A 104,346-nucleotide genomic window follows, 5' to 3' on the forward strand; every position below is an offset into this window, starting at 1 on the left:
GGCCCGAACTCGCCCGACATGGTCCGGCTGGTACGATCCTACGGCGGACTGGACGACGGATAGCACCGACCTTGTGCAAGGTCGCAGCCCGGAGTCTCCCAGGGATTTGCTGTGGCCAGGAACGCATCGGTGTCGACCTTGCCGGCTTGCGCCACGTCGCGCTGAGAGGCAGGTCGCTCAATCGACCTTCGTCATCGCCGCCTTGTGCTCGTTGGCGATCAACCACAGGTTGCGGATGTAGATGAACAGGCCCAGGGCTTGGCCGGCGATGAACACCGGATCCTGCCGCTGGATGGCGTAGATCAGCAGCAGGCTGCCGCCGAACAGCGAAAAGAACCAGAAAGCGATCGGCACGACGCTGCGCTTGGCTTTTTCCGATGCGACCCACTGCACGACGAAGCGCATGCTGAAGAAGAACTGGGCGACAAAGCCGAGCAGAATCCACGTATCGAACTGCTTGACGAAGACGTCGTGAAGCCAGGTCGCCAGTTCCTGAAGCACGTTAGCCATGCCGGATTTCCTCTGTTTTTGGCATTCTGCGACGCCGGCGGCGCAGCCACCAGACACCGGCGAGATCAAGCACCCCTTGCAGGCCGCGATCGAAAATCCCGTAATTCGACTTGCCGTGGCGGCGAGAGCGGTCGACCACGTCGCAATGCACGACGCGATACCCCTCCTGGATGACGAGGGCCGGAACAAAGCGGTGCGTGCCGTCGAAGAACGGCAATTTCCTGAGGATGTCGGTATGGATCGCCTTCAGGCCGCAGCCCGTGTCGCGGGTCTCGTCATGCAGGACGGCCTTTCTCAGCCAGTTGGCAAAACGGGACGCCAGTTGCTTGATCTTGCTGTCGCGACGCTTCAGCCGCTGCCCTTGCGCAACGCCGAAACCGGGACCGGCCTGCCGCAGGGCATCGACCAGCACCGGAATATATTTGGGATCGTTCTGGCCGTCGCCATCGATCGTGGCGACGATATCGCCGCGGGCCGCCCATGCGCCCGAACGCACAGAGAGAGACTGGCCGGCGGATTTCTCATGCCGGAGGTGGCGAAGCGGAAACGGGCGAAGCACTGCCTGGGCGGCAAGCACCGAGGTGGTCCCGTCGGTCGAACCGTCATCGACGACGATCACCTCGAAGGCGCGCCCGGCCATCGCCGCCCCGATCTCGTCGAGCAGAAGCGGCAGGTTCGCCGCCTCGTTCCGGCAAGGAATGACGATGGATATCTCCGGCATTTCGCGTCGGGCTCTGTCACAGGATATTGGCATTCGATTCGATGCCGTGCGGTGCCCTTCCAGCGGGTCATGTGCGGCGAGAACCCGCTGGCGCGGCGCCTCATTACGCCAGCCCAAACGATGAAGCAAGGATGCAGCCGGAAGGCGAGCTTGCGCCGTTTCAAGGCTCGTGATTGCGTTCGCACCGAACCGGTCATGTAAAACGCGACCGGATGCAAAACCGGATTCCCCTTTTGCTGACCGCGCTTGGATGCTAAACGCCCGCGTTCACGCATACCACGCCCGATCCGCTTCGGGGACCGGATGCAAATCCGGATTCCCCTTTTGCTGACCGCGCTTGGATGCTAAACGCCCGCGTTCACGCATACCACGCCCGATCCGCTTCGGTTGGGCGCTTTCGGGAAAGAAAAAATGTCCGCCTTCAAATCCGATTTCCTGCGCATAATGAGCGAGCGCGGTTTCATCCACCAGATTTCGGATGATGCCGGCCTCGACCAGCTTTTCGCCAAGGAAACGGTGACCGCCTATGTCGGTTACGACGCCACGGCGACCAGCCTGCATATCGGCAATCTGATTTCCGCGACCATGCTCTACTGGCTGCAGGAGACCGGCCACCGGCCGATCGCGCTGATGGGCGGCGGCACCTCGATGATCGGCGACCCGTCCTTCCGCGACGACCAGCGCAAGCTTTTGACGCCTGAGGCCATCGCCACCAACATCGAAGGCATCAAACGCATCTTTGGCCGCATCCTGCGTTTCGGCGACGGTCCGAACGACGCGATCATGGTCAACAATGCAGACTGGCTGATGAAGCTCAACTATGTCGAATTCCTGCGCGATGTCGGCCGGCATTTTTCGGTCAACCGCATGCTGACCTTCGACAGCGTCAAGCTGAGGCTTGAGCGCGAACAATCGCTGTCGTTCCTCGAATTCAACTACATGATCCTGCAGGGCTATGATTTCGTCGAGCTCAGCCGGCGATATGGCTGCCGCCTGCAGATGGGCGGATCGGACCAGTGGGGCAACATCATCAACGGCGTCGATCTCGGACACCGCATGGGTACGCCGCAGCTTTATGCCCTGACCACACCGCTGCTGACGACGTCGTCAGGCGCAAAGATGGGCAAATCGGCGAAGGGCGCGGTCTGGCTGAACGGCGATCTCTACTCGCCCTATGATTTCTGGCAGTACTGGCGCAACACCGAGGACGCCGACGTCACGCGCTTCCTCAAGATTTTCACCCGCCTGCCGCTCACCGAGATCGCGCGGCTCGCCGCCCTTGGCGGCTCCGAGATCAACGAGGCCAAGAAGGTCCTGGCCACGGAAACGACGGCCATCGTGCACGGCCGCGCGGCAGCCGAGCAAGCCGGGGAAACCGCGCGCAAGACATTCGAAGAAGGCGCGCTGGCCGAAACGCTGCCGACCGTCGAGGTCGGCAAGGCCGACCTGGAAAGCGGCGTCGGCATATTGTCGCTGTTCGTTACCGCCGGGCTGGCTGCGTCCAACGGCGAGGCGCGGCGACACATCCAGGGCGGCGCTGTGCGGCTGAACGACCAGTCCGTTTCCGATGATCGCCGGTTGGTGACACTTCAGGATCTCGGCCCGGAACAAGTCGTAAAACTGTCGCTCGGCAAGAAAAAACACGTTCTGGTGCGGCCAGTCTGACCAGCGCCTGATCGATCCCGATGGAATCGGGATGGGGCTCCATTAGCCCTTTTCCGAAACCGGTTTCACTTCTTGCTGCGCTGACCTTCGGTTCGGGATCACGGCCTAGGTAAAACTTAATCAGGTAGCTACTGAGAATGGCCGAGATGGGTTGCCATTCGTCTCATCGATCGGAACGAGCAGGTAGCGCCATCTCCAGACCTTCTCGAAGTGGTCCTGTACGTCGCGGCCCGCCGTTACAGACCTCCGCCCCGAGGCAAGAGCACCGTCAAACCCTGACCCTCCAAGACATTCAGTTGGCGCACGAACGGCCGCCATCGAGTGGAAAGCCGCCTTTGAGCCTGTGATGATGGTCAGGTGTCGTGGAAGGGGGGCAAGAGCCGACGTGATAGGCCATAGGCCCCAACTTTTTACGCGGTGGAAACTTGCATGTTCGAGAGCAAGTGCGCGGACGCATACGCTTCGCGTATATTGTGTAGGCGAAGGACCCGGCGCTCTAGCGACCGCATAAGAAGGGCCTCGCGAGTTACCGCTCAGATGCGCGAAACCCTGGCTCTTCCGTCGATGATCTCGCCGTCGGGAATTCGTGCGTTAATCATACCTTCCTTCCGCCCCGCCGAGGGGGCTGCTTTCACAAGGGTATGCGCCCGCCGTACTAAGATATTGCCGGAAACGTGACGACGAAGCAGGCGCCGCCGCCGGACGGCGATTTGTGGTGCACAGTTGCGCCGTGGTGCAAGGCGATTTGGCGCACCAGCGACAGTCCGAGGCCCCAGCCGCCGGCCATCTCGCTGCGGCCCTGTGGTCGGAAGAACGGCTCGAAGACGCGCTCGCTGGTACCTTCCGGCAGGCCCGGTCCGTGATCGCGCACCTTGAGCACCACAGAGCCGCCTTCGGTTCCCACATGCGCGCTGACCGGCGGGCTGCCATGTCTCTGCGCGTTCTGCATGAGATTGCGAACCAGCCGCGTGAGCAGTGTCGGGTCGCCCGACACGATGCCGGGTTCGCCCGACACGTCGACGCCGGAGCGCGCGCCTTCCTCGGCCGTAAGCGCCAGCAGATCCACCGGCTCCACCCGTTCCAGCTTCTCGATATGGTCGAGCCTGCTGGCAAGCAGGATTTCCTCCACCAGCGCATCGAGTTCGGCGAGGTCACGCACGATCTCGTCGCGCATCGGGCCGCTCTGTCCGTCGGCGTTGAGGTCGATCGCCATGCGCAGGCGCGCAAGCGGCGAGCGCAACTCGTGACTGGCATTGGCAAGGAGCGAGCGGTGCGCGACAAGCAGCCGCTCGATCTGCTCGGCGGCGCGGTTGAAGCTCGCCGCCACCGCCGCAACCTCATCGTTGCCCCTCACTGCGACGCGCGTGTCGAGGGCGCCTTTGCCCCAGCGATCCACGCCCTGGCGCAATGCTTCAAGGCGGCGTGTAAGATGACGCACGACCGGAAAGGCGGCAAGCCCTATCACCGCGGCGATCAGCGCGAGAAAGGCAAGTGGGCTGCGCCCGGCCGGGCCGAACGGCACTCTCAGCCGCGCCGCGATCACCCTTCCGTCCGGCTGCCGGCTGATCAGCAGGTGATGCCCGCCGGGACGCATCCTGCGCCGCGATCCGATCTCTTGCGGGGGGATCGGCCGCCCGGCCGCTGCAAGCAGCCGACCCTGCGGTCCGTAGACGGAGATGTCGGCATCGAAGGCCGCCGAAAGCCGCTCGACCGTCGCCTGCAGCAAGGCGGGGTCGGAGTCTGCCGGCAGCATCGCCTCGATGAAGGCGTCGCGCCGGCCACTCCAGCCGGCATGTTCGCGTTCCTGGCCCATGCGTACGAAGATCGCGCTGGCGATCGCCACTACGGCGAGGCTGACGAGCACGGTGAGATAGATCTTGACGAAAAGGCTGCTGCGCATGGCTTATCTGTCACCGTCCTGGAAACGGGCAAAGACATAGCCCGCGCCGCGTACCGTAAGGATGCGGCGAGGATGTCTCGGATCGGTCTCGATCGCGGCGCGGATGCGCGAGACATGCACGTCGATCGACCGGTCGAACGCTTCCAGTTCTTCGCCCTTGACCATGTCCATGAGCTGCTCGCGCGACAGCGTGCGCCCGGCATTTTCGGCGAGCGCCACCAGCAGGTCGAACTGGTAGCTGGTCATCGGGCAGTCGCGCCCTTCGACGCGGGCCGAGCGCGAGGAAGGGTCGATCTCCAGCCGTCCGAAGCGGAGGATGCGCGGGGAGGCGTTCGCGCCGGCGTTGCGGCGGCGCAGGATTGCCTTCAGCCGCGCCAGCAACTCGCGCGGATTGAACGGCTTCGGCAGATAATCGTCGGCGCCTATTTCCAACCCCACGATGCGGTCGGTCTCGTCGCCTCGCGCCGTCAGCATCAGAACCGGCACATCGAAGTTCGCGCGGATGCGCTTGAGCGCCTCGAAGCCGTCCATGTCAGGCAGCATGACGTCGAGAATCACGGCATCGGGCGACAGCCGCGCGATCTCGGCAATACCTGCGCCCGCCGTCTCCGCCGCTCGCACACGAAAGCCGTTGCCCGTCAGATATTCCGCGAGCATGGCGGACAGGCGCCTGTCGTCGTCGACGATGAGAACCTGGTCCGCCATGCTCGTTTGTTTGCTCCGATTCGAAACTATGCCGGTACAGAGCTTACCAGCGGCGGTGCCAGCCGCGATCCTCGAAATGTTCTACCAGCTCCGCCCGTTGCTCGGCCGTCAGCACCTCGGCGGCGTCGAGCAGCGCCGTCGTCAGCTTGCGCGAGGCCTCGTCGACCGCCGCGACGCGCTCGGCTCGCAGCTTCTCCGCTGCCTCGCGGTCGATGGTTGCGGCGCCGAGCAGCTTGGCGACATCGTCTCGCGTGTCGCGGAAGCCGCGCATGATCGGGCGGACATCGTCGTGGAGCTTGTCCATGATCGCCTCCAGCTTGTCTTCCTGCTCGGGTGTGGCGTCGACCTCATCGAGCATGCGCTCAAAGTGATGGCCGCCGAAACCCGGGCCGCCAAACCCCATGCCGTGGCGGAAATTGGCCTGCATGCCGGGACCGCCGTCGCTCTCGCCCATGCCGAAGCGCTGCATGCGCCCGTAATCCTGGCTGAGCGCGCCGGCGACGCCGACGCCGGCAAGCGCCGCTATCGCAATGCCGCCTATGGCGATGCGCTTGCCCCAGCTCTTCTTCTGCGGGGTGCCGGAGAGGCCGGCCGGTTCCTGATGGTTCGTTTCCATGATGCTGGTCCTTTCGCTAATGCGGCATCTCTGCCGCGACTGGGCCAGACTAGGAGCGCAATGTTTCGGCTGTTGCGGGCGAATGTAAAGTTGTGTGAAGCCGGCAAGGCGCTATTGCGGCGGGGCAGCGGGAGTGCTGCGGTGGTTCTCCACCCTACCTGAAACCCCGCGTCTTGAGCTTGATCTGATCGATGTGGCCGTAAGCGTCAATCTTTACGGTTTGCTGAAGGATGCGCCACTTGCCGACCTCAGCACCTCTAAGCGCGAACGTCTGGTGTGATGCCCGATGCGGGCGCTCGTAGGGCATCTCGCTGTTACATCGCGGTGACAAAAGCACCACCACGATGGCGTCAACCGGTTACACAGAGCAGGAAATATCTCCGGCCTTCTGGGAGTGGTCAGCGTCCCCAGAGGCTGCGTGGGCGTGTCGTCGGTTGGGCTGTTAGCGCGGCGACTGGAAAGCTCCACGCCTCGCAAGCGGGATAGCGAAGTCTCGTGAAGGCAAGGTCAAGCTGCGTTCTCCGTTCTGTATTCACGGGCGGCGACTGGGAGAGATGGATACCATGCACGAAGGGCGTCCGGAAGTTGGCAGGACATGGACGCGGGGCGGCCCGCGTGCAGGCGCCTGGCTGAGCGATGCAATGACCACGCAGCGCCGCCTCGCAGCGATCCTGGCTTGCGACGTGGTCGGCTATTCGCGCTTGACGGAGCGCGACGAGCGCGGCACGCTCGAGCGACTGAAGATCTACCGCAAGGACCTCCTCGAACCGCTGGTCTCCGAGCACCAGGGTCGGATCGTCAAGCTCACCGGCGACGGCATGCTGTGCGAGTTCGCGAGCGTCGTTAACGCGGTGACCTCGGCAATGGCGATCCAGCAGGCCTTGGCAGAACACGAGGCGGAGACGCCGGAGGGAGAGCGGATTCGCTTCCGCATCGGCGTCAATCTCGGCGACGTGGTCTGCGAGGAGGACGGCGACCTCTACGGCGACGGGGTCAACATCGCCGCCCGCCTCGAAAGCATCGCCGATCCCGGCACCGTGGTCGTCTCGGGCACCGCCTACGACCACCTTCAGGGCAAGCTCGACTGCGGCTTCACGCCGCTCGGCGCCCTGCGCCTCAAGAACATCGAGCGGCCTGTGCGCGCCTACCGCGTCGAGACCGACGCCAGCGCCTCGGTGGCTGCACTGCCTCCCCTGCCCGAGAAACCCTCGATCGCGGTTCTGCCTTTCACCAACATGAGCGGCGATCCCGACCAGGAATACTTCGCCGACGGGCTGGTGGAGGACATCATCACGGGATTGAGCCGGGTGAACTCCTTCTTCGTGATCGCCCGCAACTCGTCCTTCACCTACAAGGGCCGGGCGGTGGACCTGCGCCAGGTCGGGCGCGAACTGGGCGTCCGCTACGTGCTCGAAGGCAGCATCCGCAGAGCAGGATCGCGGGTGCGCATCAGCGGGCAGTTGGTGGACGCGATCAGCGGACACCATGTCTGGGCCGACCGCTTCGAGGGCGACGTGAGCGACATCTTCGACCTGCAGGACAAGGTGACCGAGAGCGTCGTCGGCGCCGTCGAGCCGAGCATCCGGCTGGAGGAGATCAAGCAGGCGCGCATGAAGCCGACCGACTACATCAGCGCCTACGACCTCTACCTTCGCGCGCTGCCGCGCTTCTACAGCATGACGCGCGAAGGCTTCGCCGACGTGCGCCGGCTCACCAACGAGGCGCTCAGCATCGACCCTAGCTTCAACTTGGCGAAGGCACTCGGCGCCTATATCCGCAGCCTATCCGTGAGCCAGTGCTGGCACGAGCCCGACGATATCCGAGTCGCCGCGCGCATGGCGCGCGAGGTACTGGCGGAAGCGCGCGACGACCCCACGAGCCTACGCTTCGCCGCGCAGGTGATCGCCTACAGCGCGAAGGACTACGAGATGGCGCTGGGCACGATCGAACGATCCCTGCTGCTCAACCCCAATTCGGCGCAGGGCCATACGGGCAGCGGCTGGGTGAACGCACATTCCAGCCGCCCGCTCGTTGCGATCGAGCACTTTCACAGGGCAATGCGGCTGAGCCCGGTCGACCCCGAGAAGGGCATCGCGCTCTCCGGCATCGGGATGAGCTACCTGATGCTCGAGCGCTACGAAGAAGCGCTGGCATGGGGAGAACGCGCGCTGCACGAGATGCCGAACTACGGCTCCTCGCACCGGGTGGTGATCATGGCGCTGGTCAAACTCAACCGGCTGGACGAGGCGCAGGCGGCGGCGCGGCGGCTGATGGAGGCGTTCCCGACCTACACGCTCACCCTGCAGAGACAGATCAACCCGTGGCGGGACAAGGTGTTCGCCGAGAGTTACGTCGAGGCGCTGGGCATCTCCGGCGTGCCGGAGTAATCGTCGCGGTTGCAAGATGCCCTCTCCTGCGCGAGGTGCCTATTGTCCTCGCGCCGATCATTGCCCCTGTGGGCGCGCCAGCCGGGCCGCCTTGTAGGCCCGGTTGTAGCGTAAAGCGGACCCCCGCAAGAGACTTCCACAATAGTGCGGTGCAGCGTGGTGATGATGTGACAAGCGCTCTGATCCGAACTGCATATCCGGCTGAACTTGGCCGAGGAATGGGCCGGCTTCACCAGATTACCGACTGGTCGATCTCGCCAACGCGCGCCCGGCCGGTTAGCGCCATTGCCACCTCGAAGTCCCGGCGAAGCAGGGTAATACAATGGGCTACGCCCTCGGCACCGCCCGTTGCCAGGGCGTAGACATAGGGGCGGCCAATCATGACTGCGCTTGCCCCTAGGGCAATCGCCTTCAAAACGTCGGTGCCACGCCTCACGCCGCCGTCGAGGATGATGGGAATCCGCCCGGCTACCCTCTCGGCGATGGCGGGCAGGGCGTCGATGGTCGCCGGCAGAGTGTCGAGGTTGCGCGAACCGTGGTTGGAGACGGCGATGGCATCGGCACCGATTCCGATCGCCTGCTCGGCATCATCAGGATCGAGGATGCCCTTCAAGATAAGCGGCAGGGTTGTCAGCGAACGTAGCCAGGCAATATCCGCCCAAGTTGGCATGGCCCGCCGCTGCGCAGTGCCAACTTTGAGCAAGCCGGTGTTTCGGTCCTTGAAGTATGGCGTTGCGAGGCTGTCGGGGATTTTGAATCCTGCCCGGAACTGCCTGCGGCGATCGCCCGGCGTTGGCATGTCGACCGTCACGCTGATCGCCTTTGCACCTAGTGCCGCCATGCGCGTTACGAGTTCGCCATTGAAACCGCGGTCGCTTTGCCAATAGAGCAAGAACCAGACTGGAGACCGGCTCACCGCAACGCAATCTTCGATCGCCGCCGTCGCCGTGGTACCCAGAGTGAATACCGCTTCGGCCACTCCGGCACCGCGCGCCGCGGCCACCTCGCCTTCCGGATGCACCAGCCGCTGATATGCTATTGGGGCCAGCATGATCGGATGCGGCAGACTTTGCCCGAAGAGCGTAATCCCGGTATCAAGCCTTGTCACATCGCGCAGCACGCGCTGCCTTAACCTGATGCGGTCGAATGCGGCTTCATTGTCACGCTTGGTGATTTCTTCGCCAGCACCGGCGGCAATGAACTCGTAAACAGCGTGTGGCAATAGCTCCCTCGCCGCCGGTTCAAAATCCGCCAGGCAGAGAAACCGGGTTTCGATGTCATGCGGCATGGACCAATCCAGTCAGCGTCTCGAAAAGACTTGGCTAACATTTGCGCAATCGCCGCTGATTCCCTCTTCGATTGCTGAAGGCAACGGCCTCTTCCTAGGCACCATACCCATGTCGCGCTGCAACGTCGAACTATTCAACTTATCGCGCTATTTCGTTGCCTAGTCCGGTCGAGTGAGCACACTGCAAACGGTGGTTTGCAGTTTGCACACCCCGGGATGACCAAAGATGACGAGAGCAGTCGCCTACTATCGTGTCTCCACACAACGGCAAGGACGCTCGGGCTTGGGCATTGAGGCCCAGCGTGCCGCGGTCGCCCGCTTTGCCGAGGCCGAGGGGATGATCATCCTCCAGGAGTTCACCGAGATCGAAACCGGAAAGGGCGCGGATGCTCTTGATCGACGGCCGCAATTGAATGCCGCCCTCGCCCTTGCCCGCCAGACAAAATGCCCGGTGGTCGTGGCCAAGCTCGATCGCCTCTCTCGTGATGTCGCCTTCATTGCCGGACTGATGGTCCAGCGCGTTCCTTTCATCGTCGCCGAACTCGGCGCTGACGCCGACCCGTTTATGCTGCACCTTTACGCCGCTTTGGCCGAGAAGGAGCGTCGATTGATTTCGGAGCGCACCAAAGCCGCCCTCGCCTCACGCAGGACGAGCATAAAGCTCGGCAATCCGACCAACACCGCCGAAGCTGCGGCGAAAGGTCGGAAGATGTCGATCGAAGAAGCCGACCGGTTTGCCCAGACCGTGCTGCCAATCATCGCTTCCATTCAGCGCTCCGGCATCACCAGCCTACGTGGCCTGGCAATCGCCCTGAACAATCGAGGCGTTCGAACAGCGCGCAACGGCCAATGGCAAGTTTCGAATGTACGCAACATTTTGGCGCGACAAATTTCTGCGAACTTGCTTTTATAGGCGGGAAATTCAGTTAATTGCCCCTGTATCCCGTCTCAAGTTTGCCTTTCTCACCTGTCCCGCAGCCCTTTATTTCGAAACCGGCAAGCGCCAGCCGATCGCAAACAATTTAGCAGCCATCCGCTCCACATTGGAAAATGATAAGCAAGCCCGGCGGACCGCTAGCTCCCACCATGGGTTTGGTGCCGTGGGTCCTTGGAACGGAGTCGCATCATCGGCGTTACCGGCCAACCAGACGCTGCCAAATGGTATGGAGGAACGGGCGTGATCGAGTTGACTGAGAAGGAAAAGCGCTTTCTCAAGCGCGTTGACACCATCACTCACGTTCCCTGGTCGAACAAAGTCACCGCCGCAGATGCCAAAGGCAAGCCCCTGCGTATCGCAAGGGCGACCTTTGCCCGATTAATAGACGATGGCATCATCATCCGATCTACTAGCGACCTGACCTCGAACACCTACGTCGTTAATTCTGCACCCGTGACGCCACAAGTCGAGGAAGTGCAGGAAGCATCCTGATCGAGAGGCTGCGTCGCACGTGCGGCGTTCTACTTCTTACACTTCTACGGGAGGAGGACGGTGGCGTCGCCCTTAATCTCGCGTTGTGCGGCCGGATAAGGCCCGAGCAAAGGCGCGTGATCGATGCCAGAGAGCGACTGACGAAGATCGATCCGAACAGCACTGACAACGTGGGCTGAGCCTTTCGGTCCGTTGGGAATAGTCCAACTGCGCTCGACGCGCTAAGAAATAATTACTGGTCGCGCGCTTGTGTCCGACACTCGCAAAGTCATTGGTTCAGATTGTCGACGAACGGCAAGGCTAAGTGTTCAAATTTGGCTACGATGAGAGCTTCGGCGAGTAGCTTCGCTCTGGGTTGGCATTCGCCTCGGCAGCGAGCCGCTGCTCACGAAGACGCGCGGTTTTCGCTTCGCGATGACGCCGCTCTGTCTCGAGCGCGAGCTTCGCCTCGCGGTCGGCCCGCTCAAACTTCTCCTTGTCGACGCGCCGTTGAGTCATCTGCGAATTATCCTCATGACTAGCTCGGGATCAATGTCGATCGACCTGGTCAAATCGCCAACCATTCTCTCGGCAACTTCGGCCCACACATGTTCAGGCAGCCCTTCAGCCACCATAGCCTTGAAGGCACCCTTGATGACCGAATAGTCATGAGCAGAAACGGCGGCGCATTCCTCGCGTTTGTCCATCGCGGAACTCCTTTTAAGGGCGGGAGTACGATGTTCACTCTCAAGCACCGGCGCCCGTTCGATGTGCCAGCGACTCATCCACCGTGGGCCTTGAATGCCCGTCGGTCATTTGCATTTGATGTAGGTATCCCGGCGTCACACGTATTTGCGAAGAAGCTTGGTGCGGCCCCTTCTTCACGCTCCTAGCCGGCCTGGCCGATGCCGAATTTAGCGTCGAATCTTTGCAGAACTGCTAGTCAGAATTCGTCAATTTGTAATCGACCTTTCGCCGCGACGGCTGCGGAACAACTCTTATGCGGGGAAGTTGGGCTTCACTGAACTCTAATCAAAGGAAGCTCCAAATGTTTTTGCGCGTGGACAAGTTACAGATTGAACTACCCGCTCCTACCCAGGTGGATCCCAACGCGGGTGCCGCCCTGCAAGAATTGCTCGGGGGCAAATACGGTGAAATGTCGACCCTGGGAAACTACCTTTTCCAAAGCTTCAATTTTCGTAGCAAGTCGAAGCTCAAGCCCTTTTACGGCCTGGTGGCAGCAATAACCGCAGAGGAGCTTGGTCACGTCGAGCTCGTCAGTAACGGCGTTGCCATGCTGAACAACGGCCCTGACCTCGAAGGCGCGGATGAGAAGGACGGCGGGGACATCTCAGGCGCACCTTATGAGGCAATGAAGGACATTCGCCTGGCTGGGGCATTCTTCTCCAATGCCGGCGGGGCCATGCCGATGAACAGTAACGGTTCGTCCTGGAACATGGATTTTGTCACGACGACGGGAAATGTCATCGTTGATCTGCTCCATAATTTCCACCTGGAATGCGGGGCCAGACTGCACAAGCTGCGGGTCTACGAGTCCCTAACTGATCCGACCGGCCGTGAGGTTTGCGGCTATCTCCTCGTGCGGGGTTCGGTTCACGCGCACGCCTATGCGCTGGCAATCAAGAACCTGACAGGCATTGAAATCGAGAAGATGCTGCCGACTCCAAACATCTATCTCGGAAACATTCCGGAGTGCCAGAAATACCTTGATGAGGGTTCGCACCGACGGCTCTATACATTCAGTCCGGAGGACTACAAGGACATTGCCGGAATATGGGGACAGGGCGAAACGGCGCTTCCCGGTGACCCGCCCGGCGAGCTTGAAGTCATCGAAGGTATGCCTGATGGAGGTAAGATACACCAATTAAGCGGCGTGCCTTCTGCCTTCACTCCAGACTATGCACCCGAAGAAATGATGGAAATTGCAGCCAAGCTCTACAAAGCTTCGCGCTGATTTCTTAGCGCGGCCTAAAACGGCCGCGCGTTTCACCGGACACCGCCATTCGCGCCAAAGTAGAAGCGCACAACAATATTGCAAAGCATGGATGCGACCCGCGCTACTCGCGAGGCTTAGGAGCATCAGGGGGAATCGTCATGTTTTGGCCATCGGACTGGTGCGTCTTGTCGTTCACTTGGCCTCGGCGGCTCGTCAACCCAATTCCGTTGCGCGGCCTCTGTTTCCAGCGGCATCCTGAGAAAATCGGTCAGAGGGATCAGCACCCTCTTCGCTGGATACTTGGTAGCGCCGGTTTCTCGAGCATTGTTATGGTCAGCCATTGTCTCGCTCCATATGCCGATCTCGCAAAACGGGGTTCGCGCACGATGGGTAAGTTTCTACCGCTCTTGATCCGCTTTGTGGATGGACGCTTGATCACCGAGGCTGAGCTAGCATTGGCTGGGCAATGGCCGAACAAAGAGGCAGACGTCTACAGGGAGGCCGCTCGCCTTCTCGTCGCAGCAAGGGAAGGAACCTGTACGCCGGATATCGCCTTCATTGCGTTTGAGAAGGCGGCGCGGCAGGCGCGAGTTTAGCTGCGCGTGCTCCCGACTACCGTTAGTATGTCTAACGACTCCAATCTGATGTCAGGGTGAGTGACGCCTCGAAAATTTGCCGATCACCGTCGGTTCGGATTTTGACTGTGATCGTCACAAGATTGACATCCGGCATCTCGTCGTGTGCGATGTCGTGCAATATCCGAAGCGCCTCTCTTCTTGCTCGTTCGGGCGTCTCTAACAATTGCCCCTCGGTGTCCGTCTCTGGACCATCCGAGTCGTAGACGTCAAAATAGAAACGCTGCATCTTCGGAAAACCCGACGCTATCATCGTGTTCTAATTCGGGTTGATCGCCATTGTTCCGCGGCGATGGCATTTCAGTATGATGGGGTGCATTGTAACAATTGTTAGTGTGCGCCATCTTCCGAAGGCCTAGAGTCCGAAGCCGTGCAGTGCGCTTCCAAATAACCTCTCGGCGATCGGCGTTCAGGCGCGATTGCTGGAGGCTAGGATGCTTGAGTCCCTATATCTCAACCTCGGCCAGCACGATGCCCTCTCCGATGCGGAAAAGGCTTTGTTGGCCGGCGCCATGTCGTTCGAGAAGGATTTTTCGACCGGACAGGACCTGGTTTCGGAGGGATCCAGGCCAACCAACAGCACGTTGATTCTTGAAGGCCTGGCCGCCCGCTATAAAGTGCTCGAAGACGGCGGGCGGCAATTCACCTCATTGCAGGTGCCGGGCGATTTTGTCGACCTTCACGCATTCCTTCTGAAAACGATGGACCACGGCATAGTGGCGTTGTCGCCCTGTCGAGTGATTATCGCAGAGCATAGCCGGCTGCGGGTCATCACAGAGGAAGCTCCACATCTGACCCGGCTATTGTGGCTTGATACTCTTGTAGACGGCGCGATCCACCGCGAGTGGATCGTGGCCATGGGGCGGCGGTCGAAGACAGCGCATCTTGCTCACCTTGTCTGCGAGCTTTTCGTGCGCCTGCAGGTCGTGAAGCGCACCAGCGGCATGAGTTTCCACCTGCCGCTGTCACAGGCCGAGCTGGCCGACGTGCTTGGCCTGTCTGTTGTTCATATGAACCGGGTGATCGGCGCGTTGCGTAAAGTTGGGGTGATAAGCTGGGCGAACTACACTGTGACCATTTTGAACTGGCACCGACTGCAGGAAATTGCCGAATTCGATCCAACCTATCTCAGCATGGTGCGGGAGCCGCGGTGAATACTTCGCTCGGGTGTTTGTCAGATTTCCAGAAGGTAACCGCGCTGTCCCTGTGCGTGCCCTCAATCCGCTCGTCCGCCACGTCGACGTTGCAAGGCATGGATAATCACTTCGTAAACGCTTCCGATCTCTTCGTTGATGTCGCCACTGGCGATGCCTTGTGCACCCGCGGCCTTCATGGCGCTATCAGCCAAGTCGGTTACTACCAACACTGGATCACCGATCGCCGTCTCCGCGCGGGGAAGCAGGATCTGGACGAGGTGCATGGCGACTGCTCGCTGAAAAGCGGACAGATTCCAAAGAACGACGCGTTCCCTTGCCTGGTTGGAGCCGCTCGACCTTCGCGGGCCGGCGAGACAGTCGGCGAGCGATTTGCGCCGCCCGCCTAGCGCATCAGGCCCGCTGCCCGCAGGGCATCCTCGATGATCTTCTTCACGCCGGGTTGGCCCGATTCCGGGTGACGCGGGAACTGATGAATGGCAGTCGACTGTGGGGGCTTCGTCTTCGCATTTTCTATACCTGGCGCCGGTGACTGGGGTAGTGGCGGTTGGTTGAAGGGCACTTGCGGCCTCGATTTCCGGGAGTCGCTTTCCTCCGTTGCCGCGATCCCCCAAAACTGCGCGATCTCGCGTGTGGAGGCGATGCCGACATCAATCATATAAGGCCCCGGAGCGCCGAGGCCGTTGCCGAGCGGCGTGCCGTGGCCCATCCCGGCGATCATGTTGATTTCGATCAAGGCTTCTCCCGCGGCGTTAAGCCAGACCTGCTTTTCGTGCGGTCCGGCAGCTTCCCGATGCGTCGGCGCTTTCTCAAGCCGGTGGACTCCCCGCCATTGGCCTGCGATCGCTTCCGCGTTGGAAGGCGAAACCGTGTGGTCAGCGGCACCGTGCCAAATCGAAATCCTCGGCCACGGTCCCCGATGATCCGTTGCGCCGCGGAGGGCCCGTTGCAGATCCTGTTCCGAAGGACCGCCGTGGCCGCGCATGCGATCGAAGGCCTCCGGGATTGTCGTTGCGCTGCCGTAGGGCAGGCCGGCAATTAACGCACCGCCGGCAAACACTTCCGGATAGGTCGCCAGCATGGCCGCTGCCATTGCGCCTCCGGCCGAGAGGCCGGTGACGAAGATTCGCCTTCGGTCGAGACCGTGGGTGACGACCATCGTCTCGATCATCTGGCGAATCGAAAGCGCCTCGCCCGAACCACGCTTGGTGTCGCCAGGCTGGAACCAGTTGAAACAGAGGTTCGGATTGTTGCCGCGTTGCTGTTCGGGAAAGAGCAGCGCGAAGCCAGCCTCGTCGGCGAGTGGGGACCAGCCGGAATGATGGTTATAGCCGGCCGCGTTCTGTGTGCAGCCATGCAGCACGACTACGAGCGGGGTGGCCTTGGATAGGTCATTGGGAATGTAGAACTTCGCTCCCAACCCGCCAGGATTGGTACCGAAGTCGGCCAGCGTCTGGAGATGGTCTGACGCACCGAGTTCGGCGGTATGCGTGGCATGTCGCGCCTGCAGCGCGGCGAGGCGGGCGATGGTCTCGGAGATTTTTCGCAATGGAGCCGTCCCTGTTCTGACGCCCGGAATGGACGGCAATCTGTGCAACGCGCGCGCAGCAATATCGTTGCTGCACTGCACAATAGCAAGGGAGAGCGGCGGGAGATGGAGTCCCGGCCGACCCTCTGGGTCGGCCGGGAGTAGAGGTCTTCAGCCTCGACTAGCTGTGAGATAGAGCGCGTCTTCTTCGTCGTCACGCTGCTTGCCGCCTAACGCAGCAGCTGCGCTGGCGATGAACGCACCGATGATGAGAGAAAGCGCGCCAACCAGAGCGAAGGTGGCGCCGGCTTTTCTAGCTGTGTCGGCTGCTTCCTGTGCTTGGACTTTGGCCGCCTCGACCTGAGCAAGCACCGCATCAACCCGGGCAGTAGCATCCGCTTGCGACAGGCCAGTGCGAGCGGCCACGAGTTGGCCTAGATAAGTCTTGTCGTCGGCCGAGACTTCGCCGGCCGCCGCACTCGTAATGAGGATGCGGGAAGCTTGTGCGGCTGCTGTCGCATCGCCCTCCGCGCCCGGCGCCGCCAGCCTGGAAGGATCGGTCGGGCGGAACAGCGCATCGACGAAATACGACGTCGCGTCGCTGCCTCCGTCGCTCCCGGCGTTTGCGGTCGCGCCTGCCGAGGCACCCATTGCTACTCCCGAGGCCACTGTCGAGGCCGCCTGAGCGCCGGTGCCGATTGCCGCGGACAGGGTCGAGCCGAGCACGAACACAACCAGCAGCGTGGCGAGTGCCCAAGCCATAAAGCCGTGTGCGGTATCCCGGAAGAAGGTCTCATCGCTGTGAATGCCGACCCATTTGGTGCGAAGGCGCCCGGTCAGATAGCCGCCCAGACCCGATGACAGCCATTGAACGATGACCAGCCAGATCGCGGTGGACACGGCAAAGGTCGTCACGCTGGCGCTCTCGTTGGACCATGGAGACACCATCGTGAGCCCGAGGCCGGACCCGAGAAGCATCAGGATGAACGTCAGGCTCGAGGCAGCGAAGGCGCCGGCGATGATGGGTCCCCAGTTGACTGCGGATGACGAGGACTCGACCGGCGCGGCGACGTCCGTCCCCAGGATGGTTGATGCCATGAATTCCTCCTACCGCATGAACAGCGCGAGAAGTATGATGATCGGAATAGGAACTCCGAGCAGCCAGAGTAGAATGCCTCGACCCATGATTGTCTCCTATCGAAAGAACGGATGTTGGAAGTAAAACAGCCACCCCAACACAGTTGGGGTGGCTGGTGTGTGATCAGGCGGCCTTGGCCATTTCGTTGGCCGAGGCGTCCGCCAATCCGGTGAGCGCCTCGTCTGTCATAGACTCTTCGCCGAGCGTCTGTTCGATCAGCTTGGCGGCGTCGCTCATGCCCAAAACCTCGGCCCAGCGCTTCAGCGTGCCATAGCGGGTGATCTCGTAGTGCTCGACAGCCTGGGCAGCGGAGATCAGACCGGCGTCCAGTGCGGGAGTTCCCTTGAACTCCTCCATAATCTCCTCGCCCTCCTCGATGATGCCGTCGATCGCGGGACACGTCTTGCCCTGTGCCCGCTTGCCAAGGAGCTCGAAAACCTGCTGCAGGCGCTCGACATGACCGTCGGTTTCGTCCTTGTGCTTCTCGAAGGCTGCCTTCAGATCGGCCGATGAGGCGGCGCGCGCCATCTTGGGAAGCGCCTTCAGGATCTTCTTTTCCGCGTAATAGATATCTTTGAGCGTATCGAGGAAGAGATCATCCAATGTCTTTTCTTTCGCCATGGCGGTTTTCCTTTTGGTTCCAGCGTTTTTTTGTTGTCGTTCACGGGGTTGTGAAACGCATGCTCAACAAGCTCGCAACGCCGGAAAGGTTCCTTTGAGACGTCTCGCTGCACGTCACTCTGACTTCGTGGGTCAACCCCTGGTTCAATTCACTTCCCGCTCCGCCAGCCATTTCGCTATCGAGGGATCGCGTGATGCTCTGATACTTGGCGTCTCTATCTATCGAGATTCTTGAGAATATTTTTGTCGGCGCAGCCATGAACGAGCGCGCCTGACCTTGGGGATGCTGCTCGCCAAAGTCGCCGGCGGCGAGACCAGCCCTTCCACCTAAAAGAATTCTCTGCGAGAACGATGTCTCCCGCCAATCGTGACGCCGCCTGGCCTCACCGATCGGGATTGATTGAGGACGCGGCAGCAACCCGATTACAAAGATGATTATCTGAAGTGGGCTGGTCGTCCCTGTTAGGCGACTCGTGAAAGGACTTGCTGATCCAGGTCGCACCTAGCCAGTCCGAAACGCCAGCGATGGTTCGTTGCCTCACGTCTGCTCTGGTAAAACAAGGTCAGTTTCCCGCCGTCGATCATCACTGTCGAATGGCCGTTCTCCCCAGGCTCACCAGGATCAAGCACGGGGCCGACCGACACGTAGGGACCCTGGACCTCGTCGGCGATGGCGAAGAATACGCGCTGACGACTTCCGCGCGGACCGTCGGGAAGGAAGCAGGTGGCGTTGAGAAGCACGCGACCGTCAGGTAATTCGACCAGTTGGGCGCCCTCGATCCCCCATTCGTAGTCCGGATGCTCGCGCGCGTTGTGATGGGGAACGTCGAGATGGTCCAATATCTTACCGAGACGTTTCCACGGCCCGAACCAGGAATCGGATTGGCTGCGCGCCAGATAGACGTCAGGCTGCGGCACCCTGGTGAATTTAGGCATGCCTGAATAGACGATGTAGCGCTTGCCGCCGATGATCGCCGGATGGGGATCGTAGATCCCGTCCTCATCGGTGTCCGGCAGGGACAATATCGCCGGATTCAGCACCACCCAATGAAAGCCATCATTGGACACCGCATGCTCGCAACGTCCGCCGGACTTCATGAATTCGGTCTGGATGAACATGTGGAAAACGCCGCATTCATGGATGACGCCGGGCGCCGCTATGCCCGATCCGGTTACCGCCAAGTCGAGCGCCTCATGCTCAGTCCACGGCCCATAAAGGTCCGGAGCCGTGGCATGTAGTATTTTCCAGCTCTCGGTCGTGACAGTGCCGCTGGAACCGAAGACGTGCCAAAGCGTGCCGTCGAACACCGGACAAGGATCCTTCAGATCATCCACGGACTGCGGGTGAAACAACGGAAAGACGTTGGTTTCAAAGTTAAACTTCATTCCTTGCGGCTCTCTCACGGTGGCTGCCTTCATCGGCCCATGCGTTGGGCCATTTGTGGCGACCAAAACGAATCATGCGCAGCTCATTAACTTTTATACCTGCGCTCATGAATGGTTGTTGAACGACTGAGCGGATTTCAGCCGTTCTGTGGCAATGCGCCACATTTGGCGAGATCTGAAGCTGCAAGGGCCCCCGCCTTGGCCGAGGCGCTGTCCGTCGGGTGTTGGTAGCAGCGCCGCTTCTCTTCGAACAAGTGCGCTAGTGGCCGGCTCGGCGGCTCCAGCCAATTAAAATCCGTGGAACAACTTACTCAAATGAAAGTTAGATGTACGGATGAAGGCTTCAGCAGGAGCGAGCTTCGGTTAACATATGTTAATCTGAGAATTGTAAACTATAACTAAAGGGATTCTTACATGAAAATAGCTGGCGGCAAAAAAAATAAACCAAATATCCCCCTAAAATCGTCTATTTTACTTTGCTTTTCTCACCTCAGGTGGGATTTCGTACACCAACGCCCGCAGCATATTCTGACGCACGCCTCAAAACAGCAGCAGCTAATTTACTTTGAGGAGCCGGTCTACGAGGAAACACGCTATCCTTCGATGCGGGTGAACGATCCGTCTGCAATGATCACAATCGTAACCCCGGTTCTTCCGGTCGGCATTTCCGCAACAAAGGCAGACGCCATCCAGCGCAGGTTCGTCGACCAGATCGTCAACTCAACTCCGCATGACCGGCTGACTATATGGTACTACACGCCCATGGCGCTGCGTTTCAGTGACCATCTAGTCTGCGATGTATGCGTCTACGACTGCATGGATGAACTCTCCGCCTTCAAGAACGCACCGGCAGAGTTGACGCAGATGGAAAAAGCGCTGTTCCAGCGCGCTGATGTCGTGTTCACGGGCGGGCAGAGTCTGTACGAGGCCAAACGAAGCCTCCATAGGTCGATTTTTCCCTTCCCCAGCAGCATCGACGTTGCGCATTTCCACAAGGCAAGAGAGCCCGGCGATGACCCTGTAGACCAGGCAGACATACCTCAACCGAGAGTGGGCTTCTTCGGCGTGATCGACGAACGGCTCGACGTTGAAATGATCGCACAGGCGGCTGCGGCAATGCCCGAAGTGCATTTCGTCATGCTCGGCCCGGTGGTCAAGATCGACCCGCTAAGCCTGCCGCGCGCAAGTAACTTGCATTGGCTGGGTGCCAAGTCCTACGCCGACCTGCCTCGCTATCTCGGGCATTGGAGCGCCGGCTGGATGCCCTTCGCGCTCAATGAGGCGACACGCTATATCAGCCCGACCAAAACTCCTGAGTTCCTGGCCGCCGGGCTGCCGGTGGTCTCCACGGCGATTGTGGACATCGTGCGCACCTATGGTGCTGAAGGCCTGGTCGACATCGTCGACGCCGAAGATATCGAAACCAAGCTTCGGTCCGTTCTGTCACGTCCCCGGAATTTCCTGCTGAAGGAAGTCGATGCCTACCTCGCTAACATGTCCTGGGAACGAACGTGGGAAGCAATGGCTGCCCATATTCAGCGCGCCTATGCAATGAAAAGCATTGTGCCTTTGCGCCGGGGAGCCTGACCATGTTCGATTGGTTGATTGTCGGCGCCGGCTTCGCTGGCAGCGTGCTCGCCGAACGCATCGCATCGCAACGGCATGAAAGCGTCCTGCTCATCGACCGGCGAAATCACATCGGCGGCAACGCTTATGACTGTTACGACGAAGCGGGAATTCTGGTCCACCGCTATGGGCCGCATATATTCCACACCAACGCCCGATCGATCATCGACTATCTCTCGCAATTCACCGAATGGAGGCCTTACGAACATCGCGTACTGTCTTCGGTCGACGGAAAACTGCTGCCGATACCGATCAACCTCGACACGATCAATCGCCTGTACGATCTTGAATTGACGCCCGAGCAGTTGGAGGAGTTCTTCGCATCCCGGCGAGAAACGGTCGAGGAAGTCCGAACCGCCGAAGACGTGGTTGTGAGCACCGTTGGCAGAGAACTCTACGAAAAATTCTTTCGCGGCTATACAAGGAAGCAGTGGGGCGTCGATCCGGCCCAACTAAGCAAGTCCGTGACTGCGCGGGTCCCTACCCGAACCAACCGCGATGATCGCTACTTTGGCGACACTTTCCAGAATATGCCGGCTGGCGGGTATACACGCATGTTCCAGCGCATGCTGGACAACCCAAGGATCAAGATCATGCTGCAGACCGATTATCGCGAAATTCGCGACAAGATCCCCTTTCAGCGGATGATCTACACCGGGCCGATTGATGAATATTTCGACTGGAGCCTTGGTCGTCTGCCTTATCGGTCACTGCGGTTCGAACACGCGACGCTTGATTGCGAGCAGTTTCAGCCGGTCGCCGTTGTCAACTTTCCGCAGACGGAAAACTATACCCGCATTACCGAGTACAAGCATCTGACCGGTCAGCAGAGCCCGAAGACCAGCCTGACTTACGAATATCCAACCGATGTCGGCGATCCCTATTACCCGGTGCCGCGGGCGGAAAACGAGGCGCTGTACAAACGCTATGAAGCACTGGCAGCGGCGTGCTCCGACGTGTGGTTCGTCGGGCGCCTAGCCACGTACCGCTACTACAATATGGATCAGGTCGTCGGTCAAGCTTTGGCGACGTTCGCGCGCATTCAACAGAGCCTGCCGGCAACCGGCACCGTGCAGATGCTTACGCAGCGGACGATGCTCGGCCAACATTCGGAGCAGTTCCCCACCTAAGTGGCCCGCTCCTTCTTCGACCGCTACGAAACACCTGCCGCGAACAATCTGCGCTGGCGATCCAATTCATCGGCAACCGGCTGGCGAAGACTGCGCGAACCGTCGGCATGAATCGTAGAGAACAAGCCGACTTCCGCGTGGCGCAAATTGTCCCAGCCGGGATACGCGGTCACCGGGTACAGACATATACCCTGAACCGGGGCACCACGGCTCATTGCGTCACGGACCTCATCGCAAACATAATGGAGCCATGCCGGCCGGCCTGATCCTTCAGCGCCTGTCTCGGCGATGAACATGGGCTTTCTGTAGCGCTCTGCGACTTCGACCAACATTTCGGAAAGCGCCCGATATTCGTGGTGGCCCATCGGTATCGTTGGCCCCTGAAAGTACCATTGGTTGTGCGGATAAAAGTTAAGTCCGATGACGTCGACACAGTCCTCGCTGCCGCCCAATTCAGGCTCGGCACGGCCCGTCAGCATGTCATAGGCTTCAAACTGGCCCTGACGAACATTTTCCGCGCGCCGCTGCTCGGCACGACTATGGTCACGGGGCGCAACATGAATTAGCGGTTCAGCCCATATGAACCGGCAATCAGGTTCGGCATCGCGCATCGCCTTGACGCCGGCAACCGCTGCCCTCACAAGCTGTCGCTTGAACCATCCCCGCTTCTTCGGCCCCACGCGTGGGAAATAGCCGACCTCTATCGCCCATGCGAAAAATGAGATCTCATTGATCGGGCACACCAAGGGAGCTACTCCCGTGACGGAGCGGTGGACCCGGACAGCTTCAGCGGCGAAGCGGACATAGGCTTCTGTAAAGTCTGGGGCGCCTTGGTCTACGTGATCTGGTGAGCCATAGTGGAAGATATCCCAGACGACCTGCACCCCCGCCGCGTGGGCTGCTTCGATCATTGAGATCCAACCCGACCAGTCGAAGACTCCTGGCGCTGTTTCAATCAGGTGCCAGCGCAAGCCGTCGCGGATCGTGCGAAGCCCAAGGGCAGCACAGCTGCGATAGTCGCCGAGAGCATGTTTGTCGTGTGCGGTTGCGCGATTCAAATCGAGGCGCACTCCGTCGCCGCGCCGATGCGAGGAACATTCGAAGCCAGCCATGAAGAAACTGGCAAACTCGGACGGATATTCGCCTGGCAGACGCGCCGGCTCGTTGCTCATAAGTGCAACCCGTCGGCCAAGGCTCGCGCCAGCGCTCCCGCTAGGCGATCGGCCATTGCTAGTTTCGACCTCCACCACAATTTCATTCGGGCCGCCATCACGTCGCCTGAGTGGTACGGGTGCAAGCGTCGAATGTTGACCAAGCGAGCGTGAGCGGAGCCGAGTCCAGGTATTGTCGGTGAGCAGAGGTCGACCTCAGGATGACAGACTGGCGCTCTCAAGCCGAGCCTCGTTGATCGTCGTCGCGCTGCATGGTCTCTCCTAATGGAATCCGAGGAAGGAGAATATCGCAAGCACGACAACGATACATCCGATGAGATGGCGCAATCTCCCCCACATTGCGTACCGAACTTGCCTGCGACCGTGAGGTTCCCCTTCGGCTGAAATATTTCTGGTTGGGCGGGCGACCCGCTAACTTACTGTCGCCTGCGGCGACGATTCCCAGGCAGTGGTCTGGCTGGTTCGCCGCGACACGATCGGGCGAAACGGTATGCTTCGTGCCGGCGCTGTGCCGGTTCCGGCTGCCTTGGAGCTGCCCGGGTTGGCTCGCGGCACCTATCGCGTCATCGCCTGGGGTACCAACGCCGGCAGGCAAACAGCGGAATGGCAAGCGAATTCGGACGGCTGGCTGAAGCTTGATGTGCCGCCGTTCTCCGCCGATGTCGCGCTTGCCATCCGCGGGGTCTGAGCAGGATGGGGACTGCGCCTGAAGGTATTCATACGCTCGCGATCTGACTTGCCATAGCCCATGATGAGCCGTCCTTGCAAACTCGTCGCCAATGCTGATGTCAGTGATTGCGCCAAGCGAAGTTGCGCGGAGATTCCAAGTGATCTGCGCGCTAAGTGTTGTGCTCGCGCGAACGCGACTGCTGGTCGGCGGCATCGGCCGATCCGCCCAGCGTGTCGGCGACCGTGGCACCTCGCGCACCCATCGGCTGCTGCGCACCTGTGGTGGTGTCCTTGGCAGTCTGATGCTCCATCTCGGCATTCAGCTCCGCACCCACAATCAGGACAATCACGGAGATCCAGGTCCACATCATCAAGCCGATGACTGCCCCCAGGGCTCCATACGTCGCGTTGTAGTCGGCGAAGTTTTCAAAATAATAGGAGAATCCTATCGAGACTGCGATCCAGACCACAGCCGCGAGGAAGGCGCCCCATGTCGCCCATTGCCACTTTGCCCTTTCGCGGCTGGGGCCGTAGCGATAGATCAGCATAATCCCGAGGCCGACCATGATCAGCATCATCGGCCACCGAAAGATCCGCACAAGGGCTTCGGTCCAGCCGCCGAGGTTCAGCAGCGCAAGCATGGCCGGCACGATCCCCACCGAGACGATAAACCCAATACCGATGAGGATGGCGCCAAGTGTGAAGCCCAAGGCCAGGAGATTCAGATAGATAAAGCCGCGCTTTTCACTCTCCTCGTAGGCGATGTTCATGGCTTCGAATAGCGTCTTGATGCCGTTACTGGCGCTCCACAGTGCGACGGCAAGGCCGAAGATGAAGCCGAAGCTAAGCGCGCCAGTCTTCTGAGCGGCCAAGGACGCAAGCTGAGATCTGATAATATCCAGACCGCCCGAAGGCAGTACGCCGCCAAGGAACGCAATGTGCTCAGCGATGGTCTGAGGATCGGCGACGAAACCGTAGATGGACACGAACGCGGCAAGCGCTGGAAAGAGGGCAAGGAGCAGATAGAATGCGGCCCCGGCCGCAATCAGCATAACACGGTCCTCGGTTACCTCAGCAAAGAGCCGCCACAGCACGTCCTTCCAGCCGCGGCTGGGAATCTCTGACGGCCATTCGGCATCGCGCCCGCGGCCCTCCCGTCCGGCCCGCCGCTCAAGTTGCACTTGAACTTCGTAAGCGTCGTCGGTTGTTTTCTTCGACATGGCTGCCGGCCCAGAGCATCTTCTTCGCGGGGCAAACGTGTAATAGCGCCAAAGGATGCAGGTGCAGACCTGCGCTCACAAATAAACATCCGCCGACTGCAGAAACACTGCGCCAATCCCATGCGACGAGTTGATTTAATAGCAACACTGCCCTGCCCACGACCCCTCAATGGCTTGTTCGAGCGACCAATGAGAATACGCCAGCTTTCCACCATGTCGGCCATTCGCGGCAGTCGGCTGACTGCGTTTTAACTTAGCGCGACCGGCCGGCGCGGATTATGGCATGGGCGATCGCGAGCTGCGCCTCTCTCGGCGCGTCCAGCCGGCCTCTAGCATGCAATCGACCATCGCTTGAAAGCCAGGCTCCATCGCCTCCTGACAGTTGAAGCTGGGCGAAATCGCGGACCCTGCACATGGCAATTACCCGAACTCACCCCAGGCAATTACTCGTGCAGACGCAACTCAAAACTTGCGGCTCATAACGATCTGCGAGCGGTGGCTGTCGAACTGGGCCTCGTGAATCCAGTCGTCACCTTGGGGCGGCTTGGCTACCAGGTAGGCATCGGCGGAATGAACTCGAGCCGGCCGGCGCGGCACTCACAGGTTTGCCCACCTGATCGAGTCTGGGTCGGCGGTATATATTAGCTAGACGGAACATAACGTGATTCTAATGGGAGGCGGCAACAAATGTTGCTGATCCGCGTTGCGCTTGATCTGAAGGCCAGCCAGGGAGGAAATCAAAATGGCCGACGACAAGTGCAATAGAGGTTCTGGGGCGGAAACCGCGTCGCGGGTGACGAAAAATATGAGTTCTGCTATTTCGCCATTAAGTTCGGCCTCTCAATACCGCAGGATCCGCGACCTTTTTGGCAAGCACGGTAATGATCGCGAGACCCTGTGTCGGGAGGCTCAGAGGCTCGGAACGCCGTGACTCAAAAAAAGAACGATTCTCGAACAATGACCAACCTTTCACAACTAGGGCCGCCCATTACAGGCAAGCTGCATAGCGAAGAGGTCGAGCATGAGAGCGACCATTTCTATCTGTGCCCGACAGGCGACCAAGTTGTAGATGATCGGGACCTGCGGCGCGTCATCTGGCACGATCAGCCGGGGCACGAGCCGCTGGAACTCGATTCCTGATTTGGTCAGGGACTGCGATGTTCGGCAAAGACCTTTTAGTTCGCATGCTCGACCGCCGCGACACCCTGCCGCGAGACGAAATCACGCTTATTGAGGCTCTTCCGGTCCGGCCGGTAACTTTCGGACCCGATGAGGAGATTGTCAGGGAGGGTTCCCGCCCCGCCGAAAGCTGTCTTATTGCGAATGGTTTCGCAGTTCGAAACCAGGCTATTCGAGAAGGTAAGCGTCAAATAACGGCAATTCACGTGCCGGGAGACTTTGTCGATCTGCATAGTTTACTGCTCAAAGTGATGGATCACAGCGTGAGCGCCCTGGGCTCGTGCGATGTAGTTTTCATTCGACACAAAGACCTGCTCACAGTAATGGGTGGAAGTCCACATCTCACCCGGATGCTCTGGCTTTCAACCACTATCGATGCCTCAATCCAACGAACTTGGATAACCTGTCTCGGGCGTCGCTCCGCCAAACAGCATCTCGCACATGTAATTTGCGAGTTGTATGTCCGCTTAGAAATAGTTGGATTGGCCTCTGACCAGACGTTCGCGATTCCACTGACGCAAGCGGAATTGGGCGACGTGCTTGGTCTATCGGTAGTTCACGTGAATCGGACGCTGCAGGAACTTCGAGCGAAGGACCTGGTTAGCTGGAAAGACAGGAGGATTGTTATCCTGGATTTCCAGCGATTGGCATTACTGGCCGACTTTGATGCGACCTACCTAAATCTCTTTCACGAACCGCGGTGACCGCCTCGGCCAAGACGCGCCAGCGCGCCAATGCGGCATCAAGATTCTCGTCCATTAAACAATGTGAATGAGCCCTTGCTCCGGATGGATTAAAGCTGGGTTCAACTGGCACAGTTGACGTCCAAAAAGGATTGCACATGCGTGAACTCGAAAACCTCATCGAACAGTATGTAGATGTTCGGAGGCGGCGGCATAGTTTCATATCGACGGGGCTCGCCGTTAAAGCGCTCAAACAGATTGTTCCGGCATGTTCGGTCTCTGATTCCGACCTAGCGAACATGATCGCTAGTCGTGCAATAGACCACGGTCTTCCGGTGAGCTTTGATCTTAATGTGACCTAGGCGTAGTGCTTCATTATACTTCCTGACCATGAGCCCTTGAAATCCGAACGCGGAGGCGCCGCACGGCCGCCCATACGGCGTGTGCGAATTCCAAGAGAGTCCACAGGCTCGCCGGCCTGATGCGCTATTGCTAATTTAGCTCCAAATGATGGAACCTGTTTGCCGCAGGCAAGTTCGTTAGGCAATGGAGGAGATTGCCACCATGAACAATGTCATCTATCTCATCGGCCTCGTCGTCGTAGTGCTTGCGATCCTCTCCTTCCTCGGATTCCATTAGGAGATACCATGCAGCGCGAAGACGATCAGGGCCGTAAGTCGGCCGATTTCGAAACAGCCAAAAGCGAACTGTCCGAGCGGTTCCAGCAGGAAACGCACACCGCGACAGAGGCGCTACATGACGCTCGCCATGAACTCACCAGGAAGGCGGGCGATTACGCTTCGGAAGCGAAGCAGGAAATATTCAACAAAGCCGAGGGAACACAGCGCGATATCAGCTCCAACCTAAAGGCCTTTAGCGGAGCGTTGCGAGCGGCAAGCGAGCATCTGGCCAATAATGATCAACGGACCGCTTCAAAGTTCACCCTTGATGCCGCCGGCGCACTTGAACGCTTTTCATCTTCGTTGAAGGACAAACCATTCGAAGATGTTCTTGGCGAGATGCGGTCGTTCGGCCGCGAAAACTCAGGAGCGCTGATCGCCGGTTCAGTATTGGCAGGCTTGGCGCTGGGGCGGTTTATCAAGAGCTCGCCGCCATCTGCCCGGGCCGAGACACAGAGTCGATCGCAAACACACAGGGATTCAGAAACGGTTTCGAACTCGGATGAGTCCGCTACGCGATCGGCAGAGGCATCCGACCCGACGCCGGCCCGCTCCAGCCAGCGCGACGATGACTTGGCCGGCGATGATCTGGCCGGCGACGACTGGGCAGGCGCAAGCCTGGAGCAGAACCCATGACCAACAATCAGGAAAGTCGCGGCCTCGCAACCCTCGTCAGCGATCTGGCACAGCAGGTCACAACCCTGCTTCAAACCGAAAGTAGGCTGTTGCGGGCCGAAATTTCGGAAAAAATTAGCAAGGCCGGCACAGGCGCCGCCGAGGTTCTGGGCGGCGCGATATGCCTTCTCGCGGCCTTGATAGTGCTTTTGCAAGCACTCGTAATCGCCCTGGCGAGTGCCGGCTTGGGAGCGGGATGGTCCTCGCTGCTGGTCGGGATCGTCGTCGCGATACTGGGAATCATTCTCTTGCGCTCTGGCACGAAAAGCATGGCTCCTTCCGAGCTGACGCCCGATCGCACACAAGACCAACTCAAGCGCGACGCGCGCGTGATCAAGGATCAAATCAGATGAGCGACAAATCCGCAGCCGAGCTTGAACGCGATGCCGACATCGCCCGGGCGAAAGTAGCAGACACCGCCGATTCGATCCGCAGCAAGATGACACCGGGTCAATTGATCGACGAATTTACCGGAATGTTCGCCGGCGAAGGATCCGCCATGCTTGGCAACCTCAAGTCGCAAGTCAGGGACAACCCGTTGCCGCTGACGTTGATTGGAGCCGGCCTGGCCTGGCTGATGCTCGGCAACGGCACGTCGCCAACCAACTCAGCTGCCGCCGCCTATCGGACAGGCACGGCTCCCGACGCTTTCTCTAACTTGCGCGGCGATGATTTCAGCCAGGGCAACGAAGGGTCCGGAATCACTGCGATGCTCTCCGATACCGCCGGTTCGGTTACATCAGTAGCAAGCGGCGCGGCCGAGGCTGCAGCAAACGCTGCAACGGGCGCCAAGGAGAGGATGACAAAAACCGCCGGACAGCTCGGCTCAAGCGCCAGCGAGATAGCGGCTCGGACGCGCCAATCGGCACAGGACCTCTTCGAGCGCGAACCGCTGGCTATCGCCGCAGTCGGCCTTGCGCTGGGCACTGCTATCGGGGTGATGCTGCCCCACACAGCCACAGAGGACGAGCAACTTGGCGCCTACCGCGACAAAATTCGCGACAGTGCGGAGGAGGTTCTCGAAACGGGCCTGGAGCAAGCAAAGCAAGTTGCCGCCGAGGCCTACGAAACGGTCAAGGAAGAGGCCGACCGGCAAGGCTCGGGTGGAGATGCCGACACGCTAGCAGGCAAGGTCGGCAAAGTTGTGGAATCGACCGCAAAGCGAACCGAGGAAGCCATTCGCGATCGTTTGCCGGGGTCGTCGGACGAGTCTTCTACCAACTCATAGCGTCGCCACCAGCCTGAATGACGGGCGTGGTCCATAGGACGTCATCCGGCATCATCGCCGGTCGTAACCACACGGTATCGGAAGTGATTGCGGATGTAGTCGTTGAAATAGCGGCCCTTAACCGCTGGCCATGAACCACACCGAGAGGGTTCTACGCTCCGGATCGTATTCCGTTTTGCGTATCGAGGTGGACGGCAGGACGGCGGCTCGATCAAAGGCATTCAACGATCGGAGAACCCGTCGAGTTCCTCGTTGGGAGGATTTGGCGCAAGCTCAAGCGCCCGAACCGATCGAGACTATCGGCATCACGGATCGTCCATCATTCTCCGCGGGGCGCGTGCTGAAGTCCCGCCAGAAGCCGACCGCGAAGCCGCAATCGCTCGGCTCACCGAACGGTAAACCAGCCCAGTAGCAACACAGTGGAACCTTTCAAAGCCGCATGCCTTGTCCCTTCTTCATGGAAGGAGATGCGAAATGAGCCTTGACATAGGAAAAGTCGCCATAGCCTTGCTTGGCCTGCTTGCCTACAAGAATAGGGACAAGATCGGCGAGTTAATCGCCGGTAGGAACTCGACAGATCCCAAAAGCGCTGGCTCCCCCGGCGGGCTCGGCGATATCCTGGATCGTCTCAGGAATGCGGGTGCGGGCGATCAAGTTGATTCCTGGGTTGGTACAGGATCAAATCGCCCCGTTCAGCGCGACCAGGTTGAGAAAGCGATCGACCCGCAAACGTTAAGCGATCTCGCGGAGCAAACCGGATTGTCCCGCGAGGAACTTCTCGACCGGCTCACAAGAGAACTGCCCGACGCGGTGGACAAGCTTACTCCCGACGGCCAAATGCCTGTGAGCAAAGGTCCAAATCTCCTCGACGAGGTGCCTGGAGCTAGTCGCACTTAGCGCCAGGCCGAAAAGGGAACCCGCGTTCTCGCCCGGAGAGCGCGGCTGATCGGGCAATGCGATCTCCACAGCAAGGTCTGCGAGAACATGCTGCAGAAGCCTAACCCGCTTGCCTACTAGACCTTTTGTCTTTTCGGTTCCTCTTCGGTTTCGCTGCCAATTCAGCAGGAAGAGCGGTTTCGGCCTTTAGTCGTTGCTGCCGCAGCCGAGCCGTCTTTGCTTCTCGTGCCACACGCTCGAAGTCTGTGAATGCCCTTGCAGCATCCGACGTGCGCTCCTGCCTGTCGTGTCTTTCTTTATCGGTGAAGCCTTGCCTTTCCCGCATTGTTCCTCCCACTTTGACGCACGGCGCTTTGTTGCCGCACCGAACGCTTGTGGCCAGATCGGGTTCCACCCGGACAGCAAAAAAGCCCGCCGCACCTTTCGGCACGGCGGGCAACAAGTCGGTTCACCAGGCACGAGGGGTGGGCGGGGGTGGTGTGCCCGGTGCGCAGAAATCCTATGCGCGCCGGCTGCGTCGCGTCTACCAACCGCCGGTTGGCGCGCGGTTGCTTGTTTGACAGACACGCGCTTTATGATGGCTGCTTAAAAGCGCCGATCGAGCCTTTTGCCGAGCGGCTCGTTGTGCGGAAAGGAACGCTATGGCCGAGCAGGAGCAGTGGCAGCTGGAAGGCAGCGCCGCGGAACTCTACGAGCGCTACCTGGTCCCGGCAATCACAGCCCTGTGGGCTGCCGACCTCGTGGATCGTGCCGCGCCTCTATCTGGTGAGCGGGTTCTGGACGTAGCTTGCGGCACCGGCGTGGTGGCACGCTTGGCGGCCGAGCGTATGGGAAGTGGGCAGGTCGTCGGCCTCGACATCAACACGGGCATGCTTGCCGTTGCTCGATCGCTCCCGAGAGGCGCTGGACCGCTCATCGACTGGCACGAGGGAAGCGCGCTCGAAATGCCGTTCCCTGACGCCACCTTCGATCTGGTTCTTTGCCAACTCGGACTGCAGTTTTTTCCGGACCGATCGAGTGCGCTACGTGAGATGTTCCGGGTTCTGGTGCCTAACGGCCGACTGGCCTTAAGCGTTTTCAGAGCTATTGAGCGCACTCCTGCGGCAAAGGCGCTGGCGGATGCCTTGGATCGACACCTCGGTCCAGGCGCTTCGGCAACGAAACGGTCCGAGCATTCACTCGCCGATGCAGACGAGCTTTACCGATTGGTGGCCGGGGCGGGATTTCGTCAGGTGACAATCGACACGACGACACAGAACATCCGATTCCCCTCGTCAAAGGAATATGTGCGACTACAGCTGGCAGCGACTCCGCAGGCAGGGCTGGTCAGCGGAATGGATGCCGGACATCGCGACGCAGTCATCGCAGCGATCATGGGTGATGTAAGTGCTTCGCTGGCAATCTATTCAACTGGAGGGGAGCTGATGTTCCCCCAAGAGGCTCACGTCGTGCTCGCACGCAAATAGTGCAGCTGACTCTGCGGCATCCGGTGTTCAACAGCGCCCACGCAAAGTGAGCCTAATTAGAGGAGGAGCGTAGCAACCCCTCCTCCTTGGCAGCAATCTCGAAGGCCTTCCTTACGTCCTCGGGTGTGCCCTCACCTTCAATGCAGGCCATGCAGGCTTCGACCGCCTTCGTCCACTTGGGTCCCCGCTTGGTCCACTTCATGAGTTCCGCAGCGGCCCCCTCGGGCATCATTCGGCCTGCTCCCTTCAGGCCAGCACTGAAACCCACTGTTAACGTCGTTCGCGGGTGAGAGGATGCGGCCGAAGCTTGACAGTGTAGGGTACAGCTCGCTGCCAGGCACGGAGGCGGAAATGAAATTGCTTGGGATTGCGCTCTTGTGCACGGGCATGATCAGCGTAGCAATGCCGGCCGTTCGCGCTGAGGATCAGCTTGTTCTGCCTAACCACGAAGAAGCGCCAGAGCCGGCAGTTCATTGCGAGGGCCAAAACTGCCTTCCACCAGCTGATGACCCTGTCGAGGAATGCAAGGGGCAAGATTGCACGCCGGCTCCGCCGGTTGACCCAGGTCCACAGATTGAACAGGTCGACTGAACAGCATCAGCCGAACACCCCGACTACGAAGGTGATCGCGGATCCGTGGAGAAGGTTGGATTTCAGGTCCTCTCCCTCTACCATTTAACCAATAAGATACGTAGGCAAACCGCTACCATCAGCCACACCGCACGTACGGAACGCGATTTGGCGTACCGAATATCTCAAACAATATCTCGTCGGCTGTGAAGAACGTCGATTTCGCTGACGGCAGTTGCGATCAGGGCCGGAAAGACGGGGCTGGCAAATGGGCGTCCGCCGGTTGGATCGTCCAGAGCGGTGATTAGGCTGTTCGTGGCTGGATCGGCGGCGCTGCGGGGGTGGCGAACAGCGCCAGGAGGACGGCACACAAAAGCCTCAGCCAGTTGAGCAGGAGGCTGAAGTTGTAGCCGACGGCGGCAAGCACAGCGTTGTTGGCATCGCCCTCGGAGAAGGCCAGGAAGTTGCGGCCCATACGGTGGTCGTTCTTGAGATGGCCGATGACGGGTTCGACGGCGGCCCGGCGTCGCAGCGCCCGTTTGACGACCTTGGTGAGGCCGTCAACATCAGAGGTCACGGACAGTGTGCCGCGATGTGCCTGAGCGATCTGCGAAGCAATATAGAGTCCCAGCCCGAGACCTTGAGGGCTAGATCGGGGCCTCCCTCGCTGGAACGGCTGGAACAGGCGCTGCATTGTCTCGTGCGGAATGGGCTCTCCGGCATTAGACACGGATATCCGGAGTTCGCCGTCTCGGGTGGTGGCTTCGACCTTAATGGGCATGCCCGCGGCACAAAGTTACAGGTTCGAATCCTGTCGGGTGCAGCATTGCCGCAGTTCGCTTGCCGACAACTATTCCTGCTGGAATTGACAGGGCCAATCTTCAGGCCTCGTCAAGCCAGAAGGCAACTCGGTCCGGGCGTCTCCGCAAGCCATGTTGAGCTGCCACTGGGACAGACCCGCCGAATTGGAAAGGTCGACGCCCTCGATACGGGTCAGAAAGAAAAAGGCGCGGTCAAAGTCTATCGGCGCGGTGAACGTCGCTCCTCGGAAGTCCGCCCGTGCGAGATTGGCAAACGAGAAGCGGCTGCCGCTGATATCGGCGTCATGGAACTGCGCACGCCCCAATTCTGCCTTTGTGAAATCAACATTGGTCAGATTGGCGTCCTGGAAATTCGAGCGCTGCATTTCCGCGCTCGCAAACACAGCGCCCTGCGCGTCCATACGGCTGAAGTCGGTCCTGTAGGCCTCGATTCTGTCGAACCGGGCGCCTTTGGCGGTCGAGTCGGCCAGGGAAGCACGCACAAGCGTTGCCTTCTCAAGATTTGCCGCAAGGAGATTGCTGTTCCTGAGGTCGGTCGAAGTGAAATCAACACCGAACAGGTTCGCCCCGCTCAGGTCCTGTCCTTCTAGGATGAGAAGCTTCTTGTCACACTCGTGCCAATTGACGCCAGGCGTTGCGGCTGCGTGGCAATTGTGAGCAGCAGTGGCGTTCTGCCAAGCAAACACAGTGCAAACCGCTAGAACCAAGCCGGATGCGCCGTAAGCTCTGGTTCGCCTCAAAGTCATTGTTGCTGGACCTCTGCTACTCGCCGAAACTCAACCTTACCACATCTGCTGACACTCGAGCCACCGTGACCACCGCCGTCACAGTTAGCGCATTTCTCATATTCAAACTCTTGACCCGAACCAGTCAATGCCGCTGCACGGCGGCATCGTCGCCAGAGGGTGGTGAGCGGTCGCCCGTTCTGACCAGCACGAACGAGCATCTTGCGCCATTTGCCGACGTCAGCGAGTGCAGCCACTATGGTCCCAACTCGTGTTCATATCGGACGTTTCCGGTCTGACGCCGCGCGGATCGGGGCGTCTCCCGCCATTGATGCGATCGAGTTCGCAGCCACCTGGCGCAAGGCGGAAGGTTCTGATCCGCCCTTTCTTGCTGCTGCGGTAGGAAGACTTCTTGTTTCAGCCATAAGCCCAAATTGCTGGATTTGGCAGCCCAGGAAGGATAGGCTTGGTTTTTGGTTCAAGCGATGGAACAGAGACTAGCCGCAATTCTGGCTGCCGATATGGCGGGCTACAGTCGGCTAATGGAGGCCGACGAATCCGGCACGCTCGCACGTCTTCGGACCCATCGCATAGAACTGGTCGATCCCGCCATCGCGAAGAACAAGGGCCGGATCATCAAGACCACCGGAGACGGCATGCTCGTTGAGTTCCAGAGCGTGACCGATGCCGTGAAATGCGCCGTGGAAATCCAACAGCGCATGAAACGGCGCAATTCGGATGTGCCGCAAGAACGGCGTATCGAATTCAGGATCGGCATAAATCTCGGCGACATCATTTTCGACGATGAGGACATTTTCGGCGACGGCGTCAATATTGCCGCGCGCATCGAGCAACTCGCCGACGTCGGCGGTATCTGCGTGACCGCAGCGGTGGCGACCCAAATTGCCGACCGTCTCGAAATTGCCATGGAGGACTTGGGCGAGAAGACGTTAAAGAACATCAGCCGCCCGGTTCGCCTCTATCGCATTGGGTTCGACAGTCCTGTCCTGCCAGAAGTCGAGGCAAAGCGATCCATCTCGAAACCTTCGATAGTGGTGCTGCCATTCAACAACATGAGCGGCGACCCCGAGCAGGAATTTTTCGCGGACGGACTGACCGAGGACATCATCACCGAACTGTCCCGCCACCATGAGCTGTTCGTCATCTCGCGCAATTCCAGCTTCGTCTACAAGAACCGCGCCGTGAATGTGCGCGAGGTGGCCGAGAAACTCGACGTCCAATACCTGGTGGAGGGAAGCGTCCGCAAGATCGGCGACAGGGTGCGCGTGACGGTTCAGCTCATCGACACGGCGAATGACGCTCATATTTGGGCAGACAAATATGACCGGAAGCTGGACGACATATTCGCGATTCAGGATGAGGTGACCGCGGCGATCGCAGCCACGCTGCCCGGTCGTGTCGAGGCGGCTCAGCGGGACCAGCTCGCGCGGGCGAAACCTGCAAACATGGCCGCGTATGAATGTGTGCTTGCTGCCAAGGTGCTGCATCACCGAAGCACGATTGCGGATAACGAACGCGCGCAAACCTTGATAGGCAGGGCCGTCGCGCTCGACCCCGATTATGCCCATGCCCATGCCTGGCGGGCCTGCATTCTTGGCCAGGCCTGGGTCCATAACTGGTGCGAAGACAGGGATGCCGTCTGGAACGACATCATGGCAGCGCTGGACAGGGCGCTGGCGCTGGACGACAACGATGCCGATGTCCACCGCATCCTCGCCGCAGTGAACGTGAACAACAATGAGCTGACCACAGCGCGCTACCATCAAGAGCGCGCCCTCGCCCTCAATCCCAATTACGACCTCGTGGTGGTGCAGCAAGGCGAGTTATTGACGTGGCTGGGGAGGCCGGAAGAGGGAATTGAATGGATCCGCAAGGCAATGCAGTTGAACCCGCACCACCCGGAGAGGTTCTGGAGCCATCTGGGAAAGGCGCATTTCGCCGCGCGCCAGTATGGCGAGGCGATCGAAGCTTTCATGCATCTGTCAACCATGGACTCGGTTCAGCACGCTTTCGCCGCTGCCTGCTACGGCTGGCTCGGCGACGAAATCGCGGCCGCGGCGCATCTAGGCAAGATCAGAACGCTCGATCCCCAATTCGACCTCGATTCATTTATCGCCACCCTGCACTATGCCCAGGAGTCTGATGTGCAGCACGTCCGCGAAGGACTGCTGAAAGCCGGTATTGCCCACCTGTAGCCAGCCCGTAACTACGAACCAGATCCAATCGGGGACAGGCAAAAAAGACCGGCCCCCACCGATGCGGACCTTGTGGCATGACCGAACGACGGGCGGCTTAAGTCATGGGCGTGAATTCGGCCGGGGCGATCCACTTAGGGTCAAGACTCGGTCGCTCTCAGTGATTGGGTTCTGACCTTACCGATACTCAAAGATCGACCTGAAAATTCCGGGCGCGATCACCGACAGCGGATTGACGTCCAGTTTGGGCTTGTTGGCATCGCCCCTTAGCCGGTAAGTCACGCCGATCAGGCCGCGATCGCGGCCATTGCCGAGCAGCGCGCCGAACAGCGGCAGTTCGCCGAAGATGCGGTTGATGCCGTAGACCGGCATGAAGGTGCCGGTCATGTCCATGTTGTTGTTCTGGTCGTAGAGCGTGCCCTGGAAGGTGGTGCCGATCCGCGGGCCGCGCAGCACGCCATTGGCCAGCTTCAGATAGCCGGCGCCCTTTTCGATCTCGGAAAAGCCGCGCTCGAACTTCACTCTCGACGTGTCGATATTGGCTTTGACGGCTTCGTTGAGGCTGCGGCTGTCGCCGGCCGGCGTCGTCGATACGAGCGAGGCGAGTTTCGGCTCGTTGACCACGAAGAAGTTGTGCGAGTCGACCTGGCCCTTCATCGGCCCATCACTCGCCCCGGCGAGCGCCAGCGTGATCGAACCGCCCTCCATATGCTCGTAGATGTTGAGGAACCGCAGGATTGCGCCGGCGTCGGCCGATCGCACGTTGAGGGCGCGCTTGCCGGCGCCGGTCGTATTGCTGATGCTGATGGCAGCACCCGAACTTGCCGTGGCGCTCACCTTGAGCCCATTCACCCTCGAGCCGGCGGCGCTGTAGTCGAGCTTCAGGTTCGACAGCGTCTCGTTGTGGAAGCCGGTCAGCGAATTGACGTCGGCGCTGACCGAAATCGCGTCGGAACCCGTGGCCTTGGTGGCGGTGTCGACATCGGACGTGAATTGCTTGATCAGCGAGCGCGCGTCCAGCGCGCTGCCGCTGATGTCGATCGCGTAGCCCTTGCCCGATCGCTTCACCGACACGGCAACATCGTCTCCCCGGTTCAGCTTGACGTTGCTGAACCGCGCCGAGGACAGGGCGCCGTTGACCAGCACCACGTCGCCGTCGATCGAAAAAGTCTTTCCATTCAGGTCGAAGTCGGACAGCGTCGTGGTGTCGCCGGACTTGGCCATGGCAAATGTGACATTGGCTGAAATGCCGGGCCCCTTGCTCCAGCCCGCCCAGGGAATGTCCAGCCTGGCATTGGTCAGGTCCGCCGAAACAGTCTGGTTGCCCGTGTTGCCCGTGCCGCTCTTGTCGATCTCAACCTTGACGGTTCCGGAAAGCAGCTCCGACAGGCCAGGCATGGCGGCGGCACGTATCTTGTCGTCGAGCATCAGCGCCACTTTCCGGCTGCGTGGCGGTCCGCCATCCCTGAGCGGTTCGATCAGGTCGAGTTCGGCTGGAATGCCGTTGAGCAGCACCTTGGCTGATATCACGGCCTTCTCGGGTTCGACCGTGATCGAACCATCGGCGTGCGTCACCGTCTGGTCTTCGAACGGCTTGCCCAGCGACAGGTCTTTGTAGTCGAGCGTCACCAGCCAATCGAGCTTCGAGCTGTCGACGCCGCGCTGTAGCGGAATGTCCGCCTTGACGTGGCCGGTCACCGTGCCGGACAGGTCGTCCGGCAGCAGGCCGACATGGCGCATGGCGTTGATCGGCTCGTAGGAGGCGAGCTCGGCGATTGCCGACGCCTCCCCGGCGACGTCGATATCGAGCGCGCCGATCACCGGCGGGCGGTTCGCCGCCTTGACCGTCATCGTGCCGTTGCTTGCCGCCACCGTGCGGCCGCTGACCATATAGACATTGCCTGAGGACAAGGCGACATCGACGTCATTGCCGTGGAATTCGACAACGCCGACGGCATCGCGTATCGGCGGAATGTGACCGGCCGTATCGAAGCGCGATCCTTCGATCTGGAAACGGCCGAACACTTCATCTGATGAAAGCGGGATCCCGTTGCCCAGACGCCCGGGCGCGACCTGGAACTGCAGGCTCGCGTCAACGACGCGGCCGCCGAACAGGTTCTTCAGCACCCAAAGGCGAGCATTTCGCGCGGAAAACCAGGGCCACAACTGCTTGACATGCGAGACCGGCATGTCGTGGACGTTGAAGGCCACAGATATGCCCGGCACCTTTCCCCTAGCGAATTCGACCGAAGCCGTGCCCAGCGCCTCGCTGGCGGCTCCGGACCTGATCCCGATCTGCTCGGCTACGAGCTTGCGGCTCCGGGTCTGGTAGACGCCGGCAACGCGGGCGATGAAATCGAGCGCAGGTTCGGAGGATTCCGAAGGCGCCAGCGTCGAATGGTCGCTGGTCAGGTCGTAGCGATAGGACGGCTCCTCGCCCGCTGTTCCTGTCGCCGGCTTCGGCCCGATCGAACCGGCGAAATCGAAGGTCGAGCGACCGGTCCTCACTTGCAGCCGGTCCACCTGGATCTTGTTGGCGCCGGCGACAAGTGTCGCATCGAGATCGACGTCGGCTGGAAGCGAGCCACGCGACCCAAGATCGAGCACGGAACCGGCGAACGACAATGAGGCCGTCAGCTGCGACGCGTTCTCGCCGGATCCTTCCGATCCCGCCAGCTTCAAGGCAATCGCGCCCAGCGTCCCGCCTGGCGCAGCCGCAGCCTCGCCGGTCTGCGCTATCTCGACGCTGGCAGCCAATGCCGTCACGCGCCGCGTCGTCGTATCGCGGGTGGCTGAGGCGGCGATGGTGAGTGCCCTGCCGTCGACATCCGCGTCGGATGAAAACTCCATGCCGCCCGGCCCCGACTGCGCAACGGTGGCATCTGTGATCCTGACCAGTTTGACCGACCCGGCCTCGGGCAGGATGAGGTCGACATTGCGGAGGTCGATCCGGCGCATCGAATCCTCGCGCACCGCATCGAGCGCGTGGTTGATACTGGCAAACACCGTGCCGGCCAGTCTTTCCGGATCGATGAGGCCGTCGTCATTGCGCAGCGCCGCCGTCCAGTCGCCACCCGACGGCATCGCGGCCATAGTAATGCGCGCATCGGAAATCCTGGCGCTGGTAAGCCGCACCTTACCCGAAAGCAGCGGTATCAGCCTTATGCCGAAGCGGACACGCCCGGCGTCGGCCATCGGCTTGCCGTCGGCGGTCCTGAGGCTGACGTCGCTGACCTGCAGCGCTATGAAGCTCGATCCGTCAAGCGTGAGATTGGCCGGCCCGACCGCAACATCGACGTCGACGCCGGCCAGTTTCTCGATGGCCGTTTCGGCTTCGGCCCGCAGCCGCTCGGTGCCGAAGCCGGACATGCCGATCGCATACACAGCGGCGGCGGCCAGCAGCACAAGCACCACAAGACCGGCAAACAGCCGCGCAAGAATACGAACGCCGCGGCCGATCGACGCCTGGCCGAGCGGCGGCACGCGGCACGCGGACGGGAAGGCACCCAGGTCGGTGATCTCATCACGCCTGAATCTGATCTTCTCGTGCTGCGGCTGCTCCTGATCCACGCAATTTTCCGTTGAACGAACTCGACCGGTGGACGAATCCCGGTTTGACATTATATCGATGCGGCTTGGCGCGTAACCACAAACAAGGGCATCGATATGGCTGATCTCGACGTCGGCGATCTGGCGCCGCAATTCGATCTTCCCCGCGACGGCGGCGGATCGCTCAGCCTCGCGGCCTTGCTGGGAACGCCGGTCGTGCTTTACTTCTATCCGCAGGACGACACCACAGGCTGTACCAATGAGGCGATCGGCTTTTCGCAGCTGAAGCCGGAATTCGAAAAGCTCGGCGCCGTCGTGATCGGCCTGTCGCCGGACAGCGTCCGAAAACACGACAAATTTAAGTCGAAACATAATCTGACAGTCGATCTCGTCGCCGACGAGGAGCGCAATGTGATCGAAGCCTATCACCTGTGGGTCGAGAAGAAGCTTTATGGCCGCCGCTATATGGGCGTCGAGCGGGCAACGTTCCTGATCGGCGGCGACGGACGGATCGCCAGGATCTGGAGGAACGTTCGGGTCAAAGGCCATGCCGAGGCGGTGCTGGAGGCCGTCCGCGCGCTTTGACGTCAACACCGGCTGTGGCCTGAAAACCCCATGTGAGGCATGAGGCGCCGAAGCCTGCGCCTCATGCCCTCTTACCAATCCGGCTGCAACCCATGGGCTGCAACGAGCTGGGCGCTAGCAACCGACCGTTAACCTTAATGATGTGTAATCAGGCTTGTCGTTGGTGTCGTAACGAAAGCTTGGTCCCGTGAACGTAGCCGGTCAGTCAACGGTCTTTGGCAGGCGCAAGGAGCCCCACACGGTCATTATCGCCCGGGGCAACGAGATAAGGCATTTCACCATACGGCCATGGGCGGCCGCATTTTGCGGCTCCGCGCTGGCGGCGATGGCCATAGGCTATCTGCTGGCGACCTCCTACCTCGTGCTGCGCGACGACCTGATCGGCGCGACCACGGCACGGCAGGCGCGCATGCAGCAGGCCTATGAGGACCGCATCTCGGCACTGCGCGCCCAGGTCGACCGGATCACCAGCCGCCAGCTTCTCGACCAGCAGCTCATGGAAACCAAGGTTGGCGAACTGCTGGAACGACAGACCCAGCTCAGCCTGCGCCATGGCCGCCTCGGCCCCCTCCTCGAACGCACCGAGAGCGACGTCGGAACGCCGCCTGCCGCAGCCACTGCTGCGTCGGCGAAGTCGGATAAACGCGCCGACGTGACCGACGCCCAGCCGCAGGCCTATTCGGTTGCCGGCGTTGGCGCCGCCGATACCAGGCCGTTCTCCTTGTGGTCGACCCGCTCCGATCCGCTGCCGAGCGACACGGCGGCCGATCGTGCCGACAGGCTGTTCGTATCGATCAACGAGTCGCTCAAGGCGATAGAGAGCCAGCAGCTCACCCGCATCACCACGCTTGCCGACAACGCCTACAGAAACGCCGATGCAATTTCTCAGGCGCTCGAGGCGGCTGGCCTGCCGGTCGATAGCGATTTCGGCAAGAGCGATGCCGGTGGGCCGCTGATACCACTCGACAGTTCGATGACGTTCGACAGCAAGGTTAGAGAACTCGACGAGGCGCTGGACGCGCTCGACCGTCTGAAGACGGAGGCGCGACGGCTGCCGCTCGCCAATCCCGCCCCCGGTCGCTCTGTCACCAGCCCGTTCGGCGTGCGCACCGACCCGCTCCTCGGCACCGCCGCGCTGCATTCAGGGATGGATTTCAGGGCGCCGACCGGAATGCCCGCCAAGGTCACGGCGCCCGGCATCGTCGTCAAGGCCGGCTGGAACGGCGGCTACGGCCGCATGGTCGAGGTCGACCATGGCAATGGCTTTGCGACGCGCTATGGGCATCTCAGCAAAATCGACGTGACCGTCGGCGAGAGGCTCAACGCCGGCGACGTCATCGGCAAGACCGGCAGCAGCGGCCGCTCGACCGGCCCGCATCTGCATTACGAGATCCGCCACAATGGCGAAGCCCTCGACCCGCTGCGCTTCCTGAGGGTCGGCAAGAAGGTCGCGCAGTATCTTTAGTGGCTGCAGCCATCGCCCGGGCTGCAAAAGAGTGCCGTCGGAAAACTGCCGATCTCCCCCGCAAGGGGGGAGATCCGCAGCTTCGCCGTTCCGCCCCGCACTTCATGCACCGGTCAACTATTTTTGAATTCCATTTGACTGAATAAATATTCGGTGCGAACCTCAATGTCTCCTAGGGATGCAAGACATGGCACTGCGGGGGACCAATCAGGAATTCGGGAGGCCTTACAACAGGCGCATCGTCCTCGAGTCCATCCGCCTTCACGGTCCGATCGCCCGCGGCGATATTGCCCGGCGGGTCGGGCTCACCGTGCAAACGGTATCGACCATCGTTCGCGAGTTGGAAGAACACGGCTACGTTCTGTCCATGCGCGAAGAGCCGCGGGGGCGCGGGCTGCCCCCGGCGACCCTGCGGATCAACCCGGAGGGCGGCTATGCCGTCGGCATCCATGTCACCCCGCTGGGTATCAATGCGGCGCTGATCAATTTGAGCGGAGACGTGATCGAGAGCGCCTACCGCGAGGCCCCCAACGCAACGCCCGACCATGCCTTCGACCTGATCGGCGCGATGGTGCTTGAATTGACCCGACTGCGGCCGGGCGGTCGCGTTCTCGGCATCGGCATGGCGCTGCCCGGCCCTTTCGGGGTGGAGTCGATGAGCTTTATCGGCCCGACGACGATGACCGGCTGGAAGGACGTGGCGCTTCGGGAACGGCTGGAGGCCTCGACCGGGCTGCCCGCGTTTTTTGAGACCGACATGGCGGCCGCGGCAATGGGCGAGCGCCTGTATGGCCTCGGGACGGGGTATTCCGAATACTACTATCTCTATTTCGGAGTCGGTCTTGGCGGGGTCATGGTGCATGACGGAAGCGCGTTGCGCGGCGCCTGGGGAAATGCCGGCGAAATCGGACACATCCCTGTCGTGCCTGGTGGCGAGCCGTGCCCCTGCGGCAATCGCGGCTGCCTCGAACGGTACCTCTCGCTCGAGGCGCTGCGGCGCCAGAACATCAGCGACGCCGATTGGGTCAGTGAAATCGGGCCGATCTTCCGCAACGCCATCACCATCATCGAGAACCTGTTCGATCCCGAAACCATCATCCTCGGCGGGCTGGCGTCCACCGATCTGCTTGAACGGCTGGCCGTTTCGGTTGCGAACCTTCCCAACTCGATCTCGGCGCGAAAGGACCGCACGGCGCCCCGTGTCACCGTCGCACGCGGCGGCCAGCATGCGGTGCTGCGCGGGGCCGCAGCGCTTGCCGTCTCAGGGGTGCTTTCGCCACGCTTCGGCCAGATATTCACCGCCGAGCGCGAACGCGGGCGAGATATCCTGCAAGGCAAGGGGATTGCGGCATGAGCGGAGCTCAGCCTGGCATGAGTGAACCTCTGCTGGTGCTCGACAACGTCGCCAAGAACTATGGCGCGATCGAAGCGCTCAAGGGCATCAGCTTCTCGATCGGCAAGGGCGAGGTGGTGGCGCTTCTGGGCGACAACGGCGCCGGCAAATCGACACTGGTCAAGATCATCGCCGGCGGCCTGGAGCCGACCTCCGGTCGCATGCTGTTCGAGGGAAAGGAATTCCTCGCCAAATCTCCCGCCGAGGCCAAGGCCGCGGGGATCGAGACCGTCTACCAGGACCTCTCGCTTTGCACCAATGTCGACGTCGTGGCCAATTTCTTCATGGGCCGCGAGATCACCAGGAAATTTCTTGGCGTTCCCGTGCTCGACGAACCCGCCATGGAGCAGGTGGTCGAAAAGGCGCTGGCCAGCGCCGGCACGCGCATCCCTTCGCTCAGAACCAATGTCGAGCACCTCTCGGGCGGCCAGCGGCAGGCCATCGAGCTCAACCGGTTTGTGCATTTTGGCGGCAAGCTCGTGCTTCTCGACGAGCCGTTCGCAGCACTCGGTGTCGAGCAGACGCGGCGCGGTCTCGACATGATCCGCCAGGTGGCGAGCCAAGGTATCGGTGTCGTCATCATCACCCATATCATGCCGCAGGCCTTCCAGGTCGCCGACCGGATCGTGGTGATCCGGCAAGGCGTCGTGGCAGGCGATGTCGCGCGCAACAAAACAAGTCCCGACGCGGTGATCAACATGATCACCGGAGAGACGCTCGCCGGTGCCGGACCGGCAGGCTGAGGGACAAAATGAGGGGTCCGGCGCAAAAGGAGCGAACGACATGAAGAAAATACTTCTTGCTGTCTTCGGTATCCTGGCACTGGCCTTTGCCACGCTCACGCCGGCATTCGCCCAGTCCAAGGGCACCGTCTACTATCTGGTTCCGACATTGCTCGATGAATTCCAGACCGGCTCGGTGAGCGCTCTGGAGATGTTCCTGAAGCAGGTCGGCTATGAGATGAAGACGCTGAACGCCGATAACAAGACCGACGCTCAGCAATCGCAAATGAACGACGTTATCGCGCTCAAGCCGTCGGCGATCATTCTCGCTGCCGTCGATTTCAATGCGTTGAAGCCGTCTATCGAGGCCGCCCGCGCCGCCGGCATCCCGGTGGTCGAGTTCGATCGCCAGATCACCGCGACACCGTCCGACTTCACGTCGGTGGCGGGAACGGTCGAGATCGGCCAGATTGCCGCCGATCAGGCCGAGAAGCTCTTGAAGGCGAAGCACGGATCGGTGAAAGGCAAGATCCTCCAGGTGCTCGGCGATCCCGGCGACCCCTACACGCTCGACATCCAGAAGGGTTTCGAGGAGAAGATGAAGGCGTTCCCGGACGTCAAGATCATCTCGGTTCCGGCCATGCAATGGGGGGCGGATGCAGCCGGGACCATCGTCAACGACCAGATGCTCGCCAATCCTGATATCGACCTGATCTTCAGCCATGCGGCGCACCTCTCGGTCGCCGCCGTCGCCTCGCTCGAGGCCGCAGGCAAGAAGCCGGGCGACGTCATGCTGATGAGCTCGAACGGTGCGCCGGTCGGCCTCGACCTGATCCGCAAAGGCTGGCTCAACGTCGAAGTCGAGCAGCCGCTCTACGCTCAGGCCGCCGCCGTCGCCATGTTCATGGACAAGGTGGTCAACAAGCAGGAGATCAAGCCGGGCGAGTACGACGTGCTCGGCCTGAAGTCGACCGTGACCATTGAAGCCTGGGGACCGAACATCAAGATCCCCGGCGCTGCGATTACCAAGGAAAACGTCGACAACCCGGCCTTCTGGGGCAATCTGAAGCCGCCCTCGGGCACCGTGAAGCCGGTCGAATAGCAAAGTCGCCTAGGGCTTCGGGCCACGCTGGCCCGGAGCTCAACCGGCGCGTTCGAACGGACGCGCAAGGGAAGCTGCAGCAAATTTCAATCCGCGCATGATCCTTTCCGAGAATCGATGCGCTAGACGGATCAGCACATGAATCCCCGCACGCGCCACGCCCTCGAGTTCGTCCTCGACAACCTCGTCTGGTTCATGCTGGTCTTCGTGCTGGTGGTCTTCTCCATCTCCATTCCGAACTATTTCCAGCTCGGCATCTTCGCCAACATCATAGAGGCGTCGAGCGTGCTTGGCGTCATGTCGATCGGCCTGGCGCTGGTCATCATCACCGGCCACATGGACCTGTCGGTCGAATCCGTGGCGGCGCTCAGCGCCATGGCGGTCGGCATCCTGTTCTGCTCGGCGGGCATCGGCCTTGGTGTTCAATTGCATCCGGAATGGCTGATGGTTCCGGTTTCGCTGTTTATTGCCCTTGCTGTCGGCGGCATCGTCGGCGTCATCAACGGCTACCTGGTCGTCAAGGTGAAGATGAGTGCTTTCATCATCACGCTGGCGTCCTACATATGGGTGCGCGGCCTCGTGCTGGTTATTTCCGGCGGCCGCTCCGCGCAGGATCTTGCGCCGGCAATCCGCTGGTTCGGCATTCAGCGCCTCCTTGGCCTGCCGCTCACCGCCTGGATCACCATTTCGTGTTTCGTGATCTTCTCGCTGATCATGGCCAAGACACCCTTCGGCAGGCACCTCGTCATGATCGGCGGCAACGAGACCGCAACCTTCCGCGCCGGCATCCGCGTCACCCGGAACCTCGTCATCGCCTTCGTTCTCGCTGGCGCCATCGCCGGCCTTGCCGGCTGGCTGCTGGCGATCCGCACCTCCGGCGCCACCGCCAATCTCGGCGTCGGCCTGCTGTTCAACGCGTTCGCCGCCGTCGTCATTGGCGGCGTCAGCCTGAAGGGCGGCGTCGGCACCCTGCCCGGCGTTTATGCCGGCGTCCTTTTGCTGTCGGCCATCAACACGGCGATCAACCTCATGGGCCTTCCGGCCAACTTCACCCAGGTGATCCACGGCCTGCTGGTGCTTGCCGCCGTGCTGCTCGACGCTTTCAAGCAAACCATTCGCCAGAGGCTGGCATGACCGGGCGGCTCAAAGACAAGATCGCGCTGATCGTCGGCAGTGCGCGCGGCATCGGCAAGGGCATCGCACAGCGCTTTGCCGAAGAGGGCGCGAAACTGGTCCTGGCCGATACCGAGGTCGATGCCGGGCAAGCGGCCGCGGATGAGCTCGGCGCTGCCTTCATCCGCACCGACATCTCGCAGATGGCCGATGCGCGGGCCGCCGTTGCGCTGGCGCTCGACCATCACGGCCGTCTCGACATCATGGTCCAGAATGCCGGCATCTATCCGTGGCAGTTGCTGGAAAACACCAGTCCGGAGGACTGGGACCGTGTCATGGCGGTCAATTTGCGCGGCAGCTTCAATGCCGCCCGGGCCGCGCTCGTTCCGATGAAGGCGCAGCACTTTGGCCGCATGCTGTTCACCTCCTCCATCACCGGTCCGCACGTCACCAGCCCTGGTCACGGCCACTATTCGGCGACCAAGGCCGGCATCAACGGCCTGATCCGTTCGGCCGCTCTCGAATTCTCTGCCTATGGCATCACCGTCAACGGCGTCGAACCCGGCAATATCCTCACCGAAGCAATCCAGCTGCATCGCGGCGCCGCCTATATAAAGAACATGGAGGACTCCATACCGCTCGGCCGCCTCGGCAGCCCGCGCGACGTGGCCAATGCTTTCCTGTTCCTGGCCTCGGACGACGCCAGCTACATCACCGGCACGACCATCATCGTCGACGGCGGGCAGCTGCTGCCCGAAGGCAAGGATTTCCGGCTGCTTCCGCCATGATCCTCGATTTCGGCGCCGGTTTCTTCCTGCACCAGGCAACACGGCAGATCATGGCAGCACTGATGGTTCGTCTCAAGACCGGCGACGCGGGCAAGGATGAAAGCCAAAGCGGCTTGGCTTGGCGTCGGAAGTAGCAAGTTGAGGCCTGGCCTGATGTGCCGCGGCGCCGAGGAAACAAGACGCAAGTCGCGTCGATAAAACTCGATTCGCTACCAATACTTCAACATCGGTTTACCCGAAGTTGGTAACAGCAACGACGCTCGTTTTCATGATCTAGCAAAGGTCCTACCTTGCCGCAGCATTACAACTCTCCTTTCGGCCACCGGAGCGGTTGCAACTTGGGATTGCACCGCTGCAAACTCCTGACGTTCGCCGCGATCGCCGATGGGAAGCCTGGCCTTGCCATGGTCTGGAAAGACGGTGGCCAGGACTGCGGTGCCGGGAGCCGGGCTTGAGCGTCATTCGCGCCCTGGAAGGTGCCGATCTTCCGGCAGTCGCAGGCATGTTTCAACGCGTGCTGCGCAAAGAGCGGACCGAAGCACCGGCCGCGCTCATCGACTATATGAGACGGTTTTATCTGGAGGCGCCCGGTTGCGGAGGCGATCTCCGCTCGCTTGTCCATGTCAACGACGCCGGCCGCGTCTCCGGATTTGTCGGTGTTCACATATTGCCGATGCAATTCAACGGCCGGCAATTACGCGCCGCCATCTGCAGCTCGCTCATGGTCGAGGATCATGAACGCGACCCGATGGCCGGCGCCCGCCTGTTGAAAGCTTACCTGGATGGTCCGCAGGACATCTCCTTCAGCGAGACGGCCAACGACATCTCCGCAAGGTTGTGGACACGGCTGCGCGGCGTGGTCCTGCCGCAATACAGTCTCGACTGGGTACGCGTGATGCGGCCGTCGAGCTTTGTGCTCAGCCTTTCCGCCAGTCGTATTAAGCTTGCCCGAATGTTCAATCCCTTTGCGCATGCCCTCGACCGATTTTATTGCAGACGAATGAAGTCCAGCGAACGACGCTGGTCCGGTGTGGCGGCGGACGGGGCAGGTCATGGCGCATTTCGGACATCCGAAATCGACAGCGACACATTTGCCAAGCTCGTCGAACCGTTGACCGCCCAGTTCGCCCTGCGCCCGGCGTGGGCGGAAGGCCAGCTCCATCATATCCTGGCCGATGCGGCACAAAAGCCGGATCTGGGCGAGCTTGTCTACGTTTCCGTGGCATCGCCGGTCGGCAGCAATGTCGGCGCATTCGCCTATCACGCGCGGGCGGGTGAAATCGGTCGCGTGCTGCAGATCCTCGCCCTCCCCGGCCAGGCAGGTTCTGTCATCGACTGCCTGATCGATCATGCCGCCGCGCGCGGCGTCAGCGGCCTGCGCGGACGCATTCAACCCGCACTTCTGGAAGCAATGCTTGGGCGACGCATAGCTTTCCTGACCGTTGCCTCGACCGTGGCGCATTCACGTGATTCCGAGCTTTTGGATGCCATGAAGAACTCGCAAGCTTTCCTGAACGGGCTTGCGGGCGAGCAGTGGAGCCGGCTGACCGGCGGCGGCTTCACCTGAAGCATTCAGTCGTGCGGGAGCGAAGTCATTGGCTGATCGTCGGAGGCCTTTGCCTTCGCTCAGTGGGAACGTCGCTAAGCGGCGAAACGTGACCCTGGTGGCGGCGCAAGGCGGTGACTGACGATCTGCCGACCTCTGACACTGATCCGGCCCTGACTGTCAGGAGCTTCTTGACTATGCCAGGCGGTCACGAATGCCCTGCGATATGTTCGACAAGGCGAGGTGCTTCCTCGGCGATCACCAAGATGATGCCTGACTTGCGTGTGGAGGCGAAGTCCAGCCCTGCGAAGTAAAGGCCCGGCAGGGCGGCCACGCCATCCGCGTGAACAGGCTGTCCCGCGCTGTCGAGCGCACCGGGAAGCCTCATCCAACTGAAATCGCCCTTAAAGCCCGTGCACCACACCACGCTCGTTACGCCGGAGCGGGAGAGATCGAGCGAACCGATCGTCGGGTTCGGCTGACGCATCGCGACCGTCTCTGCCGGGTCGGGCTCCGCAACGGGTGCATCGATCCCCATGCGGCTGATATAGTCGTCGACATGGCGTTTGACATTTTCGGAGGCTTCATCCGCAAAGCGGACATTCGCTTCGAGATCGTCGGCAAGCGAGAGGCTGCCGCCATCCTCGATGCCGGTGAGACGCCCAAGCAGCACGACACCCTGGGCGCTCAGCGCCTGAAGGCTTATCGTATGCGTCGACCCGAGCACACCACGCGGCGGGATGCGTCCCGCAAGTCGAATGACTTCCTCCCGGCGCACATCGAGAAACCCGCTTTCGAGCAGCCAGACCATGATGTCGCGACCCCGGTAGCGCCGTGGGAGCCGTCCGACACGACTGGTCGCAAGGAAAACCGTTCGACCCGCGTCCGCCAGCTCCTCCGCGATCTGGGCACCCGATTGGCCGCTTCCGACCACCAGCACCGCTCCATCGGGCAGATCGGCAGCGCTGCGGTAGCCGGAAGCGTCGATCTGGCGGAGAGCGGGCGACAACGCGGCGGCCCAGACCGGGCGCACCGGACAATTCAGGCTGCCGCTTGCGACGATCACATTGCGCGCCCAAAGCGTGCCGTGTGATGTGGTCAGCCGATAGGCGCCATTCTCGTGCGTGAGTTCGCTTACCGCAGTATCCGGTTCGATCGGCAGCGCGTTGCGCCCGGCGAAATCCTCAAGGAGAGTGACGAACTGATCGCGCGTTAGGGCGCCATCCGGATCCGGACCGTCATAGCAATCGCCCGGCATGACGGTCTGCACGTTGGGAGTATTCATCCGAAATAAATCCCATCGCTGTGTGCGCCAGGTCTCTCCTATGCGGCCCCGCTCCAATACGCTGTGGCGCAGGCCCCGTCGCGCCAGCCAATAGCTGACACCCAGGCCGGCCCAGCCGGCCCCGATGACGACAGCATCGAGAACATCGCCGCCATCGGTCATTTGCTGCGGTGATCTCATAATCGCCCCCGGCAATCTCGCCGCGCAGCATTAAGCCTTGTCCACGGCAACGAGTCCAGCACCGCCGATTTCCGTCCGACTGGCCTACCGCATTCCGGTTCGCCAGCCTCTCGCCAGACCGCAAGGCGAGCCCAAGAACCTCCAACGTAGTCTCCATCGAGAACTCCGTTTGCTCGTTCACGGAAAGCCGATCACAGATCAAGACGGACAGGGCAATGTTGGGGCGGAACATCGGTCACCCTGAAGCGCTCGCCGTGGCTAATGCATGTCGCGCAAAAGTGTGCAGCGGTTTTGCGATAACGACATGCATAAAAACAACAACCTAAAGCGCGTCGCATGAGGCCGGTAGAGGCCGGTCAAACGCGACGCGCTTTAGGTTGGAAAGGCAGGTCAGGTATCGACTTCCTCGACCTCATCAACGAGTTGCGGACGCAGATGCAGATAGCGCGTCGCCTTGCGCTTGGCGGTGATGTCGGTCCAGACGCGTTCCACTTGCGAGGCAGTCAGTCCCGCCGCCTGCCCCACCACTTCGGCGGCCACACCGTTGTTGAGGCCGCAAAGGCAAAGATCCATGCGGTCATAGGGAAGCGAGAAGTAGAACTCCTCCTGCGTCTGTGCCAGCGAATAGGTATCGGTGGTCGGCGGCCGGTTGCGGATTTCCTCGGGAACGCCGAGATAGGCCGCCAGCGCGTAGACTTGCGTTTTATAGAGATGGGCGATCGGCTTGACGTCCGCCGCGCCGTCACCATTCTTGACGAAGAAGCCCTGATCATATTCCAGCCGGTTCGGCGTTCCAAGAACGGCGAAGTTCAGGCGATCGGCATGATAGTATTCGATCTGCTTGCGGGTGCGCTGCTTCATGTTGGTGGCGGCGACGATACCGAGATAGACCGGGAGTGGCATTCTTACTTTGGTCTGCTTGCCCTTGGGGTCCTGCACCACCAGCGACGAAATATTGTAGCCTTCGCTCTTAAGCGCATTCGCGATCACTATCTTCGAGGCCCAGCCTTCGCTGTATTCCGGGACCAATTCGCGTATGAAAGCGTCGCGGCGCTGATAGCAGCCCATCGCGCGCAGGGCCGGCCCTATATCCTCCACAATAGCCTCGACACCGAAAGTATCGGCGACAAGCCGACCGAGCCGTAGGCTTTCCGGATCGGAATCGTTTTCCGGCATGAAGAGGCAAAGTACATTCTGGCCGCCGACGGCCCGCGCCGCCAAGGCGACCGAAACGCTGGAATCGATCCCGCCGGAAAGACCGAGCACGAGGCCGCGCTTGCGAATGCCGCGCAACTGCTTGCGCAAGGCCGTCACGATCCTGTCCGTTTCGACGGCGGGGTCGATCGCCAGAGCCTGCGACAGAAAGGTCTGCGCGTCCTCGGTCGGGCGAACACTCACTGCGCGGCCTCCATCATCTCTGCCGCAAGCCGGCGGCTGACCTTGCCCGTATCCGTCTTCGGCAGTTCCCGGCCGAACTCGATGACCTTGGGGACCATGAAGTCCTCAAGGTGACGTGCGCAGTGGCGCATGACATCTTTTTCGCTGAGCGTCGGGTCCGAGGGTACCACGAATGCGCCGATCGCATGCCCGAGCACCGGATCCGGCACGCCGACGACAACGGCTTCCGCGACGCCGGGATGGGCGTGAAGCACGGCTTCCACTTCCTTCGGAGCCACCTTCTCTCCCCGCGTCTTTATGATGTCGTCCTTGCGGCCGACGAAATAGAGAAAGCCGTCCTCATCGGTCCTGAACAGGTCACCGGTGTAGAGAACCTTCTCCCAAGGAACCGGGCCCGCTCTGAGCACTCGTTCCGTCGCAGCTTCGTTTCGCCAATAACCCTGCATGACGTGCGGTCCGCGAATGACCAATTCACCCGCTACGCCTGGCGGCACGCGTTGCCCGTGGTCGTCGACGACAAAGGCTTCGGTGTTCGGGATGGCTATGCCGACCGACCCCGGCCGGCGACCGAGCTCCTCGGGCGGCAGGTAGGTGCAGCGCTTGCATTCCGTCAGGCCATACATCGAATAGAGCCTGACACCGGGAAAAAGAAACCGCAGACGTTCTATATGAGCCGGCGGCAAGGCAGCCGCCGTGTTGGAAATATAGCGAACGCTGGGCAGGAAGCCCGGCTCCAGGTCACGCATCTGCAGGATCATCGCTGCCATCGTGGGCACAAGCGGAAAACCGGTGGCGCCTTCCTCGCGGATACGCTCAAAGATCGCTTGAGGAAAGGCGAAGGACTTCTCGAGCGCGAGCGTGGCGCCGAGCCTGACGGCCATCAGCAACTGATAGAGGCCATAGTCGAAAGAGAGTGGAAGAACATTCAGAATGATGTCATCGGGCGTGTTACGCAGATAGGTGGTTATGGAGTCCGCTGCCGCGTCGCAATTGCGGTGCGTCATCATCACGCCCTTGGGCCGGCCCGTTGAGCCCGAGGTGTAGATCAACATCGCAAGATCGACGTCAATGCCACGGTGGTCTATCTCTCTGGCTTCGAGCGCCAGACAGTCCGCCAGGGACGTCGCCCCAGCCGGGCATTGGCCATCGGCGCCCACAGTCGAAGCCACGAAGATGCCGGTGTTGCCGCCGCACGCTTCGGCGACCACGGGCATCAGTTTTGCTTGCGTGAGGATCGCCGCAGCGTCGCAATCGGCAATGATGTAGGCAAGCTTGTCGGCCTTGGTGGACGGGTTGACCGGACTGAAGGTCGCCCCTGCCTTGAGGACGGCGAAAATCGAAACCGCGGCCTCCCAGCAATTGTCCATGAAAACGAGGACACGGTCGTCACGCCTGACGCCGTTCAAGAAGAGGGCCGCGGCAAGGCGGCTCGAAAGATCGTCCAGTTCTTCGTAGCGCAGCCTTCTATGCTTGGTGATCAATGCCGTTTTGGCGGGATGGGCAGCGGCCTTTGCGGCCAGAAAATGTTCGATCCGCACGGACGCTCCTCGCCGATCGCGCCTAGACTACCGGCGTTCCCGCTTTCGCCTTGATGAAGGACGAAATACGGTCAAGCGAATCCAGGTTGGCCGGTACAATGTCGGAATCGACCATTACAATACCGAAATTATCCTCAATGAAGGCCACGAGTTCCACCACGGCGGTCGAGTCGATGATGTCGTTCTCGATCAGCGAGGCTGTATCTGCAAGTTCGTACGACGTGTCGCCAAACAAGAAGTTGTCAACGATAAAGGCTCTGACCTTGTCCTTGATTGTTATCATCATTTTTTCCTTCCCTGGATTTCTCAGGCCGCTCGTGCTGCACTGACTTCTTGGCTGGTGAAATTTTTCTGCCACAGTTGGGTCGATAGGATGCCCACGAAGGCCGCGTTGTCGCGGAACCCGGACGCCGGCTGCGTGCGGCATTTCTCATGAAGGTTCGCCACCGCCTTGGCGTTGAACAGTCCGCCGGCAGCGATGCTCGCTTCGCTCAGCGCGTCGCGGACATAGTCCAGTTCACCGGCTCCAACGAAGGAGCGGGCTTCCGGGGCCCGGTAAGGCTGTTTGGTGCGCTCCCGGATCGCGCTGGGAAGCAGGTGCTTGGCTGCCTTGCGCAGTATGTGCTTTTCCACCAATCCCTTCAGCTTCATCTCCGGCGGTAGTCTTGCCGCGAATTCCACCAAACGAGGATCGAGGAAGGGGAAACGTCCTTCGATACCATGCGCCATGGCCATCCGATCACCTTGGCTGGAGAGGATATAACCCGGCAGGAGGAAGCGGGTTTCGAGATATTGCGCCTGATGCAGCGGGTGCCACAGGGAAAATGCTTGGGGCAACCGCCTGACCAGGTCCTCGGCCGCGTCATAGCCCTTCAACGTCGCACGCAGGTCACCGGAAAAGAAAATCTTCGCCGCCGCCGTGGTCTTGAAGCGCGGCCGATGCGAGAACAGCGGATCATCGAGCGCAGCGTTGCCGGCGCCGAAGAAAGCAGCCAGGTACTCCACGGACTGCTGCTGCAGACCCGGCAGATAGGGATAAAGCCTGCGGAACAGCTGCGGCCTCATGCGCGATGCCGGCTGCCGCCCGCAGAACCGGCGAACACGCGCTTCCCTGAAGACATCGTACCCTGCGAAGATCTCGTCGGCGCCCTCGCCGGTCAGCACCACTTTCAGGCCGGCCTGGCGAACAAGGCCGGACAACTGGTAGAGAGGTGCCGGTGCGGTGCGGATGATCGGCCGCTCGGCAAAGCGGATGACTTCGGGGAAGACGCCGGCGATATCGCCGGGATGGCAGGCAATGGTTCGATGCTGGGCGCCAAGTGCTGAAGCCATTTCGGTCTGGAAGGCGCTTTCGTCGTGCTCGGCGCTGTCGAACGTCACGGAAAATGTCTGCAGTTTGAGAGGGGTCATGCCGGCGGCAAGCGCCGAGACAAGGGATGAATCGAGCCCGCCCGAAAGATAAGAACCGACCGGCACGTCGGCGCGCATGCGAAGCCTCACCGCATCGGTCAAAAGGGCCTGCAGTTCCTCGGCCGCATCGTCCTCGTTCGTGACCTTAGACGGCGTATCCCGATGCGGATAGTCGAGGTGCCAATATCGTTTGACCGTGACTTGCCCCGGTGTCGCGATCATCACGCTTGCCGGCTCCAGCTCGTGGATATTGCGGAAAGCCGTGCGGGGAGCGATCGGCGCCCACAGCGTAAAAATCTGGTCGAGTGCTATCGGATCGATCTCGGCCGAGACGCCGGGGACCTTCAGCAGGGCTTTGATCTCCGACGCGAAGTAAAGCACGCCGTCCCTGCTCGTGTAGAACAGCGGCCGGACACCCATCCGGTCTCGGGCAAGCACCATACGCCGACGCCTGTTATCCCATATCGCGAAGGCGAAATCGCCGTTCAGGAGCGACAGGCAGTCTTCGCCCATCTCGTCATACAGGTGCAGGATGACCTCTGTGTCGCTCGACGTACGGAAGCGCCGGCCCTTGGCTATCAGCCCTTCACGCAGTTCCAGGTAGTTGAAAATCTCGCCGTTGAACGCAATCGTCAAATTGCCTGACACGTCGGACATCGGCTGCTGGCCATCGCCGATCCCGATCACCGACAGCCGCGCATGCCCGAGCCCGGCGTCGGCTGTCACAAATTTCCCTTGCTCATCCGGCCCGCGATGGGCGATCGCAGCTATCATGCGCGTAAGCAAAGCTTCCGCATCCCGGATCGAACCGAAATAGCCCCCGAATCCGCACATTACCTACGACCCATATATCAGCGATGCACGAAACATAGCCTCAATAGTTGCCTCAAGCGTTAACCGGATAACTTCGGCCAACACATGGTTAACAATAGTTAAACAACAAAGGTACTTTTTAGCTGATTGCCATGCCTTGATATAGAAGTGTTTTTCAATACAAATGCAACTGTTCTTCGAGCTACATCCGCCGAAGAATTGTTGCAGTTACGCCGCCGACGCCGCTTTGGATACGGCTGGTAGGCGCCATAGCTTACGTGATGGGGGCCGGGGCGCTGTCGGCACAATGAGACCGAGTTTGCTTGTAATGGGATGGCGACGTTGTGCATTGGCGATGCCGATCTTCCTGGTGTCGACTTCATCCTATGCAGCCGACGGAAATCTTGATGCTGGCTATGCGATAATGGGAACAGATGTTGATCCTGTTTCTCTGTACGGCTCTTGCCGGTGCCGGCATCGTCTGGCTCGGTCGCGTCCCCACAGGTAGCTCGGCGGTAGCAAAGCCGCTCGCGAGCGCGCCACCTCGATAGCGCTGTAGCGAGCGAGCGGCTTTGCGGTGGTCATCGACAGTTCGCCGGTGAGGTCGGGTTGCTGACACCAACCTGATTCGAAGGAACCATTGATGACCGACGACATGATGAACCTGCGCGCGCTCGTGGAGAAGACTCCGGATTCCGATCTCTTGCGCGAGATGATTGGCTTTGCCGCCGAGCGGCTGATGGAGTTGGAGGTTGGGGCCGCCACCGGCGCCGCCTATGGCGAGAAGAACCCGTTGCGCACGGCCCAGCGCAACGGCTATCGCGAGCGCGACTGGGAGACGCGCGCCGGCACCGTCGAGCTGCGCGCCCCCAAGCTCAGGAAGGGCTCCTATTTCCCCGGTTTCCTAGAACCGCGCCGCATGGCCGAGAAGGCGCTGACCGCCGTCATCCAGGAGGCCTAAGTCCAGGGTATCTCGACCCGCTCGGTCGACGACCTGGTCAAGGCCATGGGCATGAGCGGCATCTCCAAAACCCAGGTCAGCCGGCTGTGCGAAGAGATCGACGGCAAGGTCAAAGCGTTCCTTGAAAGACCCATCGAGGGCGACTGGCCATATCTGTGGATCGACGCCACCTACCTGAAGGTGCGCCGCGGCGGCCGCATCGTCTCGGTCGCCGTCATCATCGCTGTCGGCGTCAACGCGGACGGCCGGCGCGAGGTGCTGGGCATGGAGGTCGGCACGTCTGAGGCCGAGCCGATCTGGACGGAGTTTTTGCGCAAGCTGACCCGCCGCGGCCTGCGCGGCGTCAAGCTCGTCGTCTCCGATGCCCATGAAGGCATCAAGGCGGCCGTCACCAAGGTGCTGTGCGCGACATGGCAGAGGTGCCGCATCCACTTCATGAGGAACGTGCTGGCCCATGCCGGCAAGAGCGGGCGCCGCGTCGTCTCCGCTTTCATCGCCACCGCCTTCGCCCAGGAAACGGCCGAGGCCGCAAGCACGCAATGGCGCGCCGTCGCCGACCAGATCCGGCCGAAGGTGCCCAAGCTCGCCACCATCATGGACGACGCCGAGCCCGACGTGCTTGCCTACATGACTTTCCCCAAGGAGCACCGCGTCAAGCTGCATTCGACCACCCGATCGAGCGCCTCAACGGCGAGATCGATCGGCGCACCGGAGAGCGCGGCGACCAAGCCGTCAGCTACACCACTCCCTGGGACACGATCTCAAGATTTATCTAAGGGGTCTTAGCTGCTTGTCTACGGCATCCCTTAAGGGGCCGTCCCTCCGAATGTTTGCATCTACAGAGCTAACATTTTGTTCCAACTACAAAGGTCCATGTTCGGACGAGATACTCGCCACCGCTTAGTTGCCGGGCAACAACCGTGCTGGGGCGGCGGAGACCGAGCGCAGAAATAAATTCGGAGCTAGTTTCGATCTGTTCTTTTAGCTCGACCTCGAAGATATCCGAGACCACCCAACCACAATTATCTAGAGCCAACTCAAGCTTGTCGACACTTGAGCCCCGCCGATCTGCCAGAAAATCTAACGGAAGCGGGGTAAGCTTATCGCACCAATTCACCAGCAACCTCCCCCCCGGGGCAGTAACATTAGCTGCCAGCTTGAGGAACTCTTCAATATTCTCTAACTGCCAAATCACGGCATTGCAAAAAATAACGTCAAACTGTTGGAATTGAGCGCTGCAGCGCTTCAGGAATACTCCTGCGTCCTCCACCTCAAAGGCAACGTTCGCTCGTTGGATGCGAGCTTTCGCATATTCGATACACTTCGGGGAAAAATCCACGGCAACAACGTCTTTTCCGTGCTCAGCGAGAACGCGCGTCGAGTCGCCAACGCCGCACCCAATGTCCAATATCTTAGAATCGGTCAGGTCGCCGAGACGTGCGATCCCGTGTTCTGCCAAAATCCGATATCTAGGCCACCGCTCACAGAAAGCTGCAAAGCCTTCGGCCACCAAATTCCAGCGGCGCTTTCTTGAGTCGTTGCTTTGGGTCATCCTGCCAGCGTCTCAACCTGAGGTCGACCCGTCTTCGGATAAAACAACGCTTCAGAGATAACACTCCATGCGTCTCCTAGCGATCTGCATTGTCCACCGAAGGACTCTTGCAGTCGATCTCCGGTTGCAAAGGAAATCGGACCGTATGTGGAAAACGAGGCTTCTTTGGGGCCTCCGATAACCTGCGCGGCTAAGCGTGGACGAAGAACAGATCGCAGTATTCGATACTGCCAGTAACCTCCGATCGACTCATACATCCGTTGGGCCGGAGACAACGCCATCAGCATTTCTGACAATGGGAGGCTCAAGAAGGGTACTGATATTTCAATTCCCAAGCATTGGGATTCAAGTTCGTCTCCCACTTCATGTGGATCTCGGGCAATGTCCGACTCAGACAGATATGTCAGAAGTTCCAAATCAGAACCCACCAAGGCTCGCTCGGAAAGCAAAGAAAGAAGCGCGGAGGCCTTGACCTCCTCGCCACCCGCACACGAATTCATAATTCTAACCATCGTCGCAACATATTTCTCAGGGTCACTGTATTTCTCACCACGCAAGAAGATATCCTCCCCGGCATGACCAAACAATACTGACGAGTAGCCACGCTGAGCCGCATACCAGAGTAATCTGCCTCCGGTAAGCGTGGGCGCACAGCCTGCTCGGAATATGCAGCGGCGAGTGAGAGATCCAGTGACCCACTCGGGCGTTAGCTCGATACATTCATGCTGCAGGTTCAGCTCTCGAGTAAGCCGGGCAGAGAGTCCGACAGACTTAGCTTTGGGGGCGGAAAATACCGTCAACGCATGCCGCAACCCAAGACGACTGCCTATACCTGCCAACAAGGAAGAATCGATTCCACCCGACAACGCCAAAGCCACCTCACGCGGATTCGCGGAGATACATAGCCGCACCGCGTCCTCAAGCAACCTAGCCAAATCATCGCCAATATTACCTAGGAGAGCAGGAGATTTTCCAGTCGCTGGCTCGACACGATAGTTTCGAATCTGAACGCTGGGGGAAGCAGGGCGAAAATGTATGGCCTCCATGCTGCTCAAGCGCTGAACATGCAAAAATGGCGACCGCTTAACCGAGGTCAGTCCAATAATACGTTCTTCTAGTTGGTATATGGGGTCTGGCGTAAGGTCACTCCCCTTCTGGAGGAGCAGAGATAGTGGATGAGAAGAAGCGCCCAAGACACCTTGCGAGGAGGTGTAGAATACGGTTGTAAAACCCGAAGGGTCCGCGATCACCGCCAGACTACCCCCTACTAGGTCCAATTCGAGGCTGCCTCCAGAGTCCGGGAGAGCTCCAATTGCAATTTTTAAGGACCGTTTATCCGCAATCTTGGATGGCAAAACACCGTGACAAGCGAAGATCCAGTTTGGCCCTGAACGAACGAGGGTCGGCTTCCAAAGATCAATCCCCCGGAGTACCGGTGTTTGGAGAACATCGTCACCCCTACACACATAGCAAAACCACTGTACTCGCGCGTTCACTGCAGACAGACCCTCCAAAAACTCACCTGTCTTCATCTCCAGGCGATAGCGCGAAGTTACACTATGAACTTGATTAGCCCTTCTAAAAACAAATCGTGTATCGCGTTTCTCACGCGGTCGGACGTATGCTTAGTACGTTCCGAGAGCAGATCACAAATTTCGCTAACCGAACGTTTCCCATCGACCAGACCCAAGATGTCGCGGATCCCGTTGCTAACCTGAACGCGAAATCTGCCACCTCCAGAACTGGCAATGCCGCTCACAATTGTATTGTCGTCCCACTCGATCCCGGTATCAATACAAGGAATCCACAGGGGACCCAGATTCCCACCCCGGACAATAGATGCGTAGCGCTCTGGACAGCGGTAAAGTCTGTGTCTCGCCACGCTCTCAGCTGTGCCTGCCGCCAGATCATCCGCCGGACCGGTGCTTGAATCGCCGGAGCCAATGCTTTTGCCACGGCGCTTGTCGTCACCTTCCACTACCCCCTGAAATAGGCTCTCGTAATTGCCGGGAAAATCAATCTGACTCTCGTGAAGCTCGGATACACGCCTCCCCGCAACCCCTATCGCTGTTAGCCTGGGAGCATCGGCCAATGCTTCGGCAAGTCTCTTTGCGAGCTCGGCCGCGTCCGTGACGTTCGCGATGCTAATGCAGTTTACATTATCGACCAGGAGCCGTGAGAATGGTTGTCGTACCAACACCTCCTCAGAGCACACAAGTGGGATTCCGCAGGCCAGAACTTCGCGTGGGATAGTAGGCGCGTGATGCTTAATTGGAAAGTTATTTTCGAGAAAGACCACGCATCTGCACGTTCGGATAAATTCAGGTACTCGCCAATGCGGAATAAATGGTAGTTGAAGAACTCGGTCAGATAGCCCGAGCTCGGATATTAGCCCGCGAAATCTCTGATCTCGATCCATAAAAGAGCTTCCGAGAACAGCTATAGAGAAGTCGATTCCTTGGCTCCTCAGGAGCGCCGCGCTTTCCAAAAGACTAAAGGTGCCCTTTCGTTCTCCGAGCTTTCCATACGCTCCGATGATCGGGCCTGCTGATAAAAGTGACCCGAATACACGGTCTGAATATTCCGTGCTTCGCCGGGCTTGCTCCGATAGCTCAATGACATCGAGGGCGGGTGCTGTAGAGCAAAAAATCGCCGGCACTTTGAAAGAGTCTCTGGTCCAGAAGCGCTTGTTATCAATTCCCTCATTTTCAAGTTCTGACTTAACCTGACCTCGTGACACAATAACGTCGGCTTCGCGAAGAGCGGCCATATAAACTTTTCGAGTTATTGGCACCTTTGCTATCCGCCCGATGTCGCTTCCTGCATGTTTGATTATGTGAGGCAGCGACGTCACCTTAGAAGCAATCCAACCTGCTACAGAATAAGGTTCAAAGTAATAAGAAAACAGACATTGTATATCGAACTCCTCTACCACGCTGATCGCGTTTCCAGCCAACCTGGTCACCGCCATAGAGGTTTGAGGGATGTGGAGAGACTCTCTCTGTGTCATTTCTGCCCAATGGACGCGTACATGTCCACCATTCTCAAAGCTGCATTCGCACCGCGCCCAATCTTCCTCCTGCATAAAAAGACGGAAATTCGTCTCGACATCTCTAGCGTTAGTGACGACGTGACACTGATGACCCCGCTCAGCCAACGCCCGAGCGTACCAATAAGTGTGCATGCTCACGCCGCCCTGAATAGGGGGGTATTTGCCAATTAGACAGATGCGCATGCGCTGAACTCAATTATACCTGCTTCATAGAGCCACTTCATCAGCAGTGTCCCGCTCGGAGTATTTAGGTGCGCTGGAGCCTTCCCACCGCGACGACCTAGCCGCCGTAAAAGGTCGTATGTTGCAGCACTTGGTGCAAAGCAGGCCCCAAGTCGAGAATTCCTCGGTTTGCAAATTATTCCATACCAATACCGGCGTCGACCTAGGTGGACTGCTCCAGTGGATAATACAGAAAATACGTCGTGAGTGTATCGACGGAGCCGAACGCCCTTAGGGATGCCCCAATGGTACCGGTCCCAACTATCTATAGGAAATCCCTCAGATGCGAGCACGGGTCGGCGCGTATTCGACGCGATAGCAAGCTCTGTGAAGCACGCCTCCTCCAGAATTGGCGGAACGGAGCCAAACCGCGACTCCCGGCGCACAAAGAAGTAGAACTGAGCGGCGTTGGAATAAAAATCTGCGCTAATAAATGGCATGGTAGCACAGAAGCGATTGAGGAACTCGGGAGTGAACTCACCAATTTGAAAAGTTCGCGGCAATATATATCGACATTTGGCAATCCGTTTTCCTGCGACCATCTCTGATAGCATCCGGAAGCGAACCGCATCCACCGTTGAGAGCAGGCTTAGAGTATCTGTGTCGCGAGGCTCAGCACCAGTCAGGAGAACCGCGACCAGCTCATCCTGGAATCGCTGGAGTGTTTCCCGGTCCATCCGAGTGGATACCGCTCCGTATTAGGTCTAAGTCTTCAATAATGCAGTAAGGATCGTCAACACCTTCGTCTCGTTCCAATATGATGGTTGCCAGGTCCCATCGAGAACATACCTCTCGCAAGAGACAAAGCGTACCTTCTCTAGGAGGGCGGTCGTGCGTGTCGATCAGTACCCCGTTATGCTCTCCGCCACCGGCGACGTGCGCAGCTCGAACGCTTTCACGAGGCAGACCACTAAGAAAATCCTGTGTCGAAAATTTATGGTTCACCGAGTTAATATAAAGATTCTCGATGTCCAGCAGAATACCGCATCCCGTTGCATCTGCAATCTCACTGATAAAGGAAAACTCGGCCATCTGAGGTCCAGCGTAATCGAAATAGTAGGTAATATTCTCGATCAAAAATGGGAGAGATATCTGCCGTTGCACGCTTGCGACATTCTCAATCAAAATATTCCTCGCCTCCGGCGTTCGGGGAACGGGCAACAGCTGCGACGAATCTAACGACGCTGATTTGGTAAATGCAAGGTGTTCGCTATAGTTGAGAGCGCCAAGTTTGGCCAACACCTCCTCAACTTTATTTAAATAATCGACACTCGGAAGCGAGGCGCTTCCGAGTGACAGTCCTACACCATGCGCTACAACCGGATAGGCCGAGGCGGCTTGTTCCATTTTTTCCCTGATTGCTGGTCCACCCGAAATGTAATGATCAACCATCACTTCGATGACATCTATCTTATCGCGGTGCGCAAGAATGACGTCGTGAAGTTGAGGCCGATAAGCGACGCCTATGTATGGCCGTCTCATCGGAACAAACCAACCTTTGCGGGACTGAGCTTTTGCCTCTTTAAGCAGCAGTAAGACAAGCGCAAGCGCACACGCAAAGCATCGGCTGCACTTCGCCTTCGGTCATGGGCACGCCGCGAATGGTGTACTCGATGATTGCCCCGCTCTCGTATCCTAGCGCAGCAATCTCAGACGACAAGCGCGACTCCAGTCCACGAACACCGGAGAGCTCCCGCTTCGCTTTAGCGTAAGTTTCAATCGAAGATTCGAGACCCTTCAGGCGAGTCTCAACGTCACTGCTCTTAGCCATTTGACGCCCTTTCGAAAAAATACTGACTCAGATATACTACAGCCTATTGAGTTCAAGTACAATGGAAATCTTTGTTGATCATTTAAGTAAACTTTGAAGGAGCGAAGCATGGTTGACCCATCCGGCACACTGGGAATAAGTTCCTCTCGTGTAGGGTCCGCTACTGACGATGAATACGGAATCGAGTTGCTGCTCGACCTCCACGGTTGTGATGTTGCAACATTCAACAGAGGCAGCCTAGACGCGTACTTCACGGGCATATGCGACGTAATAAAGATGGAGAGGTGCGACGTTCACTTCTGGGATGACATTAACGTCGCTCCTGAAAATATGTCAACGGAGCCGAAAACGAAAGGTACGTCGGCTGTATGCTTTATAATTACAAGCACTATTGTCGTCCACACGCTCGATTTGCTTGGCACCGCATACATTAATATCTTTTCGTGCAAACAATTTGATTCGAAGGTAGCCGAGGAATTTACCACCTCCTGGTTTTCAGGGCGGTGCGTGAAACGGAATCTCATAGTTCGAGTCTAAACTGAACGAGGAGGAGCAAATGCGTGTAGTCGAGCGACCCTTCAGGCTTGCAGCGGGAATTACATCAGAGAACCCGATCTCTGAAGTATTGGAGGGCGTCGCACGATTTGTTGAGGCTAGCGAACATCTGTTAAGGTTTGTGGTCAATGAAATTACGGCGGAATCCGTCATTGGGGAGCTGTGGGTCGCACTTGATCTTCCAGAGTGGGCAGATGTGGCTAGAACTCATTCATTAAATTTACGCAAGCGGCCTTTTTCAGATACGAGCCGGTTCAATGTTGTCTTCGTCGCACCGACTGGAGTAGGGCTTTCAATAGGCGGATACGCAGGCGATGCTGGTCCTGTGACTTTGTTACTTGCATCTGTTTGCGACACGCTTGTAACCCATCCAAATGCTGTGAACGGCTCCGATATCAATGAGATGGCGGACAATGTTTACTACGTGGAAGGGGACAAGCTATCGCGATTTCTGCTGGGGCATCTGGGGTTTCGTCTTCCTCGAAGCAATAATATTCTGGCTGTTATTAGTGATTCGGGAGATGATAGACTTTTTAGCGCCCAAGTTAACGCGGTAAATGCTGCTCGCAGTTCATACGGCCTGAGGTGTGAGAGGGTCATCCGTTATAGGGACCAGATTCGGGTTTGTGCTGATTTTTCCGCACATTCGGGTCGCGCAAGCGGCTCTTTGAGTGGCATAGGGCCATTGCTCACTGAACTCCGGCACCTTAGGCCGTCCTATGACTGCCTGGCACTTGCTTCGTGTGTACTAGCAGACGCAGGAGCTCAGGCCGCCTATCTGTCTTCACAAGGTGCTATAAATCCCGTCGGAGCGGCTGAGGCAATGCTCACGCATACCATATCTGCGTTCCTCGGTGTTCAGTGCGCGCATGCGCCTATGGTGCAGGAGTGGGATGAGGCTAGGCCTCATCCCAGTATCGTCGATCCAAGGATCGCCGCGGAGACCATCTCTGTCACGTTCTTCCAGTCCGTGCTCAAGGGGCTAATGCGAAGCCCAAAAGTGTATCCGGCGGAATTCGGTCGCGGCTTGTCTCTTGATGTAACGCAGGTGTCTTGTGTCGTCGTTCCCGATGGGTGCGTTGGCATCCCCACCTTGGCGGCACTCGCCCAAGGTTTGCCGGTTATAGTCGTTCGAGAGAACACTAGCATCATGCGAAACGATTTGTCTGTTTTGCCTTGGAGACCTGGTCAACTCGTATTCGTTGACAGTTACCTAGAGGCAGCCGGAGTTTTGTGTGCAATGAGATCTGGTATTGATCTAACGTGCCTCCGACGCCCCCTCGAGTCTGTGCAAATTTCCGAGCTGACCTCTAGCGGCCGCCGCGCAAATGAAGCCGCCGATGGGCTCAGGCAAAGCAGCGCCGTCTGAGCATCACTTCGGGGCTGCCGTGAGGCACCACGAACACCTGCTGCCCATCAAGGGCTAAACAATCCTGAGGGAGAGGCCCTCATCAGAGATGCTTTCCTGCGTGGCCCACAAGCACGTGGTTACCGAAACTATCATGGGATCGGGGCGCGAAATAAATTCGATGGTGGCGGAAAGTATGGTCCCCTTCGTCATCGCACCCGCTAATTTTCATGTGGGGTTCGCAAAGAACGATTTCGCTGCGAGTGTCGTCGACGGCAAACTTGAAGCTGAGCGCAGGTTTTCTGTCGCCGTTTCCTTCCAATGTTGTATCGAAACCAGAAGATATCGAGAATGAACGAAGTTGCTCCGGCAAATCTGCGCCGGGCGGAAGGGTCCACTCGTCATTCAGTTCGGAAAAGCAGCGAACGATTAGACGAGCGTAACGTTGGAGGCCTCCGTCGAAGGTGTCGAGGCATTTTGGAAAACTTGCACTGAGGTGGAGGCGCGGAAAAGCCTTAGAGCATCTTTGGTGGAACTCGGCTGAAGCTCCCGGCGCGAGGTGCAGATCTTCGCGGACAGCACTTCGCCAGTCCGATTCGGAATCAACGACGTAATGATCGGAGGAAGCAAATGGACCAAGAGCGCCGACAACTGTCGCTTGAATGACTTCGTCTTCCGCGACCACGGTCGACTGGTCGACCGCCAGTTGAAGTTGAAAGTTAATGTCCCGCGACAGTCGTTGGTTCTCAGGTTCAAACAGGAGCTGCCAAAGCATCACTCCGGGTTGCACTTCGGCCTCATAAAGCGCATTTGTTTTACGGATCGGCTCATCGTCCTCACGGATTAATGTGTCGGTGGCCAGTAACCGCTCAATACGGTCCCGCAATTCATCATCCGAGATCTTTGCACCACCGACATATCGGTTTTCATCGTGAAGTACGATCAGAGTCATCGTTGATCTCAATGAGATGGCGTTCGCTTAGCCCGGCGAGCCTGCATTAAAAGTGCCAAATCTCTCGTCTGCTGGTCAAAGAAGCCACGAGGCCATGCACTTAGTTCGCCTAATTCGTCAACCGACAGCGGGCTCACAACAGGTTCGGTGTTACCTTCCTGCGCATCCAGAAAAAGGAACTTTACGTCGCGTGGAGCAACCTGGCCTCTGATCCCGGCCAGGCGCACCCCATTGATGACATTTTCCGAGTGCGTCTCAACGATGACTTGCACACCTGTAGACGCGACGCCCGCCAAAAACTGCCCAACCGCAGACTGAGCTCCAGGATGAAGGTGAGCCTCGGGATTCTCGACAATCAACATCGTCCCGGCTCGGGCCAGCAATCCGCTTGCTATCACCGGTAGCACGTAGCTGATGCCAAAACCGGTGTTTGTCGGGGACATCGATGGCGAGGTTACCCCTACGCGCTCGATGCTCATTCGGACTCGGTTAATCTCTGGGTAGCGCGTTGTGACCACCCTCACACCTGGCACCAAAAGCCGCATCCATCCTTCGAGCTGCACTTTGAACAGGTCGGAGCCAGGCGTAATATGCAATCTTTCGTCGACCGACAGGCTTTCAGCCCTGTCTATGGCATCCGCAGTGAACTCTCCGGCGAATCCAGTACTGATGAATCCCTCATCCGACACACCCGAAAGGTCGCGAGGACCATTTCGCTCGGCAATCAGGTAATGAAATTCCCGTGCGAAGAGCGGCGAGCCTCCAGTACGTGTCAGCATCGCCGCCGTGTTTTTTGCATCATGGCGGCAAGTGAGTGTCACGGAAGGCGACACCATCTCCGCCACGAACGTTTCGGCCATTACTCCGCCGTCGAAGAGCGCGTCTGAACGCACACCCAACACGATCTCGGCCGACTCGATCTCAGAGTTGGTGACAACCTGCGAATTTCCCAGCGCCAGGCGGTAGGCGCCATTGAGCCGTACAGGAAAGTCAGCGCGACCGCTTACTGCTGGTCCAGCCAGGCCTTCAATGACCCTCAATTGGTCGGCAGCCTGCCGAAGAAGGAGCAGCGCCTGAATGATGCTGGACTTGCCAACCCCATTGCCGCCACTGACGATAGTTATCGGCGAAAGGGGCAAAGTCGCCCGCTTAAAGCATTTAAAGTTCTCGATTTGCAGCTCACGGATCACCGAACATGTTCCTCACAAAAGCGACGTGCGACCGAGAAGGCGTACGACAGGCGTCGGCGGTCGTTTGTACCGCTGGTGACGCTGTCCAAGTAAGCAAGGTCTCTTTCCAGCTCTTCGGCCACCAAAGTAGCAAAGCTTCCCTCGGCTTGCTGTCGAGTCCTGGCATCGGGGATGTCCGCGAGCGTCACTGACCATGTCGTAAAAAGTGAATTGTTGATCAATCGCCTACGCGCTCCAGGTTCCAAATCGGATGAGAGGCATTTCCTAAAAGCATATTGCCCGAAAAGATGCTCCCCATTCCGCATCGCTTGCCGGAAATCACGAGCTAGAATTCCGTGCACGGACTCGTTGTTATTGAGAGTATCGGTCGCATCGTCTAAAAAACGGTCCATATTACCGGAGTACGCCTCAAGCAAGCCAAGTTGGGTCAGCCTGAATGCTAAAAAACGAAGGGTCAGCTCTTGGTTCTGCATGCGCACAGTGCCAACGCTTGCTTGTGTAGCAGCTAAAAACTCTTCCGACGTAGCCAGAGACCCTATGAGCGCCCGAGTTGCGGGCGCCGACATGCAGTTGCGAATCTCTTGAGCATTCAAGGGGCGCCCCCCCTGGTTGATCCTTTTGAAGATATCAAACTTCACGTCGGTGGGAGTCTGCGGATCGATGATGTTGAACATGATCTGTGTCTGCATGATCCGTTTTCTATACCGTTGATCGATGCATTTTGCAGGATCATCGTCTCGGAAGATCTTACCTTCCTCTTCCTTTAGATACTCAAGGTCGCGTAACTTTAGCCTGTTATCTAAAAATTGACTGATTACAGTTAGCCTTTGTAGCCCGTCTACAACATGAAGGCGGCCGCTTCGATCTTGGGACATGTAGAAGACCGGAAGCGGAATCCGGAGCATGATAGATTCTATGAGCCGACTGCGAGCTCCTATATCCGTCCAGACAAACTGCCGCTGGAAGTCGGGAGAAAGATTAATATCCCCGTCTTTGATCATTTCATAGACTAGGCTGATATTAAATGGCTTGGTGTCGACCCTTATTGTCTCAGGGTCATACGGAAAATCAACGTCATCATCTGGCAGGCCCTCTTCAAGGTATTCGATACCACCCGACTCAGTGATGGCCACTTCCGAGAGAGCTGCGAGAAACTGCTCTCGTATTTCCTCAGCGGATGAACTTATTTCGGACGCCTTTCGGACATCGGTCACGCCAGCCTCATCTTGACGGATTGTCAATTGGGGCTCGTCCGGCGCCGAGCGCCACTCCAACGTGGCGTCAGTAGAGGGCGACGTACTTTGAAGGCGGACCTGGATCGTCTCGCCGGTGCTAGAGCGCAGATTTAGCAGCACTTTTGCCTCGCTTTCACTGACGTCTGTGGCGCAATTGTGCAGTAAACGCAAGGAGTGACTGGGCTACCGAGACTGTCTGATGCCGAACATCGGCCCAATCGCCAGAGACACGCACATCCTAAGTTCGACTCAACCGAACTCGCCCAAGTTGCCCCTGCCCTTGGGAGCAGTTCAAGATTCGACGGATCGACAGCACATGGGGCGACAGGAACTCGTTAGTCCATGACGGCCGATACCCAGGAGGGCTTCGGCGCTGGTAAAGCGAAAGAGGGTCAAGAACTCCATGATCTCCCGTTTGCGCTAAGACATCGTGACTTCTGTTGCTAAACTGTAGCTAGCGCGACGCTTAGCCAACAGGCTATGATCATCAACGGCAGATAAAAATTAGCAATTTCAACGCGTTAAATGGTGGGCGATGACGGACTCGAACCGCCGACATCTTCGGTGTAAACGAAGCGCTCTACCAACTGAGCTAATCGCCCGCTCCGGGGCGGACCTTTAAGCAGTTAGGACGGGGTTCGCAAGGCCAAATGAGCGCACGATGCCCTCGCCGCTGGTCGTTTTCGGCAACAAAATTCGGCTTGTCAAAAAACCTTCTCCTGTTTGCTGTTATGCTGTTGCGCTCCGCTTGACACCCGGTGGCTTACGCCTTATCCACCGCCCCAACGACGAACACGGCTGACCGTGCTCGTCTTGCGCGGGTGTAGCTCAGTTGGTTAGAGTGCCGGCCTGTCACGCCGGAGGTCGCGGGTTCGAGCCCCGTCACTCGCGCCATTTTCAATCACTTAGCTGATTGGAAATGAAAAAAACTCTGAATGCCGGACCGGCAATTCAGAAATTTGGGTCGCCCTGGGCACCCGATAAATTCTAGCGCTTGGTCAGATTTTCAGAAACCTGTTCGATTTGGCTCATCACCGCTTGCGGATCGACGTTCTGAGCTAGCTGGGGCGGTTCGTCATCTGCCGGCGTCGATACCTTCAAACACTCCGTCAGGGCGGTTTCGATCAGTCGTGTGGTTTCATGCTCGTTGAGCAGGCGAGGCGCCGGGGTTTTCCCGACAAACTTGCCAACGAGACCAGCCATTTCCGAATTCCTTTCCCGAATTTTCGTCCAGGAACGCGCAAGACTTGCAGTGACTTATTCACCCGTTTCGTCGGCACCTCCGTGGAAGAAGGATCGAATTTCCTCCCTGTCGACGCTGTCATCGCCGTTCTCGTCGACGGCGTTGAATATCCGCCCGATGAAATCCTGCACCTCGGTTTGAGAAAGCGCACCATCGCCGTCGGCGTCCACTATGGCGAACATCATTCGCATCCGTGCGCCATGCATCATCCCGCCTCCCATTCGGCGCCCGTCATGCGGACCTCTTCGGAAATCGCGATGCCAACGATCGCCACCTCGTCGTTCTGCTCGGGGGCGGCGATGCTCCTGCATTCTCTCCTCCAGCATCTCGGTCATCATCTCACGCATCATTTGGCGCATGGAGTCTTCGGTTGGCCCGCTCGGCGCTGGCTCTGAGCCACGATCCGGTGCAGGTGCGGCGGGCGCAGGTGAGCTCGTCTGGGATAGTGCCGGCGAAGCCAGCATAGCCAACGCCGCGGCAACTGCTGTGGTCTTGCTTGCTAATGTCATCGTATTCTCCTTGGAGAATGGTGGACCGAACGTGTCGGCATCCAAGCCAAACCCGCTGCTCCCCCGCATGGTTCCTGGCGACTTGGTAGATGATCGCTGCGTGCCGATTCATCCTTCGCGCTGCCGTAGAAAAATGCGGTCCCTACAGCGAAATAGAGCAGCGATCGGCTTTGACAGCGGGCCAGAAGGCCATTTTCCGACCGGGGCCTGTCACGCTGGAGGTCGCGGATGGCCTTGGTTCCTTAATACAAAAGTTTCGACTTTCGGTTTCCTGAGAGTTTCAACTTTTTGTATTTGTTGCGTTCCAGGCCTGTCATATGCGTTTGAGCATTGGATTTTCCCGAACCCGGTTCCCACTTTGGGTCCGATGCTCTAACGGAGAAGAAGCCTTGGCCCTGAAATCGCTCATCGAATCGCGCCATTTCGACCTCACGATCATGGTCCTGATCCTGATCAACGCCGTCACGCTCGGCCTCGAAACCTCGCCCGATGCGATTGCTGTTTTTGGCCCGCTTCTAACGGCCATCGACCGCGCGATCCTTGGCGTCTTCGTCTTCGAACTCGCGATCCGGGTGGTCGTCTACAGGACGAATTTCTTCCGCGATCCATGGCGCATCTTCGACCTCTTGGTCGTCGGTTTCGCGCTTATCCCCGCGACCGGTTCGCTCTCCGTGCTGCGGGCGCTGCGCATCCTGCGGGTCCTGCGCCTGATCAGCATCGTTCCGTCGCTGCGCCGTGTCGTCACCGGCTTCATCACCGCCTTGCCCGGCATGGGCTCGATCATGCTGTTGCTCGGGCTGGTGTTCTACGTCTTTGCGGTGATGGCGACGAAGCTCTACGGCTCGTCCTTTCCCCAACTGTTCGGCGGCATACCGGAATCGCTCTTCACGCTTTTCCAGGTCATGACTCTCGAAGGCTGGTCGGACGGCGTGGTGCGCCCGGTCATGGAGGTCTATCCGACCGCCTGGCTGTTCTTCATCCCATTCATCATCGCGACCTCGTTCACCGTGCTCAATCTGTTCATCGGCGTGATTGTTTCGGCGATGGAGGCCGAGCATGAGGCCGTAGAATCGGCCGACAGGGCAACGCTGCACAGCGATCAGGCCATCATCCTCGCGGAGTTACGGGCGCTGCGGGCAGAGGTCCGCGAATTGTCCGGCGTTCGCGGCTAGATCGCCTCCGCGAGCATTGCAAAACACAGCCATTCCTATCCGTCGGCGGCTTGTGATGGTGGTGCCGTGAAAGACCCCGCCGCTCCATTTGCGAAGCGGCGGGGCCCCCCAATCACCCCCCCTTGCCAGGTCAGGATTGCCCCCCGGCATCGCTGACCGTGCAATTGCGGCGCCAGACCCAGTGACCCATTACGGGACACCTATGCCAATGACGCAAGATGGGTTTTCCGATTTACATTAACTGTGACTAATATGTCACCGTGGTCGGAACGGACTAAAGTCGAGAGCGCCGGCGAGGCTGCGCGGCCTCACCCCTTGGCGAGCAATGCCTCGACCTCCTGCAGCGTCGGCATCGACGGCGCCGTGCCGGGCCGGGTGACCGAGATGCCGGCGACGGCGCAGGCGAAGCGGACCGCTTGCAGCGGCTCCACCCCTCTCGCAAGTGCTGCGGCCAGGCCGCCATTGAAGGCGTCGCCTGCTCCGGTGGTCTCGACCACAGGGCCGGCATTGATCGCGCCGACATGGTCGGAGCGGCTGGCCGTGTGCAACAGCGCGCCATTTTCACCGAGCGTCACGATAACGGCGCCGACGCCCTTCTGGAGCAGACCGTCGGCGGCGCGGCGGGCGTCGTCGATGGACGACACCTTGATGCCAGTCAGTTCCTCGGCCTCGGTCTCGTTGGGTGTGACATAGTCGCAAAGCGTGTAGATGCGATCCGGAAGCTTTGCCGCAGGCGCCGGATTGAGGATGGTCGTCACCCCTGCCCCGCGCGCGATTTCCAGCGCCCGCAACGCCGCCTCGATCGGCTGTTCGAGCTGGGTGACGAAGACGCCGGCCGAGCGGATCAGGCCGGCATGGGCCTCGATATCGTCGGGCGAAATCAGCATGGCCGCACCGGGGCTGACGATGATGGCGTTGTTGCCGGTCGTCTCGTCGACGAAAATATAAGCCGCACCCGTGTAGCTTTCCGGCGTCTCGATGACGGCGCTCTTCACGTCGGCCTGCGCCCAGGTTTGCCTGGCCATGTCGGCAAAGGGATCGACCCCGAGGCGCGTCAGGAAGGTGATGTCGGCGCCGAGACGGCCGGCCGCAACCGCCTGGTTGGAGCCCTTGCCGCCCGGGCCAAGGGTGAAGGATGTGCCAAGGAGCGTCTCGCCCATGCGCGGCTGGCGAGGGGCGCGATAGGCGGTATCGGCGACGAAGACGCCCAATATGACGACAGGCTTGCCTGGCATCCCGCTACTCCCCGTCCGGCGGCACGACGCCCTTGCGGAAGGCGAAACAGCCATAGAAGCGGCGCTCGCCGGTCTGGATGACGCAATAGGCCTTCTTGGCGCGCTCATAAAAGGCGTAGCGCTCGACCGGGATCATCGGCCAGGCCTTGCCCTCAGCAGCGTCAATCTCTCTTTGCACTTCCGTCTGCACTGCGGGAATCTCGTCCGGCTTGCCGACGATCTCCATGCGGGCGGCCGCGTCGTCGACGAAATTGTCCAGCGGATAGAGCGACAGCACCGCCTTGACCACGTCCGCGGCCGGCGCATCGATGCGCAGCAGCCGGCCGAGCACGGTCTGGCGCGCCACCGAATCGGAGGGAAAGTTGGTGTCGGCGATGATCAAATCGTCGCCATGGCCCATCGCCCGCAGCGCCTGGAGCACGTCGGCATTGAGCAGCGGATTGATCCCTTTGAGCATAGTTCCCTCCCGAACGGGCTTTTTGATGCGAAACCTGGGGCATGATCCCGAAAAGTGTTCTCGGTTTTCAGGCGCAAATTCAAAGTGTTAGAGACGACGGCCGGTCTCTGAGTCGAAGAGATGGACCTGGTCGAGCCGGGGTTTCAGATGCAGCGTGTCGCCCGGCTTAAAATCATGGCGCTCACGGAACAGCGCCACCATCTCGCCCTCGCCGAAGCGCAAGAAGACCAGCGTTTCGGAACCGGTCGGCTCGACGACGGAAATCTTCGCCGGCACGCCGTCGGGGTGGATTTCGAGATGCTCGGGCCGTACGCCGTAGACGACCTTGCGCCCATCCTCCACGGCGCTGTTCGCAGCAATCGGAAACGGCGTCCCGGCGATCTCGACGACAGGCTTGTCGCCCTTGCGCACCACGCCCTTGAGCAGGTTCATCGACGGCGAGCCGATGAAGCCGGCGACGAACAGATTGGCCGGCCGGTCGAACAGTTCCAGCGGCGCGCCGACCTGCTCGATGCGGCCGTCGCGCATCACGACGATCTTGTCGGCCATGGTCATGGCCTCGATCTGGTCGTGCGTGACATAGATGGTGGTGGTCTTCAGCCGCTGGTGCAGTTCCTTGATCTCGGTGCGCATCTGGACGCGCAGCTTTGCGTCGAGGTTAGACAGTGGCTCGTCGAACAGGAACACCTGCGGGTTGCGCACGATGGCGCGGCCCATGGCGACGCGCTGGCGCTGGCCGCCCGAGAGCTGGCGCGGATAGCGCTTGAGATAGGGATTGAGGTCGAGGATATCGGCGGCGCGCTTGACCCGCTCGGCGACATCAGCCGGATCGGTCTTCCGCAGCTTCAGCGCAAAGGCCATGTTCTGCTCGACCGTCTTGTGCGGATAGAGCGCGTAGTTCTGGAACACCATGGCGATGTCGCGCTTGGCCGGCGGCAGATGATTGACGACACGATCGCCGATGGCGATCGTGCCGCCGGAAACGGTCTCCAGCCCGGCCACCATCCTGAGCAGCGTGGACTTGCCGCACCCCGAAGGGCCAACCAGCACCACGAACTGCCCGTCGGCGATGTCGACGCTGACATCGTGCAGGACCTTGACGGTTCCGAACGCCTTGGCCACATTGCTGATCGCGACTTGAGCCATCGGCCCCCCTTTCGTTGCGGTGAAGCTAAACAACGCAAACGGCTAGGGCAAGTCAGTCTTTTATAGATAAAAAACCCCATTCTCGTTTGACACGGCACTTGGTTGTGAGAATAGTGAAAGGGCTCGGGTTTGACCCTGTTCCGGGCGCGCCGGCACACTAGTTCGGACTACGGAAATCGAAGTGTCGCGGGAGGAAAACTTGGGCCCTATTTCCAGGAGTCGCTGTTGTTGGGGAACACGTCCAGCGCTCCATACACCCGAAACAATCACCATTGAGATTCTGGGAGGAACGAAATGAAAGTCAGCCTTTACAACCAATTTATGCGCGCGGGAGCCACTCGCCGCGATGTCCTCAAGGGCGCGGCCAGCATGGCCGCGATCGCAGCGGCATCCGGCGCCGGGCTTGGTGCACTGACGCGCCCTGCTTCCGCCGCAGGCGAGCTGCGCGCGCAGATCCTGCAGATCCCCGGTGTCGGTAAGGGCCAGCCGACCGATGCCGACTTCCAGCAGGTCGGCGAGCTCTGCCTGGAGGCGACCAAGGCCAGCGTCAAGGAAGGCGAATTCGCCGGCGTCCAGCTCACCTTCATGGGGCTCAACAACCAGAACCTGCACAATGTGCTGTTTCGCGGCTTCCTGAAGCCGTGGGAGACCTATACCGGCGCCAAGATCAACTGGATCGACCTGGCGCAGGCGGACTACAACGCCCGGCTGCAGCAGTCGATTGCCACCGGCACCGTCGATTTCGACATCATCGAGATGGGCGCGCCGTTCGAAGGCGACGTCTGCGGCAAGGGTCTCACTTCCGAAATGCCGGACTGGGTCAAGGACCAGATCGACATGAAGGACGTCGTGGCCTATCTGCAGCCACCGGTCGGCACCTGGGACGGCAAGCAATATCGCGTGACCGTCGACGGCGACGCGCACAACTTCAACTACCGCACCGACGTGTTTGCCGATGCCGACCTCGCCAAGGCGTGGCAGGAAGGCGGCGGCGGGGGCGAATGGGGCGTGCCGAAGACCTGGCAGCAGGTGCAGGCGGTGACCAAGTTCCTCAAGGGCAAGCAGTTCCAGGGCCAGGATGTCTTCGGCTATCTCGACGCGCCCAAGGCGTGGGGCGGCTTCGGCTTCTACTTCCTCGGCAGCCGCGCCAGCGCCTATGCCAAGCATCCTGACGACAAGGCTTGGCTGTTCGATGCCGATACGATGAAGCCGCGCATCAACAATCCGGCCTGGGTGCGGGCGATCCAGGACGTGATCGACGCGCTGCCTTCCGAGCCCGCCGACCAGATCAACGCCGACCCGAATACCACCGCCTTCCAGCAATTCCTGGCCGGCACCGGTTCGATGGTCACCTGGTGGGGCGACGTCGGCTCCAACGTCAAGACCAACGACAGTTCGGTCGTAGGCGACGTCACCGGCTTCTCGATCCTGCCAGGCTCGGACGACGTCTATAATTCCAAGACCGGCCAATGGGACAAGCTGGCCAGCGGCCCGAACCATGCGCCGAACTGCGCCTATCTCGGCTGGGGCGTCTACGTCATGGCCCGGGTCGACAGCGACGAAAAGAAGAAGAAGGCGGCATGGTCGGCCGCGGCCCATCTCGGCGGCAAGGACCTGTCTCTCTGGTGCGCGGCATATCCGTCCGGATTCCAGCCCTACCGCAACTCCCATTTCGACATTCCGGAATGGGTGGCGGCCGGTTACGACGAGGCTTTCATCACCTCGTATCTGAAGTCGGAGGCCGACAGCTACAACCATCCGAACGCCGCGATCGAGCCGCGCATCCCCGGCATCTTCCAATATTACAGTGCCGCCGAGGACATCCTGGCCAACACATTTGCCGGCAAGATGACGGCGCAGGAAGGCGCCGACGCCATTGCGGCCGCCTGGGAGAAGCTGACCGACCAGATCGGCCGCGAAAACCAGATCAAGCTCTACAAGGCCTCGCTTGGCATGTAGGCTGAGATTCTAGGAACCGTGGTCCGGCGACGCGAAGCCGCCGGACCGCAGCTTGACCGGCCAGCCGGTCATAAAAGCCTTCAGTGAACGGACGAGACGCGTGGCTGACCAGACTTTGCCCACCAATGCGTGGCCGGCAAACGCCGCTCCATCCGATCTGATATCGCCGGGCCGCAAGCGGCTCGGCCGGGCGTTGATGGCTGCTGCGACGCTCGGCCTTCTGGCGGTGATCGCAGTTCAGATCCTGTACAAGACCGACGTCAATGCAGTCGGCTTCGAGACCTGGCGGCCGGTCGTTTATGCCTATGTGCTGTGGGGTACAGCACTCGGCATCGGCCAGGTGCTGACACGCGGCGAAGACGGCCAGCGCGCGCTGTTCCTGCTGCCGGCGCTGCTGTTCACCGTCGCCATGGTGATCTTCCCGACGCTGTTCGGCCTCTACATCGCGCTGACCGACTGGAACCTCAGTTCTTTCTCCGGCCGGAAGTTCAACGGGCTCGACAATTTCTGGCAGATGCTGGCCGACCCCTACTACCGCAACGCGCTGTTCAACATGGTGCTCTACGTGCTTGCGGTGCTGGTCGAATATGTCATCGCCTTCGGCCTTGCCTTGCTGCTCAACGCACAGATCAGGGCGCGCAAATTCTTCCGTGTCGTCTTCCTCATGCCGTTGATGCTGTCGCCGGTCGCCGTGTCGTGGATGATCGGCAAGTCGCTGATGGAATACCGGTTCGGACCGGCCGCAACCCTGGCGCGCCAGCTCGGCTGGGAAAATCCCGCCTTCTTCTCAAACCCGATCACCGCACGCATCTCGATCATGGTGCTCGATGCCTGGACGTTCATCCCGTTCATGATGATCATGCTGCTCGCCGGCCTTCAGGCGATGTCGCGCGAGGTGCTAGAGGCGGCCAGGGTAGACGGCGCCAATGCCTGGCAGACCTTCTGGCAGGTCACCTTCCCGCTGATGCTGCCGGTGTCGGTGACGGCGATCATCCTGCGCATCATCTTCAAACTGAAGCTTGCCGACATCATCATCACCGTCACCTCGGGCGGCCCGGGCGGCGCGACCGATTCCGTATCGAGCTTCATCTATCGCGAGTATCGCGACCGCTCGAATGTCGGCTACGGCACCATGCTGGCGATGGCCTACCTCATCATCATCATCGTGTTCGTGACGTGGCTGTTGAAATTCGCCAACCGCTTCGTGCGCAACGTCAACTGATAGGGGCAGCGACATGAGCGTTCAGACCACCGAGTATGCCGCTTCCGAAATCCGCTCGCCGGCGAGCTTTTTCGCCAACCGCGTCTTCATCTATGGCGCGCTGGCGTTCTGGGCCTTCATCTGCCTGTTCCCGATCTACTGGACGATAACCACCTCGTTCAAAACCGCGGTCGACGTCACCCAGGGCCATCTCATCCCGTTCGTCGACTTCCGGCCGGACTGGAAGGGCTGGCGCTCGCTCGGCCTGTCGCCGGACTCGATCTTCCGGACCTCGACGGTGCGCGACGAGTTCATCAAGCGCTTCATGAACTCCGTCATCACCTCGGTCGGCGCGTCGAGCCTCGCCATTGTCATCGGCAGTCTCGCGGCCTACGGCCTCACCCGCTACCGCTATCACTTCGCCTGGTTCAAGAATGAGGACATCTCCTTCTTTTTCCTGTCGCAGCTGATCCTGCCGCCGGTCGTGCTCGCCCTGCCCTTTTTGGTGCTGTACCGCGAAGTCGGCATGCTCGACACGCGCATCGGGCTGATCCTGCTCTACACGCTGATGGTGCTGCCGATCGTCATCTGGATCATGCGCGACCAGTTCAATTCGATCCCGGTCGAACTGGAGGAAGCAGCCCTCGTCGACGGCCTGTCGATCTGGGGCGCCTTCTTCCGCATCGTCATGCCGATCGCGCTGCCGGGCATGGTCGCCGCCTTCATCCTGGCGATGGTGCTGTGCTGGAACGAGTATTTCTTCGCCGCACTGCTGACCTCGACCGATGCCAAGACCATTCCCGTGATGGTGGCGAGCCAGACCGGCTCGCAAGGCATCAACTGGTGGTCGATGGCCGCACTCGCCACCGCCGCGATCACGCCGCTTGCCGTCATCGGCATCGCGCTGGAGCGTTATCTGATCATGGGCATGACCGCGGGCGCGGTGAAGTAGCGGCTCCTTCTTCCCTTCTCCCCTTGTGGGAGAAGGTGGATCGGCGCGTAGCGCGAAGACGGTTGAGGGGTGCTGGACGGAGCACCATCGGTGCCAAGCTGGAACACTCCTCATCCGACCGAGCGGAGCCTGTCCTCGGGCTTGCCGGAGGCAAGACCCGTGGGCTCGGCCACCTTCTCCCACAACGGGAGAAGGCAGAGCCGCGCTAGGCCGTCAACATCGCCCTCAAATGATCGAGGATCATCGCGACGCCCTTTTGCCCCAGTTCCATCGAGGCCTCAGGGGCGGTCGCCGTGTACCATCCCGTATTGTCGGCAAAGTGGCCGGCGTCCACCGCTTCCGGGCACAGCGCCAGCATCAGCGACGTCTCGCCGATGCCGGCATGATCGAACGGATACTGGCCGTCCGTCACCGTCGGCATCAGCGGATGCACTTGTATCCAGTTGAAGAAATTGCCGCCCTCGGCGTGCTCGACATAGTAGCCGGCCATCGTGTCCGAGCCCCACCAGCCCTCGCCGCGCTCCTTCTCCAGAAAACGGAAGATCGCCTGGCGGCCAGCGGTCTTGAAGGCGAGATCGGTCGGCATGCCGGCGGCAAAGTTCTCGGTCTGGTGGTGGATGATGGCGTGGATATTGCGAAAACCGACGCGCAGCAGACTGTAGAACAGCTCTTCGCCGAACGGGGCCAGCGCCCTGCCGCCGACCTGAACCGACCCATTGCCCTCCGGCGGCGCCACCGCGTAGCTCGCCGCGCCATAGTAGAACGGCGGCAAGATGACGATGTCGGCTTCCTTTTCGAACAGCTCCAGCATCTTGACCACTGCCAGCGTATCCATGCCGACGGCCATGTGCTCACCGTGGTATTCGAGCACGCCGAGCGGGAGCGCGACCGGCCAGTTCTCGGCGATCGCCTTGCGGATCTGGTGCGGCAGCATCAGCTCGTAGCGCATGACGCCTACTCCATGTTGGTGTGGCGGGCGGCGTCGATACGGCTTTCGCCGATCCGAGCCAGCACAGTGCCAAGCTCGTCGAGCGCAATTCTGAACCGATCTGTGCCGGCATTGGTCGATGGTTCGACCAATTTCCCGGAACCCGAAACTTGCCTGAATGTTTGGGCCATTTTTTCCCCGAACAGCTTGTTTTTGCTCATGCTATCACCGTGAAAGTTCGTGTCCAACGGCTCGGAGTGCTTTTGCAGCGCCCCAGGCGTGATAGTGTCATGGCAATTGCGTAGGTGAGGAAACGGCAGGACATGAAGACACGGCATTTCGACCGCATCGGCAATGGCGGCATCAGTTTCACGGAACTCGGCTTCGGCACGGCGCCGCTCGGAAACCTCTATCGCGCCGTCTCCGACGAGGATGCCAACGCCACTCTGGAGACCGCCTGGCGGGTCGGCTGCCGCTACTACGACACCGCGCCGCTCTACGGGCTTGGCCTGTCGGAAACGCGGCTCAATCCGTTCCTGCGCTCGAAAAAGCGCCACGACTACGTGCTGTCGAGCAAGGTCGGCCGCATCATGCGCGCCTGCCCGCCGGACCAACGGACCGGCATCGGCAAGTTCTTCGACACGCCGTCGCGCCGCGAGGTCTACGACTACAGCTATGACGGCGTCATGCGCTCCTTCGAAGCCTCGCTCGAGCGCCTCGGCGTCGACCGCATCGACATCCTTTTCGTGCATGACGTCGACATCTTCACGCATGGCAGCAAGGAGGCCTCGGACCAACGCATCGAGGAGTTCATGCGCTCGGGCTATTACGGGCTGCTGGCCTTGCGTGATCAGGGCGTCATCAAGGCGTTCGGCGGCGGCATCAACGAATGGCAGGTTGCCCAGACACTTGCCGAGCGTGGCGACTTCGACCTTTTCCTGCTAGCCGGGCGCTATACGCTGCTGGAGCAGGAGGCGCTGCAGTCCTTCCTGCCGCTATGCCAGAAGCGCGGCATAGGCATCGTTCTCGGCGGGCCGTATAATTCCGGCATCCTGGCAACCGGGCCGAAGCGGGGCGCCCACTACAATTATTCCGAGGCGCCGCAGGACATCCTCGACCGCGTCGCGCGCATCGAGGCCATCTGCAAACGCCACGGCGTGCGCCTGATCGAGGCGGCACTGCAATTTCCGCTGCTGCACCCTTCGGTCGTGTCGGTGATCCCCGGCGGCCAGCGGCCGAGCGAGGTCGAAAGCAACCGGTCGCTGCTCGACGCGAAACTGCCATCAGCACTCTGGGCCGATCTCAAAAAGGAAGGGCTGATGCGCGCCGATGCGCCAACGGCATAGAACTGTCCGCTGTCATCTCGACAATATGAGCCCACCAAGTGGGCGCAAAAGAAAAGCCGGGCATGCCCGGCTTTTCTGATCTCTGAAAAGGGTAAGAAGGCCGCTTAGTTGACTGCGTCCTTGAGGCCCTTGCCGGCCGAAAACTTCGGCACGGTGCGCGCCGGAATCTGCACTTCCGCGCCGGTCTGCGGATTGCGGCCGGTCGAGGCAGCGCGTTTTGACACTGTGAAATTTCCGAAGCCGACAAGCCGGACATCGCCGCCCTTCTTCAGTTCGCCGGTGATGACGGAGAACACCGCATCAACCGCCGACTGCGCGTCACCCTTCGAAATACTCGCGGCATCGGCGACAGCGGACACCAGTTCGTTCTTGTTCATAAAAATTCCCTTCCATGAGAAACCGGAACGTACGACTCATCCGGCAGGAAACGGACTTTAGAAAGAAGCGCTTCCGCAACCAAGTCGAAAAGCGTCAAAAGAGTCGAAAAAACCGCGGAATTCCGGGGTTTTTCACATGAAAAAGCCGGGCGCTCGGCCCGGCTCTCTCTTGTGCATTGCAACTTTAGAAAGAACTAATGAGCCAGCGACTTGCCGGCGTCGTCTCCGGCATCCACCGCAGCCGGCGCATTGACCGGTTCAACCCAGTCGATCGGCTCCGGCATACGCACCAGCGCATGGCGCAAGACTTCACCGACCCGCCCGACCGGAACGATCTCCATACCGTTCTTCACGTTGTCCGGAATCTCCGCCAGGTCCTTGGCATTGTCTTCCGGGATCAGCACCTTCTTGATGCCGCCGCGAAGCGCTGCAAGCAGCTTCTCCTTGAGCCCGCCGATCGGCAGCACCCTGCCGCGCAGCGTGATCTCGCCGGTCATCGCCACATCGGCCCTGACCGGAATGCCGGTCAGCACCGAGACGATCGCCGTCGCCATCGCCACACCCGCCGACGGTCCATCCTTGGGCGTTGCGCCCTCGGGCACGTGAACGTGGATGTCGCGCTTGTCGAACAGCGGCGGCTCGACGCCGAAATCGATAGCCCGCGAGCGGACGTAGGAGGCCGCAGCCGAGATCGATTCCTTCATCACGTCGCGCAGATTGCCGGTCACCGTCATGCGGCCCTTACCGGGCATCATGACGCCTTCGATCGTCAGCAGCTCGCCGCCGACTTCCGTCCAGGCGAGCCCGGTGACCACGCCGACCTGATCGTCGGCCTCGACCTGACCGAAGCGGAAGCGCGGAACACCGAGGTAATCGGCGAGATTGTCCGCCGTGATGTCGACCGTCTTCTTCTTCGTCTTCAGGATCTCGGTCACCGCCTTGCGGCCGAGCTTCATCAGCTCGCGCTCCAGGCTCCTGACGCCCGCTTCACGGGTGTAGGTCTGGATGATGCCGCGGATTGCGTCCTCGCCGACGGAGAACTCCTTCGGCTGCAGCGCATGATCGCGGATCACCTTGGGCATCAGGTGGCGCTTGGCGATCTCGATCTTCTCGTCCTCGGTGTAGCCGGCGATACGGATGATCTCCATGCGGTCCATCAAGGGCGCAGGGATGTTCAGCGTGTTCGCCGTCGTCACGAACATCACGCTCGACAGGTCGTATTCGACTTCGAGGTAGTGGTCCATGAACGTCGAGTTCTGCTCGGGATCGAGCACCTCGAGCAAGGCCGACGACGGATCGCCGCGGAAATCCTGGCCCATCTTGTCGATCTCGTCGAGCAGGAAGAGCGGGTTGGACTTCTTCGCCTTCTTCATCGACTGGATGACCTTGCCCGGCATCGAGCCGATATAGGTGCGCCGGTGACCGCGGATTTCGGCCTCGTCGCGCACGCCGCCCAGCGCCATGCGGATAAACTCGCGGCCGGTCGCCTTGGCGATCGACTTGCCGAGCGAGGTCTTGCCGACGCCGGGAGGTCCGACGAGGCACAGGATCGGCCCCTTCAGCTTCTTCTGGCGGCTCTGCACGGCGAGATATTCGACGATGCGGTCCTTGACCTTGTCGAGGCCGAAATGGTCGGTGTCGAGCACGTTCTGCGCGAAGGCCAGATCCTGCTTGACCTTGGAGTTCTTGCCCCACGGTATCGACAGGATCCAGTCGAGATAGTTGCGCACGACGGTCGATTCAGCCGACATCGGCGACATCGTCCGCAGCTTCTTCAGCTCGGCTTCCGCCTTTTCGCGGGCCTCCTTGGAGAGCTTGGTCTTCTTGATGCGCGCCTCGATCTCGGCGGCCTCGTCGCGGCCGTCCTCGCCTTCGCCGAGCTCCTTCTGGATCGCCTTCATCTGCTCGTTGAGGTAGTATTCGCGCTGCGTCTTCTCCATCTGGCGCTTGACGCGCGAACGGATGCGCTTTTCCACCTGCAGGACGGAGATTTCGGCTTCCATGAAGCCCATCGCCTTTTCCAGCCGCTCCTTGACCGAAAGCGTGGCCAGCATCTCCTGCTTCTCGGGGATCTTGATGGCAAGATGCGAGGCAACCGTGTCGGCGAGCTTGGAATAGTCGTCGATCTGGCTGGCGGCACCCACCACTTCGGGCGAGATCTTCTTGTTCAGCTTGACGTAGTTCTCGAAGTCGGTGACGACGGAACGGGCCAGCGCCTCGACCTCGACTTCTTCCTCATCCGGTTCGACCAGCGCCGCGGCGCGGGCCTCGTGGAAGTCGGGACGGTCGGTGAACGAAACGATTTTCGCGCGCGAGGCGCCTTCGACCAGCACCTTCACGGTGCCGTCCGGCAGCTTCAGCAATTGCAGCACATTGGCGAGCGTGCCGATGTCGAAGATCGCATCGGACTCGGGATCGTCATCGGCGGCATTCATCTGGGTCGCAAGCAGGATCTGCTTTTCCTGACCCATCACCTCCTCCAGCGCCTTGATCGACTTTTCACGCCCGACAAAGAGCGGAACGATCATGTGCGGGAACACCACGATGTCGCGCAGTGGGAGGACTGCGAAGACGCCGTCGCTGGGAGCCTTGGATATTTTGGCCATTGTCCAACCTTTCATGTCGCGACCGCCAATCGGCCAACCGCGAATCTCATATTAACGACCGAGGATCGTTCCGCCTACCACCGTTTGTGACGGGAGTTTTACAGCACAGAATTCGGCACCCCGGCCTTCCTCAGTTAGTTGGAGGCACGGGGGGCAAAGATCAAGGGTCAACACGAAACCGTTCATCCAATCTGTCACAATCCGTTCATCCAATCTGTCACAATCCGTTCATCATAAGTCGGCCCGTCCGCAAAACAAAACGGCGCCTCGCGGCGCCGTTTGAAGAATTTCCACTGCAGAGGCTCACGTCAGGCGCTGACGTTGCCCTTCTTTTCCTTCTGCTCGGAATAGATGTAGAGCGGTCTGGCGTTGCCGGACACCACCTCTTCCGAAATAACCACTTCGCGCACGCCTTCCAGCGCCGGCAGCTCGAACATCGTGTCGAGCAGGATCGCTTCCATGATCGAGCGCAGGCCGCGCGCGCCGGTCTTGCGCTCGATGGCGCGCTTGGCGATCGCCGACAGCGCATTCTCGTGGAAGGTCAGGTCGACATTCTCCATCTCGAACAGCCGCTGATACTGCTTGACCAGCGCGTTCTTCGGCTCGGTCAGGATCTGGATCAGCGCCGGCTCGTCGAGGTCCTCCAGCGTCGCCAGGACCGGCAGACGGCCGACGAACTCGGGAATGAGGCCGAACTTCAGCAGATCCTCGGGCTCGACCAGGCGGAAAACATCGCCGGTGCGGCGATCCTCGGGCGAAGCGACGGTGGCGCCGAAGCCGATCGAGGTCTTGCGGCCGCGATCCGAGATGATCTTGTCGAGGCCGGCGAAGGCGCCGCCGCAGATGAACAGGATGTTGGCGGTGTCGACCTGCAGGAATTCCTGCTGCGGATGCTTCCTGCCGCCCTGCGGCGGCACGGAGGCGACCGTGCCTTCCATGATCTTCAACAGCGCCTGCTGGACGCCTTCGCCCGACACGTCGCGAGTGATCGAAGGATTGTCCGACTTGCGCGAGATCTTGTCGATCTCATCGATGTAGACGATGCCGCGCTGGGCGCGCTCGACATTGTAGTCGGCCGACTGCAACAGCTTCAGGATGATGTTCTCGACATCCTCGCCGACATAGCCGGCCTCGGTCAGCGTCGTCGCATCGGCCATGGTGAACGGCACGTCGATGATGCGGGCCAGCGTCTGCGCAAGCAGCGTCTTGCCGCAACCGGTCGGGCCGATCAGCAAAATGTTGGACTTCGCCAGCTCGACGTCGTTGTTCTTGCCGGCATGCGCGAGGCGCTTGTAATGGTTGTGGACGGCCACCGACAGCACGCGCTTGGCGTAGGGCTGGCCGATGACGTAGTCGTCGAGAACCTTGAGGATCTCCTGCGGGGTCGGCACGCCCTCGCGCGACTTCACCATCGAGGTCTTGTTCTCCTCGCGGATGATGTCCATGCAGAGCTCGACGCATTCGTCGCAGATGAACACCGTCGGGCCGGCGATCAGCTTGCGGACTTCGTGCTGGCTTTTGCCGCAAAACGAGCAATAAAGCGTGTTCTTGGAATCACCGCCGCTGTTGCCGACCTTGCTCATTTTCATGTCCTTTCATAGCCGCCCGCCGATGGTCTGGTTGAAAGGGCGCATAACTCAATCTATCGCGGGAAATCGCCGCCGCCAGTATTCCGGCTCCCGCAACGCGTTCCATACGAAACACATATCAGAAAACGTCGCAATGATTCGCACCAACCCCGCACAAAGCTAAGCCGTCGAAAATCAACATAGGCTTAACGTAGGCAATTGCTCCCGTCGAGGGAACAGCCAATTGTGGCCGAAATGCCGCAAGCGGCATCAAAAGCGTGTTTTCCCGCCATCCAACTGCCACCGGGCTTATGCGGCGGCAACCTCAGCCGGCTCGCGCGACGAAATGACCTTGTCGATGAGACCGAAATCCTTCGCCTCGTCAGCGGTCATGAAGTGGTCGCGGTCGAGCGTCTTCTCGATCTCGTCGTAGCTCTTGCCGGTGTGCTTGACATAAACCTCGTTGAGACGGCGCTTCAGCTTGATGATGTCCTGGGCGTGGCGTTCGATGTCGGAAGCCTGGCCCTGGAAGCCACCGGAAGGCTGGTGGACCATGATGCGGGCATTCGGCGTGGCGAAGCGCATGCCCTTCTCGCCTGCGGTCAAGAGCAGCGAGCCCATCGAGGCCGCCTGGCCGATGCACAGCGTCGCCACCGCCGGCTTGATGAACTGCATAGTGTCGTAGATCGCCATGCCCGAGGTGACGACGCCGCCTGGCGAATTGATGTAGAGGTTGATTTCCTTCTTCGGATTCTCCGCCTCGAGGAACAGGAGCTGCGCGCAGACCAGCGTCGCCATGCCGTCCTCGACCGGGCCGGTGATGAAAATGATGCGCTCTTTCAGCAGCCGCGAGAAAATGTCGTAGGCCCGCTCGCCGCGATTGGTCTGTTCGACCACCATCGGAACGAGGTTCATGTAGGTTTCGACGGGGTTCTTCATGGACTATCCCTTTTCAAAGGTGGGATTCCGGCGCCGGGGGATATTAGCACATCGGGCAGAATCGGTTCTGGATCGTTGTCCTGTAAATAGGATGTCGGCTCACCCTAGCGCAAGGCCGCCTCTCCTAGCCATCCGGTTAAGTCGAATCAAGGTTTCTGCACAGGATTCGCCCGAGGCTATTTCGGCAGCCATCTGCTGCTGTTGAAGCAGCACGGCTGCGTAGCAGTTTCTTAACCGCGTGCTCAACGAAATATCTCGAAACTGCTTTCCGGCGATACGGCCTCCCCTACAATTCAACGTTGAACTTGCGCTGAAGGTTCAAACAGGGGGAGTGCCATGATCAGGAAAACTGCTTCCTCGGCCATCGCCAGCCTTGCTGTTCTCGGCATGGTATCCGAAACGGCCGCCGGCGGACGCGCCGTCGAATGCTACGAGCAGGTCAACAGGCCGTCCGTCTACGAAACGGTCTACGAAAACGTGCTCGTCAGCCCGGCCGGCCAGCAGGTGGAGTATGTGCCCGCGATCTACGGGACGCGCGAGCGGGTGGTGCAGATCGCACCCCAGCGTGTCAGCTACGAGATCCTGCCTGCCGTCACCCGCACCATCCACCGCACGGTGAAGGTCGATGACGGCGGCTACTCCTGGGAATGGCGCGTCATCCATGGCCGCAGGGTGCTGTGCAAGATCAGGTACAAGGCGCGCTATGAACGCGTGGCCGAGACCGTGGTGGTGCAGCCGGAGCGCCGACGGCGCGTCGTCATCCCCGCTGAGTATGAGAGCGTGGCCGAAGAGGTCTTGGTGCAGCCGGAGCAGCGACGCATCATCGAGGTTCCCGCCTCCTACCAGACAGTGGCGCGACGCGTGGTGGTCAGGGAAGGCTCATCCGGCTGGCGGCGCGTGCATGTTCCAAGGCACTGCCAGTATTAGGTCAGACCGCTTCGGCCCGCAGCCACGCCTTCAAGCCGGCGACGTCGCCATTGCCGACAGTCGCCGCGACACGCCTGCCGACAGCTGCACCGAACTTGTAGCCGTGGCCGGAGCAGGCCGAGACAACAAGGCATTTCCCCTTCTCATGCGCCAGGAATTTTTCGTCGGCGGTGAAGGTATAGGCGCAGGTGACGACCTCGGTCACCCCATACTCTTCGATGCGGGCGATCGGTGGCGAAAACAGGTCGCGGATCGCCTCGCCCTCACCCGCCACCGGCTGGCGGTTCCAGTCGGCGTCGCTGGTCGGCACCCTGTGCAGCCCTGAGCCGAATTTCATGCCGGCGCCGCCGGACGGCGGGATCACGTAGCCGTCGACAGCGCCGCCGACATCGAGGATGACCGGGGCTGCCTGCCATGCAGCTTTCAGATCCGCCGGCGGATCGACATAGGCAAGCGCGGTGCGCCAGGTCTTCAGTTCGCCGCCCAGTTCCGGAAACAGTTTTAGCACCCAGGCGCCGGCGGCGACGACGATGCGGTCGGCCTGCATCGTCTCGCCGCTTTCAAGCACGATGCGGCCGGCCTCGGCGTCGACTTCCGTCACCTTGCTGTTCTCGTAGACATTGGCGCCGTTAGCCCGCAGCCATTTGGCGAGACCGGCGGCGATCCTGCGGCAATGCAGCGCACCGCCATCCGGTGAAAAATACGCGTAGCGGAAAGAGCCGGGCTCCAGGAACCGCCAGCGTCTAGCCGCGGCGTCCGGCTCGACCAGTTCGAACGGGTAGTTCCCGGCTTCCATGCCTTCGCGGTATTCCTCGGCTTCGTCTCCTGGCTCCCGCGAAATGCAGATGAAGCCGCGCCGGTCGAGATGGTTTTCGCCGAGATCGGCCCACATCTCGTCCCAGGCCTCATAGGCCTCGGTGATCAGCCGGCCATAGCCCGCCGCTGCACCATAGGCGCGACGGATGATGCGGTGATGGTCGCCTGAGGCGGCAAGCGGATTCGGAATCGACCCCTGCTCGACGATCGTGACCCGGTGCCCGGCCTTAGCCAGCGACCAGGCCGTCGAAAGCCCCGCAATGCCTGCACCAACCACGATCACATTCATCAAGTCAGTCTTTCCGCAGCCGCTTCGGCTGGCTCAACGCTTTTTTGTGCATGCCGTTGTCCAAAACCGATTCACACTTTTGGGCGACACGCATCAGATTGCCGGGCGCCAACATACGGTCTGGCATCAAGCTGGCAAGCCGCGTTAATTGTCTGGCATGACCAAATTGATGCTGACCTATCTTGCCTTCGATTCCTCGACCCGCCATGTGCGACTGGACCCGCACGAGCCGGCTTTCTACCAGAACCCCTATGAGGCCTATGCCTTTATGCACGGCGCATCGAACGCCTTCTTCTGGGAAGAGTTCGGCTTCTGGTGCTTCGGCGGCTTCGACGACGTCAGCCGGCTGCTGCGCGACCGCCGCTTCGGCCGCCAGAACCCGGCCGGCATCCCGGACAGAAGCGGCATCGGCCGGGATCGCACGCATCTCAACGCCTTCGACGGTATCGAGGCCAATTCGATGCTGGAGCTGGAACCGCCCGTTCACACCAGGCTCAGAACGCTGGTCAACCGCGCCTTCGTCTCGCGTCAGGTCGAGCGGCTCAGGCCGCGCGTCGAGGCGCTCGCCAACGAGCTGATCGACCGTTTCGAACCGGATCAGGTCGACCTGCTGCCGGCTTTCGCGTCGCCTTTGCCGATCACCATCATTGCCGAAATGCTCGGCGTGCCGGTCGAGATGGGGCCGCAACTGCTCGACTGGTCGCATCGGATGGTCGCCATGTACATGCATGGCCGCACACGCGAAACGGAAGAGACGGCCAATCGCGCGGCGCGGGATTTTTCGGATTTCCTGCGCGGCTATGTTGCCGAGCGGCGCAAAAACCCCGGCGACGATCTATTGTCGCTGCTGATCGCGGCGCAGGAGGACAACCAAAAACTCTCGGAGGACGAACTGGTGTCCTCGGCCATCCTGCTGCTCAATGCCGGCCACGAGGCGACCGTCCACCAGACCGGCAATGCGGTGCGCTCGATCCTCGCGCAAGGCGGCGACCCACGCCGCTTCTTCGTTTCCGCTGAAGCGACCGCTGCGACCGTCGAGGAATGCCTGCGCTTCGACGCGCCGCTGCACATGTTTACGCGTTATGCCTATGAAGAGATCGAGGTCGGTCCCGGTGTCATCGTGCGGCCGGGCGAGACGATCGGCCTGCTGCTCGGCATGGCCAACCACGACCCGGCGGCGTTTGCCGAACCCTTCGCCTTCCGGCCGGATCGTGCGGACCAGAAGAACGTCTCGTTCGGCGCCGGCATTCATTTCTGCATCGGCGCGCCGCTCGCCCGGCTCGAATTGGAGGTGTCGCTGAAGACCCTGTTCGAGCGGCTACCGCGGCTCCATCTTGCCGAACAGCCGCGCTTTCGCGACAGCTATCATTTCCACGGGCTGGAAACGCTCGTCGTGCACACCGGACAATGATCAAAGCCTGATCACATACTCCTTGCGAGTCGTTTCAAGCACTTCCCAGCTGCCCTTAAACCCCGGCCTGAGCACGAAACTGTCGCCGGCCCTGACGGTGCGCGCCTCGCCAGCGTCCTCTGATATCACCGAGACGCCCGACAGAATGTGGCAGAACTCCCACTCGTCATACTCGATGCGCCATTTGCCCGGCGTCGCCTCCCAGACGCCGGCATAGAGCCCGCCGTCCTGCTCCTCGACATTCCAGGTGCGAAACTTTGGATCGCCTGAAATCAGCCGATCCGGCGCCGGCGCGCCAGGTTCCGGCTCGACGCTTTCAATATCGACGGAGAGAAATTTCGGCGCAGTCATGGAAACTCCTTCCAACGGGGATCAAACCTTGGTGAGGGCCTGTTCCAGATCGGCGACGATGTCGTTGACATCCTCGATGCCGACCGAGAGCCTGACCGTATCCGGCCCAGCGCCGGCGGCGACCTTCTGCTCGTCCGACAGTTGCCGATGCGTTGTCGATGCCGGGTGAATGACCAGCGACTTGGTGTCGCCGACATTGGCAAGGTGCGAGAACAGTTCGAGCGCCTCGACGAATTTGATGCCGGCCGCATAGCCGCCCTTCAGGCCGAAGGTGAACACCGCACCGGCGCCAAGCGGCGAATATTTTTTCTGCAGCGCGTTGTTGCTGTCGCTGGGCAGGCTGGGATAGGACACCCAGGCGATCTTTGGGTGGTTGGACAGCCAACCGGCGACAGTGACCGCATTGTCGCAATGGCGCTGCATCCTGAGCGGCAGGGTTTCCAGCCCGGTCAGGATCAGGAATGCGTTGAAGGGCGAGATCGCCGGGCCCATGTCGCGCAGGCCAAGCACTCGCGCGGCAATGGCGAAAGCGAAATTGCCGAAGGTCTCGTGCAGGACGAGGCCGCCATATTCGGGGCGCGGCTCCGACAGCATCGGATATCTGCCGGATTTCGACCAGTCGAAGGTGCCGCCGTCGACAATGGCGCCGCCGATAGAATTGCCGTGGCCGCCGATGAACTTGGTCAGCGAATGCACGACAATGTCGGCGCCATGCTCGATCGGGCGCACCAGATAGGGCGAGGCCAGCGTGTTGTCGACGATCAGCGGCAGGCTGTGTTTACGGGCGATGTCGCCGATCTTCTCGATGTCGACGAAGACACCGCCCGGATTGGCCAGGCTCTCAATGAAGATCGCCTTGGTCTTTTCATCGATCTGGCTTTCGAAGGTCGAGATGTCGTTGGTGTCGGCCCAGCGCACCTGCCAGCCGAAATTCTTGAAGGCGTGGCCGAACTGGTTGATCGAGCCACCGTAAAGCCTTGTCGCGGCGACGAAATTGTCGCCGGGCTGCATCAGATTGTGGAAGACGAGCACCTGCGCGGCATGGCCCGACGCCACCGCCAGCCCCGCCGTGCCGCCTTCGAGCGCCGCGATGCGCTCTTCCAGCACCGCCTGCGTCGGGTTCATGATCCGGGTATAGATGTTGCCGAAGGCCTTTAGCCCGAACAGCGAGGCGGCATGATCGGCGTCATCGAAGACAAAGGAGGTCGTCTGGTAGATTGGCGTGGCACGCGCGCCGGTCGCCGGATCGGGCTTGGCACCCGCATGGACGGCGAGCGTGTTGAAACCGGGCGTGCGGGTCATCGAATACCTCCCTTTTGAACCGTCTGAAAAACGCCGGGCATTCTTGGCCAAGCCCGGTCGCGAATGCAAAGAAGAAAATGCCCTTCGATGCACGTTCTGTGATCGAGGCGCGAGAAAATGTTCCGATTGGCGGAATATCTCTTTGGCCTACTTCTGGCGGACGCCAAAACTCTGGAATCCCGGCCGCATCAGCGGCTTCTTCGACGACAACACGCCTGAGTTGACGCCGGTCCAGCCGATTTCGCCCGACAGCTTGCCATATTCGATCTTGGGGCAGCGGTTCATCACGACCTTGATGCCGGCGGCCTCGGCGCGCGCGGCCGCCTCGTCGTGGCGCACGCCAAGCTGCATCCAGATGACTTTCGGCAACGGGTCGAGCCGCAAGACCTCGTCGACGACGCCCGGCACGGCCGCGGAGCCGCGAAACACGTCGACCATGTCGATCGGCTCGGGAACATCGGCGAGCGTGGCATAGGTCATCCGGCCAAGGATTTCCTTGCCGGCCTGGCCGGGGTTGATCGGGAATACCGAAAACCCCTTGCCCAGCAGGTATTTCAGCACGAAGTAGCTCGGCCGCACATCGTTGGCGGACGCGCCGACCATGGCGATGGTCTTCACCGAATTGAGAATGCCGGCGATATAGGCATTGTCGTAGGCGTCGTGGTTCATGCCTCGTCCTCATACAGAGCTTCGGCGAGAAAACCATCCGGGTCGTTGCAGAAACTGCGCATCATGCGAAAATGATCGGTATCATGGAAATCGGTCGGGTCGAGGCCGAACCGGCTGATGCGGAACAGCCGCGCGCCGGGACAGGCCATCAGCAGCGGCGAATGCGTCGCCATGATCACTTGCGCCGTGCCTGATAGATCCATCCGCCGCAGCATTTTGAGAAGCTCGATCTGGCGCGTCGGCGACAAGGCGCTTTCCGGCTCGTCTAGGATGTAGATACCTTGCCGGCGGCAGCGCTCCTCGAAGAACCGGATGAAACCTTCGCCATGCGACCAGGACAGGAAGTCGGGCGGCGCCGCATGGGCGTCGATGGCGGCCTGATCGAGATAGCGGGCCACGGAGTAAAAAGATTCGGCGCGGAAGAACCAGCCGGCGGTGACCTTCGGCAGCCAATGGCCACGCAGCGTTTCCGCCAGTGCCGCGCCGCTCTTGTCGATGGCGCGGGAGTGGTCGATGGGCATGTAGCCCTTGCCGCCACCGGCCTCATCGTATCCGGCCAGCGCGCCGATCGCCTCGAGCAGCGTCGATTTGCCGGTGCCGTTCTCGCCGACGATGATGGTGATCGGCGTGGTGAATTCGAGTTCGAAGTCGTGGCCGCGGAAGATCGGCAGGTTCCAGGGATATTTTTCCCAATCTTCGACCCGCGCCGGCTCGATCAGGATGCGCTTGAGATAGGGAGCCTTCAGTCGCGTCAGTTGCTTGCGATATGCCATCTGGCAGTGGTATCAGCCCGGCAGCGAGATGCTGCCGTCTTCCGCGATCGGAAAAGCCGGATTGTGCGCCACTTCCCAGACGTGCCCTTCCGTGTCGGCGAAATAACCGTACCAGCCGCCCCAGAAGGCGCGGCCGGCCGGCTTGACGATACGACCGCCGGCCTTCTCGGCCATCGCAAGCACGTGATCGACTTCAGTGTCCGAGCGGGTGTTGTAGGCGAGGTAGATCGCCGACGGCGCCGGGCCGAAGGTGATGCCTGAATCCGCTTCGGCGCTTTCGCGCGGGAACAGGCCGAGAATGACGCCGCCCATCTGAAAGAAGGAGACGCCGTCGGTGATGCCGGCATGGCGGGTCAGGCCCATCGCCTCGTAGAAGCGTGTGGCGCGCTCGAGATCGTCGATGGCGATGGTAATGATGGAGATGCGGGGTTCCATATCTAGTCGTCCGTCCATTCCGGCTTGCGCTTGCCGATGAAGGCGCCGATGCCCTCTTCCGCGTCGCGCGCCAGCATGTTGTCGACCATGACGCGGCCAGTGTAGGCATAGGCCTCGGCCAGCCCCATCTCGGCCTGCGCGTAGAAGGCCTCCTTGCCGGTCTTCACGACCAAGGCCGATTTTGCAGCAATGGTTTGCGCGTATTTGGTGACAATCTGATTGAGATATTCGCCCGGCACGACGCGATTGACCAGGCCGAATTCCTTGGCCGTCGCCGCATCGATCGTCTCGCCGGTCAAAAGCATCTCCATCGCCTGCTTGCGCGAGACGTTGCGCGACAGCGCCACCATCGGGGTCGAGCAGAACAGCCCGATATTGACGCCCGGCGTGCAGAAGGTCGCCTTATGCGAGGCGATCGCCAGATCGCAGCTCGCGACCAGTTGCGCCCCGGCCGCCGTCGCCAGACCATCGACCTCGGCGATCACCGGCCTGGGATGGCGCACGATCGCCTGCATCAGTGCCGCGCAAGCGGAAAACGTCTCCTCGAAGAATGCCTTGCCGCGATCGGCGTCGGCGCGGCGCGCGGTCATTTCCTTGAGGTCGTGTCCGGCGCAGAACACCTTTCCGGCCGCCGCCAGGATGATGACGCGGACGGATCTGTCTGATTTCGCGCGGTCGAGCTCCGCCGCCAGCGCCGCCATCACCGCCAGCGACAGGGCATTGGCCGGCGGATTGGCGAGCGTGAGGCGGAGCACGCCCTTGTCCAGCCTCGCGACTACCGGACCTTCGGCAACAGCCGGCTTGATGGCGACGATTTCAGCCATGTCTCCAACCTCTTCATCGGCCAGCGGGCATCGGATTCGCGGGCCATGGAACAAAAGAACTAGCACGCTGCCGATTGAAGAACAGCCTTGAGACGTGTTTTCTCGGCTGCGCGGCCTCAGCCGAGCGCCCTCGCCTTGAGACCGCCGGCCCTACGGCGCCGTATATAGGAAACCGCCTATGCCCGCCCAAAACAATCTCAAGCCGATGCTGACTGCCGCGCAAGTCAATGCACTGATGGAGACCGTCTATCCGCAGCTCAACGACCAGTTCACCTTCTACGAGGCGATCGACGTGTTTCCGGGCGGCTGCACGGTGCGCCTGAATGCCGACGAGCGGCATTTGCGCCCCGGCGGAACCGTGTCGGGCCCGTCGCTGTTCACGCTGGCCGACATTGGCGGCTATGTCTGCGTGCTTTCGCATGCCGGGCCGGATGCGCTTTCGGTGACCACCAATCTCAACATCAATTTCGTCCGCAAAGCCGAGGCCGGACCGATCGACGGCCATTGCCGGATCCTGAAGCTGGGCAAGAGCCTGATGGTGTTCGAAATCGAGATCGTCGCCGGACCGCAGGGACATACGGTAGCGCACGCGACGGGAACCTATTCGATCCCGCCGAAGCGGTCGCCATCTTGACAATTGAATTTCCGGTTGATGTGTATATATGTGCGCATAGGTGACCTTTGCTGGAACGTGACAGCCGCAAGATCGTGAAGCGTCTCAAAGACGATGGTTTCGAACTGATTTCCGTACGCGGCTCGCATCACAAATTCCGAAAGGGCGAGATTGTGTTGATCGTTCCGCATCCCGAGAAGAATCTGCCAACCGGTACCGCTCGCGCGATCGCCAAGCAGGCCAGGCTGGATAAGGACGAGCTGAAGCGTCCTGGAGATTGCAAATGAAGAACTATTTCGCATTGGTCGACAAAGATCCCGACAGCGCATTCGGCATCCGCTTTCCGGACATTCCCGGCTGCTTTTCGGCTGCGGACGCGGCGGAAGACATCGTGCCCAATGCCGTTGAAGCCTTGCAATTGTGGGCAGAGGATATGCCCGTTCCAGAGCCGTCCAACCATGAAGCGATTGTCGCGCTTCCCGACATACGCAACGCGCTCGCCGAAGGAGCCTATCTGGTCTCGGTGCCGCTCATCGACAATGACAGCGCCGTCGTCAGGGCAAACGTGACTTTCGAGCGCGGCGTTTTGCGGGCGATCGACATCGCAGCGCGCGAACGCGGCATAACGCGATCTGCGTTCCTCTCCAGCGCGGCCCGCAAGGAAATCGAGGCAAAGCACTAAGGCCAGATTCTGCACCGCAATTAACACTAGATCAGTGTGGTAAAATAGTACCTATTATTCAATCCTTTGTTTTTGCCTCATTTTCTGAGCTACGCGTCTTTTAATTCGCCTTGACGTGCTATCTCCCCCTCGCCTATAAGCCCTCACGGAACAGCGGCCCGCCAAAGGCCGCCGTTTTGTTATTGGCGGCGGGCGAGCGCTCGGCGTCAATCCAAGCAACAAGAAACGCTTTTCCTTGTCGTTCGTCGATGGGGAAGGTCCGAACCGAAAGCAACAATCCATGGCAACCTTTTCGCAGAAGCCTGCGGATGTGGTGAAGAAGTGGGTGCTGATCGACGCCGAGGGTCTCGTCGTCGGCCGTCTCGCCACTGTCATCGCCAATCATCTTCGCGGCAAGCACAAGCCCACCTTCACCCCGCATGTCGACGACGGCGACAACGTCATCGTCATCAACGCCGACAAGGTGGTGTTCACCGGCAAGAAATTCACCGACAAGGTCTATTACTGGCACACCGGTCACCCCGGCGGCATCAAGGAGCGCACCGCGCGCCAGCTGCTCGAGGGCCGTTTCCCCGAGCGTGTCGTCGAGAAGGCCGTCGAACGCATGATCCCGCGTGGCCCGCTCGGCCGTCGCCAGATGAAGAATCTCCGCGTCTATGCAGGCACGGAACATCCGCATGTCGCCCAGCAGCCCGTCACGCTCGACGTGGCCAAGCTGAACGCCAAGAACAAGAAGGTTTCGTAAAATGGCTGAGCTTTCCTCGCTCGCAGAACTCGGAACTGCCACCGGCAACACCAACACGCAGCCGGCGGCACCCGTCCATGTCCAGAAGCTCGACAAGTCGGGCCGCGCCTATGCCACCGGCAAGCGCAAGAACGCCATCGCGCGTGTCTGGGTGAAGCCCGGCTCCGGTAAGATCGTCGTCAACGACAAGGTGTTCGCCGAATATTTCGCACGCCCGGTCCTGCAGATGATCCTCAACCAGCCGATCATCGCCGCCAACCGCGCCGGCCAGTACGACATCGTCGCCACGGTCATCGGCGGCGGCCTTTCCGGCCAGGCCGGTGCCGTGCGTCACGGCATCTCCAAGGCGCTGACCTATTACGAGCCCGCGCTGCGCGCCGTGCTCAAAAAGGGCGGCTTCCTGACCCGCGACAGCCGCGTCGTCGAGCGCAAGAAGTACGGCAAGGCGAAGGCCCGCCGCTCGTTCCAGTTCTCGAAGCGCTAAGCACTGCGCAGCTTCAGACGTTCAAAAAGGCCGCCTCCGGGCGGCCTTTTCTTTTGGTGATTACTAACATGGTCCAAATTTAGGAACGATCGGCCGGTACTTTGATGAAGTCGATAGACGCCCGCAACGGGGCCGGCACGAGACGCCGGCCGGGATAATAGAGGAACGGCCCGGGGAAGCTCTGCCACCAAGGTTCGAGGACGGGTTCGAGCATACCGCTCTCAAAGTAGGGGCGAAGCCAATCCTCGAACAGGCTGACAATGCCGGCGCCGGCGATGGCTGCATCGACGGCGAGATCGGCCGCTCCGCCCAGGGTCACGAGAAGCGGCCCCGTCGGGTCGACCCGCACCATCTCGCCGGCACGCTCGAATTCCCACGGCGGCATCGCCCCGCTGGCGAAGCGGCCGCGCAGGCAGGCGTGGCCGAGCAGGTCGCGCGGGTGTTGCGGCCGGCCATGGCGATCAAGGTAGGCAGGGCTGGCGGCGGTGGCAAAGCGCTGAAGGCGCGGTCCGATCGGCACCGCGATCATGTCCTGTTCCAGCCGCTCGTCGTAACGGATCCCGGCATCGCAGCCTGCCGCCAGTACGTCGACAAAGCTCTCCTCGGCGGTCACCTCCAGCCGGATGCCGGGATAGGCAGCGAGAAACCCCGGGACGATGCTGGGCAGCACCAGTCGCGCCGCGCTGACCGGCACATTAAGGCGCAACGTACCTGCCGGCCGGTCGCGGAAGCCGTTCACCACGTCAAGTGCTGACTCGACCTCGGTCAAGGCTGGGCCGAGCCGGGCCAGCAAGCTCGCACCCGCTTCGGTCAGGACGACGCTGCGGGTCGTCCTGTTGAGCAGCCTGACACCGAGCTGCGTCTCGAGGCGGCGCACCGCCTCGCTCAAGCCCGACGCACTGCCGCCGCTCGCCCGGGCGCCATCGCGAAAACCCTTGGCCCGCGCTACGGCCACGAAGGCGTTCAGGTCTCCGAGGTCGATCTTCATTGTTCGATATTCCGTACAGCCCGTGCGGAATGTACCCAATTATCGTGAGATCGGACAGCGCCTATCTCAGCGTCATCTTGCACGGAGATAGACTATGTCCAGCATTGACCTTTCCGGCACGTTCACTCTCGGCGACCGCACCGTGAGGCGACTCGGCTACGGCGCCATGCAGCTCGCAGGACCCGGCGTCTTTGGTCCACCCAAGGACCATGGCGCGGCATTGGCCGTGCTGCGCGAAGCCGTTGCGCTTGGGGCGAACCACATCGACACCAGCGACTTCTACGGCCCGCACGTCACCAATCTGCTGATCCGCGAGGCGCTCGCGCCCTATTCCGACAATCTGACGATCGTCACCAAGATCGGCGCCCGTCGCGGCGCGGATGGCTCGTGGCTGCCGGCTTTCTCGGCCGAAGAGCTGACCCAGGCGGTGCACGACAATCTGCGCAATCTCGGGCTCGACGTGCTGGACGTGGTCAATCTCAGGATCATGTTCGACGCGCATGGCCCTTCCGAAGGGTCGATCGAGGCGCCGTTCACTGTGCTGGCCGAGTTGCAGCGGCAGGGTTTGGTGAGTCACATCGGGCTAAGCAATGTCACGTCAGCGCAGATCGAAGAGGCGCGACGGATCGCCAGGATCGTCTGCGTGCAGAACCAGTACAATCTGGCGCACAGGGGCGACGATGCCTCGATCGACAAACTCGCCTGTGACGGTATCGCCTATGTGCCGTTCTTTCCGCTCGGCGGCTTCAACCCGCTGCAGTCGTCTTCCCTATCCGGCGTCGCTCAGCGCCTGGGCGCCACGCCGATGCAGGTCGCGCTCGCCTGGCTGCTCCGACGCGCGCCCAATATCCTGCTCATCCCCGGCACCTCATCGGTCGAGCATCTCAGGGAGAATCTTGCCGCAGCCGAACTCGATCTGCCCAAGGATGCCGTCAAGGAGCTGGACGGCGTAGCGATGGCCGCCTGACGGCGAGCTGGCGAAGCGGCACCCTTGCCCGCTCCGCTCCAGGTTTAGTTGATGCTTGCGGTGTTCGCCGGCTCCGCCGGCCGCACCTCATCAGAATAAGGTACGCGATAGCCGTTCGCCGCCAGCCAGTCGATCGCCGCTTTCGGCTCGTCGGTCTGGATGATGGTGGCGCCGCGCTCGGCCCAGAAGCCGTACGTCTCGCGCGGCAGACTGGCGAGCACCGCCAGTTCGTCGCCGCGCCCGCCGGCGAGAAAGCCGCCCGGCTTGTTGACGATGGCGTAGGTATTGGCCCAGATGTGCCAGTCGCCCCTTATCGCCGCCGCGCGCATGCGGGGGCTGAACAGCGGACCGCCGGTGTCGGTCAACGCCTCCGCGCCGGCCCGCCAGTTGATCATCTCGACCGCGCGCGGCGAAAAGGCCCCGCTGACTTTCTCGGCGAAACCGGCGTCGCGAACCGCATCGTCGGCGATGATCGGCATGAACTGGAAACCGCTGCCGATCGCGCCTATGGCGGCCTTGACAGTGGTGATCCTGGCCGGGTTCCACAGGTTTTCCTTGACGATCACCTGCTCGGCCATGCCCAGGTCGCGCGCAACCGCGATCATGCCGGCCAGGCTGTCGACGTCGAGCTTGTTGTCGATGTTAATGAGGATCCTGTCCTTGGTCGCCACCAGCATCTCGCGCAGCGTCGAAACCGGCTCATCGGTGACGGCGCCAGTGCCCTCGATCACCAGTCTGCAGGTCTTGAGTTCGGCCAGCGTGCGCTTGACCACCTCGCCCTTGCAGTTCGTCGTGCGGTCGAGCCAGCTGTCGTGCATGACGACGAACTCGCCGTCCTTGGAGCGCCTGACGTCGACCTCGACGATTTCGGCACCAAGCGCGATCGATGCCTCGACGGCGGCGATCGAGTTCTCCGCATAGAGCGTCTTGCGGGCCTGCATACTGCCGGCGCGATGTGCCGCCACCATGACATGGTCGCGCCACTGGTTGGCGTGTTCGAAACGGTCGAGAATCTGTCTGGCGCGTGTTTCGCCTGCCGATGCCGAGCCTGTGAACAGCACCAGGGCGGCGGTAAGCAGAAGGTTCAGCCAGGTCGTTCGCATGAGAATCGCTCCGTACCGGATGGAACCCCGGTTAAGCGACGCACGTGACAGCCTAGTGAACGAAGCCGGCTTCGCAAATGCCGAAAAGTCAGGTCAATGCCGGCTGAAGCGACCGTTCTGCAACCTCGAACCGACGGCAATCAGCAGGTCGCCAGCAATCAGGTCGACGAGATCGATGCCGCCGCCGTAGCGGTCGGTTTGGCCGAGTGGCGCGCGCCCATATCTGTTCCGCTCCCGGCCGATGCCATCCGATGAGGGCATGGCTTTCTACTTTCGGTTGCATTCATGCTTACCTACCTACGCAATTTCCGGGTTTGCCATGCGGGCTCACCTGGCAAGCAAAAATTTGTGACCGAGCTCGAATGGCCATGGCCTCGGAAGGGGTCGCATTTCCGAGAATTATATCCAATAAGGTTGCGCCTCGACGCACAGGAGATCGCTTCATGCCGAACAGCAACATCGACCACGCCTTCACCGCCCGGGCCGGGACGGGCGCCTCCTTCGAGCCGACCTATGCCGGCGCGCTGTCGTTCATGCGACGCAAATACACGAAGGACGTGAAGGGCGCGGACGCGGTGGTGTGGGGCATCCCCTTCGACGCCGCTGTCACCAACCGGCCGGGCGCGCGTTTCGGGCCGCAGGCGATTCGCCGCGCCTCGACCATCCTCGACAACGATCCGCAATATCCGTTCTCGCGCGATCTGTTCGAACATCTCGCCGTGGTCGACTATGGCGATTGCCTGCTCGACAGTGGCAATCACCAGAAGACGCCTGGGACGATCGAGCGCGAGGCGGCAAAGATTCTGAAATCCGGCGCCTTCCTGCTATCGCTCGGCGGCGACCACTTCGTCACCTGGCCGCTTCTCAAGGCGCATGCCGCCATCCACGGCCCGCTGGCTCTGGTGCAATTCGACGCCCACCAGGACACCTGGCCGGACGATGGCAAGCGCATCGATCACGGCTCCTTCGTCGGCCGTGCGGTCAAGGAGGGCATTATCGACCCCGACCGTTCGATTCAGATCGGCATCCGCACCCATGCGCCCGACACTTTCGGCATCAAGATCCTGTACGGCCACGAAGTCGAGGAAATGCGCGCGTCCGATATCGCCTATGCCATCGTCGATCGCACTGGCGGCAAGAAAGCCTACGTCACCTTCGATATCGATTGCCTGGACCCGGCCTTCGCGCCCGGCACCGGCACACCGGTCGCCGGTGGGCCGTCCTCGGCAAAAATCCTGTCGGTGCTGCGCCAGATCAATCAGGTCGATATCGTCGGCGCCGATGTCGTGGAGGTTGCGCCGGCCTATGATCACGCCGATATAACGGCAATTGCCGGGTCGACGGTGGCCATGCACTATCTCGGGCTCCTGGCGGAACGAAAGGCCCGACTCGAAGAGCTGAACAGCGGCAATAACGTCGTCGCCGCATTGAATCAGGCAAGCGGCATATAACTATCAGGAGTCAAAGGCAGGCAATGAAACCGAAAATCTTCATCGACGGCGAGCACGGCACCACCGGTCTCCAGATCAGGGCGCTGCTGGCCGAGCGCGGCGACCTGGAGATCATCTCCATTCCGACCGAGCGCCGCAAGGAACCGGCAGCTAGAGCCGAGTTTCTCAACGCCGCTGATGTCGCGATCCTCTGCCTGCCGGACGCAGCCGCGAAAGAAAGCGTTTCGCTGATCACCAACGACACAACCAAGGTCATCGACGCCTCGACCGCGCATCGCGTGGCCGAGGGTTGGGAATATGGTTTCGCCGAAATGGACAAGGATCAGGCGAAAACAATCGCCAAGGCGAAGCGCGTCGCCAATCCGGGCTGCTGGCCGCAAGGCCCGATCGCGACGCTCAGGCCGCTGGTGGCGGCCGGGCTGTTGCCGCCGGATTTTCCGGTCACCGTCAACGGCATTACGGGCTATTCGGGCGGCGGACGGCCGATGATCGAGGACTATGTCGCCAAGGGCGAGGATGCGTCGGAATTCCTCCCCTACGGGCTGACCCTGCAGCACAAGCATGTGCCGGAGCTCAGGACCTATGCGAAGCTGTCGCATGATCCGATTATGCAGCCGGCGGTCGGCAATTTCGCGCAAGGCATGATTACGGTGGTGCCGCTGCAGCTCGGCGGCCTCGACTATGTGCCGACCGGCGCCGAGCTTCATGCGGCGATTGCCGACCATTTCGCCGCTATCGATGGCGGCGTGGTCGAGGTGGCGCCCTATGTGCATCTTGAGCGCGTACCGGAGATCGATCCCGAAATCTACAACGGCACCAACCGGATGAAGCTCTATGTCTTCGCCAACGACGACAGGGCCCAGGCGCTGCTGCTCGCCGTCTACGACAACCTCGGCAAGGGCGCCTCGGGTGCTGCCGTGCAGAACATGGATCTGATGCTCGGCCTCGAGCACTGAATGGACGCTCCGGCATTTCCAGAACGCTGGAAGGTCAACGCGCCAGAACTGATCGCCGAAACCTTCAGCAGCCGCATCTGGAAGGTTTTTCGCGCGGATGGCTCGCCGGCGATCATCATGGCCCTCAAACCTTTCGACGACGTCGAGGACGAGTTGCGCGGCGAGCATTTCCTCGCCTGGCGGCGCGGCGAAGGTGCGGTGCGGCTGCTCGGCCGCGACGGTCACTGCATGCTGCTCGAATATGCCGGCGAAACCTTGCTGTCACAGGTTCTCGCGGAGCAGGGAGACAATGCCGCCACAGCAATCGCGGCCGAGTTGATGGCAAGACTGTTCTCGCCATCTGACCACCCTGCCCCACCGGATCTGCAGCCGCTGCGGGTACGGTTTTCCAGCCTATTCAACAAGGCGAAGATCGATCACGACGCCGGCGAAAAGAGCCTTTACGTCGAAGCGGCTGCGACCGCGGAACGGCTGTTGGCCGATCCTGTCGACGTGCTGCCGCTGCATGGCGACCTGCATCACGACAACATCATGCTGGGACCGCGCGGCTGGCTGGCGATCGATCCGAAGGGCGTTCTCGGCGATCCCGGCTTCGATGCGGCGAACATGTTCTACAACCCGCTTGAGCGCGACGATCTTTGCCGTGATCCCCGGCGGATTGCCGACATGGCCGAGATCTTCGCCAATACGCTCGGCCAGACGCCGCCAGCCATCCTTGATCACGCCATCGCCTATGGCTGCCTGTCGGCGTCATGGCATCATGAAGACGGCAATGCGATCGAGGAAAGCCGCGAATTGTCCATTGCCACGGCGACCAGGACGGTGCGGCTTAGCCTCTGACGGCGATCTGGTTGGGCATGGGATAAGCGCCCTTGGTGCCGCGCCAATGCGCTGCGGCAAAACCCAGCAGGACAAGCGCGACAGCCTGATGCGTCAGCGCCATGTGCAGCGGCACCTGCATCAGCAGCGTGCCGATGCCGATCAGGGCCTGCACCAGCACCAGCAGAAACAGCAGCGTCGCGCGGCGCGCATGCGTCGTGCCGGGCTGGCGGCGATGCGTCGCGATCATGTGCCAAAGTGCTGCGACGAAGATCGCGTAGGCGCCGAGCCGGTGGATGAACTGAACCGTCTTCGGGCTCTCGAAGAAGTTGCGCCATGCCGGCTCGAGGATCAACAGATCCCCGGGGATGAGCTTGCCGTCCATCAGCGGCCAGGTGTTGTAGCTCAGGCCGGCATCGAGCCCGGCGACCAGCCCGCCGAGATAGATCTGGATCAGCGCCAGCAACACCAGGAAGCCGGCCAGACGCTGCGTCGAACGGTCGGCGGCGGGCTCGGAGTGCGGGGCCAATCCACGCGCGACCACCATGGTCGCGGTGAAGATCAGCGCCGCCAGCGTCAAATGCGTCGCCAGCCGGTACTGGCTGACGGAGACCCGGTCGACCAGTCCGGACGCCACCATCCACCAGCCGATCGCGCCCTGCAGGCCGCCGAGAAGAAGAATGCCTAACAGTTTCGGCCCAAGACCGCGTTCGATGCGGCGCGTCGCCCAGAAAAACACCAGCGGCACGGCGAAAACCACGCCGACACCGCGCGCCAGGATCCTATGCAACCATTCCCACCAGAAGATCGACTTGAACGCTTCGAGGCTCATGCCCTTGTTGAGCTCGGCATATTGCGGGATCTGCTGGTAGCGCTGGAATTCCTCCTGCCATTCGGCGTCGTTGAGCGGCGGGATGATACCGTGGATCGGCTTCCATTCGGTGATCGAAAGCCCGGATTCGGTGAGCCTGGTGACGCCGCCGACCAGCACCAGCACAGACAGCACGAGGAGCACGACGTAGAGCCAGCCGCGCACCAGCGCCCGGTTGCGCAGGTCGCGGTCGCGGGCCACGAAAGGCGCGGCAGCTGATATGGCAGCCATAGGCTTGTCCCGGCAGGTTGCAGTCGCGGATTGGTGGACCATCGCAATCCCGCTGGCAAGACCGGACAGCGCGGCACGCCGTCGCGCCGCTTCTTGCGGGTTGCGTGCCTCTTTCGTTCGGCCTAAGCGATAGGGATCAACCGGATCGCGAAATGCCCATTCGCCTGAAAAAGCTGATCGGAACAATCCTGCTGGTGGCGCTGGTCATCGTCTATGCGCTGGTCGCATCGATCGTGGCGGTTGCCCAACTGGCGGAATCGGGACCGTGGGCGCATTTCCTGTTCTTCCTGCTCAGCGGCATGATCTGGGTGCTGCCGGCTATGGGCATCATCAAATGGCTGATCCTGGAGCCCCCGCGCCCGAAGAGTTGAGGCTCGTTCGCCGCCGCTAGATGGTGAAAGCCTGACGCTTGCTACCCGACGCGTAGGGCAGCTCAGGGTGGTTTTCTGCCTTCCGTGTCGCCGATCGGAACGCGCAGGCGGCGCCAGAAGCGGCTGTTCAGTTGACAAACATCCAACGACGGGAGTCGACGCATCCCGGCCGCTCACCAATGCCCTTGCTCTAGCACCCTTGCCGCCGGCTGGATAAAACGTCGCTGATTGGCCGTCCCGTTAGACCTCCTCTAGGGCGCACGTACGAGAAGGTGGGCTGGCATAGGCTCCGTTTATCAACCGAAGATCAGTTGTGTGCGTCAAGTTCT

Annotated in this window: 103 protein-coding genes, 2 tRNA genes and 2 pseudogenes (1 of these 107 only partly in view); 52 read left to right on the forward strand and 55 right to left on the reverse strand. The window is 60.4% G+C overall.

What is annotated here, in order from left to right; translation table 11 throughout:
- Positions 1-63, forward strand: the end of a protein-coding gene (locus tag BQ8482_RS24895) for an FMN-binding negative transcriptional regulator (protein ID WP_244602955.1). It extends 630 nt beyond the left edge of the window; 63 of the gene's 693 nt are visible here — the last part of the coding sequence; its start codon lies off the left edge, out of view; it ends in the stop codon at positions 61-63.
- Positions 64-177: 114 nt separating this feature from the next.
- On the opposite strand, the gene BQ8482_RS24900 is transcribed toward BQ8482_RS24895, so the two are convergent.
- Complete coding sequence (locus tag BQ8482_RS24900) at positions 178-510, reverse strand: lipid-A-disaccharide synthase N-terminal domain-containing protein (protein ID WP_095490814.1); 333 nt, start codon at positions 508-510, stop codon at positions 178-180.
- Positions 503-1,231 (reverse strand): glycosyltransferase family 2 protein, encoded by a 729-nt coding sequence (locus BQ8482_RS24905; protein ID WP_123150004.1) that lies wholly within the window; start codon positions 1,229-1,231, stop codon positions 503-505. Before BQ8482_RS24905 ends, BQ8482_RS24900 begins: the two co-directional genes overlap by 8 nt.
- 411 nt (positions 1,232-1,642) lie before the next feature.
- Between BQ8482_RS24905 and tyrS the strand changes: the two genes are divergently transcribed.
- Positions 1,643-2,896, forward strand: coding sequence for a tyrosine--tRNA ligase (tyrS, locus tag BQ8482_RS24910; RefSeq protein WP_123150005.1), 1,254 nt, complete (start codon positions 1,643-1,645; stop codon positions 2,894-2,896).
- 655 nt (positions 2,897-3,551) lie between these two features.
- Here tyrS and BQ8482_RS24915 read toward each other — a convergent pair.
- The 3 genes from BQ8482_RS24915 to BQ8482_RS24925 are packed head-to-tail and all read right to left on the reverse strand — an operon-like array spanning position 3,552 to position 6,117.
- Entirely contained in the window at positions 3,552-4,796 is a 1,245-nt protein-coding gene (locus BQ8482_RS24915) for a sensor histidine kinase (protein WP_123150006.1), read from the reverse strand.
- 3 nt (positions 4,797-4,799) lie between these two features.
- Complete coding sequence (locus BQ8482_RS24920; RefSeq protein WP_123150007.1) at positions 4,800-5,501, reverse strand: response regulator; 702 nt, start codon at positions 5,499-5,501, stop codon at positions 4,800-4,802.
- Between the two features lie 43 nt (positions 5,502-5,544).
- A complete protein-coding gene (locus BQ8482_RS24925; RefSeq protein ID WP_123150008.1) occupies positions 5,545-6,117 on the reverse strand; it encodes a Spy/CpxP family protein refolding chaperone in 573 nt (190 codons plus the stop codon).
- 133 nt (positions 6,118-6,250) lie between these two features.
- Here BQ8482_RS24925 and BQ8482_RS38305 point away from each other — a divergent pair, with 133 nt between their 5' ends.
- Positions 6,251-6,397, forward strand: a complete 147-nt coding sequence (locus BQ8482_RS38305) for a hypothetical protein (protein WP_165848704.1) — start codon at positions 6,251-6,253, stop codon at positions 6,395-6,397.
- A 274-nt stretch (positions 6,398-6,671) separates the two neighbouring features.
- Positions 6,672-8,504, forward strand: a complete 1,833-nt coding sequence (locus BQ8482_RS24930) for an adenylate/guanylate cyclase domain-containing protein (RefSeq protein WP_244602956.1) — start codon at positions 6,672-6,674, stop codon at positions 8,502-8,504.
- 229 nt (positions 8,505-8,733) lie between these two features.
- Here BQ8482_RS24930 and BQ8482_RS24935 read toward each other — a convergent pair whose 3' ends face one another.
- Positions 8,734-9,792 carry an alpha-hydroxy acid oxidase gene (locus tag BQ8482_RS24935; protein WP_123150009.1) on the reverse strand — a complete coding sequence of 353 codons (1,059 nt, stop codon included), beginning with the start codon at positions 9,790-9,792 and terminating at the stop codon, positions 8,734-8,736.
- Positions 9,793-10,018: 226 nt separating this feature from the next.
- On the opposite strand from BQ8482_RS24935, the gene BQ8482_RS24940 reads away from it, so the two are divergent.
- Both BQ8482_RS24940 and BQ8482_RS24945 read left to right on the forward strand, forming a co-directional pair.
- Positions 10,019-10,705: a recombinase family protein gene (locus BQ8482_RS24940; protein ID WP_123150010.1), complete on the forward strand. Its 687-nt coding sequence runs from the start codon at positions 10,019-10,021 to the stop codon at positions 10,703-10,705.
- A 264-nt stretch (positions 10,706-10,969) separates the two neighbouring features.
- A complete protein-coding gene (locus BQ8482_RS24945; RefSeq protein ID WP_133254830.1) occupies positions 10,970-11,221 on the forward strand; it encodes a hypothetical protein in 252 nt (83 codons plus the stop codon).
- 318 nt (positions 11,222-11,539) lie between these two features.
- On the opposite strand, the gene BQ8482_RS24950 is transcribed toward BQ8482_RS24945, so the two are convergent.
- Entirely contained in the window at positions 11,540-11,719 is a 180-nt protein-coding gene (locus BQ8482_RS24950) for a hypothetical protein (protein WP_077383392.1), read from the reverse strand.
- Entirely contained in the window at positions 11,716-11,907 is a 192-nt protein-coding gene (locus tag BQ8482_RS24955) for a hypothetical protein (protein ID WP_077383391.1), read from the reverse strand. Before BQ8482_RS24955 ends, BQ8482_RS24950 begins: the two co-directional genes overlap by 4 nt.
- Positions 11,908-12,248: 341 nt before the next feature.
- Here BQ8482_RS24955 and BQ8482_RS24960 point away from each other — a divergent pair, with 341 nt between their 5' ends.
- Both BQ8482_RS24960 and BQ8482_RS40710 read left to right on the forward strand, forming a co-directional pair.
- A complete protein-coding gene (locus tag BQ8482_RS24960) occupies positions 12,249-13,175 on the forward strand; it encodes a manganese catalase family protein (protein WP_077383390.1) in 927 nt (308 codons plus the stop codon).
- Positions 13,176-13,543: 368 nt separating this feature from the next.
- Positions 13,544-13,753: a DUF982 domain-containing protein gene (locus BQ8482_RS40710; RefSeq protein WP_425294134.1), complete on the forward strand. Its 210-nt coding sequence runs from the start codon at positions 13,544-13,546 to the stop codon at positions 13,751-13,753.
- A 31-nt stretch (positions 13,754-13,784) separates the two neighbouring features.
- Here BQ8482_RS40710 and BQ8482_RS40715 read toward each other — a convergent pair whose 3' ends face one another.
- Positions 13,785-14,045, reverse strand: coding sequence for a DUF6894 family protein (locus tag BQ8482_RS40715; protein WP_425294131.1), 261 nt, complete (start codon positions 14,043-14,045; stop codon positions 13,785-13,787).
- A 181-nt stretch (positions 14,046-14,226) separates the two neighbouring features.
- Between BQ8482_RS40715 and BQ8482_RS24980 the strand changes: the two genes are divergently transcribed.
- Both BQ8482_RS24980 and BQ8482_RS39555 read left to right on the forward strand, forming a co-directional pair.
- Positions 14,227-14,946, forward strand: coding sequence for a Crp/Fnr family transcriptional regulator (locus BQ8482_RS24980; RefSeq protein ID WP_077383388.1), 720 nt, complete (start codon positions 14,227-14,229; stop codon positions 14,944-14,946).
- Entirely contained in the window at positions 14,943-15,335 is a 393-nt protein-coding gene (locus BQ8482_RS39555) for a hypothetical protein (RefSeq protein WP_244602957.1), read from the forward strand. The genes BQ8482_RS24980 and BQ8482_RS39555 overlap by 4 nt, the downstream gene beginning before the upstream one ends.
- On the opposite strand, the gene BQ8482_RS24990 is transcribed toward BQ8482_RS39555, so the two are convergent.
- The 5 genes from BQ8482_RS24990 to BQ8482_RS38315 form a co-directional block, all read right to left on the reverse strand.
- Positions 15,332-16,495 (reverse strand): extracellular catalytic domain type 1 short-chain-length polyhydroxyalkanoate depolymerase, encoded by a 1,164-nt coding sequence (locus BQ8482_RS24990; RefSeq protein ID WP_123150015.1) that lies wholly within the window; start codon positions 16,493-16,495, stop codon positions 15,332-15,334. The genes BQ8482_RS39555 and BQ8482_RS24990 overlap by 4 nt on opposite strands.
- Before the next feature lie 150 nt (positions 16,496-16,645).
- On the reverse strand, positions 16,646-17,572 hold the full coding sequence (locus BQ8482_RS24995) for a hypothetical protein (protein WP_123150016.1): 927 nt from the start codon (positions 17,570-17,572) through the stop codon (positions 16,646-16,648).
- 163 nt (positions 17,573-17,735) lie between these two features.
- Positions 17,736-18,233 carry a YciE/YciF ferroxidase family protein gene (locus BQ8482_RS25000; protein ID WP_027153941.1) on the reverse strand — a complete coding sequence of 166 codons (498 nt, stop codon included), beginning with the start codon at positions 18,231-18,233 and terminating at the stop codon, positions 17,736-17,738.
- A gap of 462 nt (positions 18,234-18,695) precedes the next feature.
- Entirely contained in the window at positions 18,696-19,619 is a 924-nt protein-coding gene (locus BQ8482_RS25005; protein ID WP_077383561.1) for a glycoside hydrolase family protein, read from the reverse strand.
- Positions 19,609-19,806 (reverse strand): hypothetical protein, encoded by a 198-nt coding sequence (locus BQ8482_RS38315; RefSeq protein ID WP_165848706.1) that lies wholly within the window; start codon positions 19,804-19,806, stop codon positions 19,609-19,611. Before BQ8482_RS38315 ends, BQ8482_RS25005 begins: the two co-directional genes overlap by 11 nt.
- 227 nt (positions 19,807-20,033) lie before the next feature.
- Here BQ8482_RS38315 and BQ8482_RS25010 point away from each other — a divergent pair, with 227 nt between their 5' ends.
- Both BQ8482_RS25010 and glf read left to right on the forward strand, forming a co-directional pair.
- The gene (locus BQ8482_RS25010) at positions 20,034-21,206 is read left to right on the forward strand and encodes a glycosyltransferase family protein (protein ID WP_123150017.1); all 1,173 of its coding nucleotides are present in this window, start codon (positions 20,034-20,036) and stop codon (positions 21,204-21,206) included.
- Positions 21,207-21,208: 2 nt separating this feature from the next.
- A complete protein-coding gene (gene glf, locus BQ8482_RS25015) occupies positions 21,209-22,375 on the forward strand; it encodes a UDP-galactopyranose mutase (RefSeq protein ID WP_123150018.1) in 1,167 nt (388 codons plus the stop codon).
- 23 nt (positions 22,376-22,398) lie between these two features.
- On the opposite strand, the gene BQ8482_RS25020 is transcribed toward glf, so the two are convergent.
- Positions 22,399-23,547, reverse strand: coding sequence for a glycoside hydrolase family 1 protein (locus tag BQ8482_RS25020; RefSeq protein ID WP_077383379.1), 1,149 nt, complete (start codon positions 23,545-23,547; stop codon positions 22,399-22,401).
- Between the two features lie 490 nt (positions 23,548-24,037).
- On the opposite strand from BQ8482_RS25020, the gene BQ8482_RS25025 reads away from it, so the two are divergent.
- Positions 24,038-24,235, forward strand: a complete 198-nt coding sequence (locus BQ8482_RS25025; protein ID WP_133254831.1) for a hypothetical protein — start codon at positions 24,038-24,040, stop codon at positions 24,233-24,235.
- Between the two features lie 151 nt (positions 24,236-24,386).
- On the opposite strand, the gene BQ8482_RS25030 is transcribed toward BQ8482_RS25025, so the two are convergent.
- Complete coding sequence (locus tag BQ8482_RS25030) at positions 24,387-25,436, reverse strand: YihY/virulence factor BrkB family protein (protein WP_123150020.1); 1,050 nt, start codon at positions 25,434-25,436, stop codon at positions 24,387-24,389.
- Between the two features lie 742 nt (positions 25,437-26,178).
- Between BQ8482_RS25030 and BQ8482_RS25035 the strand changes: the two genes are divergently transcribed.
- From BQ8482_RS25035 to BQ8482_RS25075, 8 genes are all read left to right on the forward strand, one after another.
- Positions 26,179-26,367 carry a hypothetical protein gene (locus tag BQ8482_RS25035; protein ID WP_244602958.1) on the forward strand — a complete coding sequence of 63 codons (189 nt, stop codon included), beginning with the start codon at positions 26,179-26,181 and terminating at the stop codon, positions 26,365-26,367.
- A gap of 26 nt (positions 26,368-26,393) precedes the next feature.
- Positions 26,394-26,576, forward strand: coding sequence for a hypothetical protein (locus tag BQ8482_RS25040; protein WP_123150021.1), 183 nt, complete (start codon positions 26,394-26,396; stop codon positions 26,574-26,576).
- 17 nt (positions 26,577-26,593) lie between these two features.
- Entirely contained in the window at positions 26,594-27,319 is a 726-nt protein-coding gene (locus BQ8482_RS25045; protein ID WP_123150022.1) for a Crp/Fnr family transcriptional regulator, read from the forward strand.
- 626 nt (positions 27,320-27,945) lie between these two features.
- Positions 27,946-28,614 (forward strand): hypothetical protein, encoded by a 669-nt coding sequence (locus BQ8482_RS25050; RefSeq protein WP_208867829.1) that lies wholly within the window; start codon positions 27,946-27,948, stop codon positions 28,612-28,614.
- Entirely contained in the window at positions 28,611-29,006 is a 396-nt protein-coding gene (locus BQ8482_RS25055) for a phage holin family protein (protein ID WP_123150023.1), read from the forward strand. The genes BQ8482_RS25050 and BQ8482_RS25055 overlap by 4 nt, the downstream gene beginning before the upstream one ends.
- Positions 29,003-29,881, forward strand: a complete 879-nt coding sequence (locus tag BQ8482_RS25060) for a hypothetical protein (protein ID WP_123150024.1) — start codon at positions 29,003-29,005, stop codon at positions 29,879-29,881. The genes BQ8482_RS25055 and BQ8482_RS25060 overlap by 4 nt, the downstream gene beginning before the upstream one ends.
- A 474-nt stretch (positions 29,882-30,355) precedes the next feature.
- Positions 30,356-30,778, forward strand: coding sequence for a YidB family protein (locus BQ8482_RS25070; protein ID WP_123150025.1), 423 nt, complete (start codon positions 30,356-30,358; stop codon positions 30,776-30,778).
- A gap of 641 nt (positions 30,779-31,419) precedes the next feature.
- Positions 31,420-32,244 (forward strand): methyltransferase domain-containing protein, encoded by an 825-nt coding sequence (locus tag BQ8482_RS25075; RefSeq protein WP_123150026.1) that lies wholly within the window; start codon positions 31,420-31,422, stop codon positions 32,242-32,244.
- 52 nt (positions 32,245-32,296) lie between these two features.
- Here BQ8482_RS25075 and BQ8482_RS25080 read toward each other — a convergent pair whose 3' ends face one another.
- The 3 genes and pseudogenes from BQ8482_RS25080 to BQ8482_RS25095 all read right to left on the reverse strand — a co-directional run bounded on the left by BQ8482_RS25080 (position 32,297) and on the right by BQ8482_RS25095 (position 34,381).
- Positions 32,297-32,476 carry a DUF982 domain-containing protein gene (locus tag BQ8482_RS25080; RefSeq protein ID WP_123150027.1) on the reverse strand — a complete coding sequence of 60 codons (180 nt, stop codon included), beginning with the start codon at positions 32,474-32,476 and terminating at the stop codon, positions 32,297-32,299.
- 642 nt (positions 32,477-33,118) lie between these two features.
- Positions 33,119-33,601, reverse strand: a pseudogene (locus BQ8482_RS40150) (sensor histidine kinase); the annotation flags it as partial.
- Between the two features lie 63 nt (positions 33,602-33,664).
- Complete coding sequence (locus BQ8482_RS25095; protein ID WP_006337614.1) at positions 33,665-34,381, reverse strand: pentapeptide repeat-containing protein; 717 nt, start codon at positions 34,379-34,381, stop codon at positions 33,665-33,667.
- 464 nt (positions 34,382-34,845) lie between these two features.
- Between BQ8482_RS25095 and BQ8482_RS25100 the strand changes: the two genes are divergently transcribed.
- Positions 34,846-36,576, forward strand: a complete 1,731-nt coding sequence (locus BQ8482_RS25100; protein ID WP_123150029.1) for an adenylate/guanylate cyclase domain-containing protein — start codon at positions 34,846-34,848, stop codon at positions 36,574-36,576.
- Between the two features lie 177 nt (positions 36,577-36,753).
- On the opposite strand, the gene BQ8482_RS25105 is transcribed toward BQ8482_RS25100, so the two are convergent.
- Positions 36,754-40,146, reverse strand: coding sequence for a YhdP family protein (locus tag BQ8482_RS25105; RefSeq protein WP_123150030.1), 3,393 nt, complete (start codon positions 40,144-40,146; stop codon positions 36,754-36,756).
- Between the two features lie 96 nt (positions 40,147-40,242).
- Here BQ8482_RS25105 and BQ8482_RS25110 point away from each other — a divergent pair, with 96 nt between their 5' ends.
- The 9 genes from BQ8482_RS25110 (at position 40,243) to BQ8482_RS25145 (ending at position 48,860) form a co-directional block, all read left to right on the forward strand.
- Positions 40,243-40,710: a peroxiredoxin gene (locus tag BQ8482_RS25110; protein ID WP_123150031.1), complete on the forward strand. Its 468-nt coding sequence runs from the start codon at positions 40,243-40,245 to the stop codon at positions 40,708-40,710.
- 187 nt (positions 40,711-40,897) lie between these two features.
- On the forward strand, positions 40,898-42,175 hold the full coding sequence (locus tag BQ8482_RS25115; protein ID WP_123150032.1) for a M23 family metallopeptidase: 1,278 nt from the start codon (positions 40,898-40,900) through the stop codon (positions 42,173-42,175).
- A 187-nt stretch (positions 42,176-42,362) separates the two neighbouring features.
- The gene (locus tag BQ8482_RS25120; RefSeq protein ID WP_123150108.1) at positions 42,363-43,529 is read left to right on the forward strand and encodes an ROK family transcriptional regulator; all 1,167 of its coding nucleotides are present in this window, start codon (positions 42,363-42,365) and stop codon (positions 43,527-43,529) included.
- 17 nt (positions 43,530-43,546) lie between these two features.
- A complete protein-coding gene (locus BQ8482_RS25125; RefSeq protein ID WP_123150033.1) occupies positions 43,547-44,311 on the forward strand; it encodes an ATP-binding cassette domain-containing protein in 765 nt (254 codons plus the stop codon).
- Between the two features lie 40 nt (positions 44,312-44,351).
- The gene (locus BQ8482_RS25130; RefSeq protein WP_123150034.1) at positions 44,352-45,392 is read left to right on the forward strand and encodes a sugar ABC transporter substrate-binding protein; all 1,041 of its coding nucleotides are present in this window, start codon (positions 44,352-44,354) and stop codon (positions 45,390-45,392) included.
- Positions 45,393-45,530: 138 nt separating this feature from the next.
- Positions 45,531-46,526: an ABC transporter permease gene (locus BQ8482_RS25135; protein WP_123150035.1), complete on the forward strand. Its 996-nt coding sequence runs from the start codon at positions 45,531-45,533 to the stop codon at positions 46,524-46,526.
- Entirely contained in the window at positions 46,523-47,293 is a 771-nt protein-coding gene (locus BQ8482_RS25140; RefSeq protein ID WP_123150036.1) for an SDR family oxidoreductase, read from the forward strand. Before BQ8482_RS25135 ends, BQ8482_RS25140 begins: the two co-directional genes overlap by 4 nt.
- Positions 47,290-47,427, forward strand: coding sequence for a hypothetical protein (locus BQ8482_RS38320; RefSeq protein ID WP_165848707.1), 138 nt, complete (start codon positions 47,290-47,292; stop codon positions 47,425-47,427). The genes BQ8482_RS25140 and BQ8482_RS38320 overlap by 4 nt, the downstream gene beginning before the upstream one ends.
- Positions 47,428-47,744: 317 nt before the next feature.
- Positions 47,745-48,860: a hypothetical protein gene (locus BQ8482_RS25145; protein ID WP_123150037.1), complete on the forward strand. Its 1,116-nt coding sequence runs from the start codon at positions 47,745-47,747 to the stop codon at positions 48,858-48,860.
- A 187-nt stretch (positions 48,861-49,047) separates the two neighbouring features.
- On the opposite strand, the gene BQ8482_RS25150 is transcribed toward BQ8482_RS25145, so the two are convergent.
- From BQ8482_RS25150 to asnB, 5 genes are all read right to left on the reverse strand, one after another.
- Entirely contained in the window at positions 49,048-50,304 is a 1,257-nt protein-coding gene (locus tag BQ8482_RS25150; protein WP_244602959.1) for a flavin-containing monooxygenase, read from the reverse strand.
- A 390-nt stretch (positions 50,305-50,694) separates the two neighbouring features.
- Positions 50,695-51,702 carry an NAD(+) synthase gene (gene nadE / locus BQ8482_RS25155; RefSeq protein WP_123150039.1) on the reverse strand — a complete coding sequence of 336 codons (1,008 nt, stop codon included), beginning with the start codon at positions 51,700-51,702 and terminating at the stop codon, positions 50,695-50,697.
- A complete protein-coding gene (locus BQ8482_RS25160; protein WP_123150040.1) occupies positions 51,699-53,240 on the reverse strand; it encodes a class I adenylate-forming enzyme family protein in 1,542 nt (513 codons plus the stop codon). Before BQ8482_RS25160 ends, nadE begins: the two co-directional genes overlap by 4 nt.
- A 22-nt stretch (positions 53,241-53,262) precedes the next feature.
- Entirely contained in the window at positions 53,263-53,526 is a 264-nt protein-coding gene (locus BQ8482_RS25165; protein WP_123150041.1) for an acyl carrier protein, read from the reverse strand.
- Positions 53,527-53,546: 20 nt separating this feature from the next.
- Positions 53,547-55,484 (reverse strand): asparagine synthase (glutamine-hydrolyzing), encoded by a 1,938-nt coding sequence (asnB, locus tag BQ8482_RS25170; protein ID WP_123150042.1) that lies wholly within the window; start codon positions 55,482-55,484, stop codon positions 53,547-53,549.
- A gap of 622 nt (positions 55,485-56,106) precedes the next feature.
- Here asnB and BQ8482_RS25175 point away from each other — a divergent pair.
- Positions 56,107-57,134, forward strand: a pseudogene (locus BQ8482_RS25175) (IS256 family transposase); the annotation flags it as partial.
- A 134-nt stretch (positions 57,135-57,268) separates the two neighbouring features.
- Here the strand turns inward: BQ8482_RS25175 and BQ8482_RS25180 are convergent.
- The 4 genes from BQ8482_RS25180 to BQ8482_RS25195 form a co-directional block, all read right to left on the reverse strand.
- The gene (locus BQ8482_RS25180) at positions 57,269-57,976 is read right to left on the reverse strand and encodes a class I SAM-dependent methyltransferase (protein ID WP_123150043.1); all 708 of its coding nucleotides are present in this window, start codon (positions 57,974-57,976) and stop codon (positions 57,269-57,271) included.
- On the reverse strand, positions 57,973-59,508 hold the full coding sequence (locus tag BQ8482_RS25185) for an asparagine synthase-related protein (RefSeq protein ID WP_123150044.1): 1,536 nt from the start codon (positions 59,506-59,508) through the stop codon (positions 57,973-57,975). The genes BQ8482_RS25180 and BQ8482_RS25185 overlap by 4 nt, the downstream gene beginning before the upstream one ends.
- Before the next feature lie 20 nt (positions 59,509-59,528).
- Positions 59,529-61,211: a glycosyltransferase family 4 protein gene (locus BQ8482_RS25190; RefSeq protein WP_123150045.1), complete on the reverse strand. Its 1,683-nt coding sequence runs from the start codon at positions 61,209-61,211 to the stop codon at positions 59,529-59,531.
- 681 nt (positions 61,212-61,892) lie between these two features.
- Positions 61,893-62,732, reverse strand: a complete 840-nt coding sequence (locus BQ8482_RS25195) for an MbnB/TglH/ChrH family RiPP precursor modification enzyme (RefSeq protein ID WP_123150046.1) — start codon at positions 62,730-62,732, stop codon at positions 61,893-61,895.
- Positions 62,733-63,129: 397 nt separating this feature from the next.
- Here BQ8482_RS25195 and BQ8482_RS25205 point away from each other — a divergent pair, with 397 nt between their 5' ends.
- The gene (locus tag BQ8482_RS25205) at positions 63,130-63,558 is read left to right on the forward strand and encodes an S-adenosylmethionine decarboxylase (RefSeq protein ID WP_123150048.1); all 429 of its coding nucleotides are present in this window, start codon (positions 63,130-63,132) and stop codon (positions 63,556-63,558) included.
- 19 nt (positions 63,559-63,577) lie between these two features.
- Positions 63,578-64,945: a DUF3326 domain-containing protein gene (locus BQ8482_RS25210; RefSeq protein ID WP_123150049.1), complete on the forward strand. Its 1,368-nt coding sequence runs from the start codon at positions 63,578-63,580 to the stop codon at positions 64,943-64,945.
- Between the two features lie 82 nt (positions 64,946-65,027).
- Here the strand turns inward: BQ8482_RS25210 and BQ8482_RS25215 are convergent, their stop codons facing one another.
- The 4 genes from BQ8482_RS25215 to BQ8482_RS25230 form a co-directional block, all read right to left on the reverse strand.
- Positions 65,028-65,876: a hypothetical protein gene (locus BQ8482_RS25215; RefSeq protein ID WP_123150050.1), complete on the reverse strand. Its 849-nt coding sequence runs from the start codon at positions 65,874-65,876 to the stop codon at positions 65,028-65,030.
- Positions 65,877-65,884: 8 nt separating this feature from the next.
- Positions 65,885-67,066 (reverse strand): AAA family ATPase, encoded by a 1,182-nt coding sequence (locus BQ8482_RS25220; protein WP_123150051.1) that lies wholly within the window; start codon positions 67,064-67,066, stop codon positions 65,885-65,887.
- Positions 67,063-68,421 carry a DUF262 domain-containing protein gene (locus BQ8482_RS25225; RefSeq protein ID WP_123150052.1) on the reverse strand — a complete coding sequence of 453 codons (1,359 nt, stop codon included), beginning with the start codon at positions 68,419-68,421 and terminating at the stop codon, positions 67,063-67,065. Before BQ8482_RS25225 ends, BQ8482_RS25220 begins: the two co-directional genes overlap by 4 nt.
- Positions 68,422-68,827: 406 nt before the next feature.
- Positions 68,828-68,903 (reverse strand) — tRNA-Val (locus tag BQ8482_RS25230).
- Positions 68,904-69,118: 215 nt separating this feature from the next.
- Here BQ8482_RS25230 and BQ8482_RS25235 point away from each other — a divergent pair.
- Positions 69,119-69,195, forward strand: a tRNA-Asp gene (locus BQ8482_RS25235).
- A 93-nt stretch (positions 69,196-69,288) separates the two neighbouring features.
- Here BQ8482_RS25235 and BQ8482_RS25240 read toward each other — a convergent pair.
- Positions 69,289-69,504, reverse strand: coding sequence for a hypothetical protein (locus BQ8482_RS25240; RefSeq protein ID WP_123150053.1), 216 nt, complete (start codon positions 69,502-69,504; stop codon positions 69,289-69,291).
- A gap of 54 nt (positions 69,505-69,558) precedes the next feature.
- Positions 69,559-70,098 carry an EF-hand domain-containing protein gene (locus BQ8482_RS37815; RefSeq protein ID WP_133254832.1) on the reverse strand — a complete coding sequence of 180 codons (540 nt, stop codon included), beginning with the start codon at positions 70,096-70,098 and terminating at the stop codon, positions 69,559-69,561.
- 344 nt (positions 70,099-70,442) lie between these two features.
- Between BQ8482_RS37815 and BQ8482_RS25250 the strand changes: the two genes are divergently transcribed.
- Complete coding sequence (locus tag BQ8482_RS25250) at positions 70,443-71,225, forward strand: ion transporter (RefSeq protein WP_280178874.1); 783 nt, start codon at positions 70,443-70,445, stop codon at positions 71,223-71,225.
- Positions 71,226-71,533: 308 nt separating this feature from the next.
- Here the strand turns inward: BQ8482_RS25250 and rbsK are convergent, their stop codons facing one another.
- From rbsK to BQ8482_RS25265, 3 genes are all read right to left on the reverse strand, one after another.
- Positions 71,534-72,460 carry a ribokinase gene (gene rbsK, locus BQ8482_RS25255; protein ID WP_123150055.1) on the reverse strand — a complete coding sequence of 309 codons (927 nt, stop codon included), beginning with the start codon at positions 72,458-72,460 and terminating at the stop codon, positions 71,534-71,536.
- Positions 72,461-72,464: 4 nt separating this feature from the next.
- The gene (locus BQ8482_RS25260; RefSeq protein WP_095495871.1) at positions 72,465-72,917 is read right to left on the reverse strand and encodes an RbsD/FucU family protein; all 453 of its coding nucleotides are present in this window, start codon (positions 72,915-72,917) and stop codon (positions 72,465-72,467) included.
- 87 nt (positions 72,918-73,004) lie between these two features.
- Complete coding sequence (locus BQ8482_RS25265) at positions 73,005-74,063, reverse strand: ABC transporter ATP-binding protein (RefSeq protein ID WP_123150056.1); 1,059 nt, start codon at positions 74,061-74,063, stop codon at positions 73,005-73,007.
- A 294-nt stretch (positions 74,064-74,357) separates the two neighbouring features.
- Here BQ8482_RS25265 and BQ8482_RS25270 point away from each other — a divergent pair, with 294 nt between their 5' ends.
- The 3 genes from BQ8482_RS25270 (at position 74,358) to BQ8482_RS25280 (ending at position 78,175) form a co-directional block, all read left to right on the forward strand.
- Complete coding sequence (locus BQ8482_RS25270; protein ID WP_123150057.1) at positions 74,358-76,022, forward strand: ABC transporter substrate-binding protein; 1,665 nt, start codon at positions 74,358-74,360, stop codon at positions 76,020-76,022.
- A gap of 100 nt (positions 76,023-76,122) precedes the next feature.
- Positions 76,123-77,244 (forward strand): carbohydrate ABC transporter permease, encoded by a 1,122-nt coding sequence (locus BQ8482_RS25275; protein WP_123150058.1) that lies wholly within the window; start codon positions 76,123-76,125, stop codon positions 77,242-77,244.
- A 13-nt stretch (positions 77,245-77,257) separates the two neighbouring features.
- Positions 77,258-78,175 (forward strand): carbohydrate ABC transporter permease, encoded by a 918-nt coding sequence (locus BQ8482_RS25280; protein ID WP_123150059.1) that lies wholly within the window; start codon positions 77,258-77,260, stop codon positions 78,173-78,175.
- A gap of 205 nt (positions 78,176-78,380) precedes the next feature.
- Here the strand turns inward: BQ8482_RS25280 and BQ8482_RS25285 are convergent, their stop codons facing one another.
- Both BQ8482_RS25285 and BQ8482_RS25290 read right to left on the reverse strand, forming a co-directional pair.
- Positions 78,381-79,124, reverse strand: coding sequence for a creatininase family protein (locus BQ8482_RS25285; RefSeq protein ID WP_123150060.1), 744 nt, complete (start codon positions 79,122-79,124; stop codon positions 78,381-78,383).
- A gap of 5 nt (positions 79,125-79,129) precedes the next feature.
- Positions 79,130-79,324 (reverse strand): hypothetical protein, encoded by a 195-nt coding sequence (locus tag BQ8482_RS25290; RefSeq protein WP_208867832.1) that lies wholly within the window; start codon positions 79,322-79,324, stop codon positions 79,130-79,132.
- Between the two features lie 102 nt (positions 79,325-79,426).
- On the opposite strand from BQ8482_RS25290, the gene BQ8482_RS25295 reads away from it, so the two are divergent.
- Complete coding sequence (locus BQ8482_RS25295; RefSeq protein ID WP_123150061.1) at positions 79,427-80,449, forward strand: aldo/keto reductase; 1,023 nt, start codon at positions 79,427-79,429, stop codon at positions 80,447-80,449.
- Between the two features lie 104 nt (positions 80,450-80,553).
- On the opposite strand, the gene BQ8482_RS25300 is transcribed toward BQ8482_RS25295, so the two are convergent.
- The 4 genes from BQ8482_RS25300 to clpP all read right to left on the reverse strand — a co-directional run bounded on the left by BQ8482_RS25300 (position 80,554) and on the right by clpP (position 85,939).
- The gene (locus BQ8482_RS25300) at positions 80,554-80,826 is read right to left on the reverse strand and encodes an HU family DNA-binding protein (protein ID WP_023798342.1); all 273 of its coding nucleotides are present in this window, start codon (positions 80,824-80,826) and stop codon (positions 80,554-80,556) included.
- A gap of 194 nt (positions 80,827-81,020) precedes the next feature.
- Positions 81,021-83,432, reverse strand: coding sequence for an endopeptidase La (lon, locus tag BQ8482_RS25305; protein WP_095495865.1), 2,412 nt, complete (start codon positions 83,430-83,432; stop codon positions 81,021-81,023).
- A gap of 308 nt (positions 83,433-83,740) precedes the next feature.
- Positions 83,741-85,015, reverse strand: coding sequence for an ATP-dependent Clp protease ATP-binding subunit ClpX (gene clpX, locus BQ8482_RS25310; protein WP_027155315.1), 1,275 nt, complete (start codon positions 85,013-85,015; stop codon positions 83,741-83,743).
- Between the two features lie 294 nt (positions 85,016-85,309).
- Positions 85,310-85,939: an ATP-dependent Clp endopeptidase proteolytic subunit ClpP gene (clpP, locus tag BQ8482_RS25315; RefSeq protein ID WP_095485814.1), complete on the reverse strand. Its 630-nt coding sequence runs from the start codon at positions 85,937-85,939 to the stop codon at positions 85,310-85,312.
- 336 nt (positions 85,940-86,275) lie between these two features.
- Here clpP and BQ8482_RS25320 point away from each other — a divergent pair, with 336 nt between their 5' ends.
- Entirely contained in the window at positions 86,276-86,866 is a 591-nt protein-coding gene (locus tag BQ8482_RS25320; RefSeq protein WP_123150062.1) for a hypothetical protein, read from the forward strand.
- A gap of 1 nt (position 86,867) precedes the next feature.
- Here BQ8482_RS25320 and BQ8482_RS25325 read toward each other — a convergent pair whose 3' ends face one another.
- Complete coding sequence (locus BQ8482_RS25325; RefSeq protein ID WP_123150063.1) at positions 86,868-87,971, reverse strand: NAD(P)/FAD-dependent oxidoreductase; 1,104 nt, start codon at positions 87,969-87,971, stop codon at positions 86,868-86,870.
- A gap of 157 nt (positions 87,972-88,128) precedes the next feature.
- On the opposite strand from BQ8482_RS25325, the gene BQ8482_RS25330 reads away from it, so the two are divergent.
- Positions 88,129-89,382, forward strand: coding sequence for a cytochrome P450 (locus tag BQ8482_RS25330; RefSeq protein WP_123150065.1), 1,254 nt, complete (start codon positions 88,129-88,131; stop codon positions 89,380-89,382).
- Here the strand turns inward: BQ8482_RS25330 and BQ8482_RS25335 are convergent, their stop codons facing one another.
- The 6 genes from BQ8482_RS25335 to BQ8482_RS25360 all read right to left on the reverse strand — a co-directional run bounded on the left by BQ8482_RS25335 (position 89,383) and on the right by BQ8482_RS25360 (position 93,736).
- Positions 89,383-89,733 (reverse strand): cupin domain-containing protein, encoded by a 351-nt coding sequence (locus BQ8482_RS25335; protein ID WP_123150066.1) that lies wholly within the window; start codon positions 89,731-89,733, stop codon positions 89,383-89,385.
- Positions 89,734-89,754: 21 nt separating this feature from the next.
- Positions 89,755-91,035, reverse strand: a complete 1,281-nt coding sequence (locus BQ8482_RS25340) for an O-acetylhomoserine aminocarboxypropyltransferase (RefSeq protein ID WP_123150068.1) — start codon at positions 91,033-91,035, stop codon at positions 89,755-89,757.
- Positions 91,036-91,182: 147 nt separating this feature from the next.
- Positions 91,183-91,704, reverse strand: coding sequence for a CoA-binding protein (locus tag BQ8482_RS25345; RefSeq protein ID WP_123150070.1), 522 nt, complete (start codon positions 91,702-91,704; stop codon positions 91,183-91,185).
- Positions 91,701-92,477 carry an AAA family ATPase gene (locus BQ8482_RS25350; RefSeq protein ID WP_123150071.1) on the reverse strand — a complete coding sequence of 259 codons (777 nt, stop codon included), beginning with the start codon at positions 92,475-92,477 and terminating at the stop codon, positions 91,701-91,703. Before BQ8482_RS25350 ends, BQ8482_RS25345 begins: the two co-directional genes overlap by 4 nt.
- Before the next feature lie 12 nt (positions 92,478-92,489).
- Entirely contained in the window at positions 92,490-92,912 is a 423-nt protein-coding gene (locus BQ8482_RS25355; protein ID WP_123150072.1) for a VOC family protein, read from the reverse strand.
- Positions 92,913-92,914: 2 nt separating this feature from the next.
- Positions 92,915-93,736: an enoyl-CoA hydratase gene (locus BQ8482_RS25360; RefSeq protein WP_123150074.1), complete on the reverse strand. Its 822-nt coding sequence runs from the start codon at positions 93,734-93,736 to the stop codon at positions 92,915-92,917.
- 178 nt (positions 93,737-93,914) lie between these two features.
- Here BQ8482_RS25360 and BQ8482_RS25365 point away from each other — a divergent pair, with 178 nt between their 5' ends.
- The 5 genes from BQ8482_RS25365 to rpsI all read left to right on the forward strand — a co-directional run bounded on the left by BQ8482_RS25365 (position 93,915) and on the right by rpsI (position 96,260).
- Positions 93,915-94,370 (forward strand): PaaI family thioesterase, encoded by a 456-nt coding sequence (locus BQ8482_RS25365; protein ID WP_123150076.1) that lies wholly within the window; start codon positions 93,915-93,917, stop codon positions 94,368-94,370.
- 50 nt (positions 94,371-94,420) lie between these two features.
- On the forward strand, positions 94,421-94,636 hold the full coding sequence (locus BQ8482_RS25370) for a type II toxin-antitoxin system HicA family toxin (protein ID WP_123150110.1): 216 nt from the start codon (positions 94,421-94,423) through the stop codon (positions 94,634-94,636).
- Complete coding sequence (locus BQ8482_RS25375) at positions 94,633-95,031, forward strand: type II toxin-antitoxin system HicB family antitoxin (RefSeq protein WP_123150077.1); 399 nt, start codon at positions 94,633-94,635, stop codon at positions 95,029-95,031. Before BQ8482_RS25370 ends, BQ8482_RS25375 begins: the two co-directional genes overlap by 4 nt.
- Positions 95,032-95,311: 280 nt before the next feature.
- Positions 95,312-95,776, forward strand: coding sequence for a 50S ribosomal protein L13 (gene rplM, locus BQ8482_RS25380; RefSeq protein ID WP_023798353.1), 465 nt, complete (start codon positions 95,312-95,314; stop codon positions 95,774-95,776).
- Between the two features lies 1 nt (position 95,777).
- Complete coding sequence (rpsI, locus tag BQ8482_RS25385) at positions 95,778-96,260, forward strand: 30S ribosomal protein S9 (RefSeq protein WP_023717316.1); 483 nt, start codon at positions 95,778-95,780, stop codon at positions 96,258-96,260.
- A gap of 79 nt (positions 96,261-96,339) precedes the next feature.
- Here the strand turns inward: rpsI and BQ8482_RS25390 are convergent, their stop codons facing one another.
- Positions 96,340-97,248 carry a LysR family transcriptional regulator gene (locus BQ8482_RS25390; RefSeq protein ID WP_123150078.1) on the reverse strand — a complete coding sequence of 303 codons (909 nt, stop codon included), beginning with the start codon at positions 97,246-97,248 and terminating at the stop codon, positions 96,340-96,342.
- Positions 97,249-97,342: 94 nt separating this feature from the next.
- Here BQ8482_RS25390 and BQ8482_RS25395 point away from each other — a divergent pair, with 94 nt between their 5' ends.
- Positions 97,343-98,215, forward strand: a complete 873-nt coding sequence (locus tag BQ8482_RS25395) for an aldo/keto reductase family oxidoreductase (RefSeq protein WP_123150079.1) — start codon at positions 97,343-97,345, stop codon at positions 98,213-98,215.
- 44 nt (positions 98,216-98,259) lie between these two features.
- Here BQ8482_RS25395 and BQ8482_RS25400 read toward each other — a convergent pair whose 3' ends face one another.
- Positions 98,260-99,318: a glycerophosphodiester phosphodiesterase family protein gene (locus BQ8482_RS25400; RefSeq protein ID WP_123150081.1), complete on the reverse strand. Its 1,059-nt coding sequence runs from the start codon at positions 99,316-99,318 to the stop codon at positions 98,260-98,262.
- 93 nt (positions 99,319-99,411) lie between these two features.
- The gene (locus BQ8482_RS38325; protein ID WP_165848709.1) at positions 99,412-99,579 is read right to left on the reverse strand and encodes a hypothetical protein; all 168 of its coding nucleotides are present in this window, start codon (positions 99,577-99,579) and stop codon (positions 99,412-99,414) included.
- Between the two features lie 182 nt (positions 99,580-99,761).
- Here BQ8482_RS38325 and speB point away from each other — a divergent pair, with 182 nt between their 5' ends.
- From speB to BQ8482_RS25415, 3 genes are read left to right on the forward strand one after another with little or no spacing between them, the layout of a single operon-like run.
- Positions 99,762-100,769, forward strand: coding sequence for an agmatinase (speB, locus tag BQ8482_RS25405; protein ID WP_123150083.1), 1,008 nt, complete (start codon positions 99,762-99,764; stop codon positions 100,767-100,769).
- Positions 100,770-100,792: 23 nt separating this feature from the next.
- Positions 100,793-101,725 carry an N-acetyl-gamma-glutamyl-phosphate reductase gene (argC, locus tag BQ8482_RS25410; RefSeq protein ID WP_123150084.1) on the forward strand — a complete coding sequence of 311 codons (933 nt, stop codon included), beginning with the start codon at positions 100,793-100,795 and terminating at the stop codon, positions 101,723-101,725.
- Positions 101,726-102,565: an aminoglycoside phosphotransferase family protein gene (locus BQ8482_RS25415; RefSeq protein WP_123150085.1), complete on the forward strand. Its 840-nt coding sequence runs from the start codon at positions 101,726-101,728 to the stop codon at positions 102,563-102,565.
- Here BQ8482_RS25415 and BQ8482_RS25420 read toward each other — a convergent pair.
- Positions 102,555-103,646: a COX15/CtaA family protein gene (locus BQ8482_RS25420; protein WP_123150111.1), complete on the reverse strand. Its 1,092-nt coding sequence runs from the start codon at positions 103,644-103,646 to the stop codon at positions 102,555-102,557. The two genes, BQ8482_RS25415 and BQ8482_RS25420, sit on opposite strands and share 11 nt — an antisense overlap.
- A 152-nt stretch (positions 103,647-103,798) precedes the next feature.
- On the opposite strand from BQ8482_RS25420, the gene BQ8482_RS25425 reads away from it, so the two are divergent.
- Entirely contained in the window at positions 103,799-104,017 is a 219-nt protein-coding gene (locus BQ8482_RS25425; RefSeq protein WP_123150086.1) for a DUF2842 domain-containing protein, read from the forward strand.
- The last annotated feature ends 329 nt before the right edge of the window (positions 104,018-104,346 follow it).

It is taken from the genome of Mesorhizobium delmotii (genome assembly GCF_900149755.1).
Classification (GTDB): domain Bacteria; phylum Pseudomonadota; class Alphaproteobacteria; order Rhizobiales; family Rhizobiaceae; genus Mesorhizobium; species Mesorhizobium delmotii.

Coding starts and splice junctions, on each gene's coding strand:
- BQ8482_RS24900 (WP_095490814.1), bottom strand. CDS start 510: ATGGCTAACGTGCTTCAGGAACTGGCGACCTGGCTTCACGACGTCTTC.
- BQ8482_RS24905 (WP_123150004.1), bottom strand. CDS start 1,231: ATGCCGGAGATATCCATCGTCATTCCTTGCCGGAACGAGGCGGCGAAC.
- tyrS (WP_123150005.1), top strand. CDS start 1,643: ATGTCCGCCTTCAAATCCGATTTCCTGCGCATAATGAGCGAGCGCGGT.
- BQ8482_RS24915 (WP_123150006.1), bottom strand. CDS start 4,796: ATGCGCAGCAGCCTTTTCGTCAAGATCTATCTCACCGTGCTCGTCAGC.
- BQ8482_RS24920 (WP_123150007.1), bottom strand. CDS start 5,501: ATGGCGGACCAGGTTCTCATCGTCGACGACGACAGGCGCCTGTCCGCC.
- BQ8482_RS24925 (WP_123150008.1), bottom strand. CDS start 6,117: ATGGAAACGAACCATCAGGAACCGGCCGGCCTCTCCGGCACCCCGCAG.
- BQ8482_RS24930 (WP_244602956.1), top strand. CDS start 6,672: ATGGATACCATGCACGAAGGGCGTCCGGAAGTTGGCAGGACATGGACG.
- BQ8482_RS24935 (WP_123150009.1), bottom strand. CDS start 9,792: ATGCCGCATGACATCGAAACCCGGTTTCTCTGCCTGGCGGATTTTGAA.
- BQ8482_RS24940 (WP_123150010.1), top strand. CDS start 10,019: ATGACGAGAGCAGTCGCCTACTATCGTGTCTCCACACAACGGCAAGGA.
- BQ8482_RS24950 (WP_077383392.1), bottom strand. CDS start 11,719: ATGACTCAACGGCGCGTCGACAAGGAGAAGTTTGAGCGGGCCGACCGC.
- BQ8482_RS24955 (WP_077383391.1), bottom strand. CDS start 11,907: ATGGACAAACGCGAGGAATGCGCCGCCGTTTCTGCTCATGACTATTCG.
- BQ8482_RS24960 (WP_077383390.1), top strand. CDS start 12,249: ATGTTTTTGCGCGTGGACAAGTTACAGATTGAACTACCCGCTCCTACC.
- BQ8482_RS40710 (WP_425294134.1), top strand. CDS start 13,544: ATGGGTAAGTTTCTACCGCTCTTGATCCGCTTTGTGGATGGACGCTTG.
- BQ8482_RS40715 (WP_425294131.1), bottom strand. CDS start 14,045: ATGATAGCGTCGGGTTTTCCGAAGATGCAGCGTTTCTATTTTGACGTC.
- BQ8482_RS24980 (WP_077383388.1), top strand. CDS start 14,227: ATGCTTGAGTCCCTATATCTCAACCTCGGCCAGCACGATGCCCTCTCC.
- BQ8482_RS24995 (WP_123150016.1), bottom strand. CDS start 17,572: ATGGCATCAACCATCCTGGGGACGGACGTCGCCGCGCCGGTCGAGTCC.
- BQ8482_RS25000 (WP_027153941.1), bottom strand. CDS start 18,233: ATGGCGAAAGAAAAGACATTGGATGATCTCTTCCTCGATACGCTCAAA.
- BQ8482_RS25005 (WP_077383561.1), bottom strand. CDS start 19,619: ATGAAGTTTAACTTTGAAACCAACGTCTTTCCGTTGTTTCACCCGCAG.
- BQ8482_RS25010 (WP_123150017.1), top strand. CDS start 20,034: ATGAAAATAGCTGGCGGCAAAAAAAATAAACCAAATATCCCCCTAAAA.
- glf (WP_123150018.1), top strand. CDS start 21,209: ATGTTCGATTGGTTGATTGTCGGCGCCGGCTTCGCTGGCAGCGTGCTC.
- BQ8482_RS25020 (WP_077383379.1), bottom strand. CDS start 23,547: ATGAGCAACGAGCCGGCGCGTCTGCCAGGCGAATATCCGTCCGAGTTT.
- BQ8482_RS25025 (WP_133254831.1), top strand. CDS start 24,038: ATGCTTCGTGCCGGCGCTGTGCCGGTTCCGGCTGCCTTGGAGCTGCCC.
- BQ8482_RS25030 (WP_123150020.1), bottom strand. CDS start 25,436: ATGTCGAAGAAAACAACCGACGACGCTTACGAAGTTCAAGTGCAACTT.
- BQ8482_RS25035 (WP_244602958.1), top strand. CDS start 26,179: ATGGCCGACGACAAGTGCAATAGAGGTTCTGGGGCGGAAACCGCGTCG.
- BQ8482_RS25040 (WP_123150021.1), top strand. CDS start 26,394: ATGACCAACCTTTCACAACTAGGGCCGCCCATTACAGGCAAGCTGCAT.
- BQ8482_RS25045 (WP_123150022.1), top strand. CDS start 26,594: ATGTTCGGCAAAGACCTTTTAGTTCGCATGCTCGACCGCCGCGACACC.
- BQ8482_RS25050 (WP_208867829.1), top strand. CDS start 27,946: ATGCAGCGCGAAGACGATCAGGGCCGTAAGTCGGCCGATTTCGAAACA.
- BQ8482_RS25055 (WP_123150023.1), top strand. CDS start 28,611: ATGACCAACAATCAGGAAAGTCGCGGCCTCGCAACCCTCGTCAGCGAT.
- BQ8482_RS25060 (WP_123150024.1), top strand. CDS start 29,003: ATGAGCGACAAATCCGCAGCCGAGCTTGAACGCGATGCCGACATCGCC.
- BQ8482_RS25070 (WP_123150025.1), top strand. CDS start 30,356: ATGAGCCTTGACATAGGAAAAGTCGCCATAGCCTTGCTTGGCCTGCTT.
- BQ8482_RS25075 (WP_123150026.1), top strand. CDS start 31,420: ATGGCCGAGCAGGAGCAGTGGCAGCTGGAAGGCAGCGCCGCGGAACTC.
- BQ8482_RS25080 (WP_123150027.1), bottom strand. CDS start 32,476: ATGATGCCCGAGGGGGCCGCTGCGGAACTCATGAAGTGGACCAAGCGG.
- BQ8482_RS25095 (WP_006337614.1), bottom strand. CDS start 34,381: ATGACTTTGAGGCGAACCAGAGCTTACGGCGCATCCGGCTTGGTTCTA.
- BQ8482_RS25100 (WP_123150029.1), top strand. CDS start 34,846: ATGGAACAGAGACTAGCCGCAATTCTGGCTGCCGATATGGCGGGCTAC.
- BQ8482_RS25110 (WP_123150031.1), top strand. CDS start 40,243: ATGGCTGATCTCGACGTCGGCGATCTGGCGCCGCAATTCGATCTTCCC.
- BQ8482_RS25120 (WP_123150108.1), top strand. CDS start 42,363: ATGGCACTGCGGGGGACCAATCAGGAATTCGGGAGGCCTTACAACAGG.
- BQ8482_RS25125 (WP_123150033.1), top strand. CDS start 43,547: ATGAGTGAACCTCTGCTGGTGCTCGACAACGTCGCCAAGAACTATGGC.
- BQ8482_RS25130 (WP_123150034.1), top strand. CDS start 44,352: ATGAAGAAAATACTTCTTGCTGTCTTCGGTATCCTGGCACTGGCCTTT.
- BQ8482_RS25135 (WP_123150035.1), top strand. CDS start 45,531: ATGAATCCCCGCACGCGCCACGCCCTCGAGTTCGTCCTCGACAACCTC.
- BQ8482_RS25140 (WP_123150036.1), top strand. CDS start 46,523: ATGACCGGGCGGCTCAAAGACAAGATCGCGCTGATCGTCGGCAGTGCG.
- BQ8482_RS38320 (WP_165848707.1), top strand. CDS start 47,290: ATGATCCTCGATTTCGGCGCCGGTTTCTTCCTGCACCAGGCAACACGG.
- BQ8482_RS25150 (WP_244602959.1), bottom strand. CDS start 50,304: ATGAGATCACCGCAGCAAATGACCGATGGCGGCGATGTTCTCGATGCT.
- BQ8482_RS25165 (WP_123150041.1), bottom strand. CDS start 53,526: ATGATGATAACAATCAAGGACAAGGTCAGAGCCTTTATCGTTGACAAC.
- asnB (WP_123150042.1), bottom strand. CDS start 55,484: ATGTGCGGATTCGGGGGCTATTTCGGTTCGATCCGGGATGCGGAAGCT.
- BQ8482_RS25180 (WP_123150043.1), bottom strand. CDS start 57,976: ATGACCCAAAGCAACGACTCAAGAAAGCGCCGCTGGAATTTGGTGGCC.
- BQ8482_RS25185 (WP_123150044.1), bottom strand. CDS start 59,508: ATGAAGACAGGTGAGTTTTTGGAGGGTCTGTCTGCAGTGAACGCGCGA.
- BQ8482_RS25190 (WP_123150045.1), bottom strand. CDS start 61,211: ATGCGCATCTGTCTAATTGGCAAATACCCCCCTATTCAGGGCGGCGTG.
- BQ8482_RS25195 (WP_123150046.1), bottom strand. CDS start 62,732: ATGAGACGGCCATACATAGGCGTCGCTTATCGGCCTCAACTTCACGAC.
- BQ8482_RS25205 (WP_123150048.1), top strand. CDS start 63,130: ATGGTTGACCCATCCGGCACACTGGGAATAAGTTCCTCTCGTGTAGGG.
- BQ8482_RS25210 (WP_123150049.1), top strand. CDS start 63,578: ATGCGTGTAGTCGAGCGACCCTTCAGGCTTGCAGCGGGAATTACATCA.
- BQ8482_RS25215 (WP_123150050.1), bottom strand. CDS start 65,876: ATGACTCTGATCGTACTTCACGATGAAAACCGATATGTCGGTGGTGCA.
- BQ8482_RS25240 (WP_123150053.1), bottom strand. CDS start 69,504: ATGGCTGGTCTCGTTGGCAAGTTTGTCGGGAAAACCCCGGCGCCTCGC.
- rbsK (WP_123150055.1), bottom strand. CDS start 72,460: ATGCCAGGCAAGCCTGTCGTCATATTGGGCGTCTTCGTCGCCGATACC.
- BQ8482_RS25260 (WP_095495871.1), bottom strand. CDS start 72,917: ATGCTCAAAGGGATCAATCCGCTGCTCAATGCCGACGTGCTCCAGGCG.
- BQ8482_RS25265 (WP_123150056.1), bottom strand. CDS start 74,063: ATGGCTCAAGTCGCGATCAGCAATGTGGCCAAGGCGTTCGGAACCGTC.
- BQ8482_RS25270 (WP_123150057.1), top strand. CDS start 74,358: ATGAAAGTCAGCCTTTACAACCAATTTATGCGCGCGGGAGCCACTCGC.
- BQ8482_RS25280 (WP_123150059.1), top strand. CDS start 77,258: ATGAGCGTTCAGACCACCGAGTATGCCGCTTCCGAAATCCGCTCGCCG.
- BQ8482_RS25285 (WP_123150060.1), bottom strand. CDS start 79,124: ATGCGCTACGAGCTGATGCTGCCGCACCAGATCCGCAAGGCGATCGCC.
- BQ8482_RS25290 (WP_208867832.1), bottom strand. CDS start 79,324: ATGAGCAAAAACAAGCTGTTCGGGGAAAAAATGGCCCAAACATTCAGG.
- BQ8482_RS25295 (WP_123150061.1), top strand. CDS start 79,427: ATGAAGACACGGCATTTCGACCGCATCGGCAATGGCGGCATCAGTTTC.
- BQ8482_RS25300 (WP_023798342.1), bottom strand. CDS start 80,826: ATGAACAAGAACGAACTGGTGTCCGCTGTCGCCGATGCCGCGAGTATT.
- lon (WP_095495865.1), bottom strand. CDS start 83,432: ATGGCCAAAATATCCAAGGCTCCCAGCGACGGCGTCTTCGCAGTCCTC.
- clpX (WP_027155315.1), bottom strand. CDS start 85,015: ATGAGCAAGGTCGGCAACAGCGGCGGTGATTCCAAGAACACGCTTTAT.
- clpP (WP_095485814.1), bottom strand. CDS start 85,939: ATGAAGAACCCCGTCGAAACCTACATGAACCTCGTTCCGATGGTGGTC.
- BQ8482_RS25320 (WP_123150062.1), top strand. CDS start 86,276: ATGATCAGGAAAACTGCTTCCTCGGCCATCGCCAGCCTTGCTGTTCTC.
- BQ8482_RS25325 (WP_123150063.1), bottom strand. CDS start 87,971: ATGAATGTGATCGTGGTTGGTGCAGGCATTGCGGGGCTTTCGACGGCC.
- BQ8482_RS25330 (WP_123150065.1), top strand. CDS start 88,129: ATGACCAAATTGATGCTGACCTATCTTGCCTTCGATTCCTCGACCCGC.
- BQ8482_RS25335 (WP_123150066.1), bottom strand. CDS start 89,733: ATGACTGCGCCGAAATTTCTCTCCGTCGATATTGAAAGCGTCGAGCCG.
- BQ8482_RS25340 (WP_123150068.1), bottom strand. CDS start 91,035: ATGACCCGCACGCCCGGTTTCAACACGCTCGCCGTCCATGCGGGTGCC.
- BQ8482_RS25345 (WP_123150070.1), bottom strand. CDS start 91,704: ATGAACCACGACGCCTACGACAATGCCTATATCGCCGGCATTCTCAAT.
- BQ8482_RS25350 (WP_123150071.1), bottom strand. CDS start 92,477: ATGGCATATCGCAAGCAACTGACGCGACTGAAGGCTCCCTATCTCAAG.
- BQ8482_RS25355 (WP_123150072.1), bottom strand. CDS start 92,912: ATGGAACCCCGCATCTCCATCATTACCATCGCCATCGACGATCTCGAG.
- BQ8482_RS25360 (WP_123150074.1), bottom strand. CDS start 93,736: ATGGCTGAAATCGTCGCCATCAAGCCGGCTGTTGCCGAAGGTCCGGTA.
- BQ8482_RS25365 (WP_123150076.1), top strand. CDS start 93,915: ATGCCCGCCCAAAACAATCTCAAGCCGATGCTGACTGCCGCGCAAGTC.
- BQ8482_RS25375 (WP_123150077.1), top strand. CDS start 94,633: ATGAAGAACTATTTCGCATTGGTCGACAAAGATCCCGACAGCGCATTC.
- rplM (WP_023798353.1), top strand. CDS start 95,312: ATGGCAACCTTTTCGCAGAAGCCTGCGGATGTGGTGAAGAAGTGGGTG.
- rpsI (WP_023717316.1), top strand. CDS start 95,778: ATGGCTGAGCTTTCCTCGCTCGCAGAACTCGGAACTGCCACCGGCAAC.
- BQ8482_RS25390 (WP_123150078.1), bottom strand. CDS start 97,248: ATGAAGATCGACCTCGGAGACCTGAACGCCTTCGTGGCCGTAGCGCGG.
- BQ8482_RS25395 (WP_123150079.1), top strand. CDS start 97,343: ATGTCCAGCATTGACCTTTCCGGCACGTTCACTCTCGGCGACCGCACC.
- BQ8482_RS25400 (WP_123150081.1), bottom strand. CDS start 99,318: ATGCGAACGACCTGGCTGAACCTTCTGCTTACCGCCGCCCTGGTGCTG.
- BQ8482_RS38325 (WP_165848709.1), bottom strand. CDS start 99,579: ATGCCCTCATCGGATGGCATCGGCCGGGAGCGGAACAGATATGGGCGC.
- speB (WP_123150083.1), top strand. CDS start 99,762: ATGCCGAACAGCAACATCGACCACGCCTTCACCGCCCGGGCCGGGACG.
- argC (WP_123150084.1), top strand. CDS start 100,793: ATGAAACCGAAAATCTTCATCGACGGCGAGCACGGCACCACCGGTCTC.
- BQ8482_RS25415 (WP_123150085.1), top strand. CDS start 101,726: ATGGACGCTCCGGCATTTCCAGAACGCTGGAAGGTCAACGCGCCAGAA.
- BQ8482_RS25420 (WP_123150111.1), bottom strand. CDS start 103,646: ATGGCTGCCATATCAGCTGCCGCGCCTTTCGTGGCCCGCGACCGCGAC.
- BQ8482_RS25425 (WP_123150086.1), top strand. CDS start 103,799: ATGCCCATTCGCCTGAAAAAGCTGATCGGAACAATCCTGCTGGTGGCG.